Consider the following 112,103-nt stretch of genomic DNA (forward strand, 5'->3'; position numbering starts at 1 on the left):
GAGTTTCAAAAGTTTAAGAAGGCGGTGATCGGCGGTGAGAAAGGCGTTTGGCCTTAGGTGTCGAGCCGGCTTGCGAGTCGGCGCGCTGGTGATGGTGATGATGACGGGTTTGGTATCCGCGTGTGCGGAAAAAGGAGCGAAGCCAGTGAATACGATGAGCCCGCGGGAGGGACGCGACAAGGTGGTCGAATTGGTGATCGACACAACGAAGCAATTGGAGATCACCGGGTGGTGGCCGCGGACTGGTGCGGCGGTACCAGACGTTTGTTCTCTTGCTGGTGGTGCGGAGGGTGCGAGTTACAGTTATGCGCATGAGGCGCCGGAGGGGACAGACTTTTCGGGGGATGCTCGGAGGGTTGCAGCGTATTGGGAGTCGTTGGGAATGTCGGTTCGGGTTGCGGATTCGACTCGGCGACCGACTGTTTATGGTGAGGGTGGTCCCGTGTTGCGGGCCAGTTTCGATACGGGTGCGGCAGCCGGGACGTATCGGGTCGGCGCAGTCGCGCCGTGCGCGCCCGGGAACGCCGCCGGGCTCCTTGATGAGGATAACGTTCAGCGCGCAGCTGGCGTCGTTCTTCCTGGGGACGAGGGGATCGTGACGAAGTCGGATCGAGGGAAGAAGCTAGTGACACCTCCTGCGTATCCGGCGGAGTGATTACTTTGTTCAACTGACAAATTCCTTTCGCATTGCGTGTGGCGAAGGGGCTCTGTCGTCGACTCCGACTCTGGAGATCGCGGTGACTGCTGGGCGGCCGCGGAGGTGATCATCGTGATTCGGCGGGCTACTTTGACGTCGGCACGGAGTCGCTTGCGAATATTGGTCGAGCGCTTCGAGGCGAGGATAATGCCGTGACGGAGAATAAGCCGCTCGGCCCTACCGAGTTTCAAAAGTTTAAAAAGGCGGTGATCGGTGGTGCGAAAGGCATTTGGCCGTAGGGGTCGAGCGGGCTTGCGTGTCGGCGCGCTGGTGATGGTGATGGTGACAGGTTTGATGTCCGCGTGTGCGGAGAAAGGAGCGAATCCCGTGAATACGATGAGCCCGCGGGAGGGACGCGACAAGGTGGTCGAGTTGGTGATCGACACAACGAGGCAGCTTGACGTCGAAGGTTGGTGGCCACGCAATGGTGCATCGAGGCCTGATGTATGTTCCCTTTCCGGTGGAGCGGAGGGTGTGAGCTATTCTTATGAACATTGGGCTCCCTCGGGGGTGGACTTTGAAGGGGACGCGCGGAAGGTTGCCGCGTACTGGCAGTCGTTGGGCATGAGTGTGCGGATAACGGATTCGACGCCGCGTCCGACCGTGTACGCGGAAGGCGGTCCGGTACTCAGAGCGAGCTTCATGACTGGTACAACGGATGACTCCTACCGGATAGGAGCTGTCGCACCCTGTGCTCCCGGGGACGCTGTCGGCATTCTCCGCGAGGACAATGCGCAGCGGGATGCGGGTGTAATGCTCCCGGGCGATGAGGGCGTCGTGCCCAAGCCGAGTTCGCGGCAGAAGTCCGCGACGTCCTTTCCGAGTCCGTCGGAGTGATCGCTTCCAGTCGTGACGGTCGTGTTCGTCACGGCGTCACGGCGTCACGTCGTTGGGCATTCGTATGGGACGACGGTCATCGCTGTTGCTGCTTCGCGTTCTGATGTCGAGTTCGGGACGTTTGTGGCTCTTGGGTCGGCTGGGTTGCCGGACAGTGTTGATTCCGTGAGTGATTTGCATGTCGAGGGCATGTATGCCGGGCAGGCGCGGGATAAGTTTCCGAACGAGAAGGAGAGTGGCGATGAGGCGGCGTGGATCGGGCGCAGATACAGCTTTGACCATCATGTGAATCCTGTTGATCCTGGGTTCGGTGCGCATGCGTTTGGCGTGGAGACCGGCGGGGATGCAGGGCGTATTGTCACGAACCATGATGCTTTGAGAAGCGATTCTGGTGATTCGGCGGGCTACTTTGACGTCGAGACGGAGTCGCTTGCGAATATTGGTCGAGCGCTTCGAGGCGAGGACGACGCCGTGACGGAGAATAAGCCGCTCGGCCCTACCGAGGGTATGATTTTGAAGAAGGCGGTGATCGGTGGTGCGAAAGGCATTTGGCCGTAGGGGTCGAGCGGGCCTGCGTGTCGGCGCGCTGGTGATGGTGATGGTGACAGGTTTGATGTCCGCGTGTGCGGAGAAAGGAGCGAATCCCGTGAATACGATGAGCCCGCGGGAGGGACGCGACAAGGTGGTTGAGTTGGTGGTCGAGACCACGAAGCAGCTGGATGTTCAAGGTTGGTGGCCGCGGGCCGGTGCTGCGAGGCCTGATGTGTGTTCTCTCGGTGGTGGTGTGGAGGGGGCGAGTTATAGCTATTCGCGTGAGGCGCCGGAGGGCACGGATTGTTTGGAGGATGCGCGAAAGGTTGCGGCGTATTGGGAGTCGTTGGGGATGTCGGCTCGGGTTGCGGATTCGACTCCGCGACCGTCTGTTTATGGTGAGGGTGGTCCCGTGTTGCGGGCCAGTTTCGATACGGGTGCGGCTGACGGCACGTATCGGGTGGGCGCGGTCGCGCGGTGCGCGCCCGGGGATTCCATCGCAATTCTTCGTGAGGACAATGCGCAGCGGAAAGCTGGTGCGGTGCTCCCAGGCGACGAGGGCATCGTGGAGAAACCGAGTTCGCGGCAGAAGTCCGCGACGCCCTCTCCGAGTCCGTCGGAGTGATCGCAGTTCTCAACGACCGCTCGCTTTCCCGCCCCCGAGCGAGGTCGGCAGGCGTGTCATAGACGGGGACGCGGAGCAGATCGCGACGTTGCGGGAGCGCACGCTCGGCTTCGTGCGCGAGGTGCTGGGCGGGGCGTGACGAGCGTCAGCGGCGGGTGGAGGCGCGCACGTGCATCCGCTCGCCCTGCCGACCGAACAGGCTGAGGAATTCGACCGGCTGTGCATCGGCGCGGCCGAACCAGTGCGGGACGCGCGTGTCGAACTCGGCGGCCTCGCCCGCGGGTAAGACGAGGTCGTGCTCTCCCAGGAGCAGACGCAATCGGCCGCTCAGGATGTAGAGCCACTCGAAGCCCTCGTGGGTGCGCTGCTGGTCTGGCTCCGGTACCGGGCCGCCGGGGAGGGTGTGCTTGAAGGCCTGCAGGGTGCCCGCGTCGCGGCTGAGCGGCTGGATGATCATCCCGTCCCGCCGCATCGGGCGCCCGTGCACGCGGGGGTCCTCGGGGGCGCCAACGAGTTCGTCGAGTGGCACCTTCAAGGCGCGGGCGATCGGGAGCAGCAGCTCAAGCGTCGCCCGTCGCCCGCCGCTCTCGAGCCGGGAGAGGGTGCTCGCCGAGATACCGGTCTCGGCCGAGAGCGAGGCGAGGGTGCGGTCGCGGCGGGTGCGGAGCCGGCGCAACCGGGGTCCAACGGCGGCCAGCACGTCGTCGTCGGAGGGGGCTGGGGTCTCGTCGTGCATGTGGGAAGCCTGGCACGAGCGGTCGGCGATCGTGCTGAAACGGCACGATTCCTGGTGGCTACTGGGGTGTCCGCGCACGATCGTCAGCATGACCTCCACTGACACCCACGTTCCCGCGCCCGCCGACGTCCTGATCCTCGGCGCCTCCTTCGCCGGCCTCGCCGCAGCCACCGCGCTCGGCCGCAGCCACCGCGATGTGCTCGTGGTCGATGGCGGGCCGCCCCGCAACGCCCCGTCGCCCGGGGCGCACAACGTCCTCACCCGCGACGGGACGCCGCCGACCGAGCTGGTGCGCCTCGCCCGGACGGAGGCGGAGGGCTATGGTGCGCGCGTGGTCGCGGGCGAGGCAGTCTCCGCCTCCGCGACCGCCGACGGCGTCAGCGCAATGCTCGCCGACGGCACGGTTCTTCGGGCCCGCCGCCTCCTGCTCGCCACCGGGGTCCGCGACCTGCTGCCGTCGATCCCCGGGCTCGCCGAGCGCTGGGGCCGCAACGCGCTGCACTGCCCGTACTGCCACGGCTACGAAGTGCGCGGGCAGCGGATCGGCGTGCTCGGCAGTTCCTTTGCCGTGCACCAGGCGCAAATGTTCCGGCAGCTGAGCGAGCGGACCTCGATCCTCCTGAACGGGTATCCGGAGCCGACCGGGGACGAGGCGGCGGCGCTCGCCGCACGCGGGATCGCGCTCGTGCCGGGCGTGGTCGAAGGGCTCATCGTCGAGGACGACCGCGTGGTGGGCGTCAGGATCGACGGCAGGCTGCACCCGCTCGACGCGGTGGTCGTCGGTCCGCGCGTCGAGGGGCGGCTGCCGGTGGGGCTCGGGCTCGAACTGGTCGAGCACGCGTCAGGAGTCGCACAGCACCTCGCTGCGGATCCGATGGGGCGCACCGCAGTGACCGGGGTCTACGCTGCGGGGTCGCTCGTCGACCCGATGGCGCAGGTGCTGGCATCCGCTGCTGACGGGGTGCGCGTGGGCGCGGCGATCAACGCCGACCTGATCCAGGAGGAGATCGCGCGGGCCGTGGCCTCCTCCTGAATCCGCCACACGGACGCCACACGGACGCCGTTCGGCGACCGCTCGCGCTTAACGGCGGCGGTACTCGAGCTCGGGGCGACCTGGGGAGCCGTACCGCGGAGCGCGGCCGGCGACTCCGGTGTCGGCGAGGTACTCGAGGTAGCGCCGGGCCGTCACGCGCGAGATGTCCAGGCGTGTCGCGAGCTCGGTGGCCGAGAGTCCGACCGGTCCGAGCAACGCGGTGACGGCGTCGAGCGTCTCGGCCGAGAGCCCCTTCGCCAGGCCGGGAGCGTTCGAGGTGCGCAGAGCCGCGAACGCGCCGTCCACGTCGTGCTGGCTGGCGACGGCGGCTCCGTGTATCCGCTCGCGGAACGCCCGGTAGCTGGCGAGCTTGTCGGCGAAAGCGCTGAAGACGAACGGCTTGATGAGGTACTGCACGATCCCGGCAGCGACGGCGGCGCGGACGATGGCGGCGTCGCGCACCGCGGTGATCGCGATGACGTCAATCTCGAGGCCCGTCGCGCGCAGGGCCCGGCAGAGGTCGAGCCCGCCCATGTCCGGCAGGTTCATGTCGAGCAGGATGAGTGCGATGCCCGGGTCCGCGCGCAGAGCCCGGATCGCCTCCGCCCCACTGCCGGCGACCGCGGCGACCTCAAACCCCTCGACGCGGCGAACGTAGTCGGCGTGCGCGCTCGCGGTCAGCGGCTCGTCCTCGACGACCAAGACGCGGATCACGGCGCCACCGGTGACGGCAGCGGCAGCTGAACGGTGAAGACCGCGCCGACGTGGCGCGAGACGTCGACCGTACCTCCGAGCCGCTCCGCCACCTGCTGCACGAGCGCGAGGCCGATGCCCCGGCCGAACGCACCCGACTCCTTGGTCGAGTAGCCGCGGGCGAACACGTCTGCTGCCTCCTCCACTCCTGGGCCGCTGTCGGAGACTTGGACCACTAGCTCACCGTCGGCCAGCCCGAGGTAGACCTCGACCCACGGCTCCCTTTCGAGGGCGGAGGAGGAGGCTGCGTCGAGAGCGTTGTCGATCAGGTTGCCGAGGACCGTCACCACATCGCCCGGCTCGAGGCCCTGCGTGCCGGGCTCGAGGTGCGTCTCGAAGTGCAGCTGAACCCCGCGCTCTCGGGCCTGCGCAGCCTTGCCTAGCAGGAGCGCTGCGATCACCGGCTCCTGCACCGAGCCGAGCACGCGGTCGGCGAGCCGCTGGCTGAGGTTCAGCTCGCCTGCCGCGAAGACAAGGGCCTCGTCGGGGCGGCCGAGCTCGATCAGCGACGCGATCGTGTGCAGGCGGTTCGAGAACTCGTGGGTCTGCGAGCGGAGGGCGTCGGACAGGGTGCGCATCGACTCCAGCTCGCCGCTCACCCGTTGCAGCTCGGTGCGGTCTCGCAGCGTCGTCACTGTCCCCAGCGGGCGAGCGCCGGGGGAGGCGGCGGGCCGCTCATTCACCACGAGGATCCGTTCGCGCGCCACGATCAGGCGATCGGCGATCGGCCCGTCGGCCTGTAGCAGCTCCCGCAGGGCGGGCGGGACATCGAGCTCGGCGACGGGCACGGGCGTCTGCAGGCCCTCGAGCCCGAGCAGTTCGAGTGCGTGGTCGTTGGCCAGCACCAGCCGCCTCCGCTCATCGACGAGCAGCAAACCCTCGCGGACCGAGTGCAGAACCGACTCGTAGTACGCGAACACCTGGCCCATCTGCTCCGGCCCGCGCCCGCCCGTGACCCGGCGGAGGTACCGGGCGAGGAGCCACGAACCGAGCGCGCCGAGGGCCACGGCGCCCGCGGCGCCCCAGGCGACGACCTGCACGCGAGCGGCAAAGGAGGCGTCGACCGCCGCGAGCGTGACTCCCGCCGACACCAGCGCGACGACCGTGCCGTCGGCGCTCTCGATCGGAGCGACTGCGCGCACCGACGGGCCGAGGGTGCCTGTGTAGGTCTCGGTGAACGTGCGGCCACCCAACGCGGGCTCGATAGTGCCGCGGAATGGTAGGCCGATCTGGTCGCGATCGCGGTGTGTGTATCGGGTGCGGTCGGGGGCCATGATCGTGAGGAAGTCGACGCCGGTATCGCCCATGATGTTCTCGGCGTAGGGCTGAAGGGAGGCCGACGGGTCCGCTCCGGTCGCGGCCTCGAACACGAACGGATTGTCGGCGACTGTCCGCGTGACGACGAGGCTGCGCTGAGCGGCATCCTCGCTTGCCCGGCCGCGAGCATCGATCGCGAGCGCCGCGACAGCCGTGGCGCCGAGCAGCAGGATGCAGAGCAGCTGCACGATGAACAGGCGGGCGGCGATACTGCCGCGCGGGCCGCGAGCGGTCGGGGTCCTTCGCATCGGCACTCCCTCGGAGACGAGCGCTGGCAGGCGCCCGGCCGTGAATGGGCCCGGCCGTGAACAGGCCCGGCCGTGAACAGTATGTACGCAACGGCATCGAGCGGCGGCGGCGGGGTCACTATCGTTCTACCCCCTCACCTCGACGAAGAGAAGGACATACGCATGCCCACAACGCCCGGCACACCGGCCGACCGGATGATCCCGGCGGTCGCCCCTGTGAAGACTCGCAGACGGATCGACCGCAACCACTGGCTCTACATCGCGGTGATCATCGCCGTGGTCGCGGGAGTGATAGTCGGCCTCGTCGCCCCCGGATTCGCCGCGACTCTCGAACCCGTCGGCAAGGCATTCGTCGGACTGATCAAAATGATGATCGCGCCGATCATCTTCTGCACCATCGTGATCGGTATCGGCTCGATTGCGAAGGCGGCCACGGTCGGTAAAGTCGGCGGCTTGGCCCTTGGCTACTTCATCGTGATGTCGACCTTTGCCCTCGCGATCGGCCTCGTCGTCGGCAATATCCTGCACCCGGGTGAGGGCCTGGACATCTCGAACGCCACCTACGACACGAGCGACCTCAAGCCCGAGAGCACCTCCGACTTCATCCTCGGGATCATCCCCGTCTCGCTGTTCTCGTCGCTGGTGGACGGCAGCATCTTGCAGACGCTCTTCGTCGCGCTGCTCGTCGGCTTCGCCCTGCAGAAGATGGGAGTCAAGGGCCAGCCGATCCTCGGCGCGATCAAGCAGCTGCAGGTGCTGATCTTCCGCATCCTCTCGATGGTGCTCTGGGTCGCTCCGATCGGTGCCTTCGGCGCCATCGCCGCGGTCGTCGGCAAGACAGGCTGGGGCGCGGTCATTGCACTTGCCACCCTGATGGTCGGCTTCTACCTCACCTGCGCGATCTTCGTGATCGTGGTGCTGGGCCTGCTGCTGCGTCTGGTGACCGGGGTGAGCATCTTCTCGCTGATGAAGTACCTGGCCCGCGAGTACCTGCTGATCATCGGCACCTCGTCCTCGGAGGCGGCGCTGCCCCGCCTGATCGCGAAGATGGAGCACCTGGGCGTGTCCAAGCCGGTCGTCGGCATCACGGTGCCGACCGGCTACTCCTTCAACCTCGACGGCACCGCGATCTATCTCACGATGGCCTCGCTCTTCATCGCCTCCGCTACCGGCGCCCCGATGTCGGTTCCGGAGCAGATCGGCCTGCTGGTCTTCATGATGATCGCCTCGAAGGGCGCCGCGGGCGTCACCGGTGCGGGCCTGGCCACGCTGGCCGGCGGTTTGCAGTCGTTCCGGCCCGATCTGGTCAACGGCGTGGGCGTGATCGTCGGCATCGACCGGTTCATGTCCGAGGCGCGTGCTGTGACGAACTTCACCGGTAATGCGGTCGCGACTCTGCTGGTGGGTACGTGGACGAAGCAGGTCGACACCGCGCAGGTGCGGGCGGTGCTCGCCGGGCGTCTGCCCTTCGATGAGAGCACTCTCGGGGCGGACGAGCACGAGGCGCCAGCCGCAGGGACCTCGATCACCGAAGGCATCACATCGACTCAAGACTCGGAGGAGCTGGGGCGGACGCGCTCGGCATCCGCGGGGACGCGCTAGGTCCTCGCCGCGAGAGCTTTGCGTTCATAACCGAGGTCAGAATCATCCAGGAGCCCGCTCAAGCCACGGTGGGGGCCATTCAACCTCGGTTGCGAACGCCGACGCGCCTCAAGCGCAGGCGCGACGACCCAGAGGGAGGTGGACACTCACCGTCGGTGGACTCCGAGCAGGGGGAGCGTCACCGAGCAAAGGGGACCGATCAGTACCGCGAAGAGGAGGGTGCCCAGGCCCACGTCGCCGCCGAGCAGCCAGCCGAGGATGAGCACGGTCAGCTCGACGCCGGACCGGCCGATCCAGAGGGGAAGGCCCGTCCGGGTGTGCAGCCCCAGCATCAGCCCGTCGCGCGGGCCGGGTCCGAGGTGTGCACCGATGTAGATACCGCTCGCTAGCGCAAGCAGCAGCAGCCCGCCGGCGAACAGCAGGCCGCGCGCCCACCACTCCTCAGGTGTCACGAGCACGTGCAGGCCGACGTCGATCATCGTCCCCACGACCAGCACGTTCAGCACCGTCCCGAGACCTGGACGCTGCCGGAGCGGGATCCACAACAGCAGCACGAGCAGGCCGATCATGTTGGTGAGCAGTCCGATCCCGAGTCCGGTCTGGTGAGCGAGGCCCTGCGCGAAGACCGTCCAAGGATCCACTCCGATGGCCGCTCGGATCATCATCGCGTCTGCGAATCCATAGAGGATCAGCCCGATCAGCAGCCGCGGCACGGGTCGGAGGCGCCACTGGCTCGCCGGAGGGGCGGTGGCGGCGGCAGGAGCGGTCAACGTCATGGAGAACATCCCACCGCGCCAGTGGCCTTCTTCGCGCGGTCCAATTCAGCTACCTTGGACGCATGGCTGATGTCCACTTTGGCGCTCGCGCCCTGCACACCCTCCTCGGCGACTGGCGTGAGCAGCGCGGCACCCGCCCTGCCTACCTCGCGCTGGCCGACCGGATCCGCCTCCTGGGCATCGACGGCCGCATTCCCGCCGGCAGTCGCCTGCCCGCAGAGCGTGAACTCTCGGCCCGCCTCGGCGTGAGCCGCACCACCGTCGCCGCCGCATACCGCGAGCTGCGAGAGAGCGGCTACCTCGTCAGCGTCCGCGGCTCCGGGAGCGTGACCCGCCTCCCCGGAGCAGCGGTGCACGCCGTGCCCTCGCTGGCGGCGGACTTCCTCGACTTCACGAAGGCAGCGCTGCCCGCCGTGCCCGAGCTGGCCGAGGCGTACACCCGTGCGGCTCGCCTCGCTCCCGAGCACTTCGACTCGGGCTCCTACGACACGGTCGGCCTGCCCGAACTGCGGCGGGCCATCGCCGAGCGCTATACCGGACGGGGCCTGCGCACCGAACCCGGGCAGATCATGGTGACGATCGGCGCGCAGCACGCAATCGCCCTCGTCGCGCGGACGCTCCTCGCGCGCGGCGACCGTGCCCTGATCGAGGCGCCGACCTACCCGCATGCCTACGAGGCGCTACGTCTGGCAGGTGCCCGGCTCGTGCCGGTCAACGTCGATGGCGCCGACGGTTGGGACGACGAGGGCCTGATTGCCGCGCTGAGGGGGACCAGCCCCAGCCTCGCCTACCTGATGCCCGACTTCCACAACCCGACCGGCCGCTCCATGGCGCCGGAGCTGCGCGAGCGCGCGATCGCTGCGGCGGCGCGGCAGGGCACGCTGATTATCGCCGACGAGACGACGGCTGAACTCGACATCGACCGGCGGATGACTCCACTGCCCTTCGCCGCTTACGGGCCGGAGGGGACGGTGCTCTCGATCGGCTCGGTCGGCAAGACGCTGTGGGGAGGCATCCGCATCGGTTGGATTCGCGCCGAGCGGGCGGTGATCCGCAAGCTCGCGCTGGCCCGCTCGGCGACCGATCTTGGCACTCCGATCCTGGAGCAGTTGCTGGTTGCCGACATGCTCGGGCGGATGGACGAGGTGCTCGAGCTGCGCCGCACGCAGCTGCGGGCGGGCCGCGACCACCTCGAGGCGGCGCTCGCGCGCGCGATCCCGGAGTGGAGCGTGCCGCGGGTCTCGGGCGGCCTGTCGACGTGGGTCGGGCTGGGAAGGCCGGCGAGCTCACAGCTCGCGCTCGCCGCGCGGACAGCAGGTTTGCTGATCACCGCGGGTCCGCGCTTCGGGATCGACGGCGCATTCGAGCGCTTCCTCCGCATCCCGATCGGCTACACCCCGGAGGCGACCAACCGGGCTGTGGAGGCGCTAGCGACAGCCTGGGCGCAGGTCGCGCGGCACCCCGCGGCCGACCCCGGGTACCTCGCCGACGTGGTCTGACTCTCGCGCGTTATCAGGAGCCGGGCTCACTCCGCGCAGAACGTCTGCCAGGCGGTCTCCACCGCGGTTCGGTGCAGAGCATCGAGGCCCGCCGTGTCGCTCTCGCGCTCGGCGGCAACGATGCTGGGGCACTCGGGGCCCTCGGCGACGCTCGCGGCGTCGTGGAGGGCTGCTACGAGGGAGCCGCCGATCTCATCGAGTTCGGATCGGACGGCACCGAGGTCAGGGGCCGCCGTGGGTGCGGCGTCAGGATGCTGCGTCCACTCCTCGATGAGGCCGCGCTGCACCGTCTTACTCGCCTCGATCTGCGCCCGGAAGACGCGTTCGACGAGCGCGGTGTCGGTGCCCTGCTCCGTGGCACGGCGCACGGCGTCGTCGATCACGACCTCCTCGCGGTGCGGATCGTCGATCGGAGTGCCGTTCAGCCACTTCGAGCGGGCCACCGGGTCGGCCAGGGCGATCCGTCGAACGATCAGCGCCCCCGCGTCGCCAAGCCCGCCCCCGTCGTTGGGCGCTCCCGTGGCGTCTGCGGAGTGGGAGAGCACGAAGCCTGCGCCCACCGAGGCTGCGATCAGGACGGCGGCCACGGCAATCACAAGCCGCCGAGGACGGGACATGGCAGTATCGCTCACGGCGATCACTCCTCTCGAATGGTGAGACGCCATCATGGCCGGACGACCGCCGCGCGTCGAGCTCGCGCCACCGCCACACCGCGAGTCGCGCCCCTGCAAAAGGCCGCCGCCATGACGCCCGACTCCCGCTTCGATTCCCGCCCAACGTGAGGTCGCCGTCCTCGCTGCTGCGCACCGAGGAGCAGGGCGGATCGCGGTCCGCGCCGTCGCGGGCACGCTGACGGCCGGCGGAGTGAGCGCCGATGGGGCTCTCTCGAGAGGGTCGTCGACCGCAGCTGTGCGCCTGGCCTGAGACGCGCTGCCCCGTCCGCACAATCAGTCGGCTGATGGAAGACTCCTAGGGTGCATCTCCTCGCGGTCCTCAGCATGAAGAACCGGGCCCTCATCGCGCTCGTCACCGTCGTCATCGCCGTGTTCGGAGGCGTCGCGCTCACCGGGCTCAAGCAGGAGCTCGCTCCGTCGATCTCCTTCCCGCAGCTCGCGGTCATCACGTCCTACCCGGGCGCAGCTCCGGAGGTGGTTAACGACGACGTCTCCACGCCGATCGAGACCGCGATCCAGGGCGTTCCGGGGCTGGAGACCACGAGCGCGACCTCGTCCACGAACTCGTCGCAGATCTCGGCCTCGTTCACCTACGGCACCGATCTCGCGACCGCCGAGCAGAAGATCCTGCAGGCCATTAACCGGATCAGGACCACGCTCCCGGACGGAGTGGACCCGCAGGTGGTCACCGGCTCCTTCGATGACCTGCCGGTGCTCCAGCTCGCGGTCTCCAGTGACGGGGACGCGGATGCGCTCGCCGACCGCCTGCGCACGAGCGTCATCCCGGACTTGGAGAAGGTCGACGGAGTGCGGGAGGTGGCCCTGGTCGGCGAAAGCGCCCAGCGCGTGACGATCACCCCCGACGACGCGGCTCTCGCGGCGGCCGGAGTGTCGGTGAGCGACATCCGCACCGCGCTGCAGCAGAACGGCGTGCTCGTCGCCGGCGGGCAGATCACTCAGGACGGCTCGACATTTTCGGTGCAATCGGGGGTGAAGCTCGACTCCACCGACGCGATCGCGGCCCTGCCGCTGCTGCCCTCGGGAGGAGGGTCGGCGTCGGCCGGTGCCGCGCCCGCCGCCGCTCCCACCGTGACCACGCTCGGCTCTGTCGCGAGCGTCGCCGTGACGGATGCTCCTGTCACCTCGATCTCGCGGGTGAACGGCCAGCCGGCGCTCACGCTCTCGATCACCAAGCTTCCCGCGGCCAACACGGTCGACGTCTCCACCAGCGTCACCGCGCTGTTGCCCGACCTCGAAGCATCGATCGGCGACAATGCGACGTTCACCTCGGTCTTCGACCAGGCGCCCTACATCCAGGAGTCGATCGCCTCCCTCGCGCAGGAGGGTGCCCTTGGCCTCGTTTTCGCCGTGCTGGTGATCCTGCTGTTCCTCCTGTCGGTGCGCTCGACGCTGGTTACCGCGATCTCGATCCCCACCTCGGTGCTGATCACCTTCATCGGCCTGCAGACGGCCGGCTACACCCTCAACATCCTCACCCTCGGCGCACTCACGATCGCGATCGGCCGCGTGGTCGATGACTCCATCGTCGTGATCGAGAACATCAAGCGGCATCTTGACGCGGGGGAGGAGCGGGTCGCCACCATTGCGACCGCTGTGCGCGAGGTCGCCGGAGCGATCACCGCCTCGACGATCACCACCGTCGCCGTGTTCCTGCCGATCTCGTTCGTCGGCGGCACCACGGGCGAGCTGTTCCGGCCCTTCGCGCTGACCGTGTCGATCGCGCTCCTCGCCTCGTTGGTCGTGGCGCTGACGATCGTGCCCGTGCTCGCGTACTGGTTCCTGCGCCCCTCGAAGCGGCCGGCGGTCCGCCAAGCCGCGCAGGCGGCGCTCGCCGAGGAGCGTTCGGCCGCGGGCGAGAGCCTCGCTCCGGTCCAGGAGGCTCCCCACCATGGCGCCCACAGTGGACCACGCCGAGCCCGAGGGCTTCAGGTCGTGTACGGCCCGATCATCCACTGGACGCTGAAACATTCGGTCGTCACGGTGCTCCTGGCGTTGCTCGTCCTCGTCGGGACCGGAGCGCTCTCTCCGCTGATGAAGACCAACTTCCTCGGCTCGAGCGGCCAGAACACCTTCACCGTGACCCAGACCGTCCCGGTCGGCCAAAGCCTCGACGCGCAGGATGCGACCGCTCAGCAGGCCAGTTCCGCGATCCTCGGCGTGGGCGGAGTCGAGACGGTGCAGCTCACCATCGGTTCCGCCGGCGGGCTGCAGAGCGCGTTCGGCGGTGGCGGGGGAGGCGCGACCTCGATCCGCTACTCCGTCACCACCGACGAGTCGGCGGATCAGGAGGCGGTTCAGGCCGGCGTGCGCGAGGCCCTCGCGAGCGTCGCCTCGGCCGACGACATCAGTGTCGCCGCCTCCTCCGGCTTCGGCGCCTCCTCGAACATCGAGGTCGACCTCACCACGGCATCGCAGAGCGACCTGCAGAGCGGGAACGACCAGCTCCTCGCTGCGCTGCGTGGGACCGAGGGGATCAGCCAGGCCGAGAGCAACCTCTCCTCCTCCCTGCCCTACATCGCGGTGCGCGTCGACCGGGACGCCGCCGCGCGCGCCGGGCTCAGTGAGGTCGCCCTCGGCACCCTCGTGAGCCAGGCCCTCCAGCCGACCGCGGTCGGCAGCGTCGTCATCGACGACCGGACGCTCTCGATCTACCTCGCCGACGCGCAGCCGCCCGCGACCGTGGACGAACTCCGGGGCCTCGAGGTGCCCACTCTGGCCGGAACCGTGACGCTCTCGAGCCTCGCCGCCGTCGAGCAGACCGACGGCCCGGCGAGCATCACCACCGAGCGCGGCCAGCGCACGGCCACGATTACCGTCACTCCTCAGGGCGATGATCTGGCCTCGGCGAACGCCGCGGTGCAGGAGGCAATCACCGCGACGTCGCTACCGGCCGGCGTCGACGCCTCCCTCGGCGGAGTCACGGCCGACCAGGCCGACGCGTTCTCTCAGCTCGGCATCGCCCTGCTGGTGGCGATCCTGATCGTCTACGTCGTGATGGTCGCGACCTTCCGCTCGCTGCTGCAACCGCTGCTCCTGCTCGTCTCGGTGCCGTTCGCGGCGACCGGCGCAATTCTCCTGCAGGTTGTCACCGGTGTGCCGCTGGGCGTGCCCTCGCTGATTGGCGTGCTGATGCTGATTGGCATCGTGGTCACGAACGCGATCGTGCTCGTCGATCTGGTCAACCAGTACCGCGACCGGGGGATGCCGGTGCGCGAGGCGCTGCTGCACGGGACCGAGCGGCGACTGCGGCCCATCCTGATGACTGCGCTGGCGACGATCTTCGCGCTGCTGCCGATGGCGCTCGGGATCACGGGTCACGGTGGCTTCATTTCGCAGCCACTCGCGATCGTCGTGATCGGTGGCCTGGTGTCCTCGACGGTGCTGACGCTGGTCGTTCTGCCCGTCGTCTACAACCTGGTCGAGGGGTATCGTGAACGGCGGCGTGCCGTCCGCGCCGGGAAGGCGTCGGCATGACGGACATCAGGGACTCGGTGGAGACGGTCGGCTCGCGCTGGCACAGCGGACCGGAGCGCGCTGCCGCGGTGCTCGCCGAGGTCGGGCCAGAGCGCTTCGTCGCCCGGGATCACCGGCCGGGGACGCTCCGGCACATCGTCCTGATCCGCTTCCGCCCGACCGCACTGCTCGCTGAGGCCGACGAAGTCGTCCGACGCTTCCTCGCGCTCGCGCACGAGTGCAGGCGCGACGGTCGTCCCTATATCGAGTCGATCGAGACCGGTCCGCAGCTGAGCACCGAGGGTGCCGGCGAGGGCTTCGATCGCGCGTTTCTGCTCACCTTCACCTCCGAGGGCGACCTGAACTACTACCTCGGGCGACCCGCCGTAGAGGCTCCCGGGTTCTACGATCCTGCACACGACGCGTTCAAGGCGTTTGTCGGACCGTTCGTCGACACCGCCGGCATCGTCGCCTTCGATTTCCGGCCCGAGCCGCACTGATGACGACGCCTGACTTCGTCCTGCGTCTGCGCGAGCGGATCGGGACCGAACTGCTCTGGCTCACCGGCGTGACAGCCGTGATCGTCCGCGAGGAGCCGGCGCGGCAGGTCCTGCTCGTGCGGCGCGCGGACACCGGCGCCTGGACGGCCGTGACGGGGATCATCGATCCGGGGGAAACGGTTGCGGGTACCGCTCGCCGCGAGGCGCAGGAGGAGGCGGGTGTCGAGATCGAGGTGGAGCGACTCGTGCAGGTGCACACGCTCCCGCCAATGCAGTACCCGAACGGTGACCGCTCCCAGTACCTCGACCATGTCGTGCGCTGCCGCTGGATCTCGGGCGAGGCTTACGTGGCCGACGACGAGTCGACTGAGGTGGGCTGGTTCGCTCCGGACGCCCTGCCGCCGATGTCGGACGATCATCGCGGGCGGATCGAGCGTGCGCTCTCGGACGAGCCGGGCTGCTCCCTCGACTGAGCACCGCGACCCTGGTCGGCGTGCACGCCCGAACTCCGCGATCAGGGAGTGTGAGGTGTCTTTTGCAGGCGCACGAGGACCACGCCGGCGAGGATCAGCACACCGCCCGCGAACTGGATCGGTGCGGGCAGCTCTCCCAGGAGCAGCCATGCCGCGCAGATCGAGAACAGCACCTCGGTCAGGCCGACGAAGGAGGCGATCCGCGTGCCCAATCGAGTGCCGCCCGCGATCCCGAGCAGATAGGCCAGCACCGTCGACATGCCGAGGATGACCGCGGCGGGGAGGAGCCAGGGTACGTCGTTCCCGAGGAAGACGACCTGGTCGAACGTCGCACGGAGCGGAATGACTCCGATCACGCCCAGCAGGGACAGGATTAAGGCGCCGACCGCCATTGCGCCCGCCGTCAACGCGAGTGACGGCAGCTCTGGATCCACGTGACCCGCGATGACGTAGTAGACGCAGAGGCCGAGCGATGCGGTCAGCGCCCAGGCGATCCCGACCAGCTCGGGCGTCGACTCACCGGCGAGATCCAGTACGAGTACCAGGCCGGCGAGCGCGAGCGCGGAGCCGGCAAGCGTGAAGCGACCGGGATGCCTCCGGGTGCGCGCCCAAGAGAAAAGGACCAAAAAGACCGGCGCGAGGTACTCGATCAGCAGCGCGATGCCCACCGACATGTGCTCGATGGCGCTGTAGAAGCAGAGCTGTACGGCGATCACGGCGAAGACTCCGTAGAGCACGATCGTGCCGAGGTTGCGCCGCAGCACGTGCCAGCGTCCGCTCAGGGAGACGACGGCCGGGATGGCGAGGATGACGGCGGCCCCGCCCGTCCGCCAGAGCACGGCGGCCGCGGGAGTCCAGCCCGCCTCCAGCAGCGGCTTGACGAAGGGCCCGCCGAGGCCGAAGGCAGCGGCGGCGGCCAGCACGAGGAGCAGACCAGAGCCGAGTCGACGAGAGGGCTCGGGGGCGAGGGAGGAGGGTGGCGTGACGGTGGCAGTGCTCTCGGTGGTCATGACCGGCTCCTTCAGGAGTCAAAGCGATTACACTCGTGACGGCGAGCTGATCGCACACTACCGAGCCGCACTGTCAGGAGTCAACATGGTGTTCGCCTATGACGTCGAGGCGTCGCTGACCTCGACCGCCATCCTCGTCAACACCCTGCCCGAACTCTCCCCGTCCGGCGAGGACGAGATGGCCACCCTCGAACACCTCGACGATTTCCTCCTGAACAACCGCTACACCGGACGCCGCGACGGGTCTCCCGCCGAACTAGAAGCGGTGCAGATGATCCGCTCCCCACTCCGCGCCCTGTGGCTCACCCGGGCCGAGGAGGACCTCGTGCCGGTGGTCAACGGCATGCTTGAGACGGGTCGAGCGCTGCCGCAGCTCGTGCGGCACGGCCCCTACGGCTGGCACCTGCACGCGACGCGCGACGAGAGTCCGCTCGCGACACGCATTCTGGTTGAGGCGGCGATGGCGTTCGTCGATGTCATCCGCGGAGATGAACGCGAGCGCATCCGGATCTGCGCGGCGGACGACTGCGAGGCGGTACTCGTCGACTTCTCGCGTAATCGCTCCAAGCGGTATTGCGACACGGGCAACTGCGGCAATAGGGCAAATGTCGCGGCGTATCGGGCACGGCGGGCGTCGGTCTGACACGGCCGGGAGCCGCGGGCCTGGTGATGGCCGATCGCCGCATGTAGACTCGCTCGGTCGGCTCTTGACACCGCACGTTCTCGTGCGGATGGGTTTGTTAGTCATGTGGGCCGAGTCTCCGACAGTCGTCGTGAGACGAATCACTTGTGTGAATCGGCCCCGGTCAATGACTCGCCCGGGTTCTCCCCCCTGCTGCCCCGCAGTAGTACAGCATTCGGACCCCTCACGACGGGGTTTCTCGGATGTCGCCTTCCTCGCGCACGACCTGAACCCAGGAAGAACTGTCATGCCCAAGAATAAAAAGCCTGCCGGCGGACGCCCGGCCAAGAACTTCGAGCCCAATCGCTTCGGCGCCTCCAGTGGCAAGTCGCAGCTCGGCGGCCGCTCGCGCTTCCCCGCCACCAAGCCCGGCTCGCGCAGCGAGGGCCACCGCGGCTTCCGCCCCGTCGACGAGAACGCGCCCAAGAAGGCGCGCTGGAATGCCGATGAGCGCGCCGCCCGTGCCAGTGAGCGCCCGGCCGGCCCTTACGACAGGGACGAGCGGCCCTCGCGCGGGTCCGAGAGCGACGCGCGTCCTGCTCGTTCGTATGATCGGGATGCGCGTCCTGCTCGCGGTGTCGACCGCGATGCGCGTCCTCGTGACCGCAATGACCGGCCTGCGCGCTCCTACGATCGTTCCGACCGGCCCGCTCGATCGTTCGATCGCAGCGAGCGTCCTGCCCGCGGATACGATCGCAGCGAGCGTCCTGCCCGCGGATACGATCGGGACGCGCGTCCTGCCCGCGGATACGACCGTGACGCGCGTCCTGCCCGCGCCTACGATCGGGACGCGCGTCCTGCCCGCGCCGACGACCGTGACGCGCGTCCGGCCCGCAGCTACGATCGCGACGCGCGACCGGCTCGAAATGACGACCGCGGTGAGCGCCCCGTCCGCTCTAACGACCGTGACGCGCGACCGAGTCGCTCTTCTGACCGCCATGCTCAGCCCGCTCGGTCCTACGACCGTGACTCCCGTCCCGCCCGTAGTCACGACCGCGGTGAGCGCCCCGTCCGCTCCTACGATCGCGACTCGCGGCCCTCGCGTCGCGACTCCGGTTCCGACTTCGCCCCGAGCCGCAATGCTCGCGCACCGCGCCAGGCCGACGATGTCGTGCTCGAGCGCCTCGAAGCGACGGCGACGCTCGCCGTCGATGTCGAGGGCGTGACTTTCGGCGACCTCGGATTGGGTGGTAACATCGTCCGCCAGCTGGCTGAGCTCGGAGCGGCGTCACCATTCCCGATTCAGGCCGCGACCATCCCCGAGGTGCTCGCCGGTAAGGATGTCCTCGGCCGTGGCAAGACCGGCTCCGGCAAGACAATCGCTTTTGGGGCTCCCGTCGTGGAGCGCCTGATGGAGAACAACGGAGCCAAGGGCCGCAAGCCCGGACGGGCGCCACGTGCGCTTATCCTCGCCCCGACGCGCGAACTCGCCATGCAGATCGACCGGACAATCCAGCCGATCGCTCGCTCCGTGGGCCTGTTCACCACGACCATCTACGGCGGCGTCCCCCAGTACAAGCAGGTGGGTGCTCTCCAGCGTGGTGTCGACATCGTGATCGCCACGCCGGGTCGCCTTGAGGACCTCGTCGAACAGGGCCGTCTCGATCTCTCGAACATCACCATCACGGTGCTGGACGAGGCCGACCACATGTGCGACCTGGGCTTCCTCGAGCCGGTGCAGCGGATCCTCCGCCAGACCGCCGATGGCGGCCAGCGCCTGCTGTTCTCGGCCACGCTCGACAAGGGCGTCGCGACGCTCGTCGACGAGTTCCTTGTCGACCCGAGCGTCCACGAGGTCGCGGGCGAGGACCAAGCGTCCTCGACCATCGACCACCGCGTGCTCCTGATCGAGCACCGCGACAAGGCCGAAATCATCGAGCAGCTCGCCGCCCGCCGAGGAAAGACGCTGATCTTCGCCCGCACCCGCGCCTTTGCGGAGCAGCTCGCCGAGCAACTTGACCACGCGGACATCCCCGCGACGAGCCTGCACGGCGATCTCAACCAGTCGCGCCGAACGCGGAACCTCGCCCTGCTGACCAGCGGACGGGTCGACGTACTGGTGGCGACCGACGTCGCCGCGCGCGGCATCCATGTGGACGACATCGACCTGGTGATCCAGGCCGACGCGCCCGACGAGTACAAGACGTACCTGCACCGATCCGGACGCACCGGTCGCGCAGGCAAGAAGGGCACAGTCGTCACGCTCATCACGCGCAACCGCCGCCGCCGCATGGAGGAGCTACTCGACCGGGCCGAGATCGAAGCTGACATGGTCGAGGCGCGACCGGGGGACCGTCTGCTGGATGACATCAGCGCGCCGGCCGAGTAGCCGGCTCCCGCACGACGAGAGGCGCGGATCCCATTACGGGTCCGCGCCTCTCGTCATTCCTGGGCACCGTGACGCAGAGAAACGCCGAAGGGCGGACACCTCGTGGTGCCCGCCCTTCGGCGAGATCAGCAGCCGAGGCTGCGAACGGTCTTAGCTGGCCGGAGGGGTCAACACAGTGTCGATGAGGTACACGGTCGCGTTGGCGGTCTGAACGCCGCCGCAGATGACGGAAGCGTCGTTGACCTTGAGGTCGTCGCCGGAGCCGGTGACGGTCAGGTTGCCGCCCTGGACGGTGGCGTGATCGCCGGCAATTGCGTCAGGGGCGATCTGACCGGGGACGACGTGGTAAGTCAGGATCGTGGACAGCGTGGCCGCGCCCTCGGGGGTCTTCAGGGTCTCGACCGTGGCCGGGTCCAACTTGGCGAATGCCTCATCGACCGGGGCGAAGACGGTGAACTCGCCACTGTTCAGCGTGTCCACAAGATTGACGTCGGGGTTGAGGCCACCGGAGACGGCAGCGGTCAGGGTCTTAAGCAGCGGGTTGTTGGACGCGGCCGTAGCGACCGGGGCGAGGGCCATACCGGCAACCGATCCGTCGCCATCCGGAACCTGCGCGGCGTAGGCGGCGCAGCCGGGGCCCACGAGATTGGCAGCGGGATCCATGGTTGCCATGGGGGTCGAGCCGGCAGAGGTCGACGACGTCGCCATCGGCGTCGACATACCGGTCGCTGCCTCACTGGGAACGGTGGTCGAGCCGCTGCCGCTGGAGCAGGCAGTGAGGCCGAGGGCGGCGGTGCCCAGCAGGGCGAATGCGGCGAGAGCGGAACGCTTGGTGGATCGCATGGGATATCTCCTTCATGAGACGGCCCCCACGTAACGCGGAGGACCTGTTCTGTGTGGACCGTTTCGCGGCCGTTGGTATGTCTTCGGAGCCCTCCCGGAGGGGGTTTGGAAATCTTTCGGCAATCTAGGTAACGGCTTCGTAACGGGACAGGGTGGGGGTCTCCCGCCGGGCAGGGGCGGTTCCGCTGCGTCGATTACCCTGGGATGAGTCGCGCGCGCGCGAAGACGAGTCAGACGCCCACCGGACTCCGAGTTGCCGGGATACGTGATCAGGACGAGAGGATGAGCGAGTGCAGACGCGAGGTGCACGGGTGGCGCGCGGAAGCGTTGCCGCACTCGCCGCAACGGCGACTGCCGCCGCCTCGCACACCCTCGCCGGCGCCAATGCGCCCCCACCCGCGATCCTCGCCCTAGCTGCGACTTTCGCCGTCGTCGTCTGTGTCTTCCTCTCAGGGCGTCGACTGGCGCTGCCACGCCTGACCGCCTCCGTACTGCTTAGCCAGCTGGCCTACCACGCTCTGTTCCTGGTCGCGGGCAGTGGAGGAGTAAGCGTCGTCGGCACGTCCGGCGGCGGAGTGCACGCGCACGATGGATCGACGGTCAGCTTGGTCGTGCTGGGAGGCGGGCACGCCGCGCACGGGCCAGCCATGCTCATCGCTCACTTCGCTGCGGCGGTACTGACGATCGCGATGCTTCGACACGGCGAACAGATCTTCTGGACGCTTGGCGCAGAACTCGAGCGGGTCGTTGTGCACATCGTCGCCTGGGTCTCGGCGCTGATCACGCCGAGGAGCCCGAGCGTCGCCGTCGTCGGAGCGCCGACGCCGCGAACACCGCGTCGGCTTAACACTGTCCTCTCGGTCCTCCGGCACCGTGGGCCGCCGGCCCGCGTCATGTGCGCCGTCTGACATCGCTCCCGTCCGGGAACTGCCGTCGGCGCTTTCGCACGCACCGCAATCCTGCGCTGCGTTCTGATTTTCGGCGTCACGCCGACATGCTTGAGGACTTTATTCTGATGACCACCTACCCTTCTTCCTCCTCCTCGCGCCGCAGACTCGTCGGGAGCAGTGCTCTCGTCGCCGCTGCGTCCATCGCCCTGGCGCTCGCCGCCTCGTCCCCCGCAAGCGCCCACGTGACCGCCGCCGCGAGCAGCACAGCCGCCGGCTCCTACACCGTGGTGACCTTCTCTCTGGCACATGGCTGCGAGGGATCACCGACGACCGGGCTCACGATCACGATCCCGGAGGGCATCAACTCCGTCAGCCCGACCATCAACCCGAACTGGGAGGTCGTGAAAAACGAGGTTGCGATCGCCGCGCCGACGGCTGATGCGCACGGGAACACGGCGACCAAGCGCGTCTCAGACGTCGTCTACAGTGCCAAGGCGCCGCTCGCCGATGGCTACCGCGACACCGTCGCACTGCAGCTTCAGCTCCCGGAGGACGCGGCAGGCTCGACTCTCGCCTTCCCTGTGCTGCAAACATGCGAAATCGGCTCGACCTCGTGGGACCAGCCGACGGTCGAGGGGCAGGACGAGCCCGCGCACCCCGCTCCGACCGTTGCGGTGACGGCGGCGGAAAACGGGACGGGCCACCACGACGGACACGACGAGAGTGACGAAGCGGTGACGACCGCGGCCTCGGCCGGTACTCCCGCTGCGAGCGGTGACGACGTGCTGGCACGCGTGCTCGGCGTTGGCGGACTCGTCGTCGGAGCAGTGGGAGTCGCCATTGGGCTCGCATCCCGTCGGCGCGCGCCTCGGGCGTCCGCGTGACCCGTCGCAGGCTTTTAATGGCTGCCGCCGCGATTGGCCTACTCGGCTCTGCCGCGGTGGCGACGCCCGCTAGCGCGCACAACTATCTTGTGTCGACGACACCCGCCGCTGACTCGACGGTGTCGGAGCAGCCCGGGTCGCTCGTGCTGACGACGAACGACGACCTGCTGGTACTTGGGAACGACGGAGCCGCTGCTGCTCTGCGTGTTGTAGGACCTGATGGCCTTTACTACGGGGACGGGTGCGTGAGTGTCGTCGGTCCAGCGGCGACTATGCCGCTCGAACTGGGCCCAGCCGGAGCCTACGAAGTGACGTGGCAAGTGGTTTCGACGGATGGACACCCGGTCTCAGGACAGTACGTGTTCGATTGGGCACCGGCGGAGGGCGTGGCTCTTGCGGAAGGCGCCACCTCGCGACCGGATTGCAACGGAACCGTCGCTGTGTCGGATGCTCCAGGAGCGACCGCCGAGAACGCTCAGAGCGGATCGGGAGCCGATCTCGCTCTGCTTGGCGATGCCCTGTGGATCGGTGGGGCTCTCGCCGCAGTTGCTGCCGCGATAGGGGTAACGCTCGTCGTCTTGCGGAGGCGGTCGACGAGCTGACGGCGCCGGGCCTCCTGAGCCAACCGCGACTCAGCTCAGGAGGCTCGCCAGCGGGCTGTCGTGAAGACCCGTAAGCACGGAGGCGGCGTCCTCATACACCGCGACTGCACCCGCCTCCAAAAGTTCCTGCTCAGAGGTGCCGCCCGAAAGCACACCGACAGTCGCGACCCCCGCTCGCTTGGCCGCGAGGACGTCCCAGGTCGCATCTCCCACCATGATTGCGTGATCAGCCGAGGTGCCGGCCCGCTTGAGAGCGATGGAGATCAGATCAGGGGCGGGTTTCGCTGTCGAGACATCCGCGCCGCTCGTCACTGCGTGCACCGAACCGCCGAAGTCGAGCACGTCGAGCAGGACGTCGAGCTCGTTCTGGGGCGCCGACGTCGCCAGCACGACATGAACACCGTGACCGACGAGAGTCGCAACCAGTTCCCGAGTTCCGGGAAGGGGAGTGATGCGAGCGATGGTCTCGGCGTAGTTCTTGGAGTGAAGCGTCTTGACTCGCGTTCGCAGCTCATCCGGCACCCCATCATCAAGGAGCAAGTCGAGCAACTCCGATGAGTCTGCCCCGATGGCGCGCTGAATCCGCCATGACGGGACGTCGAGATCGCACTGCCAGAATGCGCGCGACCATGCCTCGACGTGGAGAAAGTTCGTGTCGGCGAGCGTCCCGTCGATGTCGAAGAGGACCGCCGTTGCGTGCCCCGTCGCTTCGCGTCGGCTCTTCCCTGCCGCCATCTCGCTCCTCCTCCTAGTCGATCTGAGCCCGCCTGCCCAGACTTCTCACGCTACGCGGGCGCGCTGAAGTGAACGAGCCCCCTTGACGTCGGTCACTTCCGCAGAACGTGTCCGGTCACGGCCTGGCGTCCCGGCCTTCCCTGTTGTTCGGTTCTGTGTGCGCCGCGAGCTCTGGCTCCACGCTGGAGTTCCCGGTCCTGCAACCCTGCGAGACGGGATCCACTATGTGGAACCAGCCGACCGTCAAGGGCCAGGACGAGCCGGAACTGCCGGCGCCCGCGGTGGCGGTGATGTCGGCCGCCTTCGGCTCGGGCCACGGCCGCGGGATGACGACGACGGGGACGGCGATGTCGCGGCGGCGACAACCGCCTCGGCGACGGCTCCGACCGGCGGAGACGACGCGCTCGCATCACGCCGCCCCCGCACAATCATCTCGTGTCGGCGACTCCCGCGGCCGACTCGACCGTGACCGAGCAGCCGAGCGAGCTCGTACTCACCACCAACGACAATCTGCTCGTCCTCGCGAGCGATGGGGCCGCGGCGGCTTCGCGGGTCGTCGGTCCCGACGGTGGTTATTACAGGACGGCTGCGTCAGCGTCATCCGGCCGTCGGCGTCGATGCCGCTCGAGCTTGGAGAGCGGGCGCCTACGAGGTGACCTGGCAGGTCGTCTCGACCGACGGGCATCCCGTGTTGGGGCAGTACACCTTCGTCTGGGCGCCCGGCGACCGCGTCGCCCTGGTCGAGGGTGCGGAGGCGGTGCCCGATTGCAACGGCACCGTTGTAGTCGGCCAGGGTCCCGTCGATGTCGAAGAGCACCGCGGTGGGAGGTGCGGGCTGGGTGTCGCGGTCTGCCGTCATCTACCGTGTAACGCGCTTCGGAGGTGTGGTGACAGATCCTTGACCCTCTTTCGGTGGTCAATCCGGCGCGTCTGCACGCTGATTTCGCCGGAAGTTGCGAGACCTTAGCGGGGTGCGGCCGGAGCTCGGTGGCGCGACTTGCGGTGCGCCGTTGGCGCACCCTCGACGCGCAATCGACGGCCAGGGATGATGATTGCTCGCGGTAGAAAAGGAGTAATCATCGTGAACGCTATTGCCCCGTCCCAACCTCGTCGACTCCTGGTCGCCGCCACCGGCTTCCTGACTGTCGGCGCGACGGGCGCGGGCGTCGTGCTCCCTCGCGCCGCTGACGGCATAGCGGCAGTCAGCGCAGGGAGCACGCCCACAGGCATCGGCTCGATCGGTGACACCGGAAACTCATCACGTTGTAACCACCGTCGAGAGTCGTCGAACCTGGTTGCTTGGATCGAGGCGCGAATACCCCGGACGGCGACGTGCCACCGGAACGAGGGACAGGCTGTGTCGAAGGTCTCGTCACCTCTTGATCGCGGCCGTAGCGATGGGAGTCACGATCGCGGGACCGCAGGTTCAGCAGGTGAGCAGACCGCAGCGCGCTACCGCGACGCCGTCTTCCCGCTCATCGACCGGGTGGTTCCCAGCGGTGTGCGTTTCCCACCGACCCGCAGCGATCGGTCGCCGAACGAAGGAAGAGCATGAGCACCCTGCGACGACCGGGGACCGAGCCCGCTCCGGCCATCCATCGCTCCTCCGGCAGCGACGTCGTCGTGGAGGTCGAGGGCCTGGTCAAGACCTACGGCGACTTCCGAGTTGTCGCGGGCCTCGACCTCCAGGTGCACCGCGGCGAGGTTTTCGGGCTCCTCGGGCCGAACGGCGTGGCCGCCGCCGCTGGTTTCGTGCGATCGACGACTATCTCGCCGAGGCCGGGAGGCACGAGGTGCCGCGCACCCCGCAGCACCTCGGGTACCTTCCGCCCGAGGAGGCTCTGCTCGGGCTTCACGCGCGTGATTGGATCGCCTCGTCGGCCGATCCGACCACGGCGGCGCCCCGACCCTCTCCCGCACCTGCGTCCCCTCCCGCATTCGCGCCCCGACCCGCACCCGGGTCTACGACGAAAGGACAGAACCGATGATGAACTCGGACACCACCCGGATTCCGGTCGCCGCCCGCACCACCGCTGTCTCGACGGTCGGAGCGCTGGCGTGGATCGCCCTCGGTGCGACCCTGCTTAGCGGCGCCGCCCCGGTCGGAGTCACGATTGCACTGGTCCTCGTCGCGGTTGCGGCGACTGCGTTCGCCATCAGCGGCACCGTTCGAGCCCGACCCGCGGCGGGCCGTAGGCCCCTCGTAGTCGCGCTGATGACGCCGATGATCGCCCTCGCTCCCATGACGCCGATATTCCGCCTCGGTGGCGCTCTAGTCTTTGGCATCGTGTCGTTCGTCTTTGCCGCCGAGCTGGTGGTCCTGGCAATCGTGTCCCTGCGCAGGGGACGCCGCACTGCCTGACCGCGCGATGAATATCGGGCGGCCCATCCGATCGCCGGACGTTGTGAGGCCTATCCAAGCGGCTTGTTTGAGAAAGTGAAGCGCCACGACCGCCGAGATTGTTTGAGGGAAGGTGGAGAAGGTTCGTCGGTAGTCAATGTGGAACAGTAGCCAGTTCTTTTTAATGACGTTTTCTACACCGTTCGCGAACTGATCTTCTTCATCTAGAAAAACTTCTTTTGTAGAAGCTTCGCTGTGCCGTCTGGATGACTCGGTCTGCGTGCCGTGAGCCAGCACTTCGAGCCCGGCTTCCCCGCCGCCCCGGCGTCAAGCGTATGCGCGGACGGTCTCCCTGATCGTCTCCGCGTACGAGTAGATCTCGTCGAGTGTAGAAAGAGGGTGACGCGTCTCGTTCTTCTCCGTGTCGAAGGTCCCGAGGTACTTCTGCTTCCGATTGAAGTGCAAGCGCGCGACGGGCTTTCGGTTATTGTCATCCATGATCACAGCGAAATATGACTTGGCGTCTCGCTGCGTGATCCTGTTCACCTTCACCTCGCTGCAAGCGATCGCTTTGATGATTTGGTAGCCCTCCAGTTCTTCGAGCGTCGTCGCGATATCGCTCTGCTCCTCGAGTTCTTCCTCGACCACTGCCTGGCTGGTGAGCGTTTGTTCGGCGGCGAGAGCTTCCGTCCGTGGGAAGTTCGGCGCTCCGAGGGCGGTCTTCAAACGCTCGTTCACCTGTTCGTTGAGGAACTGCTTCGAGGCCTTGGAGACCAGTGCCGAGAACTGCTCGCGCACCTTTTGTGTGTAGGAACCTTCGTATACGCGCGTCGCGAAGAACTTGATCCATTCGTCACTAGGGTTGGCGAATTGTGCGCCGAGTTCGCGTTTCAGCTGACCAATGTACTTGAGTTCCCCGGCCGCGTTGATGATGGAGTCGAGGTCGAACACCTCCTTTGTCAGCTTCGTCAGCTCGGGAATCAGAGTCTCATCAATGTCTGTCAGGTCCAGGATGAGGAACGGCTTCGCATCCATACGGTTCGGGGCGTCAAGGTCTGTATAGAAGTGGTATTGCTCACCGTTGGTGAGGATCGCTATGCGCGCATTGGTGACTGCAAAGTACCGGAAGAGCTGCGAGGCGTGCTCGATCCGGAGGGGCTCGGAAGATTTCTTGCATTCGATCAGCATCTGCACGTCGCCGTGGTGGACGATCGCGTAGTCGATCTTCTCGCCCTTTTTCACGCCGACATCAGCGACGAACTCTGGAACTACCTCGAGCGGATTGAAGACGTCGTACCCGAGGATCGTCGAGATGAAGGGCATCACGAAGGCGTTCTTCGTCGCCTCCTCGGTCTGGATGACCTCGCGCTGCTGGTGGACCTTGGTCGCAAGAGCGATCAGCCGTTCAGTGAATTCCACGGTTCTCCCCGATGACGGTGCGGTGTACTCGAATCATCGAATAGTCTCCGATGCCTCTCGGACAGCGCCACCCCCCACCCGGGTCGCGCTCACACCCTCCGCGGCACGGTGAACACCGTTTCGACCCCCGCCGAGTACAGCACCGAGTCCGGAGTTCGCGTCGTCAGGTCAGGGAACCCCGCCTGGCTGAGGAGCCCGTCGTCCAGCGCCAGCAACTCCGCACGCTGTAGCGGCCAGGGCCGATGCAGATTGCGTCCGTACCAGGTAGATCCGAGGTGCCGCTCGTGATAAGCCCACCGCGATGTCAGGAACGAGGCAAGCGGATCGTCGACGGCGCCGGTTGTCGGCCGCACCGCGATCCGTGAGGAGGCCGCTGCATTGAGGTGGCGGGCCGTCTCGTAGATGACTGCGCCGTGGCGGCGCTCAATGCTCATTCGCGCCCAATGGTAGGGGAGGCCAAAGACCGACCGCGCAGTGAGCACAGGGAGGAGGCGCGAGGCGTCGAGGGAGACGAAGACGACTCCGCGGCGCCCTTGCCTATCGACCGAGTAGAGCCGAACATTCACCTCGGGGAAGGAACCGAGCCAGGGCACTCGGGGGCCTCCGAGGAAAGCTGTGCGTGAGAGTCTGAACGGGATGAGGCCCACCCAGGACGACCCGTCGTGCTCGTCGGGCCTGACTCCGGGCGGCAGGTGCGGCACGACGAGAGCAGGGTCGACGCGCCAGTGCAGGAAGGTCGCCTCGGTCCAGCGCTGCCGGAGGATGTGCGGTCCGCCGAGCGGAGGCGCGGTACGGGTGACGGGTTCGACTGGGCTCACCTGCCCATCGTCCTCCCGTGCGCTGCGAGGTCGCCCGCCGCACGCCTCGCGTGTCGACGGCGCGCCACGAGGGCCTGCAGCGTCTCGGGTGGTAGCCGCGGAAAACTGGTGCAGGACGGTCCGCACCGCCACGATGGCCTGATGATCAGTGGTACCGCCTCCGCTCCACCCCGTAGGAAGGACGCTCTCCTGCTCTGGGGGGCCGTCCTGGTGACGGTTCTCCTCTGGGCTTCCGCCTTCGTCGGCATCCGCGCGACGACGGAGGATTTCGACCCCGGCGCCCTGACGCTCGGCCGCATTATTGTCGGGTCGCTAGCGCTCACGGTCGTCCGGCTCGTCCTTTCTGCACGGAGGCGCCGCTCGGCTGCCGCTCCCGACCCGCGCACCGCGGTCCCGCGCGGCCGGCTCCTCCTCCTCGTCCTCGGCTGGGGTGTGGCGTGGTTCGGCGTCTACAACGTGGCGCTCAATGCGGCCGAGCGGCACGTCGACGCCGGCACTGCCGCCCTGCTCGTCAACATCGCGCCGATGATCACGGCGGTCCTGGCCGGGCTTGTGCTGGGCGAGGGCTTCCCCCGGCGGCTGATCGCCGGCATGCTCGTCGCCCTGACCGGTGTTGCGGTGATCGCGTTCTCGACGTCCACAGGGCAATTCGACGTCATCGGAGTCGTGCTCGGCCTGGTCGCGGCCGTCGTCTACGGCAGCGCGGCGACTCTGCAGAAGCGCCTCCTCGGGCGGATCGACGCGCCAACGATGACGTGGCTCGGCTGCCTTGCTGGCACCGTCGCCTGCCTGCCGTTCGCGCCGGAGCTGGTCGGATCACTTCAGACCGCTCCTGTCTCCTCGGTGCTCGCTGTCGTGTACCTCGGCGTGTTTCCGACGGCGGTCGCCTTCACGACCTGGGGGTATGTCCTGGCGCGTTCCAGCGCAGGCCGTACTGCCGCCTCCACCTACGCGGTCCCCGCGGTCGTCGTCGTGCTCTCGTGGCTCGTGCTTGGTGAGACGCCTCCGCTCGCCGCTCTACTCGGAGGGGCCCTCGCGCTCGCCGGAGTTGCCGTGGCGACGGTGCGAAGGAGCCCCCGCGCGGCCTGAGTGGGCGAAGGCTCCTCCACAGGGGCGCAATTTTGGCGAACTGTCCGTGCACTCTCCTCCCAGGACTCGCGCGGAAGGCCCCGGGATATGCTGGGCGGACGTTCATCCCAGTCGGCGCCGTGCGCCAGGAACGGTGAGGATCCCGATGACCGAGGCCCTGCAGCAGCCCGTCCAAAACGCCCTCTCGCTGACGCCACCCGAGCCGGTGGCGGCGGTGCCGATGACTTCGGCGCCGTCGATCGCGCCGAAGGTGCCGGAGCAGGCGCTGCCCGGGCTTGAGGCGAAGGTCGACGACTACCTCGAGACGCTCCTGGCCGCCGAGGCGCGCAGCCCCGAGTTCGCAACGAGGGCCAACGACATTCGCACGATGGGCGATGCCGACATCCGCTCCGCAGCCGACTCGTCGAATCGGCTGCTGAACACGCCGGTTCGGGCGCTCAAGGAGGGCGGCCTCTCCGAAGGCTCGACGATCGGCAAGACGCTGCTCGAGCTGCGCCGCACCGTGGAAGACCTCGACCCCTCCGAGGACAACGTCCAGAAGAAGATCCTCGGATTCATTCCCTTCGGCAACAGGGTCACCGACTACTTCCGCAAGTACGAGAGTGCGCAGTCGCACCTTAACGCGATCATCCAGGCGCTGTACGACGGCCAGGACGAGCTGCGGAAGGACAATGCGGCGCTGAACCTGGAGAAGCAGAACCTCTGGGCGACGATGACGCGACTCAACGAGTACATCTATGTCGCCGAACGGCTCGACGTGAAGCTCTCGGCGAAGATCGCCGAACTCGACAGCACCGACCCCGAACGGGCACCGGCCCTTCGAGAAGATGTTCTCTTCTATGCTCGGCAAAAGCACCAGGATCTCCTGACGCAGCTCGCCGTCTCCATTCAGGGCTACCTCGCGATCGACGTCGTGATCAAGAACAACGTCGAGCTGATCAAAGGCGTGGATCGCGCGACGACCACGACGGTCTCCGCGCTGCGGACGGCGGTCATCGTGGCGCAGGCCCTCGCCAACCAGCGCCTCGTGCTCGATCAGATCACGGCGCTCAACACCACGACGTCGAACATGATCGAATCCACCTCGCGGATGCTCGCCGAGCAGTCCGCGTCGATCCAGTCCCAGGCCGCCTCTGCCACGGTCGGGCTGCCGCAGTTGCAGGCTGCGTTCGCGAACATTTACCAGACGATGGATTCGATTTCGGACTTCAAGATCAAAGCGCTCGACAGCATGGCCCAGACCGTCGGGGTACTCCAGTCCGAGACCGCCAAAGCCGGCGAGTATGTGGAGCGGGCCCGCCGCAGCAACGCCGACATCGACGCGACCTCGTCGCTGGATCTCGGCCGCTAGATGGGCTGGTTGTCTCGCCTCTTCGGCGGCGCCCCGGCAGCACCGGAGCAGACCGCGCCAGCACTGCCGCGGGTGCCGACGAGCGACGATATCCTCGCCGCGCTCGATCGGGTGGCGAACTCCACGCAGGGACGCGTCGACCGCAACGTGGCATCTCGCATTCAGCGGATCGACGAGACCGTCCGCGAGATGGTGCCCCGGCTCGATCGTCTCGGCGGGATGAGTCGGCAGGGACACACGGTCGTCGCCACCGCGACCAGCTACCTGCCCGAGGCGGTCGAGGGGTACCTCCGCTTGCCCCGCGACTTCGCCGATCGCCGCGCCGTCTACAAGGGGAAGACCTCGCTGATGATCCTGTGCGATCAGCTCGACCTGCTCGGGGGCACGCTCGACCGGATCTCCGATGCCGTCTCGCGGCAGGACGCCACAGCGCTGGTCGCGCACGGGCAGTTCCTGGCCGAGAAGTTCACCGAGTCCTCGCTCTCGCCGAGTGGACTCGACGCTCCGCCTGCGCCGGGTGCCACCGGCACTGCCCCGGGCTCGTTGACCCCGCCGAGCGCCTCATGAACTCCCTCGCTCCGGCGCTCGACGCGCTCGTGCTGACGGGGACCGCCGCCGGACTCGACGCCGCCGCAGTCCGAGACGAGGGCGCGCGCCTGGCGGCCGCCGTCGCGGAGTCGATCAGGGGAGCGGGCGCCGACTGGCTTGTCGCCACCGGCGCCTCCGGTGGGCTCGAGACCTTCTTTACCGCGGCCGCGAGTGGTCGCCGCTGGCGCTCCGGCCCCACCGATCAGCTCGCGGCGCTCGCCTCGGCTGCATCGCCGCATGCCTCCGCCTACGCCCGCAGCCTCACCGAGGTCGTCTCCGCGGCGAGTGCGCTCGGCGACCCGGGCATCGGAGGCATCGCATCCGCCTCCGCGGCCGCTGCGGCCCAGCTCGCCGCGGTACCTGGAGCGAGGGGAGCGGCGCCGTCTCGCGACCCCGGTTCGAGTGCCGCCCGCTCGACCGGACTACCGGAGGGCGTTCCCGGGGTCGACGAAATCCTCTCGCGCCTGCGCCGCACGGAGCACGCCGGCCCGCAGGACGAGACGCAGCCGGCAGCGCCGATCGAGCCCGCCGCCACGCAAGAGCCCCTCGAGCCGCCGGAGTCGATCGACGACCTGCTCGCCGAGCTCGATGCGCTCATCGGGCTCGAGCGGGTGAAGAGCGAGATCAAGCGCCAGACCCAACTGCTCCGGATCGACTCGCTGCGCCAGGCGGCGGGCCTCAGCACCCCCACCCTCACCCGGCACCTGGTCTTCACGGGCAATCCGGGCACGGGGAAGACGACGGTCGCCCGCCTCGTCTCGCGCATCTACCGCTCGCTCGGCATCCTCTCGAAGGGTGTGCTCGTCGAGGTCGACCGCTCGGAGCTGGTAGCGGGTTACCTGGGCCAAACGGCGACGAAGACCGCCGAGGTGATCGCGTCGGCGCGCGGCGGAGTCCTCTTCATCGATGAGGCCTACGCGCTCGCGCTCGATCAGTACGGGGCAGAGGCGGTGACCACTCTGGTCAAGGACATGGAGGACCACCGCGGCGACCTCGTGGTGATCGTCGCGGGCTACTCCGGTCCGATGCAGGGCTTCCTCGACACGAACCCCGGCCTCGCCAGCCGCTTCTCGACCACGATCGACTTCGCCGACTACAGCGACGACGAACTCTCGGCCATCTTCGGACGCCTCGCCGCTTCGGCCGATTTCGAGCCGACGGACCTGGCGCTCGCCGCGTTCGCGGATCTCGCCTCGGCGCAGCAGCGTACAGAAGCGTTCGGTAACGGCCGCTGGGTTCGCAACGTCCTCGATGCGGCGATCGCGCGCCATGCTTGGCGCCTGCGCGACGTCGAGGAGCCGACTCTGGACGAGCTGCGCATCCTTCTGCCTGAGGACATGACGGAGAGCACCGGCGAGCCAAGCCCCGACGAGACTGCGGAGCGCACCGCCGACGCCGCCGCAGGTCGGTTCGAGGAGGAAACCCGATGAGCACCGCGCCCGCACCGCCCGTGCAGAAGGCTCCCACGCCGCCGCGGGTTCAGGCCGCCACCGGGCCCGCCGCCCGCAAGCCCTCGCTACTTGCGCGGGCGACCGCGACCACTCCTGGAACGTTGCGACTCCTCCTCGCCCTCACAGCCCTGGCCGCCGTGGTGTTCGGCGTTGTCGCGCAGCAGGCCGGCGCGCTCCAGGCCCGAGCAGCGACGACGGCCCGGGAACAGTCGGCCCAGCTTCTCGGCGTGCAGAATGTGCGCACGCTGCTCGTCGATGCGAATGCGATCGCGGCGAACACTTTCCTGGTCGGTGGGCGTGAGCCCGCCGAGCTGCGCGCCTCCTACGTCACGAGCCTCAGCGCCGCCGCGTCGGGGATCGCCGAACTCTCGGCATCCGACTCCGTCGACACCGGGGCCCTCGCCTCGGTAGCTAGCAGGATCACGACCTACAGCGGCCTGATCGAGCAGGCCCGCGCCAACAACCGGCAGGGCTTTCCGGTCGCGTCCGCCTACCTCGACCAGGCGTCCGCCGTCCTCTCCGGCAGCGACGGCATTCTCCGCGAACTCGACGGGCTGGTCACGTCCGGCGCGGATCGGGTGGCCGCGGCCTATGACGCCGTGCGCTGGAGCATCTTGCTGCTGATCGGCTCGCTGGTGATGCTGCTGGTCTTGATCGCGGCCCAGCTCTGGCTGGCTCGGCGCACCCACCGTTACGTCAATCGTCCGCTCGCGACGGGAACCGCGCTGCTGCTCGTGTTCGGCATCGGCGGCGCGCTCGCCTACGGATCGACGGCCGCGAACGTGGGCACGGCACGCGTCGAGTCCTATCGGGAGGCCCTCACGGTCTCGAACGCTCTCATCGCCGCCAGCGACGCCAAGTCCCTCGAGAGCTTCACGCTGATCAAGCGCGGATCCGGCGCGGCGCTGGAGGAGCGGTACCAGGAGGCGGTGGCCTCCGTCAGGCAGAAGCTCACCGGCGAGTTGAAGGACGCCCTCGCTCGGGATCGGCTCGTCACTGAGTTCGAGCAGTGGCAGACGTTCCATCAGGAGATCCGCAAGGCGGACGACGCGGGAGAGTGGAACCAGGCGGTCAGTACCGCGACGGCGACGGGAGCAGGCAGGCCGAACGACCTGTTCACCACCTTCTCGGTCGATGCGCGAAAGGTGGTGCAGGAGAAGGCCGACGCGGCCTCCTCGACCCTCGATTCCGGAGCGCAGTTCTCCTCCGTCGTCTCGTGGATACTGCTCGCCGCGGGCCTCGCCGCGGCCGTGCTCGCCTGGCGCGGGGTCTCGCAGCGACTGGAGGAATATCGATGAACCGCCTGCGCATGACCGCGCTCGTCCTGGTCACGGCGGCGGCGCTCGCCGTTGCCGGTTGTACGACGGGCGCCGACGACCTCGGTGCGCCCCTGGCCGCCGCGACGCCGACCGCGAGCGCGGCGCCTGCCCCGAACGCGACGCCTCCCGCCACGGACTGCTCGCCCTCGGCCGTCACGTCCTACGCACCCTCCGGAGTCACGGAGAGCACGCGCCTGAAGACGATTCGCGACCGGGGGAATCTCCGCGTCGGCGTCTCCGCCGACACTCTGCTGATGAGCGCACGCAACCCGATTACCGGCACGATCGAGGGTTTCGACGTGGACATCGCTCGCGAGATCGCGCGCGCGATCCTGGGCAGCCCGGACGCGATCGACTACGTCGTCATCACCTCGGCTCAGCGCCTCCCCGCACTCACGGGTGGCGACGGTGCACCGCAGGTCGACATGGTTGCGCGCACGCTCACCATGACGTGCGATCGCTGGAACACGATCGCGTTCTCCTCCGAGTATTACGATGCGGGTTTGAAAGTGCTCGTCTCGGATGACCCGAACGCCGTGCCGATCGCGAGCATCAACGACCTCGACGGCAAGCGGGTGTGCGCGCCGAGTGGCACGACCACGCTCAGCCGCCTGCAGAACGACTTTCCGAAGGTGACGGCCGTCGAGGCCGACACCCACTCTCAGTGCCTCGCGCGGTTCCAAGCGGGCGAGGTCGACGCGATCGCGGGCGATGACACGATCCTCGCCGGCTTCGTTGCGCAGGACCCCTATGCCAAGGTCATCGGCGACGCGCTGAGTTCCGAGCCCTATGGTCTGGGCCTACCCGCGGACGACCCCGACTTCGTGCGCTTCGTCAATGCGGCGCTCGAGGCGATGCGCAACGACGGTCGCTGGCAGAGCATCCACGGGCGCTGGCTCGGGGTCCTTGGTGAGGCTTCGCCGCCGGCTCCGGTGTACGGACGATGAGCACCGGTCTCGCGGAAGGGACCCCCGTTGCCCCGGGCCGGCTGGGTGAGGCGGCCCCGCAGCGTGAACTCTTCGACTACCTGGCGGCGCTGACCCGATGGCTCGACCGAACGACACGCGAACTCTCCCGACTCGACGCCGCCGCGTTGGCCTCGCCCCAGTCCGAGACCTACACGGCCGACGTGGTGCTGGCCCAGTCGCTGCGCGAGTCCGTCACTCGCCGTCTGGCCGAACTGGAGACGGTCTGGGACTCCGGTCGGGTCGACGTCGTCGCCCGCGAGCGGATGTCGCAGCTGATCTGGGGGCGCCTCGATGCCTCAGGGGGCGGTGCGGTCTCGCTCGTCGAGGCCGTGCGGCTCTGCGACGCGGTTGTCGGGCAGCTGCGGTCGCGGCTTGAGCTTGATCCGAGCGGCACGGATGTCGCGGGGCGGATCGTCGGCGTGCGCGCCGAGATCGAGCGCTGCCGAGATCTCACCCGCGATGGCGGCAGCACGGTCGACGGCGCGCGGGCCGAGCGCGTCGGGGTGCTGCGCTCGCGCCTCGACGCCCTCGCCGAGAAGGCGGGCCGTGGGGCAGACGTGTCGGGTCCTCTCGGTCAGCTCGAGAGCGACTCCGCCCGGCTGGAGCGTGATCTCATCATTGCCGCCTCCGAGCGCCGCGGCCTGGAGCGCGATCGCCGACGCGCGCGCGAGCTCGCCGAGACGGCCGAGCACCGAGAGGCGCCGCTGCGCGAACTCGTGGCCCGCTGCCGTCGCGAAATCGCCGACCCGCCGCGGCTCGCCGTGCCCGACGTGTCGCGCCTGGGCGAGCCTCCGCTCGAGCGGGGAGCGCTCGACACGCACCTCGCCCGCCTCACCGCCGTCAGCCGTGCCTTCGACGCGGTCGAGGCCGCCTATACCTCGCCGCTGCGCGAGCGCGCGGCGCTCGGCTTCCGGCTTCGTGCCCTCCGGGAGCGCGCCGAGGCGAACGGGCGCGCCGCTACCGCGGTCGGCGCGGCCGCCGACGAGGAGGTGCGCGCCGCGCTCGACGCGGTGCCCTGCTCGGTCGCACTCTCGCGGCACCTGGTCGAGCAGTACGACGTCGTCACCCGGGATCTCCCCTCGTCTGACGTTCAGCACCACCGAAAGGCCACTCGATGAACGGCGACCCCTGCACCTCGACTCCGGGCTGCACCGGGACGATCGAGGACGGCTACTGCAACGTCTGCGGTCTGCCACCTGCGGAGGGCGCAGCGGCATCGACACCGACTGCGCGCCGCCCAGCGCCCGCGCCGGCCACCGCCTCCGCCGCCTTCGGCACCGGCTTCGTCGAGGGCGCGCCCCGTGCTCCCGGCTCCGCGCGTGCCGAGGAGGCCGCGACCGCGCGCAGTGGCCGCACCTCCTCCGCACGCCTGGACACCGCCGCGCTCGGGTCGGCGCGCACGGCGCAGACCGGCTCGAAGGTCACCCGACGCGTAGGGACCACCTCGACCCGTCTGCGCGGTCCACGCCTGGGTGCCGGGCTCACCACCGTGCCCTCGCGCCCCGCCGCCGATCCACTGGCCGCGCTGATGACCGAGGCCGTGCTCCCCGAGCGCAAGCGCTACTGCTCACACTGCGGCACCGCCGTCGGCCGCGGACGCGACGGGCGTCCCGGCCGCACCGAGGGCTTCTGCCCCAACTGCCGCACGCCTTTCTCGTTCACGCCGCAGTTGAAGCAGGGCGACCTCGTCGGCGGGCAGTACGAGGTAGTTGGCTGTCTCGCCTACGGTGGCCTCGGCTGGATCTACCTCGCTCGCGACCGCAACGTCTCGGGCCGCTGGGTGGTGCTCAAGGGCTTGCTCAACTCGGGCGACCCCGATGCGTACGCCGCCGCAGTGACCGAGCGGCGGTTCCTGGCCGAGGTCGAGCATCCGCTGATCGTCGAGATCTACAACTTCGTCCTGTACGAGGGTGCCGGCTACATCGTGATGGAGTACGTCGGCGGGCCGAGCGTGAAGCAGATCCTCAAGGAGCGGTTGGACGCCAACGGGGGTGCTGCCGATCCGCTGCCCGTCGACCAGGCTCTTGCATTCGTGCTCGAGGTCATGCCCGCATTCGCCTACCTACACGAGAACGGCCTGCTGTACTGCGACTTCAAGCCCGACAACATGATCCAGGTGGGCGACCAGGTCAAGCTGATCGACCTCGGAGGAGTGCGTCTGGTCGACGACGAGGACTCGGCGATCTACGGCACGGTCGGATATCAGGCGCCGGAGGTCCCCGAGGTAGGCCCCTCCATCGCCTCGGACGTCTACACGATCGGCCGGACCCTCGCCTCGTTAGTCCTCGACTTCCGCGGCAACCAGACCACCTACGTCGCCTCCCTGCCGCCGGTGTCCGAGACGCCGCTCTTCCAGCGTTACGACTCCTTCTACCGCCTCGTCGCGAAGGCCTGTGCCCTCGACCCGCAAGACCGCTTCGCGACCGTCGACGAGATGCGCAGCCAGCTGCTCGGTGTTCTCCGCGAAGTGGTCGCAACGGACCGCGGTCCCGGCCATCCTGCCCTGCACTCGACCGAGTCGGCGCTGTTCGAGGCGCCCGTCGCCGACGTGGTCGACCGCGTGCCGCCGTGGGACGCGCTCCCGGCGCTGCGTCAGGATGACTCCGACCCCGCGAAGGCCTGGCTCGCCGGGGTCAACGTCGCGGACCCGATCGTGCGGCTGCGCGCGCTCGGGCTCGCTCCGACGCTGACCGTCGAGGTCCGGCTCGCCCGCGCCCGGGCCGCTATCGAGGCCCAGCGCTGGGATGAGGTGTCCCGCGCGACCGGCGAGATCCTCACCGAGGACCCGTGGGAGTGGCGGGCGGTGTGGATGAGCGGGCTCGCGCAGCTCGCGCGCGGTGACGCCGTCGGGGCCCGCGCCTCTTTCAACACGGTGTACGGGCAGGTTCCCGGCGAACTCGCCCCGAAGTTGGCGCTCGCCGCCGCCTGCGAGGCCAGCGGTGAGCCCGAGGTCGCGGAATCGCTTTACGTGATCTGTGCCCGAGCTGACGCAAACTACACGGCCCCCGCCGCATTCGGCCTCGCTCGCGTGCGCCAGCTGCGCTCCGATCTCGACGGCGCTCTCGACGCGCTCGACATCGTGACTCCCACCCGCTCCTCCTACGTCGATGCCCGCCGACGACGAGCTGAATTGCTCGCGGGGTCGGGGCGCGGCCTGCCCTCGCTCTCGGCCGCCCTCGCGAGCGTCGACTCCATCGCGATCGACCAGCGCACTCGGCTGGAGTTGACGACGCAGGTGCTCACGTCGGCACTGGAGCTGGTGCGCCGCGACGGTCCGGCCGAGGGTGCGACCCTCGGCGGGGTCGAGGCCAATGAGGCCGCGATCCGCGACGGCCTCGAAGCCTCCTACCGGGCTCTCGCGGCATCCACGCGGGAGCGCGATCAGCGGCTACGCCTCGTCGACCGGGCCAACGAGGTCCGACGCTGGACGCTGACATGAGCGGCGAGTTGTCGACTCCGTGCCCGGTGTGTGGCGAGCCAGTGACCACGGGAGACGCGTTCTGCGAGGCCTGCGGCACTCCGCTGATCGTCGCAGCCGCCGCCTCCGCCCCGCCCGTCGCCGTCGAGGGTGCTGGCTCTTGCGTCTACTGCGGAGGCGTCGTCGCCGCCGACGGCTACTGCGAGCAGTGCGGCCGGCCCGCGCCGACCGAGCGCGAGCACTGGGCGGAGGCACCGCATCCGCTCGTCGGCGGTGTGTGCGATCGCGGGCTCCGGCACGCCGCCAATGAGGACGCGATGGCCATCGGGGCGAGCACCTGCGAGGACGGTTCGCTGCGCACAGCGCTCCTCGTCGTATGCGATGGTGTCTCGTCGACTCCGGACTCCGACAAGGCCTCGCTGGCCGCCGCCCGCGCCGCGCTCAGCGCCCTACAGGCCGACGTGGGCGATGAGGCACTCGGGGCAGACCGCTGGAGCGCCCTGCTGCAGATGGCCACCGCGCGCGCTTCCGGAGCGATCGACGCCGCGGTCCCCGAGAAACGCGCTAACCCGCCCTCGTGCACGTTCACGGCCGCCGTGCTCGACGGCGCGCTGCTGGTCACCGGCAACGTCGGTGACAGTCGCAGCTACTGGATTCCGGACGCGGGGACGCCTCGGCAACTGACGGTCGATGACTCGTGGGCGCAGGAGCAGATCGCGGCGGGAGTCCCGCGGCAGACGGCTGAGACGGCGCCCGGCGCCCATGCCATCACACGCTGGCTGGGCGCTGACGCGCACGACGAGGAGCCGCGGGTCACCTCCGAAGTTCTCGAGGAACCGGGCTGGGTGCTCGTGTGCTCGGACGGGCTCTGGAACTATGCGTCGACGGCCAAGGACATAGCGACTGTCCTGCACGAGGCGCAGGAGCGGGTCGGGTCGGGTCCGGTCACGCTGGCGGAGGAGCTGGTCGCCTGGGCGACCGAGCGCGGTGGCCACGACAACATCACGGCGGCGCTCGTCCGCTTCGAGCCGGTGGCGTAGGAGGCACGGGCGCCCGGCGGATCCGTCCAGTGGTCCCCTTCTGCGTTGGACGGATCCGCGGCTCGCCGCGCGACCGGGGCCCCTACAGTCGACGCCATGAGCATCGCCGAGCCCGCCACCTCGCTGTCCGTCGTCGGCCACTGGATCGACGGCGCGCCGTCGGCTTCCTCCTCCGGACGCACCGCCCCGGTCTACGACCCGGCGCTCGGGATCGTGAGCAAAGAGGTCGCGCTCGCGGACACCGCCGAGGTCGACGCGGCCGTCGCCTCCGCCAAGGCGGCGTTCCCCGCCTGGCGCGACACGTCGTTGGCGAAGCGGCAGCAGATCGTCTTCCGCTTCCGCGAGCTGCTTGAGGCGAAGAAACACGAGCTGGCCGAGCTGATCACCTCCGAGCACGGCAAGGTCGTGTCCGACGCCCTCGGCGAAATTACGCGTGGACAGGAGGTCGTGGAGTTCGCGACCGGCCTCGCGCACCACCTCAAAGGCGAGTATTCGGAGCAGGTCTCGACCGGAGTCGACGTCTACTCGACCAAGCAGCCGCTGGGCGTCGTTGGGATCATCAGCCCCTTCAATTTCCCTGCAATGGTGCCGATGTGGTTCTTTCCCATTGCCATCGCCGCGGGCAACACGGTGGTCGTCAAGCCGTCCGAAAAGGACCCGTCGCCCTCGATCTGGCTCGGCGCCCTCTGGAAGGAGGCTGGCCTCCCCGACGGCGTCTACACCGTGCTCAACGGCGATAAGGTCGCGGTCGACGGCTTGCTCGATCACCCCGACATCCGCTCCCTCTCGTTCGTCGGCTCCACGCCGATCGCGCAGTACGTCTACGAGACAGCCACCCGCAACGGCAAGCGCGTCCAGGCGCTCGGCGGAGCGAAGAACCACATGCTCGTGCTGCCCGATGCCGACCTCGACCTCGTCGCCGACTCGGCCATCAACGCCGGTTTCGGCTCGGCGGGGGAGCGCTGTATGGCGATCAGCGTCGTCGTCGCCGTCGAGCCGGTCGCTGACGAGCTGATCTCGCGGATTCAGGATCGCGCGGCGAGGCTCCGCACGGGCGATGGCCGCCGCGGCTGCGACATGGGCCCGCTGATCACCAGACAGCACCGCGACAAAGTTGCGTCCTACATCGAGATCGCCGAGCAGGACGGTGCGACTGTCGTCCTTGACGGCCGCGGCGTCGAGGTCGACGGCGATCCCCACGGCTTCTGGCTCGGCCCGACCCTGCTCGACCGCGTGCCGACGACCTCCCGCGCCTACACCGAGGAGATCTTCGGCCCCGTCCTCTCGATCGTCCGCGTCGCCTCCTACGAGGAGGGCGTCGCGCTCATCAACGCGGGCGCCTTCGGTAACGGCACGGCGATCTTCACCAACGACGGAGGCGCGGCCCGCCGATTCCAGAACGAGGTCGAGGTCGGGATGATCGGCATCAACGTGCCCATTCCGGTCCCCGTCGCCACGTTCTCGTTCGGCGGCTGGAAGGCGTCCCTCTTCGGCGACACCAAGGCGCACGGCGCGGAGGGCGTCCGGTTCTTCACCCAGCAGAAGGCGATTACCAGCCGCTGGCTCGACCCCTCCCATGGCGGCATTAACCTCGGCTTTCCGCTCCACTCCTAGCTCGCGCGATCCACCCGCGCACGGCCCTGGCTTCCGCAATTCCTGGTCGCCCCGCGAGACGCCACGTGTGCACGCTCCCACCGGCGTGTCTCGTACCCAAGAGGGCCGCCGGGTCGACGGATCCGCAGCCGCGTCAGCCGGGAGGCGCGAGCACGTAGCCGGGCTGCTCCTCGAAGAGTCGGGCGATGGGGACGTACGCCATCAGGTCGGGTCTCTCGCTGGTAGTCCGTGCGCCGTCGGCGATGATTCCGTACAGCCGTCCGCCCTGGCTCGCTACCGGTCCGCCCGAGTCACCTTGCGTGACGGACGCCAGCCAGGTCGTCGCTCCGAGCAGGTAGGGAGGGGCGCCTGGCGGAAGCACGGCGATGCCCCAGGCGCAATTCACGCCGGACACCGCTCCGCTGGTGCAGAAGACCTCGTTCTCGCCCGGGACTCCGGTGCCGTCGAAGGGCATGCTCACGATCCGGTGAGCGTGGTCACGGAGGAAGATGGTGCCGCTCGCCCGGGGAGTGTAGCTGGTGAACGGGGCGCAGTGGCGGATCATCGAGCCGGTTCCGCAGTTCCAGTTAACCCGGGGGAGCGGGTCGATCTTGGCGATCTCGAGATCGGAGAGCCCCGATTTCCAGATCACTCTGCCGACGACGCCCTGGTTGCCCACGCTGACGGACTCCCCCTCGTCCGCGCAGTGCGCCGCCAGCACCACATACCGGATGGCGCGGATTTGCGGCGCCAGCCGGGCGTACCAGCTGGTCACGCTGAGGACGGCGCCGACCGTGCAGTAGCCGTGCGGTAGCTCCACCCGAGTTCCGGCTTGGAGGGGAGTCTGCTGGCGGAACTCCGAAACGGCGTGAGCGGGCGCTGCGCCGGTGAGGAGCAGTGCGACGCAGGCGGAGAGCGCCGCAAGGGTGCAGAGGATCCGCCTGCCGGCTCCGGGTGCTTGGCGTTCGGGTCGGGTGCGCTGTGGGCGATCTGCTCGCATGGCACCTCCTGATGGGTGTCTAACGGGTGGCCATCGGGGACGTCCGAGCCGCCGTGGACAGGACGTTCGGTCGCTACGCCCACGAGCATGGCAGCGTTCGCCAAGGTGGGGATCCCCGCGAGGAGGAGATTTACTCTCGGTTGCGCTATGACCCTCCGTCCCTCCGCGGGGCGACGGTTCGATGGGTCTGCTCACGCGAGTGCCCGATGGGCGGGGCAGGCGGACGAGTTCAGAGCAGCCGCAGCGCCGTCCACAGCTCCGTTCGGGCGTCCACGTCATCGAGGTTGATGTCGAGCGCGCGTTCGACGGCCGTGATCCTGTTGCGCAGGGTGTGTCGGTGCACGCCGAGTTCTCTCGCTGCCGGTTCCCAGGCGCCGTTGCGGCGCAGCCACACCCGGGCGCTCTCCAGCAGTACCGCGCCCTCGGGCGTCAGGAGCGGCGCCAGGATCCGTCGCGCGAGCGGCCCTGCGCCTGAGGCGGCGAGCGCTCCGAGCATCCCCTCAGCGGCGACATCCTCGAAGCGAGGCAGTGGGTGGGCGGCGCTCGCCCGGTCACCCGCGCGCCGCGCCTCCTGCACGCCGCGCTCCAGTTCACCCCAGCCGAGCGGAGCGGACACGCCGGCGTTCACCCCGTGCCTCGCCAGCACTGCGGCGAGCGGAGTCACGCTGTCGGCCTCGGTGATCGCGACCAGCACCGAGTCCCGCTCCGCGAAGAACAGCCGCGCGTCGTCCTCCTCCGCCACGACTTCGAGCTCGTCGAGCAGGGAATCGCCCCGCACCGGCTCGCTCAGCACGATGACCCGTACGGGCTCGGGCGGAAGGGGACTGCCGAGGCGCCGCGCGGTGCTCTCGGCAACGTCGAAGGCTCCTGCGGCGAGCAGTTCCAGCAGCCCTGAGCGCAACTGACGGCGCGAGGCGTCGAGCGCGCGCCGCTGCTCGAGCGCGATGCTTGCCAGCGCGATGACGCTCGCGACGAGGTCGCTGCCTGCCGGGTCCAGCGGAGTGCCCGTCCCGACCGCGAGCACTCCGCGCAGGTGGTCTCGCCGCCCGATCGTCTGCAGAGTCACGCCGCCGTCCACACGCAGCCCTGTGCGACGACCGCGAGAGAGGGCCTGCCGCACGGCCGCAGAGACGGACGTCTCCGCCGGCACGTCGAGCCGGGTGGGGAGGTGCACGCGCTGCCCGGCCGCGTCGAAGAGCGCGACCCAGCAGTTCAGCTGCCGCTCCAGTTCGATGAGGATCGCCGCCAGCCCGTCCGGGCGCAGCGCCGCACGCGCGACCCGTCGTTGCGCCTCCAGCGACCACTCCAGGCGCTCGCGCTGCTCCCGCGAGATGACATCGGCGACGAAGCGGATGATCCCCATGAACGGGGTGCGATCGGCCACCTCCAGCAGCGGGAGGCCCTGCCGCTCACAGGCGGCGACGAGCGCCTCCGGAACCGTGTTGTGCACGATCCGGGTCGCGAAGCCCAGCGCGCGGATGCCGCGGTCGCGAAGCCGAGTGACGTACTCCTGGGAGAACTCGGCGCTGTCGCGACCCGTGAAGTGCACGCCGTCGGTCAGCAGCAGTTGCCCCTGTTCAAGCCAGGGCGTCGGATCGACGAGGTCGGACGAGTGCACCCACACCAGTGGAGCATCCAGCGCCGCCTCGTCGTGCACCCCGGCGAGCACCCGGAGGTGGAAGGCCGGCTCGGCGAGCAGATCGCGGACGGTCGCAGGCATCTTCGGCTCCCTTCGACGTATGGTCGATCGTAGAGGTGGCGGTTGGACGGATTGGCCCTCGGGGCGGTGCTGCCGGCCGGGCTCCTCGGAGACTCAGCCGGGAGGCGCGAGCTGGTAGCCGGGCTGCTCCTCGAAGACGCGGGAGATGGGGACGAAGCTCATGAAGTCAGGTAAAATATTTCGCACGTCTCCGCCCTCGCTAATGGTTCCGTACAGTTGTCCACTGCGGCTCACGACGGGTCCGCCGGAATCTCCGTCTAAAGTCGCGTTTCGCCAGGTCGTTGCCCCCAGGATGAAGGGCGGAGCGCCATGCGGGAGCGCGTGGAGACCCCAGGAGCAGTTCACGCCGGTGATCGCGCCGCTCGTGCAGAAGATCTCATTGAGTCCGGGAGTCCCCGAGCCTGTGACGGGCACGCTCGCGTAGCGGCCCGCCTGATCGAAGAGGAAAACGTTGCCGACTGCACGTGGTGTGTAGGTCGTGATCGGCATGCAACGGTGCAGCGTCGAACTGCCATCGCAGTCCCAGCTAGTCCTGGCGAGCGGATCGATCCTCGCGATCATAATGTCCGCGGCCACGGCTTTCCAGATCACCGTGCCGACGTTGGCCTGAGAGCCCACGCTGACGGAATCTCCGACCTCGCCGCAATGTCCTGCCAGGACGATATACCGGACCGCCTTCAATCGGGCCGACAGTTGGAGATACCAACTCCTGGAACTCAGAACGGCGCCCGTCGTACATCCCCACTCGCCCAGTCGGACAAAGGTCCCTGCATTGATGGGAAGCTGAAGCCGGAAACCTGAGACGGCACTCGCGGGCTGTGCACTCGCGCTGAGCATTCCGAGCGAGACGGCTAGCGCAGTGAGGGACAGAGCCACTCGTCTACGGCGTGCTGCCTTCCGTCGGTCGCGCTTGTGCTGCTTCGCCACATCTGCTTGCATCTCTGGTCCTCTTTCAGTGGAGATCGGGTAAGAGGTAACACGGCTGCGCTAATTGCTACTGTGCGAAAAGGAGGATGCATTCCATTCCACTTCGGCGATCGCCGCCTGTCCGGCGATGTTCGGGTGGAAGTGGTCGATGGTACTGATGAGGTCCGGGGTGAAGTCGAGCCTGGTGAGTGCGCCGCCATCCCAGTGGCAGAGCGGACCTGCCGTCGAGCACGTCCGCTCCAGCGCAGCGTTGAAGTCCTGCACCCGCTTTTTCGCGGCGGCGACGGAGGCTGTTGCGGCCGGTGGACTGAGGGGTGCCCCGCTCGTGCTAACGCCGCGGGTGGTGCGGCAGAGGCCACCCGAACTCCACAGGTGAGCGCCGGCGAAGCGTTCCGACCTCCACTGCGAAGCAGTGTTTGGCACCGATGAGAGTTCGATCTGTGCCGAGGGCCACGTGCTCCGGATTGTGCTGATTGCCGCCTCTACGCCAGAGCGGAAAGTGCTCACCGGAGTCATGGTGTAACCATCGCTTGCCGCCACGTTCCCCGGGCTGCACAGGTCGTTTCCGCCGATGAGAAGGGTGATGACATCGGGATGCACGCCCGCGGCGACGGCGGCCCGAATGCGCGCCGGGACCTGAGCGACGGTGTTGCCACTCTGTGCGAAGTTGGCGGTGGTAACCGTCGTGCCAGGCCGCGACTTCTGCAGGCGCTGGGCGAAGGAGTTCACGGCGGGAGCGCCGCCGGTCGACCAACTGAAGTCAGGGCAATCGGTGAACGAGCCGCACGCGGCGAAGGCTCGGGTGGTCGAGTCGCCGAGGCTGAGAACGGAGAGGTGCGAGGGAGTTGCCGCCGCGGCAATGCCGGTGGGTGCGAGCGCGCTGACCGCGGCGAGGGCGACTCCGATCGCGAGGGTGCGGGCGCGGGTGAGGGGAGACAGAGTCATAACATTCCGATCCTCGGAGGGGGCGTGGCGGAGTGAGAGTCGCAGCGGTTGCCGTGAGGGCGGCGACGTCCTGATGAGCAAGCTCCCACTCGGGTGCCCACCGAGGACGGTGCACGGCGCAGGGCGCGGTAGTGGCCCGCTTCGACGTTCTGTCCCTCCGAGACGCGACGGTTCGACGGATCCGCCCGCGAGAGACGCGCGCGGGCTGGGCACGATGGACGCCATGACGGCCTCGACCGTTCCCACTGCTCCCACTGTCCGCGACAACGCCTCGGTCACCGCCGCCGACCGCTCCCAGGTTTTTCACTCCTGGACGGCTCAGGGTGCGCTCAATCCGGTGCCAATCGCCGACGGCCTCGGCGCAGAGGCCGGGGATGTCGACGGCACCCGCTAGTGTCCTGCGGTGAGCAGATTGTGCGGACCGTCGACTCAGCCGGGAGGCGCGAGTTCGTAGCCGCGCTGCTCTTCGAAAAGACGGGAGATGGGAACGAAGGTCATGAAGCCGACGAGGCGGGTGCCCGACTTGCCGCCCTTACTGATGAATCCGTAGAGCTGCCCGCCTCGACTCACGACCGGCCCACCCGAATCGCCGTCCAGTGTCGCCTTGCGCTTCGTACTCGCACCGAGGACGAGGGGCTGGTAAAGCGGTACATCCGGATCCAGGAACCACGTACAGTTCACGCCGCTCACGGCGCCGCTCGTGCAGAACGTCTCGTTGGGTTCGGGCGCTCCGAAGCCGGCGACGGGCACGCTCGCGTATTCTCCAGTGTGATCGTAGAGAAAGACGTTGCCAATCGCTCGCGGTGTGAAGGTCGTCATCGGCGAGCAGTTGTGTAGCGTCGAGCTGCCGGCGCAGTGGTAGGAGTTCCTGGCGAGCGGATCGATCCTCGCGATCATGATGTCCGCTACCCGGGCTTTCCAGATGACCTTGCCGACGGTGCCGACCTGCCCCACGGAGACGTCGTCTCCGACGTTTCCGCAGTGTCCTGCGGCGGCGACGTATCGGGTCGCCTTGAGGCGGGCCGATATTTGCATATACCAACTCTTCGAGGCCAAGACCGCGCCCACCGTACAGTTCCCACGGGGTAGTCCGATGCGAGTGCCGGCGTTGAGGGGAACCTCCATGCGGAACTCCGACACGGCATTGGCGGGAACCGCGCCTGAGCTGATCACACCGCCGCAGACGCTGACGGCAGCGAGGGCGAGAAAGAGTCGCCTGACGCGTCCGCGCCTGTTTCGGCCGGGCGTGCGCATCCGCAGTGTTACTTCCAGCCCGCGGCGAAGGACGAAGCGTTCCACTCGACCTCGGCAATCTTCGCCTGGCCGGCGGCACTGGGGTGGAAGTGGTCGACCTCGCTGATGAGGTCCGGAGTGAACCGCATGCGGGTCAGCGCGCCGCCGTCCCAGTTGCACAGTGGGCCATCCGCCGCGCAGGCCTGCTCGAGCACGGCGTTGAAGTCGACGACCCGTTTCGCCGCCGCTGCGACGGAGGCAGACGCGTCTGATGGGCTCAGCGGCACCTCGGTCATGCTGACGCCGCGGGTAGTACGGCAGAAGCCGGCCGAACTCCAGCGGAACTGGCCTTCTGGTCCGCGTGACGCCTCCCACTGGGTGGCGTTGTCCGGCACCGACGAGAGCTCGAGCTTCGCGGACGGCCAGGCGCTTCTGATCGTTGTGATCGCCGTCTCCACGCCGGTGCGGAAGGTGCTCACCGGAGTCATGTTGTAGCCGTCGCTCGCTACGGGGATGCCTGGGCCGCACAGGTCGTTGCCGCCGATGAGGAGGGTGATGACGTCGGGTTTCTCCCCCGCGTCGACCGCTTCCTGGACGCGCGCGGGAACCCCGGCGACGGTGCTGCCGCTCTTGGAGTAGTTCGCGGTGCTGACGCTCGTGTCGGGCAGCAGCTTCTGCAGACGCTGGGCGATGGAGTTGACGACCGGAGCGCTCCCGGTCGACCAGCTGAAGTCGGGGCAGTCCGTCCAGGTGCCGCAGGCGGAGTTCGCCTGGGTGGTCGAATCGCCGAGGCTGAGAAGCGAGAGGTGCGAGGGAGTATTCGCGGAGGGGGTCGCCGCGGAGGGGATTGCTGTGGAGGAGGTCGCCGCGGAGGCGATACCGGCGGGCGCGAGTGCGCTCACGGTGGCAAGGACGGCTCCGATTGTGAGGGTACGGGCGATGAAGTGTGCCCGAGTCGAGGGGCGCGCTGGGGTGTGGGTAAAGAGTTTCATGAGATTCCGATCATCGATGGTTGGCGGATGATTGGCGGGTGGCCTGACAGTTGCAGCGGACTCCGAGAGGGCGACGCTGCTCTCATGAGGAAGTTCTAATTTTGGCGAGAAATTCGCGACTGCGTGGCGCGCGGTCGCGCTCAAGTGCGCGCCGCGCTCGACGTTCCGTCCCGCCCAGACGCGACGGCTCGACGGATCCGCACGCGCTCATCCCCGCGGACGGAGGATCCTGGATCCCATGACGTCCTCGACCGCCTCCACTGTCCGCGACAACGCCTCGGTCACCGCCGCCGACACCTCCCGGGTGTTCCACTCCTGGTCGGCTCAGGGCGCGCTCAATCCGCTGCCGATCGCCGGCGGCCTCGGCGCAGAGGTCTGGGATGTCGACGGCACCCGCTACCTCGACTTCTCGAGCCAGCTTGTCAACGTCACCATCGGCTACCAGCATCCGAAGGTCGTCGCCGCGATCCAGGAGCAGGCCGGCATCCTCGCCACCATCGGCCCGGCCGCCGCGAACGAGACGCGGGCGGAGGCGGCGCGCCTGATCACCGACCGGGCGCCGGAGGGCTTCGAGAAGGTCTTCTTCACCAACGGCGGAGCGGATGCGAACGAGAACGCGATCCGGATGGCACGCCTGTTCACCGGCCGCGACAAAATCGTCTCGTTCTACCGCTCTTACCACGGCAACACCGGCGCGGCCATCGTCTCCACCGGCGATTGGCGCCGCATCCCGAATGAGTACGCGCGCGGTCACGTGCACGCCTTTGGACCGTACCTCTACCGCACCGAGTTCTGGGCCGAGACGCTCGAGCAGGAGTGCGAGCGCGCGCTGCACCACCTCGAACGCGTTGTTCAGGCGGAGGGGCCGGAGTCGATCGCTGCGTTCCTTCTCGAGACCATTCCCGGAACTGCCGGTGTCCTCACTCCGCCGCCCGGCTACCTCGCCGGTGTGCGCGCGATTGCCGATCGCTACGGGATCCAACTGATTCTCGACGAGGTCATGGCCGGCTTTGGCCGCACGGGGGAGTGGTTCGCCTTCGACGCCTTCGACGTGCGTCCCGATCTCATCACCTTCGCAAAGGGTGTCAACTCGGGCTATGTGCCCATCGGGGGCGTCGTGATCTCGGATCCGATCGCGCACCATTTCGACGAGCGTGTCTTTCCGGGCGGACTGACCTACTCCGGGCATCCGCTCGCCGCGGCCAGTGTCGTGGCTGCCCTGGAGGCAATGGCGGAGGAGGGCATTGTCGAGAATGCGCGGACCATCGGCTCCGAGCACCTCGCTCCGGGCCTTGCGGCGCTCGAGGCGAAACACGAGCTGATCGGGGAGGTCCGTGGATCCGGCGTGTTCTGGGCGCTCGAACTCGTCTCGGACCGCGCGGCGCGCACCCCGCTGCCCGCCGCGTCCGTCGCCCGTTTGAAGGCCGACCTGCTCGCCCGCGGACTCCTGCCCTTCACCGCCGATAACCGGATCCACGTGGTCCCGCCCGCCGTGATCACCCCCGCCGAGGTCGCCCGCGGCCTCGGCCTGCTCGACGACGCCCTCAGCGCCTTCACCGGCTGACCTCGCCGCGCCCGCTCCAGGAGGGGACACGTGCGATTTGCAGGGGATTCGCACGTGAGAGCTCTCTCCCGCGCGTCTCCGCTCCGCGAATTGGCGTATCCCCTGCAGATCGAACCAGCCGCCGACCGCGGGACGCTCACCACAGCACGTTGCGTCTTAGGAGACGAAGTGCAGCGCGAAGGCGGTGACGAAGCCCAGCACCGCATATAGCCCTGTCAGCACGTTGTCGCGGTCGAAGGCTTCAGGGATCATCGTGTTGGAGATCATCGCGAGGATCGCGCCCGCCGCGACGGTCGTGACGAAAGCGACCAGCGCTCCCGGGGCTGACGCGAACACGAGGAAGCCGACGAGCGCGGCGATTGCCGAGATTCCCGCGATTCCACCCCACACCGCGAAAACGTAGCGGGCCGAGCGTCCATCCGTCTTCATTCCTACGGTCGAGGAAAGCCCTTCTGGCAGGTTCGAGATCGCGACGGCCGCGACGATGGGCACGCTGATCGCGGCTCCCGCGCTGCTCTGAGCGACCGAGAGACCGAGCACAATCGACTCCGGGACGCCGTCGATGAGGGCGCCGGCCGCGATGACCGCGCCTCCGCCTCCGCCCGAGCCCTTCGCGCTCTTGCGGTTGCCGGCTCCGGCTCGGGTGAGCAGGGCATCGGCGCCGACGAAGACGACGGCGCCCGCGAGCGTCCCGAGCACGGTCGGCAGGAGTCCGCCGTCGTCGGCCGCCTCCTGCACCAGCTCGTAGGCGAGCGCCGAGATCAGCACGCCCGCGCCGAACGCCGAGACCGCGGCGGTCAGCTTGGCGGGCACGTGCAGGAACCACGCGAGCGCTGCGCCGATCAGGAGGGTGGCGCCGCCGATGGCGCCGCTGATGAGGGCGAGGATCCAGGAGGGCACGGCGTCCAGCCTGTCAGCCTCGGGCGCGGCCCGCGGCGGGCTTGACGAGGGACGCCCCGTCGGGTGTCTGTGGCGGGTAGACGACGGTCACCAGTACCACGGAGACGATCATCAGGAGAAACCACGACACGAGCTTCGAGAGAGAGACGAGATGCCAGCCGTCGAGTTGGTCGGGGTAGAGCCAGGCGCCGGCGGATGTCGCGACGTTCTCGGCTAGCCAGATAAAGAATGCGACGAGCGCGAACGTTACCGGTACTGGCATCCGGTGGACACCGCGGTGCACGCGGTAGACCATCGTGCTTCGGATCCAGAGGGCAGCGACCGCCGCGACGAGCAGCCAGCGGGCGTCAGGCAGGTAGTGGTGGCTGAAGAAGTTGCTGTAGATCAGCACGGCGACCACGGCGGTCGCCCAGCGCCGCGGCCACCGTTCGAAGCGCACGTCGAAGAGGCGGTGAATCCGCACCATGTAGGAACCGACGGAGGCGTACAGGAACCCGCTGAACAGCGGCACCGCGCCGATCCGCAGAATCCCGTCGGCCGCGTAGCTCCAGGAGCCGACATCGGTCTTGAACAGCTCCATCCCCGTGCCGACGACGTGGAACAGCACGACGACCCAGAGTTCGCGCCCGGTTTCGAGGCGAGTGGCGATCATCACGACCTGCAGGGCGACGGCGACGAGGGTCAGAAGGTCATTCCGGGCGAGGACCGCATCGTCGGGATACCAGAGCCTGGCCGCGACGATCAACGCGAGCAGCGCGGCACCGAAGATGCACGCCCACGCCTGCTTGGCTCCGAAGACCAGAAACTCGATCGCTGCACCGCGCACTCCGGAGGAGGGACCGCGGGCGAGCAGTCGGTGCGCCGCGTCGTCGATCCGCTGCTCAACCGGCGTGAAGGATCGCATCCGTCCTCCCTCTGCCGAAGCGGCCGATGCTACCGGGTCTGGGCTCCCATAAACTGACGCAATGGCGGAGTTCAGCGCGAGTGTTTTCCAGAACGAGTTCCTCTCGGACGGTGCCACCGATGTGCACGCGATCGTCACCGTCACCGCGTCGGGCACCGGAGTCGCCGGCTCCGATGGCGCCGCGGCGGAGATCATCATCGTCGACTGCTCCGGGTCAATGACCGGCGAGAACATGACCGCCGCCAAGCGCGCCGCCGCGGTCGCCGTCGACCAGATCCTCGACGGTACGTTCTTCGCCGTCGTGGCGGGCTCGGAGCGCGCCGATCGCGCCTTCCCCTACCCCAACGCCTCCGTCTCGATGGTGCGGATGGAGCCGGGAGCACGTACCGCGGCGAAGGAGGCGATCGGCTTCCTCCAGGCCGACGGCGGCACTGCGATGGGCAGTTGGCTGACCCTCGCACGGCAGCTGTTCGCAACGGTCCCCGAGGCCACGCAGCGTCACGCGATCCTCCTCACCGACGGGAAGAACGAGCACGAGTCGCGGATGCAGCTCGACGCTGCGATCAGGGCGGCGGGCGGCGTGTTCCAGTGCGATGTGCGCGGCGTCGGCTCACGCTGGATTGTCGAGGAGGCGCGCACCATCGCGAGTGCGCTGCTGGGCACCGTCGGCCTGATCGCGAAGCCGGCCGACCTGGCCGCCGACTTCGAGTCGCTGATGCGGGCCTCGATGGGGCGCGGAGTCGCCAACGGCGAGCTGCGCGTGTGGACTCCGCAGGGGGCTCAGCTGCTTTTCGTGCGCCAGGTCGCGCCGACGCTCGAGGACCTCAGCTCGCGGCGGACCGCCGTGAACCCGCTCACCGGCTCGTACCCCACCGGTGCCTGGGGGGACGAGTCGCGCGAGTATCACGTGGCCGTTCGGGTGGCGTCGAAGCCGGTGGGCTCGGAGCAGCTTGCCGCGCGGGTCCAGCTCAGCGTGCGCGACGAGGTGGTCGCCTCCGCGCTGGTGAGAGCCCGCTGGACCGATGACTCCGCCCTGACCGCCCGCATCGACCCCGCCGTCGCGCACTACACGGGGCAGACCGAGCTAGCCTCGGCGATCCAGGACGGCCTGGCCGCGAAAGCCGTCGGCGACGACGCGACCGCCACCGTCAAGCTCGGCCGGGCGGTGCAGCTCGCGGCTGTCACGGGCAATGACGAGGCGACGGCGAAGCTGCGCAAAGTGGTCGAGATCGACGATCCCGACGAGGGGACGGTGCGGCTCAAGCGCGGGGTCGACCGTCTCGACGAGATGGCCCTCGACACCGCCTCGACGAAGACCACGCGGGTGCGCAAGTGAGCTACCGCTGCCCCGAGGGACACACGTCGGCGTCCGGCGACTATTGCGACGTCTGCGGAACTCCGATCGCAGCGGCCCCGCCGCCCGCTGCCGCGCCGACTACCGTCATCCCCACCGGCCCCTCGGTGTGTCCGCACTGCTCGTTTCCGAACGAGGCCGGCGCCCTATTCTGCGAGAACTGCGGCTATGACTTCACCACGGGATCCCTGCCCGAGGCTGACCCGTTCACCGAGTCGGGCGCCGTGCGCGCTCCGGCAGAGGTCGGCGGCTCGGCGTCCCCTGCGGGCGACCCGGCCGCGCACCTCGGCGAGGCACCGGACCCGCGAGTCGATCCCGCCGCTCCTACCGAGTTCGTGCCGGAGCAGGACGCGGGCTTTGACGTGCCCGTCGCCTCCGCGCCCCCGACGGAGGTGATCCCGGTTGCGCCGGCTGCGTCTTCCGGTGCCGCGTCATCGCCCGCGGCCACCGAGTCCGGCGACCCCTGGATCGCCGAACTCTGGGTCGACCCCGAGTGGTATGCCGAGCAGCGAGCGGATGATCCGATGCCCTCGCCCGGTCCGCCCGCGACCGTCGTGCTGCGCGAGCGCTCACTGCTCGTCGGCCGCCCCTCCGTCTCCCGCGGCATCTCGCCGCAGATCGACTGCGGTTCCGACTCCGGAGTCTCGCGCCGCCACTGTGAGCTGAGCACCGATGGCTACCGCTGGTGGGTCGAGGACCTCCAGTCGGCGAACGGGACATACCTCGCTCAGGCGGGTGCACCGCTCCCGCAGAAGCCGATCGCCGCGGGTCAGCGCCGCGAGATCGAGGAGGGCGACCGGATTTACGTGGGCGCCTGGACGCGTCTGGTGCTTCGCCCCGCACTGCCCGGCGAGGCGTAGGCGTCAACTCCGGGCGTTCCTGGGTGCCATTTGCAGGGGATACCGCAGCGCGAGGACCCACGTCGCGCCGGAGAGCGCTCCCACGTGAGAAGTCCCTGCACATCGCACCGACCCCTGCGAATCGCACTAGTGCCTGCGAATCGCACCGGCTCCTGCACATCGCACGGCGGCGAGCGCCGCACCACCGCCCGCGCCTCAACGGCCGACGAGCGCTCCCAGCATCCACGAGAGCGCCGCGATGGCCCCCACGCCGACCACGCTCGACCCGATGATCACCGAGCGCCGCACCCGAGCCGAGCGCGAGTCGCCCGCCATCTCGGTCACCCCCGCGGCCATCCCGCCGCGCAGACGGTGCGCGACCTGCTCGGCGGTGGGCCGGTCGGAGGGGTCTCGTGCTGTCATCGCGCTCAGCAGCGAGCGCCACGCGGCGGGCACTGTCTCCGGAATAGCGGGGCTGCGGTGCAGTCGGGCGATCGCCGCCTCCAGGACGGTGCCGGTGTATTCGCGGTGCCCGGTCATCGCCTCGAGGAGCACCAGCCCGAGCGAGAAGACGTCGCTCGCTCCGTTGATCGGCTCCCCGGCCACCTGCTCCGGGCTGACGAAGCTCGCCGTGCCGATGACGATGCCGTCGCCGGTGAGGCGGGAGCCGTCCATGAAGTGCGCCACACCGAAGTCCGCGAGCTTGGCCGTGCAGTCATAGCCGCTGGACGCGATATCGCTGACCAGGATGTTCGCGGGCTTCACATCCCGGTGCACGACGCCCCGCTCATGCAGGTAGGCGAGCGCCTCCGCCAGCTGAGTGCCGATCGCGGCGACCTCGTCGGCGGGTAGCGGACCTGACTCGAGTCGCGCCTCCAGCGTCGGGTCGGCGACGAACTCCATTACGACATAGCGGCGCACCTCGCCGCCGAAGTTGTGCAATCCGGCATCGAAGAGATTGACGATGCCGGGATGAGCGAAGGAACTCAGCATTCGGACCTCGCGCTCCTGGCGGGCGATGTCGTCGGGGTGGGACGCCTCCGCGCGGAAGACCTTCACGGCGACATCGCGCTGCACCGATTCATCGCGGGCCCGATAGACCGAGCCCATTCCGCCCGAGCCAATCCGCTCGATCAGGTAGTAGCGCCCGGCGACCTTCTGCTTCGCGGCACTGGCGGCGATGACACTCACGATGATCCCGCCTTCCGCTCGAAGGGTGCGCTCGAGAGCGCACTCAGTGGGTGCCTGTGATGACCGTACCGCGCAGATCCACCCCGTGGACCAGCGGAACGGGGGATTGACACTTCGCGTCGCAAGCCCGGGACGCTTGGTGCTCCGCCGATGACCGACGCACCGCCATCCAAGTCCGTTACCCGGAGTCGCGGCGCGTCAGTTCAGGCGACCGAGCATGCCCTCGAACGAATCGTCGAGCGCCCACGGGTCGACCGCCGCGTCCGAGCGTGAGGAGCGCGCAGCCTCCACGGCCAGCTCGCGTCCGGCGCGCTCGATCCGCAAGGGCAGGGCCCGCCCGTCCTCCGTCGCTCCGCCCCAGTCGTCGGTCGCCGCGAACACGGTCGTCGAGAGCGGAGCCGCATGAAGGTAGCTGAATAGCGGGCGCATCGCGTAGTCCACGGCGAGCGAGTGGCGGGGCGAGCCTCCCGTCGCAGCGAGCAGCACGGGCAGGCCGCGCAGGGCCTCCGTGTCGAGCACGTCGATGAATGACTTGAACAGTCCGCTGTAGCTGGTGGTGAAGATCGGTGTCACGGCGATCAGCCCGTCGGCTGCGGCGACCGCGTCGAGCGCGGTCTGCAGGGCGGGGCTCGCGAAGCCGGTCAGGAGGTTGTTCGTGACGTCGTGTGCGAGATCGCGCAGCTCGATGACGCTCCGCTCGACCGCGAAGCCCTGCTCGGCGAGGGCCGCCGCGGCGGCGTTCGCCAGGCGGTCGGCGAGCAGCCGCGTCGAGGACGGCTGGCTAAGTCCTGCCGAGAGGACGGTGATTCTACGGGTGTCCATGCGTAGCTCCTGACTAAGCGGTGACGGGCTCGGCGGTGACGGGCTCTGCGGTGACGGGCACTGCCGTGCGGAGCGCGTCGGCGGTCTGCGCGTCGCGCGTCGCGACGAGCGAGGCGTGAGTGGGAGCGTCCGGCACCTGCGCGGGGCGGCCTTCCGCGAAACCGGCACGCAGGGTAGGCAGAATCTCGCCCAGCATGTCCATCTGCTCCAGCACGGTCTTCAGCGGGAGTCCCGCGTGGTCCATCAGGAACAGCTGGCGCTGGTAGTCGCCGACGTACTCGCGGAAACCGAGGGTGCGGTCGATGATCTGCTGCGGTGAGCCGACAGTCAGCGGAGTCTGCTCAGTGAAGTCCTCCAGAGAGGGGCCGTGGCCGTAGACGGGCGCGTTGTCGAAGTAGGGGCGGAACTGCGCGAGGGCGTCCTGCGAGGTGCGGGCCATAAAGATCTGGCCCCCGAGGCCCACGATCGCCTGGTCGGCGGTGCCGTGGCCGTAGTGCTCGAAACGCTGGCGGTAGAGCTGCACCATCTTCTGAGTGTGCGAGGCAGGCCAAAAGATGTGGTTAGCGAAGAATCCGTCGCCGTAGTAGGCGGCCTGCTCCGCAATCTGTGGCGAGCGGATCGAGCCGTGCCAGACGAAGGGTGCGATGCCGTCGAGCGGGCGGGGAGTCGACTGGAAGCCCTGGAGAGGCGTGCGGAACTGGCCCTCCCAGTCAACGTAGTCCTCCGTCCAGAGGCGGTGCAGCAAGTCGTAGTTCTCGATTGTCAGCTCGATACCGCGGCGGATGTCCTTGCCGAACCACGGATAGACGGGGCCGGTGTTGCCACGGCCGAGCATGAGGTCTACGCGGCCATTGGCGAGGTGCTGAAGCATCGCGTAGTCCTCGGCGAGCTTCACCGGGTCATTCGTGGTGATCAGCGCCATCGCGGTCGAAAGCTGGATCCGCTCCGTCTTCGCGGCGATGAACGCCAGCGTGGTCGTCGGCGAGGAGGACCAGAACGGCGGGTTGTGGTGCTCGCCGAGGGCGAAGACGTCGAGACCGATGTCCTCGGCCTTGAGGGCGATCGCGAGGGTCGCCTTGATCTTCTCCGATTCGGAGGGGGTCCGTCCGGTCGTGGGGTCGGTCGTTGAGTCGCTGACCGTGAAGATGCCGAACTGCATCGGACGCTCCTTTTGTCTTCTAGCCCCGCGGGGCCCGGTCCATGCGTTTGCATGTACATACTCCTTCAACCACGCTCGCTCGGATTCATTCCCGGCCCTTGGTCGGCTGCTCAGGAGCGCGTCAGGGAAGGAATGCGGGCCACCCCGTCGACGACCTCCTGGGCGAAGCTCGTCGTGTCGTCATCGACAGTGACGAGGGAGTCGCGGGCGATCTCGAAGGCTCCCACCAGGTCGCGGCGAAGCCGACGGACCTCATCGACGGCTCGACCGCCGTCCACCCCGAGCTTCTTCGCTTCTTTCGCGAAGCCTGCTTCGGACATCGCATCGAAGCGGTATTCACCGTCGATCGACATCGCCGCCTGTGGTGCCTCACCCCTGGCCCCATATCGCGACCGACCGTCAAGGTAAGGGGCGATGGTGTTCAGGTCGTAGAGGGGTGCTAGTTGAGTGTGGGCGCCGTCGAGCATCATCGAATAGTTCTTGATGTGTGCGTCGGTGCAGTAGGCGACGCTGTTAAAGGCAACACCACGGAAGAACTCCCATCCGATCTGCACTCTCCGGCTGTCGCTGAGTGCAAGAGCGCGGATGAGGGTAGCGACGGCGCCGATCCCTGGTCCACCATCCCGTCGCTGGTACTTCTTCGCCGGATCCGCTGACAGGGCCTGTCCTAGGTCTTCCTGATGTAACCGCCGCATTATTCCGTCTGCTCCGGGCTCTCGGTCGTAGCGTTTCGAGACGAAGACTCGGTGCGGCCCGATCTGCTCAATCCAGAACTCGGCAGTCGTGAGACCCAGGTTGCTCGCCGCGGTCAATGTCAAGTATTCAACGATGTCGACGCGCCGGAAACCATCCGGTGGGACCGGCTTGAGGATGTGAGTCGTCGGAGTTGCCCCCAGCGCACGTGCCCACTCTCCTCGATCGCGAACGAGCGCGATCTTAGGTTGCGCTCCAGGGAGAGAGAACCGCTGATCGAGGCGCGCGTCCGGAGTCCCATCGCGGTACTCGTCGATGACCAATCGAAGCTGCTCGGCGACGTCCTCGTCTGCCAATCTCTTTACTGCGGTCCGGTCATTGTGCGCGTCAGTGCATTCTTCTCCGGGAGGAAGAAGCTGAATGGCTCCAGGGGCGTCTGATCCTATGTGTTCGAGGATGGCAAAGGGATTCTTGGGATTGACGTCGAAGCGTTGAGCAATGGCGCTTCGTGCTGCGTCGTTGTCGGGGATGAGCCCGTTGAGCCAGGGCAGGACCTTCCGCTTGTTGTGTCGCTCCACTGCTGTGCTCATTGATAAGGAGAGGGGAGTGCTGAGCGGGTCGCGCCTGTACTCCTCGTCATAGACGAAGACGGTGTTGCCCGTGCTTTCCTGCAGAAAAGTTCCGGCTCTTCTGCCGTCGAGGTACGCGAGGAGCTCACGCGCGGCGGGCATCGAGCGCTGTTTCTTCAAGGCCGTAACCCAGCGCTCGGAGCACGTCGAGCACCGCACCGACTCGCGCATTGGGGTTACCTCGCTCGAACTCGTTCACCCACTTCCTGGAGAGTCCTGCACGCTGGGCGAGCTCGGCCTGGCTAAGGCCGGCGTTCTCTCGCAGTGAGACCACGAGCTGTCTCAGGTCGTTCACTCCGCTGAACATCGTCCGTCTCCTTTAGTAGGTGTAACCGTTCGGGTATACGTCGTAATGTAACCCATTGGGTACTGCTAGCAGTGTAACCGAACGCACCCACGCCGCGATGACACTGAAAGGTTACAGCGCTCACGGGACGAGAGCCGCTCGCGAGGTCTGATGTCGTCGGCGACCGCGAGCCGGACAGCCTCCTGGCTCCGAAACATCCCGGCAATATGCCCCCCACTAGAGTCATGCCATGGGTGACCTTTTCGACGGATACGGGTCCCAGAAGGTCGCGCGGCCCGTCTCGGGTGCCACCCCCTGGGACGAGATGTTCGTCGATGTGGCGTCCGCGAGCGGACCTCACGGGGTCCGGGCGGCCTACCGCGACATCTACTCCTCGCTCGCCCGGATGACCCAGGAGGAGTTGCGCGGCCGCACCGACGCGCTCGCCTCCTCCTACCTCGCCCAGGGCGTCACCTTCGACTTCGCCGGGGAGGAGCGGCCGTTTCCCCTCGACGCCGTGCCCCGGGTTATCGAGCGCGCCGAGTGGAACGAGGTGCAGAGCGGCATCACGCAACGAGTCCGCGCGCTCGAGGCCTTTCTCGCCGATGTCTACGGCCCGCAGAACGCGGTCGCCGACGGAGTGATCCCGGCAGGCCTGATCTCGAGTTCGAGCCACTTCCACCGTCAGGCCGCCGGCATTGTCCCGGCAAACGGCGTGCGGATCCAGGTGTCCGGCATCGACCTGATCCGGGACGAAGAAGGAGCTTGGCGGGTCCTCGAGGACAACGTGCGCGTCCCCTCCGGCGTCTCCTACGTCATCTCGAACCGGCGCGTCATGGCGCAGACCCTGCCCGAGCTGTTTGTCTCGATGCGCGTGCGCCCGGTCGGCGACTACCCGAACAAGCTGCTCCAAGCTTTGCGCGCCTCCGCTCCTGAGGGCGTGGATGACCCGACCGTCGTCGTGCTCACTCCTGGCGTCTACAACTCCGCCTACTTCGAGCACACCCTCCTCGCCCGCCTGATGGGTGTCGAGCTGGTCGAGGGCCGGGATCTGTTCTGCACGGGCGGAAAGGTGTTCATGCGCACCACCTCCGGCCCCACCCGGGTTGACGTGATCTACCGCCGCGTGGACGACGAGTTCCTCGACCCGCTTCAGTTCCGGGCCGATTCGATGCTCGGCTCCCCGGGCCTGATGCTCGCCGCCCGCCTCGGTACCGTCACGATCGCGAATGCGATCGGCAATGGCGTCGCCGACGACAAGCTCGTCTACACCTATCTGCCCGATCTCATCCGCTACTACCTCTCAGAGGAGCCGGTGATCAAGAACGTCGACACGTGGCGGCTGGAGGATCCGGGCGCGCTCGAGGAGGTGCTTGACCGCCTCGATGAGCTGGTCGTCAAGCCGGTCGACGGCTCAGGCGGAAAGGGCCTGGTTGTCGGGCCTGCGGCGTCGGCACAGGAGCTGGCCGAGCTGCGCTCGCGCCTCCAGGCCGACCCGCGCGGCTGGATCGCGCAGCCGGTGGTGCAGCTTTCCACCATCCCCACCCTGGTCGATGACGGGATGCGCCCCCGCCACGCCGACCTGCGGCCCTTCGCCGTCAATGACGGCACCGACGTCTGGGTCCTCCCCGGCGGCCTCACTCGCGTCGCCCTCCCGGAGGGGCAGCTGGTCGTGAACTCGTCCCAGGGCGGCGGATCGAAGGACACCTGGGTGGTCGGCCTTGAGGAGCAGCGCACCGCGGAGCCCGAGGTCCGAGACATCCAGGCGCTCGTCGCCGAGCAGGCCTCGGTCACCAGCTCGATCCCGATCGTGCACCCGGTCAACCACACTCCCGACCACTCGCCGCAGGACGCACCGAAGCGCGACCAGGACCAGCAGCAACAGCAGGCGCTGGCAGCGGAGGAGGACTGATGCTCTCGAGGATCGCCGAGTCACTGTTCTGGATCGGCCGCTACATCGAGCGCTCGGACGGCACTGCGCGCATCCTCGACGTCCACCTCCAGCTCCTGCTCGAGGATCCGTGGATCGACGAGGACACCGCCTGCCGCTCACTCCTCTCGGTGATGGGCTCGACCCCACCCGACGACATGGGCGAGATCACCCGGGCCGACGTACTGACGATCCTCGCCATCGACCGCACGAATCCCGCGTCGATCGCCTACTCCCTCGGCGCCGCCCGCGAGAACGCCCGGCGAGCCCGCGAGATCGTCTCGACCGAGCTCTGGGAGTGCCTGAACACCACGCGTACGCGGATGCCGCGCCGCGTCTCGGGCGAGCGTGTCTCGGAGTTTTTCAGCTGGGTACGTGAGCGCTCCGCCCTCGCCGTCGGCATCATCGAGTCGGCGACCTCGCGCGACGAAGCCTGGCAGTTCTTTACCCTCGGCCGCTCGCTCGAGCGCGCCGACATGACCGCCCGGCTTCTCGCCACCCGCTCGCTGACCGAGGCGAGCGGACCCTCCTGGACCACGATCCTCCGCTCCTGCGGGGCCTATGAGCCGTACCTGCGCACCTACCGCGGAGTGCCGAGCGCCCGCAACGCCGCGGAGTTCCTGCTCCTTGACCGCCTCTTTCCGCGCTCGATCCTGTTCTCGGTCTCGCGAGCGGAGGCCTGTATGCGCGACATCGAGCCGCGTACCGGCCGGGTGGGCCACTCGGGCGACGCGCAGCGCGTGCTCGGGCAGATCCGCAGTGAGCTGGAGTACCGGCCGATCACGGACATCCTCGCGGACCTCCCGCGGCATATGGACAGCGTGCAGGAGGCGACCTCGGCCGCGTCCGAGGCGATCCGGCAGCGCTACTTCCCGACGAACGTCATGCCGAGCTGGATCGGGGAGGCGCTATGAGCAGGCTGCGCATCAGGCACACCACGGGTTTCACCTACGCGGGAGACGTCGTGGCGTCCTACAACGAGGCACGGATGCTGCCCGCCTCCTCTGACGGCCAGCTGGTGTTGTTCTCGAACCTCGACATCCGCCCGGTGACCTCGGTGCACGCGTACACCGACTACTGGGGCACCCGCGTCTCCTCGTTCGATGTGCTCGACGCGCACCGTGAACTCTCCCTGACCGCGACGTCACTCGTGGAGATCCGGCCGAAGAAGCACCCGGACCATCCCACCGGCTGGGACCAGCTGAGCGGGCAGGTCGAGACCCGCACCCAGTACGTGGAGCAGTCCAAGCAGACGAATCGCACGGCGCCTCCCGAGGACCTCGCGGCGTTGGCCCGCTCGCTTGCGGATGCCGCCGACGGCCCGTGCGAGGCCGCACTCGCGATTGCCGAGCGGATCGGCCACGAGATGACCTATCGACAGGGTGTGACCGGTGTCCATTCGACGGCGACCGAGTCGTGGACAGCGCGGGAGGGTGTCTGCCAGGACATCACGCACATCGTGCTCGGAGCCCTGCGCTCGGTCGGTATCCCGGCTCGCTACGTCTCGGGCTACCTCCACCCCAAGCCGCAGGCCGAGATTGGCGAGACCGTGGTGGGGGAGTCGCACGCCTGGGTCGAGTGGTTCTGCGGAGGCGCGTGGCGCGGTTATGACCCGACCAACCTGATCGATATCGGCGAGCGGCATGTCATCGTCGGTCGAGGTCGGGACTATAACGACATCGCGCCACTACGCGGCGTCTTCGCGGGGCCGCGTTCGTCGAAACTCTTCGTGCGGGTGGAGATCACGCGCGAGGCGTGAGTGTGGCGCTGTGCGACGTGCCGGCAGGGAGTTGGCTGCACGCTGCGGTGGTTCCCCCATCGAACAGCTTCTCGGGGCGCCACTTCGAGAAATACACGCCCTGTGCGTGGGGCGGCGAACCCGGGTCGATGGGAGAAGAAGGGGTCTGAGATATTCCCTTCGTTCACTGCGAAGAACCGTCCGGAACAGATCAGAGTGTTCAACGGTCTTTCACAGGTATTGTGCGGTGAAGCTCTTCGTCCAGGTGTGGTCGAGTATTTCTTCGAAAAGTCCCATACACCTGTCCAGGAGAGCGGAAAAGGACAATCATTGCGACGTCACTGCTGAGACTATGCTCACGCGAGAGTGACGTTGTCGCGGAGAAAATGTCTTAGCGTAGCGATCCACTCCGACGGAGGAATCGCAGGTATCCCTAGATGCTAGAGCCGAATCGAGATTCAGCCGCACTCCGGCGTGCGATCAACAGAAAAGGTCTCATGACTATCATCCGCTTACCGCGCCGCATCCTGGCGCTTGTCGCCGGTGCCTGCTGTGCAACGGCGCTCGCAGTATTCGCTCCGGCGCTTCCGGCCGCGAATGCCGAATCGCTCCGCGATCGCATCCCGATCATGGCCGGCACCGCTCTCGAGCTACCCGACCATCAGCAGTGCACCGCCGGTCCTGTGCTCCGGTCGAGAAGCTTGATATCGCGCTTGACATACCTTGGAGCTGCGACTCGCTACGTCATCCTTCCCAAGCACTGCGCTCCCGAAGGCGCTATCGTCAGGGTGGCGGGTCAGATTGTTGGCAGGGTGACGTGGACTTCGCCCAGGTATGACATCGGGATAGTGACGGTCCCGCCATCGACGGTGCAGCGTCCAGTCTGCAGCGGCCCATCCCAGCTCCATCACTGCACTGTTCCCACAGCGACTCCGAAGGCGGTCGGTAGAGTCATCCTCTCGAGGGGCCAGCTTCAGGGAACAGTTCCTCTTTCGCAGACGGGCGAGCCGTCCTCCGGTGAACGTTTCTGCATCAGCGGCGCCGTCACTTTTACCAGCTGCGGGTTCGGTTTCTCCGACGCCGCGCCCGTCGCCTTGCCGTCTGGCGCATTAGGCGCCCGGTCGTATGACGGTCACCTCCCCGAACATGGGGACTCCGGGGGCCCCGTGATCAGCGTCCATGGCACGCTCTACGGCATCATTATTTGTCGAGCAACGCGAGCGGATACGATCATTTTGGGCTATCTGCCTATAGCGTTCGTTCTCCGCGAGATCGGCGAGAATTACGAGCTGGCACCGGCATAGTAGGAAAGCTGCGGCGCAGCGTCACTCGTCGATGTGGCTGCGGCCGAGCGGCTCGACCACCACGAGGAGCACACCCCCCACCATTGGAGGGGATAGCGCTTTCCAACCAGCGTTGAGACGACGCTCTGGCGCAGTGGGGCGTCGATCGTGCGCGCCTTCCCCAGTAGCGCCGAGGGAGCGGCGCGGTCCGTCGGGGCTGGTCGCTCAACTCCGCGCGGTTCGGACCGCTCCGATGCTCGCGGCCACGACGAGCGCAATCCCCACTGCCTCCGCCGCACTGAGCCGCTGACCCAGCACGAGGAACCCCGAGAGCGCGGCGGCGCCTGGCGCCAGCGACATCAGCACCGAGAAGGTCGAGGAGCGCAGTCGACGCAGCGCCAGCAGCTCCAGGGCATACGGCACGGCGGAGGAGAGGACCGCGACCGCGAGCCCGAGGAGCAGGACGGGTGCGGCGACGAGTGCCGAGCCCGCGGAGGTGACGCCGAACGGCAGCGAGAGGACCGCACCGAACGCGAGTGCCAGGGCGAGACCGTCGACTCCCTGGAAACGTCCGCCGGTGCGACCGGCGAAGACGATGTAGGTCGCCCAGAGCACCCCGGCCCCCAGTGCGAAGGCCACTCCGACCGGATCGAGCGAGGCGAATCCGCTCTGTGAGAGCGTGACGACCCCGGCGAGCGCGAGCGCGGACCAGACGAGGCTCGCGATACTTCTTCCGGCGATCACCGAGAGCGTCAGTGGACCCAGCACTTCCAGAGTCACGGCGGCGCCCTGCGGAATCCGGGCGATGGCCTCGTAGTAACAGGCGTTCATCCCGCCGAGAGCAAGGCCATAGGCCGCGACGGTGGCCCAGTCGCTCCGGCTATGGCCGCGCAGGCGCGGGCGAGAGAGCAGGAGCAGCACCGCGGCAGAGAAGACGAGCCGCATAGTGACTGTGCCGATCGGTCCGGCCGCCGGGAACAGCAGCACAGCGAACGAGGCGCCGAGCTGCACGCTGGCGACCGAGCCGAGCACCAGACCGATCGAGCCGGCGCGTCCCGATTCGGACCGCGCTCGGGCCACGTCGCTCAGCTCGAACGCCGCTGGGTCTGCACCGGAGGGACGTTGTAGCCGAGCAGGCCGATGCCCGTTGCATCCCAGCGCAGCGTGGTCAGCGAGACGTTGTCGACGACGGGGAAGGTGTGGCGGTAGGTCTCGGGGTTGATGCCGAGGTAGGCGCACAGCAGCAGACGGATCAGCGTGCCGTGCGCAACGACGAGCACGCGGCCTTCGGGGTGCTCGCGGTGGATGCGGGCGAGCGCCGTGTTGGCGCGGGCGACCGCATCCAGACCAGACTCGCCCTCCGGCATGGGCTGGATCGCTGGAGCGGCGACCCAGGCGCGGTAGGCGTCGGGAAAGCGCTTCTCCATCTCGTCAGTGGTCAGACCCTCGCCCTGTCCGAAGTCGACTTCGACCAGCGCAGGGTCGGGCTGCACCTCGAGGTGCGCAGCGCGCGCGGCGGGCACCGCGGTGCGGACAGCTCGGACCAGTGTCGAGGAGTAGATCGCCTCGAGGTCGGCGTCGACAGCCCAGGCGGCCAGAGTTGCCGCCTGGTCCTGCCCGCGAGGAGTCAGTGCGATGTCGGAGGAGCCCGCAAAACGGTTGTCGGAGTGCCAGACAGTCTCTCCGTGCCGGGCGAGGATCAGAGTCGTCACCCTTCGAGCCTAGCGAGCGTCGAGCGCGGTGCGGTCCGTGGGAGGACGCGACCGGTCAGGCGGCGCCGACGTCGTAGTGCGCATCGACGAGCACGGGGAGGTGGTCGGACAGGCCCTGCGGCAGGGTCGAGACCCGTTGGATCCGAACCGCGTCGCTGATGGCGAAGTCGAAGTGCCCGCTGAAGTATCGGTAGCGCGCATAGGTGGGGGAGTCGCTACGCGACACCACATAGCCGTTCCGCGTCATCTTTCGGTCCAGCCCGCGGAAGAACCAGGGGTAGTTGTAGTCGCCAACCATCAACGAGGGGATGTCGGGCGCGTACTCGCGCAGGCGGTCCAGCGCTTCGTTGATCTGCTTGCGGCGCAGGGCATTGCCGGCCGAGAGCGGAGCGGCGTGGAAGGACGAGACGACGATCGATCCGCCCTCCCGGTCCTCAAGGCGCACGGCGAGCAGCCGTTCGTGTGCGGGAGACATGACCCGATCGTGCATTGATTTGCGAAGCTCGAACGCGGCGCTGCCTGCCAACTCGAAGCGTGCATGGGAGTAGTACACCGCGAGCCCGAGACGATTGCGAGCGGTGACGGAGGCGAGCCGGAGGTCGCCGAGTTCCTGAGGAAGTCGGGTGGTATCGCACTCCTGAAGGCAGAGAACATCGACGTCGTGCCGGGCGGCGAGGGGAGCGATCTCGATGTGCGCCCGGTGTTCTCGAAGGTTGTACGAGATCACCCTGAGGGCACGTTCATTCGGCTGCATTTCGCCAGTGTAGGGCTGCGCGACCGGCGTTCCCGCGACGCTCCGGCGAACGCGGAGGGACCTCGGTGGAACGCGCGCACTCGCGAGGCGGTCTCCCGCTTGGCCGCCTCAGCTGGTGGCGGCGTCCGTGTCGTCGAGCTCGGCGTCGGTGCCGTGGACGCCGTCCGTCGGTCCCCAGTCGGGCAGCGGCGGATTCTGCTCCTCGCCATCGGCACCCACGCCGTCGGCAACCGGGTCGGATGCTCCCCCCACCTCGTCGAGGCCCGCGGAGGTGCGGGTCTGCGTGGCGGGGTCGGGCGTGCGCGACATGCCCTCGGTAGCTTCGGACGCGGTGCCGTTCTCGACGTTGCTCATAGGTTCAGGCTAAGTCGCGCTCCTGGCACGAAATACCCCCTTGCGCTTGCGCTCTCATTGAGAGCGCTCGGCTTGAGGGGAGGGATCCGGTCGTCAGACGCAGTACCCCCATTAGGGTGGCAAGCTGTTGAGTCTTGGCAGAACCCCTCACCAGAGGAGACGATCGGAATCTACTCCGCGTCTTGGCGCGGCTAGCGTCCAAACCTCCGAACGTGCACCAGTACCACTTCTCTGATCGAAAGGCCCACCGTGTCGCACACCTCGACCTTCCGCCCTGACTCCGACCGCGCCGTCACCCGTCGCTCCGTCACCTCCGCCGCCGTATGGACCGTGCCGATCGTGGCTGCCCTTGCCGCCACTCCCTCCGCAGCCGCCTCTCATGGCGACGTCGGAGCCTTCACTCTCGCCGGAACCTGCGGCACGCTGGGAGTCATCGGCCCCGGGTTCCTTCTCAAAGCGAGCGCGAGCGAGCCGCTGCCCGCGGGCACGACCGTGTCGGTGACCGGCTCTGGAGTCGCCAACATCGGTGTGTTCTCGGTCACGGGCGGCACCGCGACCGTGTCGGTTCTCGGTGGCACAAGCAGACTGATCACCCTGACCGCGCCCCTGCCCGCCGGGGCCACATTCGCGATGCGCACGACCCTGTCGATCTCGGCCGCCTTCAAGCTCAACGCCATCGCCACACTCCCCTCGGGCTACACGGGAACCGGCGCGAAGACCACCGCGAGCATTTCGAGCACGCTCATTCTTTGCCAGTCGACCTGACCTCGTGAACGAGCACAGGCCCGCCCCTCCGTCTCGTGGAGGGGCGGGCCTGTGCTCGTTGCGGAGTGGGCTCAGCGTCCGTAGGCCGTGGCGGCGGGGCAGTCGAAGGGGTCGCCGCCGGCCGACAGGCCCACCTTGTTGAGGTAGCGCACCACGATCGCGTACGACTCCATCAGCGTGGTTTCGGTGTACGGGATCTGGTGGGTGGCGCAGTACTCCTTGGCGATGACCTGCGCACGGCGGAGAGCGGGGCGGGGCATGTTCGGGAACAGGTGGTGTTCGACCTGGTAGTTGAGACCCCCCATGTAGAGGTCGGTGAACCAGGTGCTGCGGATGCTGCGCGAGGTGAGGACCTGACGGCGCAGGAAGTCGACGCGCGCCTCCCTAGGCAGCAGCGGCATGCCCTTGTGGTTGGGTGCGAACGAGGCGCCCATGTAGAGGCCGAAGACGCCCATCTGCACGCCGACGAAAGCAAACGCCATCCCGAGCGGCAGGACCCAGAAGACCACGGCGAGGTACAGGCCAACGCGGGTGACGAGCATCGAGATCTCGACCCAGCGCTTGTCGACCTTGCCCCGGCCGAATACGGTGCGGAAGCCGTGCATGTGCAGGTTGATGCCCTCGAGCAGCAGCAGTGGGAAGAACGCGTAACCCTGACGGCGGGTCAGCCAGGCGTACAGGCCGCGCGAACGAGACGCATCCTCCGGAGTAAAGGAGATGACGTCGCGGGCGATGTCAGGGTCTTTCCCGAGCACGTTGGGGTTGGCGTGGTGCCGGCTGTGCTTGGTCATCCACCACGAATAGCTGATGCCGACGACGAGATTGGCGAGGGTGCGGCCGGCAACGTCGTTGGCCTTGCCGGACTCGAACACCTGGCGGTGCGAGGCCTCGTGCGCGAGGAACGCGAACTGCGTGAGCACGATGCCCAGTGCCGCGGCGAGCAAGAGCTGGAACCACGAGTCGCCCAGCAGGATGAAACCGGTCACGATGCCGCCCAGCGCCAGGACGAGAGCGCCGAACATCGTGTAGTAGAAACCGGTACGGCGGCGGAGCAGGCCCGCGTCGCGGACCGTGCTGAGCAGGCCGGAATACTCGGTCGTGGGATTCGTGCGACCGTCGGTGCGGGGCCGCGTACGGACGACGCGCGGTGCGGCAGACGTACTGCTCGGGCTTGGAGTGGTGGTGCTGGCAGGAGTTGTGCTGACTGGGGTGCTCATCGGCGCCTCGCTCTTCGTGGTGGCCATCGGCATCGATGGCCTCTCGGTGAGCGATCCCGACGGGGGCGGTCCGCTCATGGTTCACCGCGTCGGTAGGGGCCGGACGCGGCATCAGGGCTGACCGGGGTCAAGGGCGGCCTGATGTGAACATTACGGTGCCGGGACCGCAGATGCATCAGGGTGATTGTCAGCCTTCGCTCCGAGCGTACTTGGCCTCGTGGCGTGCCTCCGACTCTCTGGCGCGTCGGAGGCACGCGCGGTCAGGAGCCGATTGAGTCCTGCGGGCGTCCCGATTTCAGGGCCGCGAGCCGCGCCTCCACTTCGGTCATCTCGCCGAGGTCTTCGAGCGACTCGAACTGGGCATCCAGGCTCGACGAGGCGAGCTCCTCGGCGCCACGGACTCTCGCCTCCTCGCGGCGGATTTTCTGCTCGAAACGGCTCACCTCGCTGGTCGGATCCATGAGGTCGATGCTCTTCACAGCGTCCTGAACCTGGCTCTGCGCCTCGACCGTTTTCGCTCGGGCATTCAGCTCGTCGCGCTTACTGGAGAGCTGCTGGAGCTTCTCGCGCATTTGGCTAAGGCCCGACTTGAGCTTGTCGACGACCTCGGTCTGCGAGGCGATAGTCGGCTCGGCGCCCTTCGCCTCCTGCTCGGCCTGGATCTGGCGCTGCAGAGCGACCTTCGCGAGAGCGTCGAATTTGTCGGCATCGGAGGCACTGCCGGAGGAGCGCAGCTCGTCGGCTTTGCGGCTCGCTGCCAAGGCTTTCGCGCCCCACTCCTGCGCATTCGCGACGTCTTCGCGGTAGTCATCTTCGAGCAGGCGCAGATTGCCGATGGTGGTCGCGACAGCGGCCTCGGCGTCCCGGATGCTGTCGGTGTAGTCGCGGACCATCTGGTCGAGCATCTTCTGCGGGTCTTCGGCCTGATCGAGGAGTGCATTGATGTTGGCCTTCGCGAGCTGCGTGACGCGGCCGAAGATCGACTGTCTCTGAGCCATGGTGTGTCTCCTTCTGTCGTGGGTGGTGCCGGATGTCGTGGTGGTGCCGGATGTCGAGATGGTGCCGGATCGTGGGCGGGAGGTCGATGTCAGAAGCGCCCGCCGCCGCCGCGACGTCCGCCTCCGCTACTGGTGCGACCGCCGCCGAAGCCGCCGCCTCCCGAGCCCCGTGACGAGCCGCCGCCGCCGAAGCCGCCGCCGAAGCCCCCCGAGCGGTATCCGGAGCGGCCGCCTCCGCCAAGCAGCGACTCGACGAGGATTCCACCGAGGAACGCGGCGGCCGTGCTGGAGCCGTTGCCCGCCGTGCCCGGCGCGGAGTAGGCGCCCGCGTCGGCACGCGCGCTGTCGAGCGCCTGCTGCGCCAGAGAGGAGGCTCGCTGCGCAGAGGCGAGAGCCTCGCGGGGGTCTGTCGCGGCGAGCTGAGCTGCGTACTCGGCCGAGCGCGCGGCCTCGGCGACGCGGGTGCGCGCCTGTGAGCCGACGGCGCCGCGGCGGGCCGCGATGAAGTCCTCGGCGGCCGAGACACGGCTGCGCGCGGCGATGATCTCGGCCCCGAGAGCCGCCCTCTCGCGCTCGCGCTGCGCCTGCGCATCGCGAAACCCGCCCACGGCTGCGTCGATAGTGGCGTCCGCCGCCGCCAGCCTGTCGAGCAGCCCGAGCGGATCGTTCGGTTGCACCGCGGCGGCTCGCTCAACCTCGTCCAGGGCAGCCCCGGTCGAGGCGACTGCTGCGGCGACGTTCTGCGCCTGTGCCTGTGCCTGCGGTTCGCCCGCCACCGCGAGCGCGCGGCCCTGCGCCACGTCGGCGCGGATTTCGGCGATCCGGCCCGCGAGCGCCGCCGCCGCCGTCTGTAGCTCGGCTGCCCGGGTGGTGACCGCGCCGACGAGGCCCGACGCTTGCTCGGCGGCCTGCTGACCAGCCCGCAGGAGGACCGCCGCGCGTCCGGAATCGCCACCCTGCAGACTCTGCTGGGCGGCGGTGAGCTGATCGCGGGTGAAGCGGAGGCGATCCTCCGCCTGATCGGCGTCGTCGCTCACATCGTCGATCGCCGTCGCGGTGTAGCGAGCGGTGAGTTCAGCGAGCAGCACGCGGGTGGGAGCGAGGCGTTCACTCACCTCCGTCGCGCGGGCGGTGAGAGCGGCGATGACCTGCGGCGCGTTCTTCTCCAGCGCCCGCAGCTCCTCGAAGGCGCTCGCGCGTTCATCGAGTGTCTGTTCGGCATCGGCGCAGAGCTGCAGGATCCGCTGGTAGCCGTCGCGGCGCTCCTGGTCGGTGTCGGGCTCGGCATCGTCGAGGCTCTGCTGGAGTGTGAAGGCTTCGCCGAGGAGGCGCTTGGCGGTGACGAGCGCCTCCTGGAACGGGCCGGTTGCGTCGGTGCCGAACTGTGCCTGGGCGAAGCCCACCTCCTGCTCGCTGGTGCGGACGGCGTCGTCGGTGTGCACGAGCGCCGATCCGGCGCGGGTGGCGAGCTCGTCTATGGAGGCTTCGGCCGCCTCCTCGGCGTGACGGCGGCGCGAACGGCGCACGAGGAGCCAGACCACGACTCCGATCACGGCGAGGCCCGCGAGCACGGCGAGGGTGACGAGGAGACCGGAGCCGAGCGCCTGGCCCGCCGTGGGAGCGTCGAGGCGCTGCCCGATTCCCTCCGCCGCGGCGAGAGCCGCCCCAGACCAGTCGCCGGTCGCCAGCCTCGGTTCGATGTCGTTCTTTTGGAGAGAGGCGACCTGGCCGTCGTCCAGAGCGAAACCCTGAGCGACTGACACCTGGTATTGCCGGGCGTCGACGGCGACGGCGAGCAGGACGTCGTCGGTCCCGAGTCCGTTGCGTGTCGCAGTCTCGTCCGCCCAGGCGGCCCGGTCGGCCGGATCGGTGAAGGAGTCGACGAAGGTGACGAACAACTGCACGCGGTGCCGGTCGTAGAGCGCGCGTGCGGCCTGCTCGACCTCAGCGGTTTCGGCGGGGCTCAGCGCGCCAGCGGCGTCCAGAACGGGGGAGGAGGAGAAGGCGACGGGCGCCTCGGCCACCGCCGCAGTCGCCGGGACCAGCGCGAGAGCTGCTGTGATCAGAACGGCCGCGAGCGCCGGCAGGAACCGGGAGCTCACGGGGTGGTGGGGTCTCGACGGCATCGCGCACACTCCTTCGTTGGTCGCCTCCCGAGTGTAGACAGCCCTGGCACCCGAATGCAGGACCGTCACCCTCAGGCCGTTCGGTGGATGCGGGATGGGAGAACGCCGGGAGCCGGAATGCCTCCGTCCCCGAAGTGGTTTCCGCCGGGAGTGCGACGTGTGCGCGCACGACGCTCCCTCCTCAGAAAGGTGATCCCGTGGATCCGTTCTCCCCTCTCACCGCCGGCGACCTCGACCTGCCGAACCGCATCGTCCTGGCGCCCATGACGCGCCTGCGTTCCGACGAGCAGGGCGTGCCTGGCCCGCTCGTCGCCGAGTATTACGCCCAGCGCGCAAGCATGGGCCTGCTGATCAGCGAGGGCGTGTTCCCGAGCGCCGAGTCGAAGGGCTACCCCGGCCAGCCCGGTATCGCGACGCCGGAGCAGGCCAAGGGGTGGCGCGCCGTTGCCGGCGCCGTGCACGCCGCGGGTGGCCGTATCGTCATGCAGCTCATGAATGCCGGCCGCGTCTCGCACACCGAGATCACCGGGACCGATCGGATCGTCGCCCCGAGCGCCATCGCGATCGACGGCGAGGTGCACGTGCCTAGCGGCAAGAAGCCCTTCCCGGTGCCGCACGCCCTGACCACCGAGGAGCTGGCACGAGTTCGCAACGAGTTCGTCGCCGCTGCGCGCCGTGCGGTCGACGCCGGCTTCGATGGAGTCGAGGTGCATGGCGCGAACGGTTACCTGCTGCACGAGTTCCTCTCTCCCGTCTCGAACGTGCGCACCGATGAGTACGGCGGAACGCCCGCTGAGCGCGCTGCGTTCCCGCTGGAGGTGACCCGCGCGATCGTAGAGGAGATTGGTGCCGGACGCGTCGGTATCCGCCTCTCGCCCGCCCACAACATCCAGGATGTCGTCGAGACGGATGCGGACGACGTGCGCGCGACCTATGGGGCCCTGGTCGACGGGCTCGCTCCGCTCGGACTCTCGTACCTCAGCGTGCTGCACGCGGAGCCGGCCGGCGAACTGGTCCAGGATCTGCGCGCCCGCTTTGGCGGTGTCTTCGTGGCTAACAGCGGTTTCGGCTCGCCGACCAGCCGTGAAGAGGCGACAGGGCTCATTACCGAAGGTCACGCCGACGCGGTGGCAGTCGGGCGCCCCGCAATCGCGAACCCCGACCTTCTCGAGCGCTGGCAGGGCGGGCATCCCGAGAACGAGGTCGTCCAGGAGACGGTCTACGGCAGTGGAGCCGAGGGCTACACCGACTACGAGCGCCTCTCGGCGTAGTCGGTTGCGGAGGTAAAAGGCCCGCTCCCTCCTGGGTGGCGGGCCTTTTGCGTGTGGTCAGTTGTCGCTGCCGGCGCTTGTGAGCGCGGTCTCGATGTCCTCGGTCTGCTCGGCCGTCAGTTCGACGTCCTCGTCGTCAGGATTGACGGCGTCGCCGCGACGACCTTCGCCGACGGCGCGGATCGAGGCGAGTTCGTCTGCGAGCGCCGGGTCCTCGCCTCCGCGCTCAGTCACGAGCCGGTCGCGATCTTCCCGGCCGAGATAGCCTCGGCGTACTTGCGGAGGTCGGGGCCGGGCTCGAAGTCGATAAAGCGGTCCTTGAGGCGCGCATTCAGCTCGGCAAAGATGTCCTCCCAGGGCTCGCCCTTCTTACTCGTCGCAAGATCGAGCACGGCCTCCCGGAGGACCCGGTCCGAATCCTCAAGGATCTTGTCGCGGGCTTCGTCGTTCCAACGGATGTCCTGTGGGTCCATGCACCGACCGTAGGTGCGGGGGCCTTGCCCCTGCAGGGACTTGCGGAGGTGCGGTGGGAGGCGTAAGCGGCGAGGGCCCGTCGTAGGCTTCCCTCAATGCTGACGTTCACTGAGGACCTCGGCCTCCCCGTGCTCGCGCTGATGATCCTCGCCGCCTTCGCGGCCGGCTGGATCGACGCGGTGGTCGGCGGCGGCGGCCTGCTCCAACTCCCCGCTCTCCTCCTTGTGCCCGGGATCTCGCCCGTCCAGGCTCTGGCCACCAACAAACTCGCCTCGGTGTTCGGCACCACCACCAGTGCGATCACGTTCTTCCGCCGCGCCAGACCCGATCTGCGCACCGCGCTCCCGATGGCGGGGGTCGCGCTTGCGGGCAGCTACGCCGGCGCGACGCTCGCGGGGCTCCTCCCCTCCGCCGTCTTCAAGCCGATCATCGTCGTAGCCCTGATCGTGGTCGCGGTCGTCACAATCGCTCGCCCCGCCCTCGGCAGCGTCACCGTGCTCAAGCACGCGGGGCGTCGGCATCTCGTGACGGCGGCCGTGCTCGGGTTGTTGATCGGCTTTTACGACGGGCTGATTGGCCCGGGCACCGGCACTTTCTTGATCATTGCGCTGATCACCGCCCTCGGCTACGACTTCCTGCTCGCCAGCGCCAAGGCCAAGATCGTCAACGTCGCGACCAATGTCGGCGCGCTGCTCTACTTCGTGCCGGGCGGCCATGTGATCGGGGTGCTCGGCCTGGTTATGGGTGTCGCGAATGTCGCCGGCGCCTACCTCGGCTCCCGGATGGCCGTCGCGCGGGGCAGCCGCTTCATCCGCATCGCCTTCCTCGTGGTGGTCGGCGCCCTCATCCTCAAGGTCGGCTCCGACGTCTGGACCGAAAACCTGGCCCCGCTGCTCTAGCCACCCTCCACCCTCCCACCTCCCTCCTCCCTCGAAATGTCGCGAGATGCCCTCGATCGGACGAGATCCCACGCCGCGGCAGGGGATCTCGTCCGGGTCCCGCGATCTCGTGGGGCGACTCCGCTCAGCCGAACGGAACGGAGCCCACCAGCACGCCGACCGCGAGCATCACCAGCGAGACGATCACCGCGCGCCAGAGCACCTTGCGGTGGTGATCGCCGAGGTTGACGGCGGCGAGGGAGACGAGCAGCAAGATCGCCGGGACCAGAGGGCTCTGCAGGTGCACCGGCTGACCGGTGATTGAGGCACGCGCCATCTCGACTGGCGAGATGCCGTAGTTCGCCGCGCTCTCGGAGAGGACCGGGAGGATGCCGTAGTAGAAGGCGTCGTTCGACATGAAGAAGGTCATCGGGATGCTGAGCACGCCTGTGATGACGGCGAGGAACGGGCCCATCGCCGGCGGGATCACCGCGACGACCCACTTCGCCATCGCATCGACCATGCCCGTGCCGTTGAGCACGCCGATCAGCACTCCCGCCGCGAGAACCATCGAGACGACACCGACGATGCTCGGCGCGTGCTTGACGATTTCGGAAGCCTGATCCTTCATGGTCGGGAAGTTGATCAGCAGCGCGACCGCCGAGCCGACCATGAAGACGTAGGGCAGAGGCAGGATGTCGGCGACCAGCAGCGTCATCACGGCGAGCGTCAGCACGAGGTTCACCCAGATCAGCTTCGGGCGCAGAGTCTCGCGCTCGGGGTCGAGCATGGTGTCCGCCATCGCAGTGTCGGCGTCGTCGGCCTGGACGCGGGCGGCGACGGCGATCTGGGCGCCGCGGAGGGACTGGGGTCCGCGGAGGAAGGAGAAGCGTTCCCGGGCGACGGTGCGGATGCCTCCGGTCAACGCGGCGAGGCCGCTCGCGCGGGACGAGGTGCCGCGGTCGGCGCCGACGAGTTCGCGCTCGAGCATTGGCTCGGCCAGCGCCAGCGTGCCGAGGCGACGGCGCTCGCCGAGGCCGAGGAACCAGGCGAAGACGAGGGTGACGGCCAGCCCGACCGCAAGCGAGGGCAGCATCGGTACGAAGATGTCGCTCGGTGAGACCTGGAGGGCCGCCGCGGCGCGCACCGTCGGTCCGCCCCACGGAACGATGTTGAGCGTGCCGTTCGCGAGCCCTGCCACGCAGGTCAGCACGACCGGGTTCATCCCCAAGCGGAGGTAGATCGGCAGCATTGCGGCGGTGGTGACGATGAAGGTGGTCGAGCCGTCACCATCGAGGGACACCGCTCCGGCGAGTAGCGCCGTCCCGAGCACGACCTTCGCCGGATCGTCACCGAGCGCGCGCACGATGAAGCGGATGAGCGGATCGAAAAGCCCGACGTCGATCATGATGCCGAAGTACATGATCGCGAACATGAGCAGCGCGGCCGTGGGCGCGAGGCTGCCGATCGCTTCGAGGACCATGTCGCCGATCCCGAGTCCGGCTCCCGCGAAGAGTCCGAAGATCGTCGGCACGACGATCAGGGCGACCATCGGCGTCAACCGCTTGGTCATGATCAGGGCCATGAAGGCCAGGATCATCGTGAATCCGAGTACTACCAACACAACTGACTCCTTGTCGAGTTCCGCCGGTCGAGGACGGCGGAACTTCGGCCGGGGGTGCTCGACACCCTAGGCACCTGGGCTGTTCGCTCTGGGGAATCGCTCATTACTGCGACATCTGCGCATAGTGTGGGTTCTGCGCATTCTGCGCACCAGGAGATCGAGGAGACCGGATGCGTTTCGCGAGCCACGTGCTCGTCCTCCAGCTCGCGACCGTCTCGGCCGCGGTGCTCGTCTGCGCCGGAGTCGTGACCGCGTTGAGTGTGCAGCAGTTGCGCGGCGAGGCGGAGGAGACGGCGCTCGCCATCGCCCGAACCGTCGCCGAGGATCCTGACGTGCGCGAGGCCGTCACCGCCTCCTCCGCCGAGCCCGGTGTGCCGGCTGCCGCCGAGCTGCGCCGGGGTCCGCTCGAGACCATCGCCGCCGCGGTCGAGCAGCGCACGGGCGCACTCTTCATCGTCATCACCGACGACCAGGGCATCCGCCTGGCTCATCCTGACGAGAACCGCCTCGGCGAGCGGGTCTCGACCAGCCCCGACGAGGCTCTGGCGGGGCGCGAGAGCGTGTCCTGGGGGACCGGCACGCTCGGCGAGTCGGCGCGAGCCAAGGTCCCCGTGTTCTCGGAGGGAGAGGGGCGGGTCGTCGGCGAGGTCAGCATCGGCTTCGCGCGTTCCAGCGTCTTCACCGACCTGCCCGCCGCTCTGCTCGGCGTCCTCGCGGCGGCGCTTGCGGGCCTGGTGCTGGCGGCGGTCGCGTCCGTCTTCATCCGCCGCCGCCTGCTGCGCCTGACGCTGGGCCTCGCGCCGGAGGAGTTGACGTCGCTGGTGCAAGACCAGGCGGCCGTGCTCGACGGTGTCGATGAGGGAGTGCTTGCCCTCGACCGCGATGGGCGCGTCGGCGTCTGCAACGCGCGGGCGGCGGCGATCCTCGGCTCTGACGATCCGACCGGACGGGCGCTGCACGGGCGCGCCCTCTCTGAGCTCGCCCTGCCGACTCCGCTGGCCGACGCGATCGACGCGGCCTTGCGCTCGGCAGACCCGCCGCGCAGAGGCGGCGAGGAGGGCTTCGTCATTCGCTCGCGCATTGTCTACGTCGACATCCGGAGGGTCACCCGTGGTGACCGCGATCTGGGCGTGGTCGTCGTGCTGCGCGACCGCACCGACCTCGCCGCGCTCAGCCGCCGACTCGACGCGGTCGGCGCGATGACGAACGCGCTCCGGGTGCAGCGGCACGAGTTCGCCAACCGTCTGCACGTGGTCGCCGGCCTCCTCGATGCGGGGCGGACGGGGTCGGCGCGCGACTACCTCGACGAGGTGCTGACCCGCGGTCCGCTGAAGTACCCGGTGCAGCACGCCGACCGGCTACAGGAGCCCTACCTCCAGGCACTCGTCGGCGCGAAGGGAATCGAGGCGGCCGAGCGCGGCGTGCTGCTCACGCTCGGCGAGGAGACACTGGTGCGTGGCACGGTCATCGAACCGGAGGATGTCGCCACGGTCGTCGGCAACCTCGTCGACAACGCGGTCCGCGCGGCGGTGGAGGGGCGGCGCGACGTGCGGTTCGTTGAGATTGAGCTGCTGGATGACGGCACTGCGCTCTTCGTGACGGTCGCCGACTCGGGCGACGGGGTCGTCTCTCCGGAGTCACTGTTTGATCGGGCCGGCACGAGCGACCCCGTGGCGGACGACGGCCGGGTGCACGGCCGCGGCTTCGGTCTCCGGCTCTGTCGCGAGGTGGCCACCCGACGCGGCGGGGAGGTCTGGTTGGCAGACGCTGGCGGGGTGGAGTCGGGAGCCGTGCTCTGCGCGCGCCTGCCCGGGTCGGTCCGGCCGCCGGAGCGGGACGGGGACGAGTGATGAGCGCGGACACGGCGCAGGAGCGCACGGTGTTGGTGGTCGACGACGACTTCCGGGTGGCGCAGCTGCACGCGGATCTCGTGGCGGCGCGACAGGGCCTCACCGCGCTCGCTCCGGTGCACACCGCCCGCGCCGCCTGCGCGGCTGTCGCCGAGCACGCGCCCGATCTGTTGCTGCTCGATGTGCATCTGCCTGACCAGAGCGGCATCGCCCTGCTTCACGAGCTCGATATCGACGCATTCGTGGTGAGTGCCGCCTCCGACGGGGCAACGGTGCGGCGGGCGCTGCACGCGGGGGCGCTCGGTTACCTGATCAAGCCGTTCGAGGCGCGACTGCTCAGCGAGCGCCTCGACGCCTACGTGCGGTTTCGGAACGTGCTGCGCGAGGATCGCGTGGCCGATCAGGAGGCGGTGGAGCGGGCGCTGCGGATCCTGCACTCGGGTGACACTGCGGCCGCGCAGCCCTCGCGCTCGGCGACCGAGCAGTTGGTCCTCGCGCGCCTCGCGGAGTCGGGGGCCGAGCTTTCGGCACTCGACGTCGCCGAGCGCGCCGGCATCTCGCGGGCCACCGCCCAGCGCTACCTCTCCGGCCTCTCCGGCCGTGGCCTGGTCGAGATGACCCTCAGTTACGGGAGTACCGGTCGCCCCGAACACCGCTATCGGGCGAAGTAGCCGCACAACGAAGGCTGGGACGTGGGATTCGGGGGTTCTCGGCTTCGAAAGGCGTCCTAGCCTTCGTTATGCAGACGACTCAGTGCGGAGCGTCGACGTCGGCCACGCGGTGGCGTGTTGCGGCCTCGGCGGCCATGCGGCGTCCCTTCGGGCTGACGAGGGAGGCGATGACCGTGACCACCAGGACGCCGACGATGACCGAGAGCGAGAGGCCGGTGCCGATCTCGAAGACCTCGACGTGCTCGCCGTTGTTGATGAACGGCAGGGTGTTCTCGTGCAGCGCGTGCAGGATCAGCTTCACGCCGATGAAGGCGAGGATCACGGCCAGGCCGATGCTGAGATAGACGAGGCGGTCGAGCAGTCCGTCGATGAGGAAGTACAGCTGGCGCAGTCCCAGCAGCGAGAATGCGGTCGCCGTGAAGACGAGGAATACGTCGCTGGTGAGGCCAAAGATCGCCGGCACACTGTCGAGGGCAAAGAGGATGTCTGTGCCGCCGATCGCCGCCATGACGAGGATCATCGGCGTGAGAACCTTCTTACCGTCGACCCGGGTGTAGAACTTATCGCCGTCGTACTGGTCGCTCGTCTTGAAGATCCGCTTGGCGAGCCGCACCATGACGTTGTCGCCGGAGTGCTCGTCGCCCGGCTTCACGAGATTGAACGCGGTGAGCAGCAGGATCAGGCCGAAGAGGTAGAAGACCCAGGCGAACGAATTGATCAGCGCGGCGCCGAGGAAGATGAATCCGGTGCGGGCGATAAGCGCGAAGACGATGCCGAAGAGCAGCACCTTCTGCTGATCGGCGCGAGGCACCTTGAAGCTCGCCATGATGATCAGGAAGACGAACAGATTGTCGACCGACAACGCCTTTTCGGTGATGTAGCCGGCGAAGTATTCGGAGCCTGGCGTTGGCCCGCCGAATACGAGGACGCCGAGGCCGAAGACGACGGCGATGCCGACGTAGAGCGCGGACCACAGGGCCGACTCCTTTAGGGTGGGCTCGTGGGCTTTGCGGACGTGGAAGAAGAAGTCGAAGAGCAGGAGCAGGACGATGAAGACGATCGTCAGGGTCCAGATCAGGGGCGACACGGTCATGAAGGGGCTGGCCTCGCTCGAGAAGGGGTGGGGACGGTCGGAGAACTCGCTCGTCACAAGAACGCTAGCGACGCCGTGACGAGAGAACGGCGTCCGCCGTTCAATCATGAGTATCTTCTCAGTGATGAGAGCGCGAGCTGCGCTGGGTGGCCGGTCGGCCAGACTGGACATCATGACCGACGATGCTGTCGACAGGACTTTCGAGGACGCTGACGGCGTCACGATCCATTACCGCTGGTGGACACATCCGTCTCCCCGAGCGATCGTGCAGATCGCGCACGGGATCGGTGAACATTCGGGCCGCTACATCGAACTCGCCGAGGCGCTGCTTGCGGCGGGATACGCGGTGGCCGCCGATGACCATCGTGGTCATGGGCGGACCGGCCTCGAGCAGCACGGTGGCGAGGCGTCCCGGCTGGGGCTGCTCGGCCCGGGCGGCCTGCGCGCGACGGAGGCGGCAATCAGCCGACTCTCGAGCGAGCTGGGCGAGGAGAGCCCCGGCGTGCCGATCGTGCTTCTCGGCCACTCCTGGGGCTCATTGATGGCACAGCGGATCGTTGATCACCACTCCGCCGACTACGCGGCCCTGGTGCTCAGCGGCACGGCCTACCGCCTCCCGGGCTACATGAATGCGGGCGACCTGACGAAGCGCCACCGGGTGGCCGGTGGCCTCGGTCTCGAGTGGCTCTCGCGCGACCCGGAGGTGTGGCAGCGGTTCCACGACGATCCGCTGACCTTCACTACTCCGCTCGCGGCGCGCATCGGACTCACCGAGACACTGCGGCTCATCGGGCGGCCTGCTCGCCGGCCCGCGCACCCGCTGCCCTTGCTGCTCGTCGTGGGGGCCGAGGACACGCTCGGTGGCGAGCGCTCGGTGCGGGCGCTCGCCAACGCCTACCGTCGGCGCGCCGGGTATACGGACGTCTCGGTGCGGGTGTATCCGGAGGCGCGGCACGAGCTGTTCCAGGAGCTGAACCGGGCCGAGGTCACGGCCGATCTGGTCGAGTGGCTGCACGCGCGCTTCCCCGCCTCGTCTCCCGCTTAGGCTGACGTCATGCATGGCGAGTACAAAGTCCCCGGTGGAAAGCTCGTGGTCGTCGACCTCGATGTGGTCGAGGGAAGGTTCGCGGGCTTCCGGCTCGCGGGCGACTTCTTCCTCGAGCCTGATACGGCGCTCGATGACATCGACCGCGCGGTGATCGGACTGCCGGTCGAGACCGACGCGAAGTCGATCGCCGCCGCCATCCGGCAGGCTCTGCCGAGCGACGCGGTGCTGCTCGGCTTCACCCCCGAGGCCGTCGCGGTCGCGATCCGGCGCTCACTGCAGAAGGCGACGAGTTGGCGCGACTACGACTGGCGGATCGTGCACGACGGGGCCGTGTCTCCGGCAACCCACCTCGCGCTCGACGAGGTGTTGACCGCCGCCGTCGGCGAAGGCCGTCGCGAGCCCACCCTGCGCATCTGGGAGTGGGACCGACCGGCTGTCGTGATCGGCAGCTTCCAGTCGCTCCGTAACGAGGTCGACCTCGACAACGCGGCGAAGTACGGGGTCGACGTGGTGCGGCGTATTTCCGGCGGTGGCGCGATGTTCATGGAGGCTGGCAGCGTCGTCACGTACTCGCTCTATGTCCCCGGCGACCTCGTGCAGGGCCTGACGTTCGCCGACTCCTACGCCTTCCTTGATGAGTGGGCGGTGAGCGCCCTGCAGTCGCTCGGGATCGACGCGGTGTACCAGCCGCTCAACGACATCACCTCGCCCTCGGGCAAGATCGGCGGAGCGGCGCAGAAGCGGCTCGGCTCCGGCGCAGTCCTGCACCACGTGACCATGAGCTACGACATCGACGCCGAGAAGATGGTGCAGGTGCTGCGGATCGGACGCGAAAAGCTGTCCGATAAGGGCATCGCCTCCGCCGTGAAACGCGTCGACCCGCTGCGCAGCCAAACCGGGCTCAGCCGCGCCGAGATCATTGAGCGGATGAAGGCGACGTTCGTGCAGCTGCACGGCGGGGAGCCGGACACCCTCAGCGAGGAGGAGTACGCGGCGGCCGAAGAGCTGGTGCGGACGAAGTACTCGACCCCGGAGTGGCTGCGTCGCGTCCCCTGAGGGACGGGTGAGACCGGGTCGGGGGATGCCGCTCAGCCCGCGAGGAGTTCCTGGTAGTCGGGATGCTCGGCGATGAACTCCGCGACGAACGGACACGCCGGAACGATGCGTGGGCCGAAGCGCCGGTGCGCGTCGTCGAGCGCCCCTCCGACGAGTGTCTCTCCGAGGCCCTCGTGCCGGCGCGTCGGAGCGATCTCGGTATGGAGGAACACGACGTCGCCGCCGCGGACGGCGTAGTCGGCAAGCCCGACGTTCTCGCCGTCGACCCAGAGCGTGTAGCGGGAACCGTCCTGATCGTGTCGCACTTCTGAGACCATCGCGCCACTCTACGCCGCCGCCTCCTGGACACCGGCCGAGCGCCATGCGACCCGCGGAGCGTGCCGTCGACTCCTCGCGCACTGGCACAATTGCCGGATGCCCCGGACGATCCAGATTGCGGACGGCGTCCCGCAGACACGGAGCGCGGTGTTCCACGCCGACAACCTCGAGGTTCTGCCGCAGCTAGCCGACGGGGCCTTCACCGTCGTGTATCTCGACCCTCCCTTCAACACGGGGCGGGCGCAGGTGCGGACGTCGACCACCTCCGTGCGCTCGGACACAGGGACGATCGCGGGCTTCAAGGGCCACAGCTACGAGCGGATCCGCGGCGACCTGCTCCGCTACGATGACCGCTTCGACGACTACTGGTCGTTTCTCGAGCCCCGTCTCGCCGAGGCGTGGCGCCTCCTCGCCGACGACGGAACGCTATACCTGCACCTCGACTACCGCGAGGCGCACTACGCCAAGGTGCTGCTCGACGCGCTCTTCGGCCGCGAGTGTTTTCTGAACGAGATCATCTGGGCGTACGACTACGGGGCGAAGGCGACGCGGCGCTGGCCCACGAAGCACGACACGATCCTCGTCTACGTGAAGAATCCGCGCGGCTACCACTTCGACTCCGTCGCCGTCGACCGTGAGCCGTACATGGCGCCCGGCCTCGTCACGCCCGAGAAGGCCGAGCGCGGTAAGCGGCCGACAGACGTCTGGTGGCACACCATCGTCTCGCCGACCGGCCACGAGAAGACCGGATATCCGACGCAGAAGCCGGAGGGGGTCCTCCGCCGAATCGTGCAGGCCTCGAGCCGTGAGGGCGATGCCGTGCTCGACTTCTTCGCCGGGTCGGGGACGACCGGTGCGGTGGCGCACGCCCTCGGCCGGCGCTTCGTGCTCATTGATGAGCACGTCGACGCGATCGCGGTCATGCGCCGGCGGTTCGCGGGCTTTGACCCCGAGCCGCTGTTCCTCTGAGGTCTGGGCGCGTCTCCACTGTCCACAAGTTGTCGCACTCGACGTCGAGTGCGACAACTTGTGGACAGTGGTGCGCGGGATGCTTCCTCCACAGGCAGCGGTTGGAGGAACTGTCCCCAGAAGTACCGGAACGAGGTCCGCGAGGTTCGTGTGCCGTCCAGGCTGGCGGCATGTCCAGCACCGATCTCAACGCCTTCACCCGACGCGCGGCCCTCCGCGCGGGGGCGACGGACGCGCAGCTTCGCTCCCCGGCCCTGGCCCAGCCTTTCCACGGCGTCCGCACCCGCGTCACTCCGGTCACGCATCTCGAGCGCGCCACGGCGTACGTCCCGCGGCTTCGACCCTGGCAGCTCTTCTCGCACCTGACCGCCGCGCATGCGTGGGGAGTTCCTCTCCCCTTGCCGCCTCTCGAGGACGACCCGATCCACGTCTCGGCGCGGCCACCTCATCGACCCCCACGGACTCGGGGCGTCATCGGTCACACGCTCGCCGACACGGATCCAGACGTTGTGGAGCGCCACGGCCTGCGGATCACAGGCGCAGCGTCCACCTGGATTGCCCTGGCGCCGATGCTCTCGGCCCGCGATCTCCTCGCCGCCACCGACTACTTTCTCTTCGTGCCGAGGCGCCCCCGCCGAGACGATCCCCGCCCGTTTGTCACCTTCGCCGAACTTGAGGGGCGGCTCGCGACGCATCGGGGCCGTGGGCGTCGAGGGCTCGTCGTTGCACTGCGGCTCGCCTCGACGAGGGCAGCCTCGCGCAAGGAGTCCTGGCTGCGGTCACTCGTCCTGCGGGCAGGGCTGCCCGAAGCCGAAGTGAACGCCGAGATCCGGGTCAATGGTCGACTCCTCGCCATCGGCGACGTGGTGTTCCGACGGTGGAAAGTGGTGGTCGAGTACGACGGCGGGCAGCACCGCACGGACGATGCTCAATTCGCGCGTGACCGGGAACGGCTCCTTGCCCTGCAGCTCGCCGGCTGGATCGTCGTGGTCGTCCGGGCCGAGGGCCTGAGCCGAGGCCGCGCGAGGACCGTCGCTGAGATCCGAGCCGCCCTGACGGCCCACGGGTGGAGACCGTGATGCATGGATCACGTTCGCCGCGCCGAGAGTCCAGAAGTTGTCGCACTCGGCGTCGACTGCGACAACTTGTGGACACTCGCGGCGCGGCAGCGCGTCGAAGTGCCGCGCCGACGTCCGCGTTAGCTGCTGGCGCGCGCGACGAGCGTCGTCGGCATCAGCGTGCGGTGGTCGACGGGCGATCCCTCGATCCGAGCCGTCAACAGCTCGGCCATGCGCGCGCCGAGTTCGACCGGCAGTTGACGGACCGTCGTCAGCGCCGGCACTGCGTTCTGGGCGAACAGGTCGTCGTCGAAGCCGACGACCGAGACGTCCTCGGGGATGCGGCGTCCGGCCTCACGCAGAGCAGCGTACGCGCCGACGGCCATCTGGTCGTTGGCCGCGAAGACGCCGTCGATCGAGGGGTCACGCGCGAGGAGGCGGCGCATCGCCACCGTGCCGCTGCCCGGCGAGAAGTCACCCCACTCGACCAGGTCGTCGGCAAGACCGACGGCCGAGAGGGCTCCGCGCCAGCCCATCAACCTGTCGACCCCGGGAGGCATGTCGGCCGGCCCGGCGATGGTCGCGATGCGACGCCGTCCGCGCTCGATCAGGTGGGCCGTCGCGACGGCCGCTCCGTCGGCGTTGTCGACGTCGACGTAGTACGAGCCGCGTTCCTCGGGCGAGAGCGGGCGCCCGCCGAACACGATCGGAAGCGAGCCCGAGAGCGCCGCGTAGGAGTGGTCGCCGGAGTGGTGCGACACGACGATCGCGCCGTCGACGTTTCCGCCAAGGAGGTAGCGGCGGGTCTTCTCTCCGTCCGTCTCGGAGGCGATCAGCATCGAGAGCGTGTAGTCGGTGTCGGCGAGGCGCATCGCTGCGCCCTGCACGATGGCGGCGAAAAACGGGTCGGCGAAGACACGGGCCGTCGACTCCGGCACGATCAGCGCGATCGAGTGGGTGCGCCGCGAGGCGAGCATCCGCGCCGCGTGGTTGGGCACGTAATCCAGCTCGCCGATCGCCTTCTCGACGGCAGCGACGATCTCGGCTGCGACTTGCGGCGCTCCGTTGACGACCCGCGAGACCGTCGCCCTCGAGACGCCCGCCCGAGCCGCGACCATCTCGAGGGTGGGAGAGCGACCCCCTCCGCGGATACTCGATCCCTCGCTCACGGCTCAGCTCAGCCCTCTCGCGGCGCTGCCGCCGATCAGGCGCGCGAAAACCAGGCCAGAGTCCTTGACGAGGCGCTCCTGCGACTCGTAGTCGACGCGAACGATCCCGAACCGCTTCTCGTAGCCCCAGGCCCACTCGAAGTTGTCCAGCAGCGACCAGACAAAGTAGCCGCGCACGTCGGCGCCCTGGTCGATCGCCTCGGCGACCTTCTCAATGTGGTCGAGCACGTACTGAGTGCGGTCGGCGTCGTGCACGCGGCCCTCGATGACAACGTCGTCGTAGGCGGCTCCGTTCTCGGTCACATACAGCGGAGGCAGGTTCTCATACTCGAGGCCGAGGCGGGTGAGCAGGTAGCGCAGTCCGTCCGGATGCACCTCCCAGTCCATCGCTGTGCGGGGCAGATGGCGCGAGGGGAAGGTGAGGAACTCCGACCCGACCCACGGGGAGCCCACCTCACGGTCGGTGGCCTGGGCGAAGTCCTCGGTGCCGTTGGGCAGCGGATGCGCCGAGACGTTGTCGTCGTGGTAGTGGTTCACGCCGAGGAAGTCGAGCGGGAGCGAGATCAGGTCGAGGTCGCCGTCGATGATCAGCTCATCAAGGCCGAGACCCGCGACGTCTTCGAGCAGGTCCTCGGGGTACTCGCCGCGCAGCAGCGGATCGAGGAAGATGCGGTTCTGCAGCGCGTCGAAGCGCCGCGCGGCGTCGAGGTCGGCGTCGTCCTCTGGGTCGTCCGGGACGGCGTTAGACAGATTGAGTGTGATGCCCACATTCTGCGCGCCGAGCTGCCGCAGCGTCGAGACCGCGAGGCCGTGGGCAAGGTGGGTGTGGTGCACGGCGGCCAACGCCTTCTGCTGCGAGATCACGCCGGGGGCATGCACGCCCGCGCCGTACGAGAGGAGGGTCGAGCAGAACGGCTCATTGAACGTGGTCCAGTGCTGGACGCGGTCGCCGAGGCACTCGTAGACCGCCTCGGTGTAGTCGCGAAAGCGTTCCGCGGTATCGCGGCTGGCCCAGCCGCCGGTTTCCTCGACCGCCTGCGGCATATCCCAGTGATAGAGCGTCAGCCACGGCAGGATGCCCGCGCCCAGCAGCTCGTCGACGAGGCGGGAGTAGAAGTCAAGGCCCTCCGCGTTTACCGAGCGGTCGCCCGGCTTGACCCGCGACCAGCTCACCGAGAAGCGGTACGAGCCGAGTCCCAGCTCCTTCATCAGGTGCACATCTGCCGGCATGCGGTGGTAGTGGTCGACCGCGACCTCGGGAGTCTCGCCGTTCGCGACCGCGCCGGGAACGCGGGAGAACGCATCCCAGATGCTGTCCTCCTTGCCCGCCTCGTGGCCCGCGCCCTCGATCTGCGCGGCGGCGGTGGCGGAGCCCCACAGGAACCCGGCGGGCCAGTCCCGCACCGCCAGTCGCTCGGCTCTCGCGGTCTGCTCCGCGAGGTGTGGGGTCACGGGGGAGGGGATGCTGGCGGCGCTCATTGCGGACTCCTTCGGCGGCTGTCTGATCAGTCTAGGGCGTCGATGGAGCGCTCTCTCGCTTGTGATCACGGTGCACGCGAGCCGAGGCCGCCGGCCGCCGTTGAGCCGCCGCGGGAGGGACGGCGCCTCGACGGCGCCGGTGGTGTCTCGGGGCTGAGGGGTTCGAGACACCACCTGCGGGTGCTCCTTGGCCAGCCAGCGGCGCGTGCTCGAGCGAGATCAGGCGCCGCTGGCAGGACCCTCGCGAGGCGGAAGCGTCCGCATCGAGTCGGTCCGGACGTCGGGTTCGATGCTCCCGGCGGCGAGGTCCGCTCCGGCGCGCGCGGCGAGCTGCGGATCCGTTCGACGCAGTTGCGCCGCGGCGTCCTCGTTCGCGAGGTCGTGCGCCTCCTGCATCGCCGACTTCGCTCGCAGGGGCGGCGTGCGGAGGAACCAGGAGAGCACGAAGGCGAGCAGCACGACCCCGAGCGCGACCTGGAACACCGTGACCGTCGCGTCGTTGAAGCCCGTCAGGAACGGAGCCGAGAGCGCCCGGTTGGCGGTATTCAGGAACGAGGTGTCGCCGTCGAGCGCCGAGCCGATCGCCGCGGTGTCCTGCGACTGCAGGAGCCTGAGGATGCCCGAGTTTGCGGGGTCAGCGACGATGGTCGGGTCGGTGGCGGCTTGCTGCAGATCCGCCGAGATCGTCGGGTTCCTGAAGGCCGCGGCGATCGTCTCGGGGATCCGGCTGAAGAGCACCGAAAAGATCACGGCGGTGCCCAGTGTGCCGCCGATCTGGCGGAAGAACGTCGAGGCGCTGGTCGCGACTCCCATGTTCGCCACGTCGACCGAGTTCTGCGAGGCGAGCGTGAGGGTCTGCATCATCTGGCCGAGCCCGAGGCCCAGCAGCAGCATGCCGCCCATCATGAAGATCACCGGCTTGTCGATCGTCACGAAGGTGAAGAGGAAGAAGGCGGCCGACATCAGCAAAGTGCCAAGAATCGGGAAGGCGCGGTAGCGACCCGTGCGCGAGATGATCTGGCCCGACACGATCGAGGCGATCATCAGGCCGAGGATCATCGGCAGCATCAGGAAGCCGGACTCGGTGGGAGTAGCGCCGTTGACGAGCTGCAGGTACAGCGGGATCGCCATCATGCCGCCGAACATGCCGAAGCCGACCAGCACACCGAGCACGGTCGCCATCGAAAAGGTGGGCGAGCGGAAAAGCTTGAGCGGGATCAGCGCGTCATCGCCCATCATCCGCTCGGCCGCGATGAAGCCGATGATTCCCAGCGCGCCGACAATGTAGCAGACCCACGCGATGGGCGAGCCCCAACCCCACTCGCGGCCCTGCTCGGCGATCAGCAGAAGCGGACCGGCTGCGACGATGACGAGCGAAGCGCCCCACCAGTCAATCCGCACCGAGCGCTTTCCGGCCGGCGTTGGCAGGTGCAGGAAGCGCACCACGATGAACAGCGCGACGGCGCCGATCGGAAGGTTGATCAGGAATACCCATCGCCAGCCGGTGATGAAGAGAATCTCGGGAGTGCCAGCGAGCAGGCCGCCGATGAGCGGCCCGACGACGCTCGAAATGCCGAAGACGGCCAGGAAGTAGCCCTGGTACTTCGCGCGCTCGCGTGGGGGGAGGATGTCGCCCATCACGGTGAGGGCGAGCGACATCAGTCCGCCGGCACCCAGCCCCTGCACAGCGCGGAAGCCCGCGAGCCCGAGCATCGAGGTCGAGAATCCGGCGAGCGTCGAGCCGATCAGGAACAGCACGATCGCAATCAAGTACAGCGGCCGGCGTCCAAAGATGTCCGAGAGCTTCCCGTAAATAGGAGTCGCGATTGTCGAGACGATCAGGTAAGCGGTGGTCACCCACGCCTGCTGCGAGAGGCCGTCGAGGTCATCCGCGATGGTGCGCATGGAGGTGCCGACGATCGTCTGGTCAAGCGACGACAGGAACATTCCCGCCATCAGACCGAAAATCACGAACAGAATTTGCCGGTGCGACATGATGGCGCCCGAGGGCGTCGGTGTCGATGCGGAAGATGTGGAGGCGGAGTCGGCCACGGTGGTCCCCTTGTCTGGCGGACGCGTCCAGGCACGGCGATCCGCCGCAAACGTTGCGTGCTGCGCAAACTTACATCGTGTGCGGAGTTCGAGGCAGGATATCGGGCGAGCCTGAGCAGGATCTCAGGTCAACGGCCCGTCATGCGCTCGCTGACACCGCCTCGTCCGCCCAGCCGGCCTCGCGGAGCGCAGCGCGCGCCTCCGCTCGCGCGGAGTAAGGGGTGCGCACCCCGAGGACATCGCGGTAGTTCTGGTGGCCTGGACCCGCCCAAAGAATGGCGTCGCCTTCGCCCGCAAGAGAAACCGCAACCCGGATGGCACGCTTGGGATCGTCGACCTCGTGCACCTGCGCATCGGGGCGCGCCGCGAGCGCGGCGTCGATAAGGGTGCGCCGGATGGCGACGGGATTCTCGAAGCGGGGATGGTGGTCGGTGACGACCAGGATGTCGCTTCCTCCCACCGCCGCCTCGGCCATCGCGGGGCGCTTGAGGGCGTCGCGGTCGCCGTCGGCGCCGAACACCATGATCACGCGGCCGGGCGTGACCTGTCGGACCGCCTCGAGCGTGCGGTGGAACGCGTCGGCGCTATGGCCGAAGTCCACGTAGACGGTCGGCCCACGCTCGCCCGACACGCGCTCGATGCGGCCGGGAAGGGACGCGTCGACTCCGCCGTCGCGGTGCAGCGCGGCCCGGATCTCGCCGATCGGCCAGCCCGCCTCGATCAGCATCGCTATCGCGAGCGCAGCGTTGGCAGCCATGTGTGCGCCGATGATCGGCACCGACGTCGTAATGGCGCGTCCCTCGCGGTTTTCCATCCGAAAGCGCGTGCGGCCAAATTCCTGCGTGAGCACGGTCACTCGCCAGTCCGCGTCGACGCCCGGGAGGGAGGCGATGGTCGTCACCGGCACTCCGGCCGCGGTGCAGATCCGCTCGCCGTAGGGGGAGTCGAGTGAGACGACGGCACGGCGGGCTCGATCGGACTGGAACAACTGCGCCTTCTCGCCGAAGTAGGTATCCATGTCCCCGTAGTCGTCGAGGTGGTCGTGGCTGAGGTTGGTGAATCCGGCGACATCGAACACGACGCCGTCGACACGGTGTCGGGTGAGGGCCTGGGCACTGACCTCGATGGCCGCGGCACCGACTCCCTCCTCCTCCATGCGGGCGACGAGAGCGTGGAACTCGGTGGCCTCGGGAGTGGTCAGGCCGCTGGTCACCGACGTGTCACCGATGTGCCGTTCGGCCGTGGAGCTCAGCCCGGGAACCACGCCGAGCTGGCGCAGGATGCCCTCGAGCATGTGCACGGTCGAGGTTTTTCCGTTGGTTCCGGTGACTCCGAAGAGCACCGGGGAGCGCTCGGCGGTGCCGTACACGGCGGCGGCGATGGCACCGAGGCGGGAGCGCGGCTCCGACACCACCAGGACGGGCAGGCCGGTCGTGCGCGCGGCACTCTCGCCGAACAGGTCGGTGAGTACCGCGACCGCGCCCCGGGATACTGCCTGCTCAATGAAGTCCGCGCCGTGGCGATGTGCGCCTGGTAGGGCGACGAAAAGGTCTCCGGGTTCGACGTCGGAGGCAATCAGCGTGACTCCGGTGACCGCCGCGGCCAGCGCGTCGTCGCTCTCGACCTCGAGGGTACGGGCGAGTGCGACGAGAGGAACGGACGGAGCGTGGCGGGGTCGGAGCATGATGTCCTCTCGTTGACGGTCCCTGAGGTCACGCGGCCGAAGGACGCGGGCGCACGCGGGGCCGTGCATGTCACCCAAGATAGGGGGTCCGCTTATGTGAATCCTTAGAGGATATGCAAGACGCGCGTGGAGGGGGACGGGTGGACAGGATCGCGGGTCGGTGCATCCATCTCCCGCGTCGGGTGATGTCCACGGACGAGCGGAGCTCGCTGTCTAGGCTTGGAGGATGACGACGAACGAGAACGAGCCGACCGGCGGGCGCCCCGTCCGCCGCCGCGCCCTGGTCATCGGGGGAGTCGCGGTCGCCGCAGGCGTGACCGCTTTCGGAGTTGGAGCCGCGTTCGGCAGCGGCGGACGCTCGCCCATTGTGTCGGGATCGCCCACTGCCGCGCCGGCAAGTGGTTCCGCCCCGGCCGCTCCGGAAACACCGGCATCGACCGCGGAACCGGTCGCGACGCCCACGCCCGGGTTCGACCTCGCCGCCCACTCCACCGACGATCCGGAGAGTATCTGGGTCGTCGTCAACAAGCTGCGAACGCTCTCGCCGGTCGACTACGTCCCGGCCGACCTGACCTTCCCTGACGTGTCCTTCGTGAATCGCCAGCCGATGCGGAAGGCGGCCGCCGACGCTCTCGTCCCGCTGTTCGCGGCTGCGAGTGCTGAGGCCGGCCTCGCCCTGGCCGTTCAGAGTGCATACCGTTCCTACGACACGCAGGTCTCTGTCTACGCCGGCTGGGTTTCCTCCCGTGGCCAGGCGGGCGCAGACGCAACCAGCGCCCGCCCGGGGCACAGCGAGCATCAGACGGGCTGGGCCGTCGATGTCGTTGGCGCTTCGGGAGCCTGTGCGCTCGAGATCTGCTGGGGCGATACGGCGGAGGGGCAGTGGGTCGGCGCGAACGCGCATCGCTTCGGCTTCCTCGTGCGTTACAAGCCCGAGTCCACTCCGATCACCGGCTACGAATCAGAGCCGTACCACTTGCGCTATGTCGGCACAGAACTCTCGCAGTACCTGCACGACTCCGGAATCGAGACGTTGGAGCGCGCGTTCGGCCTTCCGGATGCGCCCGATTACGCGCCCGGAACCAGCGATTAGCTGCCCGAACGATCCGAAGCGGGCCCGACCGGACGCGACACACGCCGCTCGTTACCGTCCTGTTATTCGGAGCGCTTTCGGAGGTCCGTCCAACAGGTCTCCCACCTTCGCCTGGTGACATTGCCGCTTCCCCCGCTCCCGAGCTCGGTCCCCCTGCCGCGCCGCCGAACCCCGAGATCCCTCTGTGCCCCCTCGCTCCATCCGTTCCACCCTGCCCGCCGGCCTTCGCCAGACCTCTACTCCAGATGACACTCCCGTCGCTGCTCCGCCGCTCACTCGCCGCGAAGCTCGCGAACGCGAGGGCCGAAGCCGGCCTTCCTCCCCGAGAGCGACCCCGGCGCCTCCTGCCGCCGTCGCTCCCGAGAGCCAGACGTCGCCACCTTCTCCGCGCTCGGCGGACGCCGCCGCTTGTCACTCCCGCCGCGACCGCCGTGCCGCAGAGCGCGATCGCGCCGAACCCTCCGCCCGGCGCGGATCGTCCTTCGCTCGTCCGTCGCGGCGCACGATGGCGCTCGCCGTCTCGGGCGGACTCGTCGTCGTGGCCGTCGCCTCCGGTCTTGCCCTGACTGTGGGAACCGCGCCGTGGGCTCGCTCCGCGCCCATCGCGCCGTCCCCGTCGCCGACCAGCGTCGCCGTGCTCCCCGCGACCACCGGCTCGACGCGGGTCGTGCTGAGCGCGGTCTCGACGACCTCGGGAACCGTCGCGGGTGGCACGAGCGTCACGCTCGAAGGCGGCAACCTTGACGCTGTCGCCACGGTCCGCTTCGGCGGGGCCGAGGGCAGCGTCGCAGTCGAGAACCCTGACCAGATCACGGTCACCGCGCCGCCCGCCGCGGAGGAGGCCGAGGGCGTCGTCCCGGTGGCCTTCTTCGATGCAGAGGGCGAGCCGGTCAGGTTCGACGCTGTGACCGACGCCGCTGCTGCCGTGACCGTCGACGGCGCTCCCGCCGAGACTGTGCAGTCGACTCTCGACACGACGACGGCGCAGGAGTCGGTCGCCGCGTCGACCGATCTGGCCGTTCCCACCCCGACACCGAGCGAGGCCGCGACCGGCGTCCTCGCGAGCACCAAGGTGGTCGCCTCCGCAATCACCTTCGCGTACACGCCCGACCCGGCAGTCGAGGCGGCGAAGGCCCAGGCCGCGCTCGATGCCAGCCGCCTCGCCTCGCAGCTCGACTATCTCGGCACGTATTGGAGCGACTACAACTCCGCCCAGTACGGCGTGATACCCGGCAACGACTGCGTCAACTTCACGTCGCAATCGCTGATTGCGCGCGGCTGGGAGATGGACGGCGAGTGGAACTACTCCTTGGCTGGTGGCTATAGCTCGGCGTGGGCGTCGTCGACGGCGTTCAATTCCTACCTCGCCGGGCATCCCGAGCGGGCGACGCCGATTGCCAACACGGAGCGGAGCCGGGTGAAGCCCGGAGACATCGTCCAGTTCGACTGGGACGGCTCCGGCGACTGGGACCACACGGGCGTCGTAACGAGCGTTGTCGGCGGCACGATCCTGTACTCGTCGCACACGATGAACAATCACGACCAGAGCATCGACGCGGCCTCGGCGCAGCGGATCATGTTCTGGGGCGTCTGACCGGGTTCCGGCCAGACAGCAGCAAGGGGCCGCCTCCGCTCAGCGGTGACGACCCCTCCCAGACGTGTCCGTCTCCTCCGCCTTGAGCTGATCGCTCGCCGACAGGTATCGAGAAAAGACGCGAGGCCGGGTTAGGCGACTCGATCCTCTTTGGAGAAGCCGGCGCGTGCGCTCGAGGCGACCTCGAGCACGACGGGCAGGCGAGCGCCGAGCAGGGTGTCGAGAGCCTCGACCTCCCGGTGCACAGCGTCGATCACGGTGCGGGGCGAGACTCCTGCGCGCGGCAGGGCCCGTACCTTCAGCGCGGTGTCTGAGCCGTGACGGTAGGCGGAGACTGTGACGTCGAGCAGCTCGGAGCGACCGGCAAGCGCGTTCTCGAGAACGTCCTCGGCAAAGCCGGTGGCGATCTCGATCCCGCCCGCAGGGCCCTCGTCGGACTCATCGTGGAGCACCGTGTTCACGCGGCCGTGGCCGTGCGCGAATATGAGCACCAGCGCGAGGACGACGCCCAGGAGGCAGACACCGATGATCGCGTAGAGCGGCCAGAGGACCGCGCCGTCGTTCCAGGCCGTGCCCCGCTCGGGCGAGATCCGGGAAACGAGCGCAGCACCCTGGTCGTCACCGAAGGACGAGACAGCGTCGCGCACAGGTTGCGACACGGCGATGAGGACGGCGCCGGCGCTGACTGCGGCGAGGACGAGGCCCACCACGAGCAGGACGAGGCGATTGACGAAGCGGTTGCTCGTGGTCATCAGATCTTCCCGGAGTCGGAGACACGGACGGTGGCGCGAGTGGCCGGCGCCGCCGCGATGCGGGCGAGTTCTTCGTCGACCGCCTTCTGCACCAGATCGCGCTCGACCGCAATGCCGGAGGCGGGAGTCACCTCGACCAGCGCGGTGCGCCGCCCGAGAGAGGCGCGGGTGTCCTCGCGCCGTGAATGAGCGGCGGTCCGCGCGGTCCGCGCGAGAGCGGAGGCGATGACGCCGTCGTCGACGACGACCGCGAGACGGTCGTCCTCGACGGTGTGCCGGGCACGGGCTCCTGGCGCTACGGCAAGCACCAGCAGGATCAGCGCGAGGATCCCCGCGGCGACCGCCACCCCGATCAGGGCGGGCTGAGCCAGCGCCGCGACGGACACGAGCGCGTTGAGCAGCGCTGACGGGGCGAGGAGGAGCGGGGCTGCGCCGAGAACGGCCAGTACCGCCTCCGTGCCGACAGAGGCGGCGAGAAGTGCGATCAGGACCAGTACGACGATCTGCGCGGCCGAGCGCGAACTGTGCGTCTCGCGTCGGAGGTAGCGGCGGTAGCGGGCGCTGGGTTCAGCGTCGCGGGCGCTGGGTGCGGTACTCATGCGACTCTCCTCGTGGTTCGGGTGCGGGTGCCCGTCACTCGGACGTCGACCCGAGTGACGGTGCGGCCGGTGAGCACCTGCATTCGGGAGGCGATGCGCGAGCGGTCGCGGTGGAGGCGATCGAGCAGCGAGTCGCCGGTCTCCTGCTCGAGGACCACGGGAGCGGTGACGGCGAGCGCGAGGCCGCCGCGATCATCTGAGAGTCGGACGCGGATCGCGGAGACCTCGACGCCTAGCTCCTCGTGGACGATCGCCACAGCCGCACGCTCGAGAGAGCGGGTGGTGATGGTGACGGTGCCCGCCACCGGCGAGGCGGGACGCATGTCGAGAGCGGTCACGAGGGACTCCTAGCGGGAAGTCGTGCGGCCGCGGAACACGTCCACGAGGCTGCGCACATCGAGGGAGCCGTCGGCGACCCGGGCGATGGCGACGCCCAGGGCCATGAAGACGGCCGTGAGCACGAAGCCCCAGAATCCGAAGAGCAGGGCCGCGAAGGCGAGGATCGCACCGATCGCCACGCCGAGAACGGTGCTGCGGCCGCCGGGAGCGGTGGGGCGGGAGGAATCGCCGAAGCCGCTCATCGGACGCGGCTCTCGGCCGACTCGTCGTCCTTGTCGGACTTGTCATCGCCGGGGATGTGTACATCGACGATGGCGATATTGATGTCGGCGACGTCCATGCCCACCAGCTCAGTGATCGCGCTGGCCACGGCCGCGCGGACGGCATTGGCAACCTGTTGCATCGGGACCGGGTACTCAACGACGACGGTGACGTCGGCGGCGACCTGCGTCTCGCCCACCTCGACGCTCACTCCCTGGGAGTGGTCGGCGCCGCCAACCGCCTGGCGGATCGCGCCGAACGCGCGGGCGGCGTTGTTACCGAGGGCGTAGACGCCGGGAACTTCGCGGGCGGCAATGCCCGCGACCTTCGCGACGACTCCATCGTCGATGACCGTGGTTCCCTGCGCCGTGCCGGAGCCGGCGTCGCCGCCGAGACTCGTCACCGTGTCGACGGGAGTTGTGGTGCCGGCGGACGCTGTGCCGACGCGGGCGGTAGAAGGAGTAGGAGTGCTGTCGCTCATGATGTCTCCTGAACGTCTTATCGGCCGTACTACGAGCAGACCGGAGTCGAAAGCCCGGCGGTTCTCCGCTCGGGCTGTGCTTTCATGAGTGAGACGGATCCCCGCGCGGCTTCGTCACGGTACGGATCACGATTTTTTCTGACTGTTCCCTGAGAGTCCCATCCCGGCTGCTGTGGCCGGTCCCGCGAACGGAGGCGGCACGTGCCCGGACTGGAGTCGGCGAGCGATGCGCTCCTCGCCGAGCGCTCCGCCGAGGGCGATGTGCGGGCCTTCGAGGTGCTGGTCAAGAGGCACCAGTCGATCCTGCGCGCCTACGCCTGGCGGCTCACCGGCTCGCAAGCGGACGCCTCGGACGCCGTGCAGAACGCGCTGATCACGGTGTGGGCGCAGTTGCCGCAGCTGAAGGAGCCCGCCAGTGTGCGCAGCTGGATGATGCGGATCGTCAGCCGCTCGAGCGTCGACCTGCTGCGCCAGCGCCGCCCGACCGACGACGTGGATGCTGTGGAGCATCCACCGTCGCGTGAGCCCGGCCCGTTCGAGGCCGTCGAACAGAGCGACGCCATGCGGGCGCTCGCGCACGCGCTCTCGGAGCTGCCGGAGTCGCAGCGTCAGTGCTGGTTGCTGCGTGAAGTCGGTGGGGAGTCGTACCACGAGATCGCCGATCATCTCGGGCTGACGCCCACCGCCGTTCGGGGCAAGCTCGCCCGCGCGCGCGACGCGCTGGTCGTGGCGATGGAGGACTGGCGATGAGGGAGCAGACGCGATGAACGCGGATCAGACCCCCGGCGACGGGCAGGGGCTCGGTGAGGAGCACGACGTCGTGCTGCCGCCCGTGCACGAACACGACGGCGTGGGGATCGACGAGTTGAGCGAGTACCTCGATCGCGGCCGTTCTCCCTACGATCCGGCGATCGAGGAGTCCCCCGAGCACCGTCGCACTCTGCGCGCCCTTGAACGAGTCCGCGCGCTCTCAGGCGCGCTAATCGACGACGACGCTGCGCGACTGCCTGCTCCGGAGGCGAGTTGGTTCGGCTCGATCCTCGCCCAGGCTCGGCGGGAGGCTCGCGCGGGCCGCGACATCCCGTTCGCGAGCATGCAGCCGGAGATGTCGCTGACGATCACGGAGGGGGCTGTCCGTGGCCTCGTCCGGGAAGCGGGCGACAGCGTCCCGGGTGTCCTCGTCGGCCGCTGCCGTCTGGTCGGCGACATTGAGGTCGGCGGCGAGGTGGTGGTGGAGATGACGATCTCGGTCTTCTGGGGCGTCCCGATCGCCGAGGCTGCTCAGCAGGTCCGTGAGCGCGTGCACACGCGGCTGCTCACCCAGACCGAGCTGCGGGTCTCGACCATCGACGTCCGCGTCGAGGACGTCTACCTTCCCGAGGCGGAGGAATCGTGAGCCCGCGACCGCCCGCTGCGCAGGGCCCGACGGCGGCGCTCGCCGACGAGTTGCGCCTGCTCGAGGGAGTGGCGACCCTCGTGCCTGTGCGGCCGGAGGTACGGGACGTCCTCGCCCAGGCGGCCTCGGTGTTGAGTGCACGACGGCTCGCGATCGAGGCCCTCGGCACGGCCAGCGGCGGCACGTCCGCCGAGCCGGTGCTGGTGCGGATCGTGGGCGAGGAGGTGTCCGTCTCGGTGGACGTGGGCGTGACGGCCGATGCCTCGGCTCCCGACGTCGCCCGAGCGGTCGGAGCGGCCGTGCGCGAGTGGTGCCGTCGCGAGCATCCGCACCTGCGCCCCCGCGTCGCCGTGCGGATCGCCGCCGTCGACTAGGGCGTGCTCAGTGAAGGCGCTCGCGCTTGGCGAGGAACGCCTCCGTCTCGGTGGCCGTGGGGGCCGAGACCGCCGCTCCGTGCCGCGTGACGGAGATCGCGGCGGCCGCACTCGCCCACCGCACGAGCGCGACGAGGGGCTCGGGGTCATCGAGCCGGACTCCGGTCGCCGCCAGACGGGCGGCGAAGGCGCCGCAGAAGGTGTCGCCGGCACCGGTGGTGTCCACCGCCTCCACCCTGAACGCCGGAGTGCTCTCGGGTCTGCGCCCGCGGATCGCGATCACCACGCCGTCCGAGCCGAGGGTGATGAGCACGAGCGGGACCAGCGTGGTGAGCGCGGAGGCGAGTGCATCGTCGTCCGACGCGGCAATCCCTCGATCAGAGGCGAGTTCGCGTGCCTCGTGCTCGTTCACGATCAGCACATCGAGCGCGTTCAGCAGGTCCGTGGGCAGTGGCCTGATGGGAGCGGCGTTCAGGATCGACACGGTGCCGGCCGACCGGGCGGCGCGCGCCGCCTCCGTCACGCTCGCTAGCGGAATTTCGAGCTGCAACAGGAGCGCGTCGGCGGCTACCACCAGGGCTTCTTCCTCGGCGGAGAGTCGGAGCAGGGCGGTGTTGGCACCGGAGTCGACGACGATCGCGTTCTCGCCGCGTTCGTCGACCGTGATGTGTGCGGTGCCGGTGCGCAGCTCGCCGCGCCGGGCGTGCAGCGTGAGCGGTTCGTCGCCGAGCACGCCCGCGAGTTCGTCGCCCGCAGGATCCCGGCCCAGGCTGGTGATGAAAGCGGTGCCCGGCTCGGTGCGTGCCGCGGCGACCGCCTGATTGAGGCCCTTGCCGCCGGGGAACGTGCGGGAATCGAGCGCCAGCACGGTCTCGCCCGGCGCCGGGATGCGGACGACCCGGTGCACGTGGTCGAGGTTGGCGCTGCCGAGGACGAGGAGAGGCATGCTCTCGACGGTAGGGCATGCGCAAGGGGGTCCGTCGGGTCAGGGGCCGCGCCTACGGTGGAGGCATGGACACTCGAATCCTCGGCCGCACTGGTGCGCCCGTTTCCGTCGTCGGCCTCGGAACCTGGCAGCTCGGTGCCGACTGGGGGGATGTCGCCGAGAGCGATGCCCTCGCCGTGCTCGACGCCGCGGTGGAGTCGGGCGTCACTCTGTTCGATACCGCCGACGTGTACGGCGACGGCCGCAGCGAGCGCACGATCGGCGCCTATCGCGCCGCGCATCCCGACGCGCAGGTCTTCGTCGCCACCAAGATGGGCCGCCGCGCCGAGCAGATCCCCGCGAGCTACGTGCTCGACAACTTCCGCGCCTGGACCGACCGCTCGCGCGCGAACCTCGGCGTCGAGACTCTCGACCTCGTGCAGCTGCACTGCCCGCCCACCTCCGTCTACTCCGACAACGCCGTCTACGACGCGCTGGACACCCTCGTCGCGGAGGGCGCGATCGCGGCCTATGGCGTCTCGGTCGAGCGCACGGAGGAGGCGCTCGCCGCGATCGCGCGGCCGAACGTCGCGAGCGTCCAGATCATCCTGAACGCGTTCCGTCTCAAGCCGCTCGACGAGGTGCTGCCGGCGGCCCGGGAGGCGGGCGTCGGCATCCTCGCGCGCGTACCGCTCGCCTCCGGTCTGCTCAGCGGCCGCTATACGACTGAGACGGCGTTCGCTCCGGACGATCACCGCAGCTACAACCGTGATGGCTCGGCCTTCGACGTCGGCGAGACGTTCTCGGGCGTCGACTTCGCGACCGGCGTCGAGGCCGCGCAGGAATTCTCGCGTCTCGCGGACGACCACGGCCTCGCCCCCGCCGCAGCGGCTCTCGCGTGGATCATCCAGCAGGACGGCGTCACCTCGGTGATCCCTGGCGCCCGCTCGCCAGAGCAGGCCCGTGCCAACGCGGCCGCCGCCTCCGCCGCCCCCCTCGGCCCCGCCTTCATGGAGGCGGTCAACGCCCTCTACGACACCCACTTCCGCCCCACCATCCACCCCCGCTGGTAACCCCGCCGCTGCTGACTCGCCCGAGAAGGCTCGTTCTCGGGGCGGAGAACGAGCCTTCTCGGGCAAGTCAGCGCGGGGCTGTGGAAAGTTTGCGCGGGAGGAGGGGCTCGGGCGCCAGCATGGGGACGTGCAGGAGGGCGTGTTCAGGGTGGCTGAGGGGTCCGCGGCGGGGTTGTCGCGGGCGGCGATGCGGAGGATCGACGCGCCGGTCTACGGGATGCGGTCGCGCACTCCTGCCGTGACGCTGGTTGACCGGTGCTCAGCGCTCCTTGCCCGGCTGGGCGGTCACGCGTTCGTCTGTGGACCGACCGCGGCGCTGCTCTGGGGCGCGCCTCTTGATCGCCACTGGGAGGAGCGCACTGCACTCGACATCGCCGTTGAGGCGCCGGCTCGCGCTCCGCATGCCGCAGGGATCGTCGGACGCTCCGTCCGCCTCGGGCCCGGGGACGTGCTCGACGGGCGGCGCGGGCGCCTGACCGGTCCGGCTCGCACCTGGTGCGACCTGGGCGCGGTCCTGCCACTCGCCGATCTCGTGGCCGTCGGCGACTTCCTCCTGCACGCTGGGTTGATCGACGCGGCTGGCCTGGCGGCTGCGGTCGAGCGCTACCCCGGTCGCCGGGGGCTGCGCCTGCTGCGCACCGCGCTCGCGCTCCTTGACGGGCGGGCCGAATCGCGCCCGGAGTCGCTGGTGCGGGTCGCGCTGGTACTCGCCGGGATTGCGGGCATCGAGGCGAACGTCGTGATCCGCGACGAGACGGGCGGATTCCTCGCCCGCGTCGACCTCTGCATCGCCTGGGCTCGGGTTGTGATCGAGTACCACGGCGACTACCACCGGGTCGAGAAGGGCCGTTGGCGTCGAGACCGCGCCCGCGCCGGGCGCCTCCGGGCCGCAGGATGGAACGTCATCGAGCTCACTGGCGACGACCTCGCCGACCTTCCCGCCGTCGTCGCCGCCGTCCGCGCGGCGCTCCATCCGTGACTCGCCCGAGAAGGCTCGTTCTCGGGGCGGAGAACGAGCCTTCTCGGGCGAGTGAGCGCGGGTTAGGGGTTCAGCGCGGCGTCGACGATCGTTCGGGCCTCGGCCTGGACCTCGTGCAGGTGGTCGAGGCCGCGGAAGCTCTCGGCGTAGATCTTGTAGACGTCCTCGGTGCCGGAAGGGCGCGCGGCGAACCACGCGTCCTCGGTCACGACCTTGACGCCTCCGACCGCCGCGCCGTTGCCGGGGGCCTTCGAAAGTTTCGCGGTGATCACGGAGCCGGCGAGCGTGGTCGCCGCGATCGCGTCGCCGTCCAGCTTGCCGAGCGCCGCCTTCTGCGCCTTCGTCGCCACCGCGTCCACGCGCTCGTAGACCGGGTCGCCGAAGCGCTCGGTCAGCTCGCGGTACAGCACCGACGGGCTCTTCCCCGTGACGGCGACGATCTCGGAGGCGAGCAACGCGAGCAGGATGCCGTCCTTATCGGTGGTCCAGACGGTGCCGTCGAAGCGGAGGAACGACGCGCCCGCCGACTCCTCGCCGCCGAAGCCGACCGAGCCGTCGACCAGGCCGGGCACGAACCACTTGAAGCCCACCGGGACCTCCCAGAGACGCCGGCCCAGCGACTCGGCGACCCGGTCGATGATCGAGGAGGACACCAGCGTCTTGCCGATCGCGGCGTCTTCGCGCCAGCCGGTGCGGTGGCGGTAAAGGTAGTCGATCGCGACGGCGAGGTAGTGGTTGGGGTTCATCAGCCCGTCGTCGGGGGTGACGATGCCGTGCCGGTCGGCGTCCGCGTCGTTGCCGGTGAGGATGTCGAAGTCGCCGGCGCGCGCGACCACCGAGGCCATCGCGCTGGGCGAGGACGGATCCATCCGGATCTTTTCGTCCCAGTCGAGGGTCATGAAGCCCCATGCTGGGTCGACCTCGCCGTTGACGACGGTCAGGTCGAGCTCGTACATCTCGGCGATCAGCTGCCAGTAGTGCACGGAGGCGCCGCCGAGTGGATCGGCCCCGATCCGCACGCCGGCCTTCTTGATCGCGTCGATGTCGATGATGGTCGCCAGGTCTGCGACGTAGTGCCTGCGGTAGTCGTAGGTCTCGACCGCGGAGGGCTCCGCCGAGGTCACGCCGCGGTTGCCGTCGGCGATCAGCTCGTTCGCGCGGTTCGCGATCCAGGTCGTGGCGTCGGAGTCGGCCGGACCGCCGTGCGGCGGGTTGTACTTGAAGCCGCCGTCGCGGGGCGGATTGTGCGAGGGGGTGACCACGATGCCGTCGGCCCGGTCGGTGTGCGAGGGGTCGTTGTTGTAGCGGAGGATCGCGTGGCTGAGCGCGGGAGTCGGCACGAAGTCGTCGAACTCGTCGACCAGCACTCGCACCTGGTTGCCGACCAGGACCTCGAGCGCGGTGGTCAGCGCCGGACGCGAGAGCCCGTGCGTGTCGGCGCCGATGAAGAGCGGGCCGGTGACTCCCTGCTGGGAGCGGTACTCGACGATCGCCTGCGTGACTGCGGCGATGTGGTCCTCGTTGAAGGCGGTGTCGAAGGAGGAGCCGCGATGGCCCGACGTGCCGAACACCACCTTCTGCGCCGGATCGGATACGTCTGGCTTCTGTTCGTAGTACGCCCTGACGAGGGCCTCGACGTCGATGAGATCGGAGGCCTCTGCCGGCTTCCCTGCGCGATCAGTCATGCGGTCCATAGTGGCAGTCGGCCAGCTCCTGGGGTACCGCGGCTGGCTAGGCTTGCGCCATGCCCGACACTGCCTCCGCGACCCGCGCCTACAGCTATCTCGGGCCGAGCGGCACGTTCACCGAGGCGGCGCTCGCGCAGGTCCCGGAGGCGCGCGGGCAGCTGTGGCACAGCGTCGCGAACGTGGGGGAGGCGCTCGCCGACCTCGTCTCGGGCCGGAGCGTGGGCGCTGTCATCGCGATCGAGAATTCTGTCGAGGGCGGAGTGACGGCCACGCAGGACGCGCTCGCCCGGATCCCGGGGCTGCGGATCGTCGGCGAGTACCTCGTCCCCGTGTCGTTCATTTTGGTCGGCCGCCCCGGCACGCGCCTCGAGGATGTGCGCACGGTCTCCGCGCATCCGGTCGCATATGGCCAGTGCCGGGTGTGGCTCGATCGCGAGATCCCCAGCCACGAGCACCTGCCTGCCTCCAGCAACGTCCAGGCCACGGTCGATCTTCTCAGCGGATCGCCCGCGCAGGCCGCCATCGCGCCACCCGGCATCACCGCGCACCACGACGTCGCCGTGCTCGCCGAGCGGATCAGCGACAATCCGAACGCAGTCACCCGCTTCGTGCACGTCTCGCGCTCGCGGGCGCTCCCCAAGCCGACCGGAGCCGACAAGACCAGCGTGATCGCCGAGCTGCCGGCCGACGAGCCAGGCTCCCTGCTCGACATGCTCGAGCAATTCGCGACCCGCGGAGTGAACCTGAGCACCATCCAGTCACGCCCGATCGGTGACGCTATGGGCCGCTACCGCTTCGTTATCGACCTCGACGGACACGTGCAGGACGAGCGGGTGGCGGACGCTCTGATGGGTCTTCGCCGTTTCAGTCCGAAGGTCGTCTTCCTCGGCTCGTACCCGCGCGCCGACCGTCGGCCCGTCACCTCGGTGCGGCGCTACGACGACGAGGTGTTCGTCGAGGCCCGCGACTGGCTGCGTGGCATCCTCTCCCACGAGCCGGAGATCGACGATGACTGAGGACGCCGAGCGGATCGATCCCCGCTATGACCCCGCTTTCCAGCGCGGGTTTTCGGGAGACGTGGAGCGGCTGCGCGTGGACGAGCGGGCCTTCGCCCGGCCCGGGACGGGGGCCGCGGTGTCACCGAGTGCCACGGGCAGTCCCGAGGGGACGCGCTTTCAGCGGAGCACACGGGTGCCCTCCGTCGAGCGGGCGGCGCTCCTGCACGAGCCGGGCAATGGGGCCCCGGCAGCGCCGACGCCCTCCGAGCCGCCTGCCGAGGTGCCGCCCGGTCTCGCCGACACTCCCGACGTCGTCCGCGAGGCTCCGCTGCTGCGCAACCCGTGGCTGCTCGTGCTGCTGTTCGCCGGCCTCGCAGGGACGGTTCTCGGGCTCGCGCTGCTGTGGACCGGCTACTCGTCCCCGCCACCGCCCTACTACGGCGACTCCGATGTCCCGTCGCCCGCGTGGATTCAGCGTCAGCTTCTGTATTACTCCTGTATCCCGCTGCTCGGTTGCCTGCCCGCCGCCCTCCTTCTCGCCGTCGGCGTGGCTGCGTTGCGCTGGCCGGGCGTTCCGGTGCAGCGCCGCGGAGAGGAGGGGCCGCAGCTCCTCGACGCGCAGGCTCGGATTGTGCAGACTCCGAAGCCTCAGAGTCCTGATGCGCCGAACACGAGGCCGAGCAGGTAGGTCACCAGGGCGGCGCCGTAGCCGATCCCGAGCTGCCGAAGTGCGCGCGCTAAAGGCGGCGCCCCCGAGAGCAGACCGACCACGGCCCCGGTCGCGAGCAATGCGAAACCGACGAGGACGCAGGCGAGGACCACCGCCGCGAGACCCGAGAGCCCGATCAGGTAGGGCACCACCGGGATGATCGCGCCCGAGGCGAAGAAGCAGAAGCTCGAGAGTGCCGCGCCCAATCCGGTGCCGACCGACTCGTGCTCGTCGATGTCGGGATCCACCGCTGCTCTGCCGAGCGTGATCGGCGAGGTGACCGCGCCCCCGCGGAGGCCGGCGAAGACGGAGGCGGCGCGCGCATCCGCCTGCTCTTGCGTCATTCCCCGGGCTCGATAGACCAGCGCGAGCTCGTTGGCATCGACGTCCAGGTCGGGCACGATGCGGTTGGCATCGAGGTCGGGGTTGGAAGCCGAAAGCAGCTCGCGCTGCGAGCGCACCGACACGAACTCTCCGGCGCCCATCGACAGCGCACCCGCGAGCAGTCCGGCGATGCCGGTAAGGAGGACGACGCCCGTGCCCACTCCACTCGCCCCGACGCCGAGCACCAGCGCGAGGTTCGAGACCAGGCCATCGTTCGCTCCGAACACCGCGGCTCGGAACGTTCCCGAGAGGCGCGAGCGACCGCGCTCGGCAAGCCCGCGGACCACCTCGCCGTGGATCCGCTCGTCGGCCGCCATCGCCTCGGTCGCGTCGTCGTCGTCGGCGTAGGGAGAGCGTGCCTCGGCACGCTGGATCAGCGCGAGCACGAAGACGGAGCCGAAGCGACGGGTGAGAAAGCCCAGGAGGCGCGTGCGCAGGTCGGCATGCGGCGCCGGGTCGGCTGCCGGGCCGAGCAATTCGCGCCAGTGCTCCTCGTGGCGTCCCTCGGCGACGGCGAGGGCGAGCAGGATTTCGCGCTCCTCTCCCGACCGGCGGCCGGCCAGATCGCGGTAGACCGCCGCCTCGGCGAGTTCGTCGGCGAGGTAGCGGCGCCAGCGGCGCACCTGGGCGGGGCTGGGATGGGTGGTCGCCATGCGATCTCCTAGGGATAGGTCTGCCGACCCACGCGAGAGGACCGGTCAGGACGTGCGTCGACTGACCGAAGGTCTCGTTCGCCCCCGCCGCTCGGGCCGGGGTGGAGCGCCGGGCCCGGATCATCCCGGACCAGCATGTCGACGCGCCTCGTCGTCCGCTCGGCGGACGGTGGGAACTACTCCCCTTCGCGCGACCCACCGTAGCCGAGATCGCACCCGGCCGCCCGCGGCGTCCAGCGATCCGCCGGAGTGGCTTCCCCAGGCCCGTTTAGCGCGATGCCACGGCTCGGGCGGCTCGGCGGAGTTGGCGCTCGTGCTCGACGTCAAGCAGCGTGCGGGTGGCGGGGACGTCGAGGAACTCGACCAGGATTCCGGTCTCCTCCTCGATGCGTTCCGCGCGGTCGAGCGGATCCGTGCGCAGCAAGCGGCGTGCGGCCGCCGCGACGTGCGCGGGCTTGGCGGCGAGAGTCCGGACGCGCTCGTCGACGCGGGCGGCGAGGTCGGCGCGCGGCACGATCTCGGTCACGAGCTGCCACTCCAGCGCCTCGATCGCGCGGACCGGACGGCCCGAGAGCACGAAATCGAGCGCGCGGCGGCGGCCGATCAAGCGGGGGAGAGCAGTGGTGACGCCGACATCAGGGACCAGGCCGACGTCCCCATAGGCGCTGAGGAACAGCGCGGCCGGAGTGGCGACGACGATGTCCGCGGCGAGCGCGAAGGCGATCCCGGCTCCGGCCGTCATGCCGTCGATCGCGCAGACCACGACCGCAGTGCCCTCCTCAAGGAGACGGATGGCCTCGGCCGTCGTGGTTGCCAGATCGCGGAGGTAGTCGCCGGGCCGGGCAGCGCCCATGATCGCCGAGATGTCTCCGCCGGTACAGAACGCCCGACCGGCCGCAGCGATCACGATGACGGAGCAGTCGGGATCGGCATTCAGGTTGGCGACGATGCGCAGCAACAAGCGTGCGGTGCCGAGGTCGATAGCGTTCAGTGCGTCGGGGCGGTCGAGCGTGATCCGGGCGACGGAGCCGTCGCGCTCGAGCACGACGCCGGGGGACGCGTCGGTTCGGACGATGGAGTGCATACAGTGCCTTCGGGGGAGCGGGACAGGGACCGGGGGACATCTGACATTCGCAGGCCTGCCCGTCATCGGATGGCTGTCCACGGCCGATGCTCAGCCGCAGTGGCAGGATCGCGGAAGCCGCGGCCGCTTGCGGGCCTCCCCTAAACTGCTCGGGTGATTGATCCCGTACTTCTGCGTGAGCACCCGGACGTCCTCAAGCGCTCGCAGGAGGCGCGCGGCGACTCCGTCGAACTCGTCGACGAGGCGCTCGAGGCCGACCGCGTGCGTCGCGCCGCGATCACCGAGGCGGAGCGGCTGCGCGCCGAGCAAAACGCCTTCGGCAAGACAGTCGCGAAGGCCACAAAAGAGGAGAAGCCCGCGCTCGTGGTCGAGGCCCAGCGCCTCGCCTCCGCCGCACGGCAGGCGCAGCAGGAGGCGAGCGACGCCGATGATCGCTTCACTGTGCTCGTCAAAAAGCTTGCCAACCCGATCATCGAAGGCGTTCCGGCGGGCGGCGAGGAGTCGTTCGAGCTGGTCAAGACAGTCGGCGAGCGTCCGACATTCGACTTCGCGCCCCGCGACCACCTCGAACTCGGAGAGCTGCTCGACGGCATCGACATGCAGCGCGGCGCCAAGGTCAGCGGCGCGCGCTTCTACTTCCTCAAGGGCCTCGTCGCCCGCCTCGAGATCGCCCTGATGAACCTGGGGCTCGAGAAGGCGCTCGCCGCCGGCTTCACGCCGTTGATCACGCCCACCCTGGTACGCCCCGAGATTATGGACGGCACCGGCTTCCTCGGCGAACACGACGACGAGGTGTACCGCCTCCGCGACGACGACCTCTATCTCACCGGCACCAGCGAGGTGGCCCTGGCCGGCTATCACGCTGACGAGATCCTCGACCTCTCCAGCGGCGCCAAGCGCTACGCCGGCTGGAGCACCTGCTACCGCCGCGAGGCCGGCTCCGGCGGGCGCGATACCCGCGGCATCATCCGCGTGCACCAGTTCAGCAAGCTCGAAATGTTCGTCTACACCCTGCCCGAGGACGCGGAGGCGGAACACGCGCGCCTCCTCTCGTACCAGGAGGACATCCTGCAGAGCCTCGGCCTGCACTACCGCGTGATCGACACCGCGGCCGGCGACCTCGGCCAGAGCGCCGCACGCAAGTTCGACGTGGAAGCCTGGGTGCCGACGCAGGAGACCTATCGCGAGCTGACGTCGACCTCGAACTGCACCACGTTCCAAGCCCGCCGCCTCGACACGCGCTACCGAACCGAGACCGGCAAGACGGCTCCGGTCGCGACCCTGAACGGCACGCTCGCGACGACGCGCTGGATCGTCGCCCTGCTCGAAACTCACCAGCGGGCGGACGGCTCGGTGCTCGTCCCCGAGGCGCTACGTCCCCACCTCGGTGGCCTCGACGTTCTCGAGCCCGTCTCGTGAGCACGCGCTCCTCCGGACGCCGCCTCATCGCCCTCGACATCGACGGCACCGTCATGCACGAGGACGGCACCATCACCGACGCCGTGACGGAGGCGATCACCCGTGTGGCCGCGCAGGGCGACGAGGTCATGCTCGCTACCGGCCGCTCGCCGTCGGCGACCCTCCCGGTTGTCGCGCGCCTGGGCATCGCTCCCGAGTACGTCGTCTGCTGCAATGGCGCCGTCACGCTGCGTCGGGACTCCGACGGCGGCTACCGCGTCGAGGCCGTCGAGACCTTCGACCCGACCGACGTCCTCGAAACCATCCGTCGCTCCCTCCCCGACGCGCACTACGCGGTCGAGGATGCCGCCGGCGCCTTCTTCTACACCGAGGCCTTCCCCGGCGGAGCGGTGATGGGCGCCGAGACCACCCACGTCCCCTTCGAGGACCTGCTCGGTCGGCTCTGCACCCGAGTCGTCGTGATCTCACCCGCGACCGGCATCGACGATTTCACTGCCCTCGTGGAGGAGATGGGCCTGCACCAGGTGAGCTACGCCATCGGCTGGACCGCCTGGCTCGACATCGCCCCGAACGGCGTCAACAAGTCGACCGCGCTCGAAGTCATCCGGCAAGAGCTGGGCATCGAGCGCAGCGACGTGGTCGCGCTGGGCGACGGCCGCAACGACATCGAGATGCTCACCTGGGCCGCCGCGGAGGGAGCGGGCCTCGCGATGGGCCAGGCGCCGGACGAGGTCCGCGCCGTCGCGTCTGCGGTGATACCGACGGTGCACGAGGACGGCGTGGCGGCGGCGCTCTCGGGGCTGCGCTGACTCCGCCCGTTCGTAGCCGAGGTTGGATGGCCTCAGAACCCCCGTCCCAGGCCCGGATCCGGGCTGCCAGCCTCGGTAACGAACGCGCGTCCCAGGGCTGACCTGGGTATTATCGGGTGTCGCTTCCGCGGGAGCGTCGAGGAGGGCTGTCCGAGCGGCCGATGGAGCCAGTCTTGAAAACTGGTGGGCAGAGATGTCTCGTGGGTTCGAATCCCACGCCCTCCGCCAGGAAAACCGTGGGATCGGCTGAGTCGCTGGTGCAGACAGCCCGAAGGCGCCGCACCCGCACCGTGACAGGCCGCAAGAGCGTCGAGGTCGTCTACCTGATCGGTTCCCTCGACCACGCCCAAGCGCCGCCACGGACACTCGCCGCGTGACCTGTCGACAGAGTCGCGCATTGTCCCCCGAACTGTCCTCTAAACGGCCGACATCCAATGTGGAAGAAAAAAGTTAAGATAAACCTAGTAAGTTTCACTCTTCGGGAAGACTGGGATATTTATGAGAAGAAAAACTCGAATGGATCGAGGTTTCGTTGCGGTGATCGCGACGCTGGCCGTAATAGGGGGATCGATCCTGGTCGCGACGCCAGCCCAGGCCGCTGTCGTCGTGGGTGTCTGCACTATGAAGGCGAACATCCCACACCCCTCACACCACGTGGGCGGGATGATCAACGCTCAAGGCACCGCAGATTGCGGAAGTGTTGTGATGAAAGAAATCTATGTCAAGACGACGCTCGAGAAGGCAAATGGCCAAAGGTGGCCTGGCGACGCATACGACAGTTTCAACACCCGAACTGGAAGAAGCAACTCCGCTATCCCCTGTTAGACTGGTGTAGGCGCATATCGCACAGTCACTTCCTGGGTGCTCTACGCTCCTGCAGGCTACAGCCCCTCCTACTCGACAGGAACCACCTACTCGGCATGGACCTCCGTGGCATGCGGCATTTCGTCCCGCGTAGCCCCCCAGGAGACCACCATGAGCGCTGGGGAACCGGATACACAAACAATCTCGATTACTGCCAATTAAGAGCGGCTGAGGCGGCGGGATAGACTTACCCGTCGTCTCAATCCTCGTGAATCTCCACCGAGGAGACGCCAGCGCCTTCGTCTTCATCAAAAAGATCACCAAATATCCGCGTGAAATGGGTCTCATCGAAGAATCCTTGAGGTCCCTCCGCAATGCTCTGTGTGACGACGTACACGGCAAACTGCCCGTCCCTCAACTCCCTCTTCGCCCAAGCGATCACTTCCAGCACATCTTTGACTTCGACGATGTCGTAATCATCCACAAGCCAATTCGTTGCGGATGGAACCGCGTGCCTGACACGAAATCGCGTTCCGCGATCAAAGTCATACGTGGGGTCAGTTGGAGCCGCGAGGGAGACCTTCATGCGCACACCATAGAGTAATCGCCAGCGATGTGCCCACCAACATCTCTCAGGGTTCCGTCGAAGTCTTCGGCGCGTGGTTTGACCGGCGGTTGTGGCGTGTGACACGCCGGTGACGGGGCAGGCGTGGTGTTCGTGCTGAGGACGGAAGTTATTCACGCTCACCATCTGCGAGAGAAACCACGCATACCATGTCATCTTCCCCCGCCCTTGACGCGTCGGTCGGATCGGGATCAGTCGGCTCCGCGCGCCCTCGGCTGATCGAGTCGCTGTCGACGGTTCCTGATCCGCGTCGGCGGCGGGATCCGGCATCGGATCGACGCGATCCTCGCTGTCGGGATCGCGTTGTTTGGCCTGATCGGGGCACCCCGCCGGAGCCGGCGGCGATTCGCTCCCCCGTCCCTCCGGCTGGTCGCCCAACAGCGCCTTGGGCGACGCATTCTGCATGCGTCAACGTTCAAAAGGCATAACAAGACTAATCGGCTTCCTCGTGCGCGCCCAATAAAGCCAACGCGGTGAAGTACGCACTCGATCACGCGGAAAATCGTGCCCCATGGTGGGAGTGCAAATCACTCGATGATGATTGCGCGAACTATATTTCGCAGGTTCTTAACGCAGGTGGATGGCCGAAAGTATACGGGAACCCGTTAGGCCCAAAATGATGGAGATACCCAGTTGTCGATTCGGATACATGGGGTAAAGCGCAGAATCTATTTGATTACGGATTCCACACAACTGGGCGCTTCCACTACGTTTCGAACAGTGCCAAGCCTGCCGTCGGGGACATCACCTTCTGGATTTGGTCGAACGATGAAGACGGCTTAAACTATGTCTTTGACCACGTCTCGATCGTTACTGCTGTAGACTCAACCGGGATGCCTTACTACAGCTACCACACAAGCGACAACAAGAACAAATCACTTGCAGCCATTCTGTCACAAGACCCGGGTGCGACTTATTCGGCATGGGCATGGTGACGCAACCACTACAGGAAGTAGCAGATGGCAATTGAGAGTCATACTAGGCGGATACTCTGGTCGCTTGGAACGGTAGTGGCGATTGGCGTGGTTGCTCTGGGATCTGTACTTCTCTTCCTTGTGCAACAAGATGATACGAAAGGCACAGTTCCTCCCCAAGGTTCAGGGCAATCGGCAGCAGAACTGCTAATGATTGATCTGGCTAAGAGCGATGTGACTTCTGCTCTGACTGATTCGTTTCCACGGTCAGATGCAAGTCTAGTATCGAAAACCGCCGACAAATGCTCTTCCCTAGTTTTGGCTGGTGCGAGACTTTCCGTAGTCGATGACGCAATCCCATCGCCGATCGTTGCAAAGATCGCTGATTCAGCGGCGGGGCAGTGCACCGTCCGCCTCGCGTGGATAGATAAGGATGAGTGGAAAATCGTTACAGTAGATTGACGACGTCTTATGATAGATAGAGGGTCGGGAAATATTCTCGACCCTCTATCTATTGTAGATTCTTGCGTAGGGGGCGCGGCTGATGAAGCGCGTCCTGTGCGCTCTACTCCAACGCCTGCATCGCTGCGTGGCGTCAGGACTGCTTGGCGTGCGCTCGATTCGAGGTCTGCTGGCGTGCTGCTACCTCGGCAGCGCGGTCGAGCAGGCGCTTCGTGGGGCAGTGCTACGCCAACTCTGGGCGGAGCCCGACTTCTTCGTTCGCGAGACTCTCACCGGGCGGCAGTCCGCTCCGGCACTGCGGCGGTGCCGCTGGTCCTCGAGGTGCTCGCTCACAGCCCCAACGCGGTGACGCGAGTGCAGGAGCTGCACGTCTTGAGCAAGATCGCCTATCCGAGCACTGTCGATGACATCGTCCCCCTGATAGACGACGCCGATCACGCGGTCGCGGCGAAAGCCCGGTGGGCTTTGTCGCGGATCGGGGACCAGTGCGCTGTGCCGTTGCTGACGGCCTAGCTTGGCGCTGGCGACGCGGAAGCGCAGAATGCTCTGACTGATGTGGTGGCCGCTTTCGGGGCGGTAGTGGTTGCGGACCTAATCGACGCCTTGAGTCACGACGAGGCAGCTGTCCGCAAGTATGCAGCAGAAGTGCTCGGTTACTTCGGAAGTCCAGACGCAGAGTTCGCAGTGCTTGCTCTTGGCCTGGCTGTTGAGGATCCGGACGCCGAGGTGGCCATTTCCACGCTGGTGGCGGTGGGCGCCCTCTCCGGCAGTGAAGGACACCAATTTTAGTCAACCTTCGTAGGGATCAGCACACTTCAGTCGGAACCGTTCCACTGCACGGAAATGACGGAGGTATCCACTGAGGTCGCGAAGCCCTCGCGCGGTCGGGCGTCGACGTCTCGCCCCGCGGCCGAGGACCCGCTTCAAGCCCCCAACTCGCCACTTCCCTTCGGATCGCGCCACCCTCTGTATAGGATTGCGCGACGCCCGCGGCCGATCCCGGGTTCGCACGACTGACGCCTCAACATCGGGAGACGGATGCGCCGCACGGGCCCCTCGACACTGACTCGCGACTCCGCACGCACTCCGCACCCGTTCGTGCGACACGGCCGCCAGAAGCAGCACTCGCTCGCGCGCACGCTAGTGAAGGGCGCCGTCATGGTCGGAGGAGTCGGCGTCGTCGCCTCCGTGGCGGTCGTCGCGATTGCCGCGACCCTGGTCGTCCAATCGGCCCAACCGTCGGTTGACCTGCACCCGGGCGCCGCGGGCTCAGGTGTGCAGGCCGGCGCGGCGCCCGAGATCGGCGCCCTCGAAGGAGGCTTCAACGTCCTCGTCGTCGGCAGCGACTCCCGGAAGGGGCAGGGCGACGCCTACGGTGATCCCGACCAGGAGACGAGCGTCCTCAACGACGTGAACATGCTGATGCACGTCTCGGCCGACCACAGCAACGCGACGGTGGTCAGTTTCCCGCGCGATATGTACGTCGACATCCCCTCCTGCGTAAATGCCGTGACCGGTGAGACCATCCCGGCCCGGCCGGACATGAAGATCAACGAGGCGATGGGGAGCGATGTCAGCCTCGGCTGCGTCGCGGGAGTCGTCGAGGACCTGATGGGAGTCCGCGTCGATTACGGCGCGGTCGTGCAGTTCAATGGCGTGATCGAGATGTCGAACGCGATCGGTGGAGTCGACGTCTGCGTCGCGACCGAGATCGCCGACCCCTACACCAACACCTACCTCGAGCCGGGCGTGCACTCCCTTGAGGGCATGGCCGCGTTGCAGTTCCTCCGCAGCCGCCACGGCATCGGCGACGG

Annotated in this window: 107 protein-coding genes, 1 tRNA gene and 1 pseudogene (2 of these 109 only partly in view); 60 read left to right on the forward strand and 49 right to left on the reverse strand. The window is 68.4% G+C overall.

Annotated features, from left to right (window positions below; all coding sequences use genetic code 11):
• Both B0H03_RS04685 and B0H03_RS04695 read left to right on the forward strand, forming a co-directional pair.
• Window positions 1-57, forward strand: the 3' end of a protein-coding gene (locus tag B0H03_RS04685) for an alpha/beta hydrolase (RefSeq protein WP_146083983.1). It extends 1,995 nt beyond the left edge of the window; the window shows 57 of its 2,052 coding nt (coding positions 1,996-2,052); its start codon lies beyond the left edge, outside the window; it ends in the stop codon at window positions 55-57.
• Between the two features lie 1,489 nt (window positions 58-1,546).
• Window positions 1,547-2,092 carry a hypothetical protein gene (locus B0H03_RS04695; RefSeq protein WP_104265358.1) on the forward strand — a complete coding sequence of 182 codons (546 nt, stop codon included), beginning with the start codon at window positions 1,547-1,549 and terminating at the stop codon, window positions 2,090-2,092.
• A gap of 743 nt (window positions 2,093-2,835) precedes the next feature.
• Here B0H03_RS04695 and B0H03_RS04700 read toward each other — a convergent pair.
• Entirely contained in the window at window positions 2,836-3,426 is a 591-nt protein-coding gene (locus tag B0H03_RS04700) for a helix-turn-helix domain-containing protein (protein WP_104265390.1), read from the reverse strand.
• A gap of 88 nt (window positions 3,427-3,514) precedes the next feature.
• Here B0H03_RS04700 and B0H03_RS04705 point away from each other — a divergent pair, with 88 nt between their 5' ends.
• Window positions 3,515-4,459, forward strand: a complete 945-nt coding sequence (locus B0H03_RS04705; RefSeq protein WP_104265357.1) for an NAD(P)/FAD-dependent oxidoreductase — start codon at window positions 3,515-3,517, stop codon at window positions 4,457-4,459.
• A 48-nt stretch (window positions 4,460-4,507) separates the two neighbouring features.
• Here the strand turns inward: B0H03_RS04705 and B0H03_RS04710 are convergent, their stop codons facing one another.
• A complete protein-coding gene (locus B0H03_RS04710) occupies window positions 4,508-5,173 on the reverse strand; it encodes a response regulator (protein ID WP_104265356.1) in 666 nt (221 codons plus the stop codon).
• Window positions 5,170-6,777, reverse strand: a complete 1,608-nt coding sequence (locus B0H03_RS04715) for a sensor histidine kinase (RefSeq protein ID WP_104265355.1) — start codon at window positions 6,775-6,777, stop codon at window positions 5,170-5,172. The genes B0H03_RS04710 and B0H03_RS04715 overlap by 4 nt, the downstream gene beginning before the upstream one ends.
• Before the next feature lie 195 nt (window positions 6,778-6,972).
• Here B0H03_RS04715 and B0H03_RS04720 point away from each other — a divergent pair, with 195 nt between their 5' ends.
• A complete protein-coding gene (locus tag B0H03_RS04720) occupies window positions 6,973-8,379 on the forward strand; it encodes a cation:dicarboxylate symporter family transporter (protein ID WP_104265389.1) in 1,407 nt (468 codons plus the stop codon).
• Between the two features lie 146 nt (window positions 8,380-8,525).
• Here B0H03_RS04720 and yczE read toward each other — a convergent pair whose 3' ends face one another.
• Window positions 8,526-9,155: a membrane protein YczE gene (gene yczE, locus B0H03_RS04725; RefSeq protein WP_419956891.1), complete on the reverse strand. Its 630-nt coding sequence runs from the start codon at window positions 9,153-9,155 to the stop codon at window positions 8,526-8,528.
• A gap of 62 nt (window positions 9,156-9,217) precedes the next feature.
• Here yczE and yczR point away from each other — a divergent pair, with 62 nt between their 5' ends.
• Entirely contained in the window at window positions 9,218-10,654 is a 1,437-nt protein-coding gene (gene yczR, locus B0H03_RS04730; protein WP_104265354.1) for a MocR-like transcription factor YczR, read from the forward strand.
• 26 nt (window positions 10,655-10,680) lie between these two features.
• On the opposite strand, the gene aroQ is transcribed toward yczR, so the two are convergent.
• Window positions 10,681-11,286, reverse strand: a complete 606-nt coding sequence (gene aroQ / locus B0H03_RS04735; protein ID WP_160487230.1) for a gamma subclass chorismate mutase AroQ — start codon at window positions 11,284-11,286, stop codon at window positions 10,681-10,683.
• 342 nt (window positions 11,287-11,628) lie between these two features.
• Between aroQ and B0H03_RS04740 the strand changes: the two genes are divergently transcribed.
• From B0H03_RS04740 to B0H03_RS04750, 3 genes are read left to right on the forward strand one after another with little or no spacing between them, the layout of a single operon-like run.
• On the forward strand, window positions 11,629-14,823 hold the full coding sequence (locus B0H03_RS04740) for an efflux RND transporter permease subunit (RefSeq protein ID WP_104265352.1): 3,195 nt from the start codon (window positions 11,629-11,631) through the stop codon (window positions 14,821-14,823).
• A complete protein-coding gene (locus B0H03_RS04745; RefSeq protein WP_104265351.1) occupies window positions 14,820-15,302 on the forward strand; it encodes a Dabb family protein in 483 nt (160 codons plus the stop codon). The genes B0H03_RS04740 and B0H03_RS04745 overlap by 4 nt, the downstream gene beginning before the upstream one ends.
• Window positions 15,302-15,775, forward strand: coding sequence for an NUDIX hydrolase (locus B0H03_RS04750; RefSeq protein ID WP_104265350.1), 474 nt, complete (start codon window positions 15,302-15,304; stop codon window positions 15,773-15,775). The genes B0H03_RS04745 and B0H03_RS04750 overlap by 1 nt, the downstream gene beginning before the upstream one ends.
• 41 nt (window positions 15,776-15,816) lie before the next feature.
• Here B0H03_RS04750 and B0H03_RS04755 read toward each other — a convergent pair whose 3' ends face one another.
• Entirely contained in the window at window positions 15,817-16,785 is a 969-nt protein-coding gene (locus tag B0H03_RS04755) for an EamA family transporter (protein ID WP_104265349.1), read from the reverse strand.
• An 85-nt stretch (window positions 16,786-16,870) separates the two neighbouring features.
• Between B0H03_RS04755 and B0H03_RS04760 the strand changes: the two genes are divergently transcribed.
• Together B0H03_RS04760 and B0H03_RS04765 are read left to right on the forward strand one after the other, a co-directional pair.
• Window positions 16,871-17,428 (forward strand): CGNR zinc finger domain-containing protein, encoded by a 558-nt coding sequence (locus tag B0H03_RS04760; RefSeq protein ID WP_104265387.1) that lies wholly within the window; start codon window positions 16,871-16,873, stop codon window positions 17,426-17,428.
• Window positions 17,429-17,714: 286 nt separating this feature from the next.
• Window positions 17,715-19,796: a DEAD/DEAH box helicase gene (locus tag B0H03_RS04765; protein WP_104265348.1), complete on the forward strand. Its 2,082-nt coding sequence runs from the start codon at window positions 17,715-17,717 to the stop codon at window positions 19,794-19,796.
• A 150-nt stretch (window positions 19,797-19,946) separates the two neighbouring features.
• On the opposite strand, the gene B0H03_RS04770 is transcribed toward B0H03_RS04765, so the two are convergent.
• Complete coding sequence (locus tag B0H03_RS04770) at window positions 19,947-20,639, reverse strand: fasciclin domain-containing protein (protein WP_104354355.1); 693 nt, start codon at window positions 20,637-20,639, stop codon at window positions 19,947-19,949.
• 311 nt (window positions 20,640-20,950) lie between these two features.
• Here B0H03_RS04770 and B0H03_RS04775 point away from each other — a divergent pair, with 311 nt between their 5' ends.
• From B0H03_RS04775 to B0H03_RS04785, 3 genes are all read left to right on the forward strand, one after another.
• Window positions 20,951-21,547, forward strand: coding sequence for a hypothetical protein (locus B0H03_RS04775; protein ID WP_104354354.1), 597 nt, complete (start codon window positions 20,951-20,953; stop codon window positions 21,545-21,547).
• 107 nt (window positions 21,548-21,654) lie between these two features.
• Window positions 21,655-22,413, forward strand: a complete 759-nt coding sequence (locus B0H03_RS04780; RefSeq protein ID WP_160487231.1) for a YcnI family copper-binding membrane protein — start codon at window positions 21,655-21,657, stop codon at window positions 22,411-22,413.
• A gap of 17 nt (window positions 22,414-22,430) precedes the next feature.
• Window positions 22,431-23,015 (forward strand): copper resistance CopC family protein, encoded by a 585-nt coding sequence (locus tag B0H03_RS04785; RefSeq protein ID WP_104265344.1) that lies wholly within the window; start codon window positions 22,431-22,433, stop codon window positions 23,013-23,015.
• A 30-nt stretch (window positions 23,016-23,045) separates the two neighbouring features.
• Here the strand turns inward: B0H03_RS04785 and B0H03_RS04790 are convergent, their stop codons facing one another.
• The gene (locus B0H03_RS04790) at window positions 23,046-23,750 is read right to left on the reverse strand and encodes an HAD family hydrolase (RefSeq protein ID WP_104265343.1); all 705 of its coding nucleotides are present in this window, start codon (window positions 23,748-23,750) and stop codon (window positions 23,046-23,048) included.
• Between the two features lie 155 nt (window positions 23,751-23,905).
• Between B0H03_RS04790 and B0H03_RS17405 the strand changes: the two genes are divergently transcribed.
• From B0H03_RS17405 to B0H03_RS16490, 3 genes are all read left to right on the forward strand, one after another.
• Complete coding sequence (locus B0H03_RS17405) at window positions 23,906-24,406, forward strand: DUF1775 domain-containing protein (protein WP_160487232.1); 501 nt, start codon at window positions 23,906-23,908, stop codon at window positions 24,404-24,406.
• A complete protein-coding gene (locus B0H03_RS17410) occupies window positions 24,403-24,717 on the forward strand; it encodes a hypothetical protein (RefSeq protein WP_219814975.1) in 315 nt (104 codons plus the stop codon). Before B0H03_RS17405 ends, B0H03_RS17410 begins: the two co-directional genes overlap by 4 nt.
• 1,017 nt (window positions 24,718-25,734) lie before the next feature.
• On the forward strand, window positions 25,735-26,112 hold the full coding sequence (locus B0H03_RS16490; protein WP_160487233.1) for a hypothetical protein: 378 nt from the start codon (window positions 25,735-25,737) through the stop codon (window positions 26,110-26,112).
• Between the two features lie 306 nt (window positions 26,113-26,418).
• On the opposite strand, the gene B0H03_RS04815 is transcribed toward B0H03_RS16490, so the two are convergent.
• Window positions 26,419-27,510 carry a type I restriction endonuclease gene (locus B0H03_RS04815; RefSeq protein ID WP_104354009.1) on the reverse strand — a complete coding sequence of 364 codons (1,092 nt, stop codon included), beginning with the start codon at window positions 27,508-27,510 and terminating at the stop codon, window positions 26,419-26,421.
• Between the two features lie 89 nt (window positions 27,511-27,599).
• Window positions 27,600-28,328 (reverse strand): YqjF family protein, encoded by a 729-nt coding sequence (locus B0H03_RS04820; RefSeq protein WP_104265339.1) that lies wholly within the window; start codon window positions 28,326-28,328, stop codon window positions 27,600-27,602.
• A gap of 141 nt (window positions 28,329-28,469) precedes the next feature.
• Between B0H03_RS04820 and B0H03_RS04825 the strand changes: the two genes are divergently transcribed.
• From B0H03_RS04825 to B0H03_RS04870, 10 genes are all read left to right on the forward strand, one after another.
• Complete coding sequence (locus B0H03_RS04825; protein WP_104265386.1) at window positions 28,470-29,417, forward strand: DMT family transporter; 948 nt, start codon at window positions 28,470-28,472, stop codon at window positions 29,415-29,417.
• Window positions 29,418-29,562: 145 nt separating this feature from the next.
• The gene (locus tag B0H03_RS04830; RefSeq protein ID WP_104265338.1) at window positions 29,563-30,768 is read left to right on the forward strand and encodes a toxic anion resistance protein; all 1,206 of its coding nucleotides are present in this window, start codon (window positions 29,563-29,565) and stop codon (window positions 30,766-30,768) included.
• The gene (locus tag B0H03_RS04835; RefSeq protein WP_104265337.1) at window positions 30,769-31,335 is read left to right on the forward strand and encodes a hypothetical protein; all 567 of its coding nucleotides are present in this window, start codon (window positions 30,769-30,771) and stop codon (window positions 31,333-31,335) included.
• Entirely contained in the window at window positions 31,332-32,786 is a 1,455-nt protein-coding gene (locus tag B0H03_RS04840; protein ID WP_104265336.1) for an AAA family ATPase, read from the forward strand. The genes B0H03_RS04835 and B0H03_RS04840 overlap by 4 nt, the downstream gene beginning before the upstream one ends.
• Complete coding sequence (locus B0H03_RS04845; RefSeq protein ID WP_104265335.1) at window positions 32,783-34,105, forward strand: hypothetical protein; 1,323 nt, start codon at window positions 32,783-32,785, stop codon at window positions 34,103-34,105. Before B0H03_RS04840 ends, B0H03_RS04845 begins: the two co-directional genes overlap by 4 nt.
• Entirely contained in the window at window positions 34,102-35,073 is a 972-nt protein-coding gene (locus tag B0H03_RS04850) for a glutamate ABC transporter substrate-binding protein (protein WP_104265334.1), read from the forward strand. The genes B0H03_RS04845 and B0H03_RS04850 overlap by 4 nt, the downstream gene beginning before the upstream one ends.
• Window positions 35,070-36,212, forward strand: coding sequence for a hypothetical protein (locus B0H03_RS04855; RefSeq protein WP_104265333.1), 1,143 nt, complete (start codon window positions 35,070-35,072; stop codon window positions 36,210-36,212). Before B0H03_RS04850 ends, B0H03_RS04855 begins: the two co-directional genes overlap by 4 nt.
• Entirely contained in the window at window positions 36,209-38,533 is a 2,325-nt protein-coding gene (locus tag B0H03_RS04860; RefSeq protein WP_104265332.1) for a serine/threonine-protein kinase, read from the forward strand. The genes B0H03_RS04855 and B0H03_RS04860 overlap by 4 nt, the downstream gene beginning before the upstream one ends.
• Window positions 38,530-39,552, forward strand: coding sequence for a PP2C family protein-serine/threonine phosphatase (locus B0H03_RS04865; protein ID WP_104265331.1), 1,023 nt, complete (start codon window positions 38,530-38,532; stop codon window positions 39,550-39,552). Before B0H03_RS04860 ends, B0H03_RS04865 begins: the two co-directional genes overlap by 4 nt.
• 96 nt (window positions 39,553-39,648) lie before the next feature.
• Window positions 39,649-41,166, forward strand: a complete 1,518-nt coding sequence (locus B0H03_RS04870) for a CoA-acylating methylmalonate-semialdehyde dehydrogenase (protein ID WP_104265330.1) — start codon at window positions 39,649-39,651, stop codon at window positions 41,164-41,166.
• 133 nt (window positions 41,167-41,299) lie between these two features.
• On the opposite strand, the gene B0H03_RS04875 is transcribed toward B0H03_RS04870, so the two are convergent.
• From B0H03_RS04875 to B0H03_RS04890, 4 genes are all read right to left on the reverse strand, one after another.
• Window positions 41,300-42,145: a chymotrypsin family serine protease gene (locus B0H03_RS04875; RefSeq protein ID WP_104265329.1), complete on the reverse strand. Its 846-nt coding sequence runs from the start codon at window positions 42,143-42,145 to the stop codon at window positions 41,300-41,302.
• A 229-nt stretch (window positions 42,146-42,374) separates the two neighbouring features.
• A complete protein-coding gene (locus B0H03_RS04880) occupies window positions 42,375-43,865 on the reverse strand; it encodes a PucR family transcriptional regulator (RefSeq protein ID WP_104265328.1) in 1,491 nt (496 codons plus the stop codon).
• A 93-nt stretch (window positions 43,866-43,958) separates the two neighbouring features.
• Entirely contained in the window at window positions 43,959-44,354 is a 396-nt protein-coding gene (locus B0H03_RS04885) for a chymotrypsin family serine protease (protein WP_127843981.1), read from the reverse strand.
• Window positions 44,355-44,852: 498 nt separating this feature from the next.
• Window positions 44,853-45,737, reverse strand: coding sequence for an SGNH/GDSL hydrolase family protein (locus B0H03_RS04890; RefSeq protein ID WP_160487234.1), 885 nt, complete (start codon window positions 45,735-45,737; stop codon window positions 44,853-44,855).
• A gap of 223 nt (window positions 45,738-45,960) precedes the next feature.
• Here B0H03_RS04890 and B0H03_RS16495 point away from each other — a divergent pair, with 223 nt between their 5' ends.
• Entirely contained in the window at window positions 45,961-46,131 is a 171-nt protein-coding gene (locus B0H03_RS16495; RefSeq protein ID WP_160487235.1) for a hypothetical protein, read from the forward strand.
• Window positions 46,132-46,166: 35 nt separating this feature from the next.
• Here B0H03_RS16495 and B0H03_RS04895 read toward each other — a convergent pair whose 3' ends face one another.
• Window positions 46,167-46,772 carry a trypsin-like serine protease gene (locus tag B0H03_RS04895; RefSeq protein WP_127843980.1) on the reverse strand — a complete coding sequence of 202 codons (606 nt, stop codon included), beginning with the start codon at window positions 46,770-46,772 and terminating at the stop codon, window positions 46,167-46,169.
• A gap of 227 nt (window positions 46,773-46,999) precedes the next feature.
• Window positions 47,000-47,962, reverse strand: a complete 963-nt coding sequence (locus tag B0H03_RS04900) for an SGNH/GDSL hydrolase family protein (protein WP_104265324.1) — start codon at window positions 47,960-47,962, stop codon at window positions 47,000-47,002.
• A 238-nt stretch (window positions 47,963-48,200) separates the two neighbouring features.
• Between B0H03_RS04900 and B0H03_RS04905 the strand changes: the two genes are divergently transcribed.
• Complete coding sequence (locus B0H03_RS04905; RefSeq protein ID WP_104265323.1) at window positions 48,201-49,526, forward strand: aspartate aminotransferase family protein; 1,326 nt, start codon at window positions 48,201-48,203, stop codon at window positions 49,524-49,526.
• Window positions 49,527-49,682: 156 nt separating this feature from the next.
• Here B0H03_RS04905 and B0H03_RS04910 read toward each other — a convergent pair whose 3' ends face one another.
• The gene (locus tag B0H03_RS04910) at window positions 49,683-50,426 is read right to left on the reverse strand and encodes a ZIP family metal transporter (RefSeq protein ID WP_104265322.1); all 744 of its coding nucleotides are present in this window, start codon (window positions 50,424-50,426) and stop codon (window positions 49,683-49,685) included.
• A gap of 13 nt (window positions 50,427-50,439) precedes the next feature.
• On the reverse strand, window positions 50,440-51,330 hold the full coding sequence (locus B0H03_RS04915; protein WP_104265321.1) for a DUF817 domain-containing protein: 891 nt from the start codon (window positions 51,328-51,330) through the stop codon (window positions 50,440-50,442).
• Between the two features lie 61 nt (window positions 51,331-51,391).
• Between B0H03_RS04915 and B0H03_RS04920 the strand changes: the two genes are divergently transcribed.
• Both B0H03_RS04920 and B0H03_RS04925 read left to right on the forward strand, forming a co-directional pair.
• Complete coding sequence (locus B0H03_RS04920) at window positions 51,392-52,666, forward strand: VWA domain-containing protein (protein WP_104265320.1); 1,275 nt, start codon at window positions 51,392-51,394, stop codon at window positions 52,664-52,666.
• Window positions 52,663-53,544 carry an FHA domain-containing protein gene (locus B0H03_RS04925; RefSeq protein WP_104265319.1) on the forward strand — a complete coding sequence of 294 codons (882 nt, stop codon included), beginning with the start codon at window positions 52,663-52,665 and terminating at the stop codon, window positions 53,542-53,544. The genes B0H03_RS04920 and B0H03_RS04925 overlap by 4 nt, the downstream gene beginning before the upstream one ends.
• Before the next feature lie 195 nt (window positions 53,545-53,739).
• Here B0H03_RS04925 and B0H03_RS04930 read toward each other — a convergent pair whose 3' ends face one another.
• From B0H03_RS04930 to B0H03_RS04950, 5 genes are all read right to left on the reverse strand, one after another.
• Window positions 53,740-54,714: a serine/threonine-protein kinase gene (locus B0H03_RS04930; protein ID WP_104265318.1), complete on the reverse strand. Its 975-nt coding sequence runs from the start codon at window positions 54,712-54,714 to the stop codon at window positions 53,740-53,742.
• A gap of 198 nt (window positions 54,715-54,912) precedes the next feature.
• Complete coding sequence (locus B0H03_RS04935; protein ID WP_104265317.1) at window positions 54,913-55,536, reverse strand: CE1759 family FMN reductase; 624 nt, start codon at window positions 55,534-55,536, stop codon at window positions 54,913-54,915.
• 13 nt (window positions 55,537-55,549) lie between these two features.
• The gene (locus tag B0H03_RS04940; RefSeq protein WP_104265316.1) at window positions 55,550-56,695 is read right to left on the reverse strand and encodes an LLM class flavin-dependent oxidoreductase; all 1,146 of its coding nucleotides are present in this window, start codon (window positions 56,693-56,695) and stop codon (window positions 55,550-55,552) included.
• A 110-nt stretch (window positions 56,696-56,805) separates the two neighbouring features.
• On the reverse strand, window positions 56,806-58,119 hold the full coding sequence (locus tag B0H03_RS04945) for a HipA domain-containing protein (protein ID WP_160487236.1): 1,314 nt from the start codon (window positions 58,117-58,119) through the stop codon (window positions 56,806-56,808).
• Entirely contained in the window at window positions 58,103-58,324 is a 222-nt protein-coding gene (locus B0H03_RS04950; protein ID WP_068251225.1) for a helix-turn-helix domain-containing protein, read from the reverse strand. Before B0H03_RS04950 ends, B0H03_RS04945 begins: the two co-directional genes overlap by 17 nt.
• Window positions 58,325-58,553: 229 nt before the next feature.
• Here B0H03_RS04950 and B0H03_RS04955 point away from each other — a divergent pair, with 229 nt between their 5' ends.
• From B0H03_RS04955 to B0H03_RS04965, 3 genes are read left to right on the forward strand one after another with little or no spacing between them, the layout of a single operon-like run.
• Complete coding sequence (locus tag B0H03_RS04955) at window positions 58,554-60,215, forward strand: circularly permuted type 2 ATP-grasp protein (protein ID WP_104265314.1); 1,662 nt, start codon at window positions 58,554-58,556, stop codon at window positions 60,213-60,215.
• Window positions 60,215-61,147: an alpha-E domain-containing protein gene (locus tag B0H03_RS04960; RefSeq protein ID WP_104265313.1), complete on the forward strand. Its 933-nt coding sequence runs from the start codon at window positions 60,215-60,217 to the stop codon at window positions 61,145-61,147. Before B0H03_RS04955 ends, B0H03_RS04960 begins: the two co-directional genes overlap by 1 nt.
• The gene (locus tag B0H03_RS04965) at window positions 61,144-61,992 is read left to right on the forward strand and encodes a transglutaminase family protein (RefSeq protein ID WP_104265312.1); all 849 of its coding nucleotides are present in this window, start codon (window positions 61,144-61,146) and stop codon (window positions 61,990-61,992) included. The genes B0H03_RS04960 and B0H03_RS04965 overlap by 4 nt, the downstream gene beginning before the upstream one ends.
• 1,487 nt (window positions 61,993-63,479) lie before the next feature.
• On the opposite strand, the gene B0H03_RS04975 is transcribed toward B0H03_RS04965, so the two are convergent.
• The 4 genes from B0H03_RS04975 to B0H03_RS04990 all read right to left on the reverse strand — a co-directional run bounded on the left by B0H03_RS04975 (window position 63,480) and on the right by B0H03_RS04990 (window position 66,074).
• Window positions 63,480-64,334: an EamA family transporter gene (locus B0H03_RS04975; protein WP_206612068.1), complete on the reverse strand. Its 855-nt coding sequence runs from the start codon at window positions 64,332-64,334 to the stop codon at window positions 63,480-63,482.
• A 5-nt stretch (window positions 64,335-64,339) separates the two neighbouring features.
• Window positions 64,340-64,966 carry a histidine phosphatase family protein gene (locus B0H03_RS04980; RefSeq protein WP_104265310.1) on the reverse strand — a complete coding sequence of 209 codons (627 nt, stop codon included), beginning with the start codon at window positions 64,964-64,966 and terminating at the stop codon, window positions 64,340-64,342.
• A 55-nt stretch (window positions 64,967-65,021) separates the two neighbouring features.
• Entirely contained in the window at window positions 65,022-65,720 is a 699-nt protein-coding gene (locus B0H03_RS04985; protein ID WP_104265309.1) for an endonuclease/exonuclease/phosphatase family protein, read from the reverse strand.
• 108 nt (window positions 65,721-65,828) lie between these two features.
• Window positions 65,829-66,074: a hypothetical protein gene (locus B0H03_RS04990; RefSeq protein ID WP_104265308.1), complete on the reverse strand. Its 246-nt coding sequence runs from the start codon at window positions 66,072-66,074 to the stop codon at window positions 65,829-65,831.
• 249 nt (window positions 66,075-66,323) lie between these two features.
• Here B0H03_RS04990 and B0H03_RS04995 point away from each other — a divergent pair, with 249 nt between their 5' ends.
• Window positions 66,324-66,839 (forward strand): hypothetical protein, encoded by a 516-nt coding sequence (locus tag B0H03_RS04995; protein ID WP_104265307.1) that lies wholly within the window; start codon window positions 66,324-66,326, stop codon window positions 66,837-66,839.
• Window positions 66,840-66,910: 71 nt separating this feature from the next.
• Here the strand turns inward: B0H03_RS04995 and B0H03_RS05000 are convergent, their stop codons facing one another.
• The 3 genes from B0H03_RS05000 to B0H03_RS05010 all read right to left on the reverse strand — a co-directional run bounded on the left by B0H03_RS05000 (window position 66,911) and on the right by B0H03_RS05010 (window position 71,180).
• Window positions 66,911-68,056, reverse strand: coding sequence for a fatty acid desaturase family protein (locus B0H03_RS05000; RefSeq protein WP_104265306.1), 1,146 nt, complete (start codon window positions 68,054-68,056; stop codon window positions 66,911-66,913).
• 260 nt (window positions 68,057-68,316) lie between these two features.
• Entirely contained in the window at window positions 68,317-69,054 is a 738-nt protein-coding gene (locus tag B0H03_RS05005) for a PspA/IM30 family protein (protein ID WP_104265305.1), read from the reverse strand.
• Window positions 69,055-69,143: 89 nt separating this feature from the next.
• The gene (locus B0H03_RS05010) at window positions 69,144-71,180 is read right to left on the reverse strand and encodes a TPM domain-containing protein (protein WP_104265304.1); all 2,037 of its coding nucleotides are present in this window, start codon (window positions 71,178-71,180) and stop codon (window positions 69,144-69,146) included.
• A 197-nt stretch (window positions 71,181-71,377) separates the two neighbouring features.
• On the opposite strand from B0H03_RS05010, the gene B0H03_RS05015 reads away from it, so the two are divergent.
• The gene (locus B0H03_RS05015) at window positions 71,378-72,451 is read left to right on the forward strand and encodes an alkene reductase (RefSeq protein ID WP_104265303.1); all 1,074 of its coding nucleotides are present in this window, start codon (window positions 71,378-71,380) and stop codon (window positions 72,449-72,451) included.
• Between the two features lie 57 nt (window positions 72,452-72,508).
• Here B0H03_RS05015 and B0H03_RS16500 read toward each other — a convergent pair whose 3' ends face one another.
• Together B0H03_RS16500 and B0H03_RS05020 are read right to left on the reverse strand one after the other, a co-directional pair.
• Window positions 72,509-72,685, reverse strand: coding sequence for a hypothetical protein (locus B0H03_RS16500; RefSeq protein WP_160487237.1), 177 nt, complete (start codon window positions 72,683-72,685; stop codon window positions 72,509-72,511).
• On the reverse strand, window positions 72,682-72,924 hold the full coding sequence (locus B0H03_RS05020) for a hypothetical protein (protein WP_104265302.1): 243 nt from the start codon (window positions 72,922-72,924) through the stop codon (window positions 72,682-72,684). The genes B0H03_RS16500 and B0H03_RS05020 overlap by 4 nt, the downstream gene beginning before the upstream one ends.
• Window positions 72,925-73,020: 96 nt before the next feature.
• Here B0H03_RS05020 and B0H03_RS05025 point away from each other — a divergent pair, with 96 nt between their 5' ends.
• Window positions 73,021-73,824, forward strand: coding sequence for a TSUP family transporter (locus B0H03_RS05025; RefSeq protein WP_104265301.1), 804 nt, complete (start codon window positions 73,021-73,023; stop codon window positions 73,822-73,824).
• Between the two features lie 124 nt (window positions 73,825-73,948).
• Here the strand turns inward: B0H03_RS05025 and B0H03_RS05030 are convergent, their stop codons facing one another.
• On the reverse strand, window positions 73,949-75,403 hold the full coding sequence (locus B0H03_RS05030; protein ID WP_104265384.1) for a CitMHS family transporter: 1,455 nt from the start codon (window positions 75,401-75,403) through the stop codon (window positions 73,949-73,951).
• A 194-nt stretch (window positions 75,404-75,597) separates the two neighbouring features.
• On the opposite strand from B0H03_RS05030, the gene B0H03_RS05035 reads away from it, so the two are divergent.
• Together B0H03_RS05035 and B0H03_RS05040 are read left to right on the forward strand one after the other, a co-directional pair.
• Window positions 75,598-77,277 carry a sensor histidine kinase gene (locus B0H03_RS05035; protein WP_104265300.1) on the forward strand — a complete coding sequence of 560 codons (1,680 nt, stop codon included), beginning with the start codon at window positions 75,598-75,600 and terminating at the stop codon, window positions 77,275-77,277.
• The gene (locus tag B0H03_RS05040) at window positions 77,277-77,948 is read left to right on the forward strand and encodes a response regulator (protein ID WP_104265299.1); all 672 of its coding nucleotides are present in this window, start codon (window positions 77,277-77,279) and stop codon (window positions 77,946-77,948) included. Before B0H03_RS05035 ends, B0H03_RS05040 begins: the two co-directional genes overlap by 1 nt.
• A 79-nt stretch (window positions 77,949-78,027) precedes the next feature.
• Here the strand turns inward: B0H03_RS05040 and B0H03_RS05045 are convergent, their stop codons facing one another.
• Window positions 78,028-79,041 (reverse strand): TerC family protein, encoded by a 1,014-nt coding sequence (locus B0H03_RS05045; protein ID WP_104265383.1) that lies wholly within the window; start codon window positions 79,039-79,041, stop codon window positions 78,028-78,030.
• A gap of 172 nt (window positions 79,042-79,213) precedes the next feature.
• On the opposite strand from B0H03_RS05045, the gene B0H03_RS05050 reads away from it, so the two are divergent.
• A complete protein-coding gene (locus tag B0H03_RS05050) occupies window positions 79,214-80,086 on the forward strand; it encodes an alpha/beta fold hydrolase (RefSeq protein WP_104265298.1) in 873 nt (290 codons plus the stop codon).
• Between the two features lie 9 nt (window positions 80,087-80,095).
• On the forward strand, window positions 80,096-81,145 hold the full coding sequence (locus B0H03_RS05055; RefSeq protein ID WP_104265297.1) for a lipoate-protein ligase LplAB: 1,050 nt from the start codon (window positions 80,096-80,098) through the stop codon (window positions 81,143-81,145).
• Between the two features lie 32 nt (window positions 81,146-81,177).
• Here the strand turns inward: B0H03_RS05055 and B0H03_RS05060 are convergent, their stop codons facing one another.
• Window positions 81,178-81,462 carry a GNAT family N-acetyltransferase gene (locus tag B0H03_RS05060; protein WP_104265296.1) on the reverse strand — a complete coding sequence of 95 codons (285 nt, stop codon included), beginning with the start codon at window positions 81,460-81,462 and terminating at the stop codon, window positions 81,178-81,180.
• A 97-nt stretch (window positions 81,463-81,559) separates the two neighbouring features.
• Here B0H03_RS05060 and B0H03_RS05065 point away from each other — a divergent pair, with 97 nt between their 5' ends.
• Both B0H03_RS05065 and B0H03_RS05070 read left to right on the forward strand, forming a co-directional pair.
• Entirely contained in the window at window positions 81,560-82,432 is an 873-nt protein-coding gene (locus B0H03_RS05065) for a DNA-methyltransferase (RefSeq protein WP_104265295.1), read from the forward strand.
• Window positions 82,433-82,602: 170 nt separating this feature from the next.
• Window positions 82,603-83,511 (forward strand): endonuclease domain-containing protein, encoded by a 909-nt coding sequence (locus B0H03_RS05070; protein ID WP_104265294.1) that lies wholly within the window; start codon window positions 82,603-82,605, stop codon window positions 83,509-83,511.
• A gap of 119 nt (window positions 83,512-83,630) precedes the next feature.
• On the opposite strand, the gene B0H03_RS05075 is transcribed toward B0H03_RS05070, so the two are convergent.
• The 4 genes from B0H03_RS05075 to B0H03_RS05090 all read right to left on the reverse strand — a co-directional run bounded on the left by B0H03_RS05075 (window position 83,631) and on the right by B0H03_RS05090 (window position 89,874).
• Window positions 83,631-84,608 (reverse strand): LacI family DNA-binding transcriptional regulator, encoded by a 978-nt coding sequence (locus B0H03_RS05075; RefSeq protein WP_104265293.1) that lies wholly within the window; start codon window positions 84,606-84,608, stop codon window positions 83,631-83,633.
• 54 nt (window positions 84,609-84,662) lie between these two features.
• Window positions 84,663-86,138, reverse strand: a complete 1,476-nt coding sequence (locus tag B0H03_RS05080; protein WP_104265292.1) for a GH1 family beta-glucosidase — start codon at window positions 86,136-86,138, stop codon at window positions 84,663-84,665.
• A 219-nt stretch (window positions 86,139-86,357) separates the two neighbouring features.
• Complete coding sequence (locus B0H03_RS05085; RefSeq protein ID WP_104265291.1) at window positions 86,358-88,133, reverse strand: MDR family MFS transporter; 1,776 nt, start codon at window positions 88,131-88,133, stop codon at window positions 86,358-86,360.
• 196 nt (window positions 88,134-88,329) lie between these two features.
• Window positions 88,330-89,874, reverse strand: coding sequence for a Mur ligase family protein (locus B0H03_RS05090; RefSeq protein ID WP_104265290.1), 1,545 nt, complete (start codon window positions 89,872-89,874; stop codon window positions 88,330-88,332).
• A 226-nt stretch (window positions 89,875-90,100) separates the two neighbouring features.
• Here B0H03_RS05090 and B0H03_RS05095 point away from each other — a divergent pair, with 226 nt between their 5' ends.
• Together B0H03_RS05095 and B0H03_RS05100 are read left to right on the forward strand one after the other, a co-directional pair.
• A complete protein-coding gene (locus B0H03_RS05095; protein WP_104265289.1) occupies window positions 90,101-90,967 on the forward strand; it encodes a M15 family metallopeptidase in 867 nt (288 codons plus the stop codon).
• Between the two features lie 505 nt (window positions 90,968-91,472).
• Entirely contained in the window at window positions 91,473-92,561 is a 1,089-nt protein-coding gene (locus tag B0H03_RS05100) for an amidase domain-containing protein (protein ID WP_104265288.1), read from the forward strand.
• Between the two features lie 131 nt (window positions 92,562-92,692).
• Here B0H03_RS05100 and B0H03_RS05105 read toward each other — a convergent pair whose 3' ends face one another.
• The 5 genes from B0H03_RS05105 to B0H03_RS05125 are packed head-to-tail and all read right to left on the reverse strand — an operon-like array spanning window position 92,693 to window position 94,993.
• On the reverse strand, window positions 92,693-93,313 hold the full coding sequence (locus B0H03_RS05105; protein ID WP_104265287.1) for a hypothetical protein: 621 nt from the start codon (window positions 93,311-93,313) through the stop codon (window positions 92,693-92,695).
• On the reverse strand, window positions 93,313-93,912 hold the full coding sequence (locus B0H03_RS05110; RefSeq protein WP_104265286.1) for a hypothetical protein: 600 nt from the start codon (window positions 93,910-93,912) through the stop codon (window positions 93,313-93,315). The genes B0H03_RS05105 and B0H03_RS05110 overlap by 1 nt, the downstream gene beginning before the upstream one ends.
• A complete protein-coding gene (locus tag B0H03_RS05115) occupies window positions 93,909-94,250 on the reverse strand; it encodes a hypothetical protein (protein WP_104265285.1) in 342 nt (113 codons plus the stop codon). The genes B0H03_RS05110 and B0H03_RS05115 overlap by 4 nt, the downstream gene beginning before the upstream one ends.
• 9 nt (window positions 94,251-94,259) lie before the next feature.
• On the reverse strand, window positions 94,260-94,493 hold the full coding sequence (locus B0H03_RS05120; RefSeq protein ID WP_104265284.1) for a DUF2273 domain-containing protein: 234 nt from the start codon (window positions 94,491-94,493) through the stop codon (window positions 94,260-94,262).
• On the reverse strand, window positions 94,490-94,993 hold the full coding sequence (locus B0H03_RS05125) for an Asp23/Gls24 family envelope stress response protein (protein WP_104265283.1): 504 nt from the start codon (window positions 94,991-94,993) through the stop codon (window positions 94,490-94,492). Before B0H03_RS05125 ends, B0H03_RS05120 begins: the two co-directional genes overlap by 4 nt.
• 201 nt (window positions 94,994-95,194) lie before the next feature.
• On the opposite strand from B0H03_RS05125, the gene B0H03_RS05130 reads away from it, so the two are divergent.
• From B0H03_RS05130 to B0H03_RS05140, 3 genes are read left to right on the forward strand one after another with little or no spacing between them, the layout of a single operon-like run.
• Window positions 95,195-95,743: an RNA polymerase sigma factor gene (locus tag B0H03_RS05130; RefSeq protein WP_104265282.1), complete on the forward strand. Its 549-nt coding sequence runs from the start codon at window positions 95,195-95,197 to the stop codon at window positions 95,741-95,743.
• A 13-nt stretch (window positions 95,744-95,756) separates the two neighbouring features.
• Window positions 95,757-96,389 (forward strand): Asp23/Gls24 family envelope stress response protein, encoded by a 633-nt coding sequence (locus B0H03_RS05135; RefSeq protein WP_104265281.1) that lies wholly within the window; start codon window positions 95,757-95,759, stop codon window positions 96,387-96,389.
• A complete protein-coding gene (locus B0H03_RS05140; RefSeq protein ID WP_104265280.1) occupies window positions 96,386-96,763 on the forward strand; it encodes a hypothetical protein in 378 nt (125 codons plus the stop codon). The genes B0H03_RS05135 and B0H03_RS05140 overlap by 4 nt, the downstream gene beginning before the upstream one ends.
• Before the next feature lie 7 nt (window positions 96,764-96,770).
• On the opposite strand, the gene B0H03_RS05145 is transcribed toward B0H03_RS05140, so the two are convergent.
• Complete coding sequence (locus tag B0H03_RS05145) at window positions 96,771-97,709, reverse strand: ribokinase (RefSeq protein WP_104265279.1); 939 nt, start codon at window positions 97,707-97,709, stop codon at window positions 96,771-96,773.
• Window positions 97,710-97,774: 65 nt separating this feature from the next.
• Here B0H03_RS05145 and B0H03_RS05150 point away from each other — a divergent pair, with 65 nt between their 5' ends.
• On the forward strand, window positions 97,775-98,761 hold the full coding sequence (locus B0H03_RS05150) for an aldo/keto reductase (RefSeq protein ID WP_104265278.1): 987 nt from the start codon (window positions 97,775-97,777) through the stop codon (window positions 98,759-98,761).
• A gap of 127 nt (window positions 98,762-98,888) precedes the next feature.
• Window positions 98,889-99,740, forward strand: coding sequence for a hypothetical protein (locus B0H03_RS05155; RefSeq protein ID WP_104265277.1), 852 nt, complete (start codon window positions 98,889-98,891; stop codon window positions 99,738-99,740).
• 62 nt (window positions 99,741-99,802) lie between these two features.
• On the opposite strand, the gene pgm is transcribed toward B0H03_RS05155, so the two are convergent.
• Window positions 99,803-101,425, reverse strand: a complete 1,623-nt coding sequence (gene pgm / locus B0H03_RS05160) for a phosphoglucomutase (alpha-D-glucose-1,6-bisphosphate-dependent) (RefSeq protein WP_104265382.1) — start codon at window positions 101,423-101,425, stop codon at window positions 99,803-99,805.
• Window positions 101,426-101,484: 59 nt separating this feature from the next.
• On the opposite strand from pgm, the gene pheA reads away from it, so the two are divergent.
• Together pheA and B0H03_RS05170 are read left to right on the forward strand one after the other, a co-directional pair.
• Entirely contained in the window at window positions 101,485-102,444 is a 960-nt protein-coding gene (pheA, locus tag B0H03_RS05165; protein WP_104265276.1) for a prephenate dehydratase, read from the forward strand.
• Window positions 102,437-103,114, forward strand: coding sequence for a hypothetical protein (locus B0H03_RS05170; RefSeq protein ID WP_104265275.1), 678 nt, complete (start codon window positions 102,437-102,439; stop codon window positions 103,112-103,114). Before pheA ends, B0H03_RS05170 begins: the two co-directional genes overlap by 8 nt.
• Here the strand turns inward: B0H03_RS05170 and B0H03_RS05175 are convergent.
• The gene (locus tag B0H03_RS05175; RefSeq protein WP_104265274.1) at window positions 103,075-104,172 is read right to left on the reverse strand and encodes a VIT1/CCC1 transporter family protein; all 1,098 of its coding nucleotides are present in this window, start codon (window positions 104,170-104,172) and stop codon (window positions 103,075-103,077) included. The two genes, B0H03_RS05170 and B0H03_RS05175, sit on opposite strands and share 40 nt — an antisense overlap.
• A 268-nt stretch (window positions 104,173-104,440) precedes the next feature.
• On the reverse strand, window positions 104,441-105,256 hold the full coding sequence (locus B0H03_RS05180) for an enoyl-CoA hydratase/isomerase family protein (protein ID WP_160487238.1): 816 nt from the start codon (window positions 105,254-105,256) through the stop codon (window positions 104,441-104,443).
• 153 nt (window positions 105,257-105,409) lie between these two features.
• Here B0H03_RS05180 and serS point away from each other — a divergent pair, with 153 nt between their 5' ends.
• From serS to B0H03_RS16505, 4 genes are all read left to right on the forward strand, one after another.
• A complete protein-coding gene (gene serS / locus B0H03_RS05185; RefSeq protein WP_104265272.1) occupies window positions 105,410-106,675 on the forward strand; it encodes a serine--tRNA ligase in 1,266 nt (421 codons plus the stop codon).
• On the forward strand, window positions 106,672-107,484 hold the full coding sequence (locus tag B0H03_RS05190) for an HAD family hydrolase (RefSeq protein WP_241560439.1): 813 nt from the start codon (window positions 106,672-106,674) through the stop codon (window positions 107,482-107,484). Before serS ends, B0H03_RS05190 begins: the two co-directional genes overlap by 4 nt.
• A gap of 140 nt (window positions 107,485-107,624) precedes the next feature.
• Window positions 107,625-107,712 (forward strand) — tRNA-Ser (locus B0H03_RS05195).
• Entirely contained in the window at window positions 107,685-107,861 is a 177-nt protein-coding gene (locus B0H03_RS16505) for a hypothetical protein (protein ID WP_160487239.1), read from the forward strand. The genes B0H03_RS05195 and B0H03_RS16505 overlap by 28 nt, the downstream gene beginning before the upstream one ends.
• A gap of 686 nt (window positions 107,862-108,547) precedes the next feature.
• Here B0H03_RS16505 and B0H03_RS05200 read toward each other — a convergent pair.
• On the reverse strand, window positions 108,548-108,874 hold the full coding sequence (locus tag B0H03_RS05200) for a hypothetical protein (RefSeq protein ID WP_127843978.1): 327 nt from the start codon (window positions 108,872-108,874) through the stop codon (window positions 108,548-108,550).
• Window positions 108,875-109,383: 509 nt separating this feature from the next.
• Here B0H03_RS05200 and B0H03_RS17415 point away from each other — a divergent pair.
• The 5 genes and pseudogenes from B0H03_RS17415 to B0H03_RS05225 form a co-directional block, all read left to right on the forward strand.
• Window positions 109,384-109,848, forward strand: a pseudogene (locus B0H03_RS17415) (amidase domain-containing protein); the annotation flags it as partial.
• Between the two features lie 24 nt (window positions 109,849-109,872).
• Complete coding sequence (locus tag B0H03_RS16125) at window positions 109,873-110,289, forward strand: hypothetical protein (protein ID WP_127843977.1); 417 nt, start codon at window positions 109,873-109,875, stop codon at window positions 110,287-110,289.
• Between the two features lie 303 nt (window positions 110,290-110,592).
• Entirely contained in the window at window positions 110,593-110,802 is a 210-nt protein-coding gene (locus B0H03_RS16510) for a HEAT repeat domain-containing protein (RefSeq protein WP_160487240.1), read from the forward strand.
• A 45-nt stretch (window positions 110,803-110,847) separates the two neighbouring features.
• Window positions 110,848-111,078, forward strand: coding sequence for a HEAT repeat domain-containing protein (locus B0H03_RS05220; RefSeq protein WP_133248935.1), 231 nt, complete (start codon window positions 110,848-110,850; stop codon window positions 111,076-111,078).
• A 249-nt stretch (window positions 111,079-111,327) separates the two neighbouring features.
• Window positions 111,328-112,103 carry the 5' portion of an LCP family protein gene (locus B0H03_RS05225; protein ID WP_104265266.1) on the forward strand. It continues 544 nt past the right edge of the window, so 776 of the gene's 1,320 nt are visible here — the first part of the coding sequence; the start codon lies at window positions 111,328-111,330; its stop codon lies off the right edge, out of view.

The organism is Rathayibacter iranicus NCPPB 2253 = VKM Ac-1602, from assembly GCF_003149025.1.
Lineage (GTDB): Bacteria > Actinomycetota > Actinomycetes > Actinomycetales > Microbacteriaceae > Rathayibacter > Rathayibacter iranicus.

Excerpts from the sequence above, each read along its gene's own strand:
- B0H03_RS04895 (WP_127843980.1), bottom strand. The coding sequence starts at position 46,772 with ATGCAAATATCGGCCCGCCTCAAGGCGACCCGATACGTCGCCGCCGCA.
- B0H03_RS04770 (WP_104354355.1), bottom strand. The coding sequence starts at position 20,639 with ATGCGATCCACCAAGCGTTCCGCTCTCGCCGCATTCGCCCTGCTGGGC.
- B0H03_RS04885 (WP_127843981.1), bottom strand. The coding sequence starts at position 44,354 with ATGCCGATCACGACCTACACACCACGTGCAGTCGGCAACGTTTTCCTC.
- yczE (WP_419956891.1), bottom strand. The coding sequence starts at position 9,155 with ATGACGTTGACCGCTCCTGCCGCCGCCACCGCCCCTCCGGCGAGCCAG.
- B0H03_RS05000 (WP_104265306.1), bottom strand. The coding sequence starts at position 68,056 with ATGAGCACCCCAGTCAGCACAACTCCTGCCAGCACCACCACTCCAAGC.
- B0H03_RS05135 (WP_104265281.1), top strand. The coding sequence starts at position 95,757 with ATGAACGCGGATCAGACCCCCGGCGACGGGCAGGGGCTCGGTGAGGAG.
- B0H03_RS05040 (WP_104265299.1), top strand. The coding sequence starts at position 77,277 with ATGAGCGCGGACACGGCGCAGGAGCGCACGGTGTTGGTGGTCGACGAC.
- B0H03_RS04915 (WP_104265321.1), bottom strand. The coding sequence starts at position 51,330 with ATGCGATCCTTCACGCCGGTTGAGCAGCGGATCGACGACGCGGCGCAC.
- B0H03_RS05030 (WP_104265384.1), bottom strand. The coding sequence starts at position 75,403 with ATGATCCTGGCCTTCATGGCCCTGATCATGACCAAGCGGTTGACGCCG.
- B0H03_RS05100 (WP_104265288.1), top strand. The coding sequence starts at position 91,473 with ATGGCGCTCGCCGTCTCGGGCGGACTCGTCGTCGTGGCCGTCGCCTCC.
- B0H03_RS16490 (WP_160487233.1), top strand. The coding sequence starts at position 25,735 with ATGATGAACTCGGACACCACCCGGATTCCGGTCGCCGCCCGCACCACC.
- B0H03_RS04845 (WP_104265335.1), top strand. The coding sequence starts at position 32,783 with ATGAGCACCGCGCCCGCACCGCCCGTGCAGAAGGCTCCCACGCCGCCG.
- B0H03_RS04855 (WP_104265333.1), top strand. The coding sequence starts at position 35,070 with ATGAGCACCGGTCTCGCGGAAGGGACCCCCGTTGCCCCGGGCCGGCTG.
- B0H03_RS04720 (WP_104265389.1), top strand. The coding sequence starts at position 6,973 with ATGATCCCGGCGGTCGCCCCTGTGAAGACTCGCAGACGGATCGACCGC.
- B0H03_RS04870 (WP_104265330.1), top strand. The coding sequence starts at position 39,649 with ATGAGCATCGCCGAGCCCGCCACCTCGCTGTCCGTCGTCGGCCACTGG.
- B0H03_RS05180 (WP_160487238.1), bottom strand. The coding sequence starts at position 105,256 with ATGCACTCCATCGTCCGAACCGACGCGTCCCCCGGCGTCGTGCTCGAG.
- B0H03_RS04875 (WP_104265329.1), bottom strand. The coding sequence starts at position 42,145 with ATGCGAGCAGATCGCCCACAGCGCACCCGACCCGAACGCCAAGCACCC.
- B0H03_RS05090 (WP_104265290.1), bottom strand. The coding sequence starts at position 89,874 with ATGCTCCGACCCCGCCACGCTCCGTCCGTTCCTCTCGTCGCACTCGCC.
- B0H03_RS05065 (WP_104265295.1), top strand. The coding sequence starts at position 81,560 with ATGCCCCGGACGATCCAGATTGCGGACGGCGTCCCGCAGACACGGAGC.
- B0H03_RS16495 (WP_160487235.1), top strand. The coding sequence starts at position 45,961 with ATGACGGCCTCGACCGTTCCCACTGCTCCCACTGTCCGCGACAACGCC.
- B0H03_RS05050 (WP_104265298.1), top strand. The coding sequence starts at position 79,214 with ATGACCGACGATGCTGTCGACAGGACTTTCGAGGACGCTGACGGCGTC.
- B0H03_RS05120 (WP_104265284.1), bottom strand. The coding sequence starts at position 94,493 with ATGAGCGGCTTCGGCGATTCCTCCCGCCCCACCGCTCCCGGCGGCCGC.
- B0H03_RS04935 (WP_104265317.1), bottom strand. The coding sequence starts at position 55,536 with ATGGACACCCGTAGAATCACCGTCCTCTCGGCAGGACTTAGCCAGCCG.
- B0H03_RS05045 (WP_104265383.1), bottom strand. The coding sequence starts at position 79,041 with ATGACCGTGTCGCCCCTGATCTGGACCCTGACGATCGTCTTCATCGTC.
- B0H03_RS04755 (WP_104265349.1), bottom strand. The coding sequence starts at position 16,785 with ATGACCACCGAGAGCACTGCCACCGTCACGCCACCCTCCTCCCTCGCC.
- B0H03_RS04905 (WP_104265323.1), top strand. The coding sequence starts at position 48,201 with ATGACGTCCTCGACCGCCTCCACTGTCCGCGACAACGCCTCGGTCACC.
- B0H03_RS04950 (WP_068251225.1), bottom strand. The coding sequence starts at position 58,324 with ATGTTCAGCGGAGTGAACGACCTGAGACAGCTCGTGGTCTCACTGCGA.
- B0H03_RS04835 (WP_104265337.1), top strand. The coding sequence starts at position 30,769 with ATGGGCTGGTTGTCTCGCCTCTTCGGCGGCGCCCCGGCAGCACCGGAG.
- B0H03_RS04955 (WP_104265314.1), top strand. The coding sequence starts at position 58,554 with ATGGGTGACCTTTTCGACGGATACGGGTCCCAGAAGGTCGCGCGGCCC.
- B0H03_RS05085 (WP_104265291.1), bottom strand. The coding sequence starts at position 88,133 with ATGTCGCACCGGCAAATTCTGTTCGTGATTTTCGGTCTGATGGCGGGA.
- B0H03_RS04945 (WP_160487236.1), bottom strand. The coding sequence starts at position 58,119 with ATGCCCGCCGCGCGTGAGCTCCTCGCGTACCTCGACGGCAGAAGAGCC.
- B0H03_RS04790 (WP_104265343.1), bottom strand. The coding sequence starts at position 23,750 with ATGGCGGCAGGGAAGAGCCGACGCGAAGCGACGGGGCACGCAACGGCG.
- B0H03_RS05080 (WP_104265292.1), bottom strand. The coding sequence starts at position 86,138 with ATGAGCGCCGCCAGCATCCCCTCCCCCGTGACCCCACACCTCGCGGAG.
- B0H03_RS05070 (WP_104265294.1), top strand. The coding sequence starts at position 82,603 with ATGTCCAGCACCGATCTCAACGCCTTCACCCGACGCGCGGCCCTCCGC.
- B0H03_RS04985 (WP_104265309.1), bottom strand. The coding sequence starts at position 65,720 with ATGCAGCCGAATGAACGTGCCCTCAGGGTGATCTCGTACAACCTTCGA.
- B0H03_RS05150 (WP_104265278.1), top strand. The coding sequence starts at position 97,775 with ATGGACACTCGAATCCTCGGCCGCACTGGTGCGCCCGTTTCCGTCGTC.
- B0H03_RS04920 (WP_104265320.1), top strand. The coding sequence starts at position 51,392 with ATGGCGGAGTTCAGCGCGAGTGTTTTCCAGAACGAGTTCCTCTCGGAC.
- B0H03_RS04860 (WP_104265332.1), top strand. The coding sequence starts at position 36,209 with ATGAACGGCGACCCCTGCACCTCGACTCCGGGCTGCACCGGGACGATC.
- B0H03_RS04940 (WP_104265316.1), bottom strand. The coding sequence starts at position 56,695 with ATGCAGTTCGGCATCTTCACGGTCAGCGACTCAACGACCGACCCCACG.
- B0H03_RS04880 (WP_104265328.1), bottom strand. The coding sequence starts at position 43,865 with ATGCCTGCGACCGTCCGCGATCTGCTCGCCGAGCCGGCCTTCCACCTC.
- B0H03_RS04700 (WP_104265390.1), bottom strand. The coding sequence starts at position 3,426 with ATGCACGACGAGACCCCAGCCCCCTCCGACGACGACGTGCTGGCCGCC.
- B0H03_RS04990 (WP_104265308.1), bottom strand. The coding sequence starts at position 66,074 with ATGAGCAACGTCGAGAACGGCACCGCGTCCGAAGCTACCGAGGGCATG.
- B0H03_RS05035 (WP_104265300.1), top strand. The coding sequence starts at position 75,598 with ATGCGTTTCGCGAGCCACGTGCTCGTCCTCCAGCTCGCGACCGTCTCG.
- B0H03_RS04760 (WP_104265387.1), top strand. The coding sequence starts at position 16,871 with ATGGTGTTCGCCTATGACGTCGAGGCGTCGCTGACCTCGACCGCCATC.
- pheA (WP_104265276.1), top strand. The coding sequence starts at position 101,485 with ATGCCCGACACTGCCTCCGCGACCCGCGCCTACAGCTATCTCGGGCCG.
- B0H03_RS16125 (WP_127843977.1), top strand. The coding sequence starts at position 109,873 with ATGGCAATTGAGAGTCATACTAGGCGGATACTCTGGTCGCTTGGAACG.
- B0H03_RS05125 (WP_104265283.1), bottom strand. The coding sequence starts at position 94,993 with ATGAGCGACAGCACTCCTACTCCTTCTACCGCCCGCGTCGGCACAGCG.
- B0H03_RS04890 (WP_160487234.1), bottom strand. The coding sequence starts at position 45,737 with ATGACTCTGTCTCCCCTCACCCGCGCCCGCACCCTCGCGATCGGAGTC.
- pgm (WP_104265382.1), bottom strand. The coding sequence starts at position 101,425 with ATGACTGATCGCGCAGGGAAGCCGGCAGAGGCCTCCGATCTCATCGAC.
- B0H03_RS04715 (WP_104265355.1), bottom strand. The coding sequence starts at position 6,777 with ATGCGAAGGACCCCGACCGCTCGCGGCCCGCGCGGCAGTATCGCCGCC.
- yczR (WP_104265354.1), top strand. The coding sequence starts at position 9,218 with ATGGCTGATGTCCACTTTGGCGCTCGCGCCCTGCACACCCTCCTCGGC.
- B0H03_RS05020 (WP_104265302.1), bottom strand. The coding sequence starts at position 72,924 with ATGGACCCACAGGACATCCGTTGGAACGACGAAGCCCGCGACAAGATC.
- B0H03_RS05005 (WP_104265305.1), bottom strand. The coding sequence starts at position 69,054 with ATGGCTCAGAGACAGTCGATCTTCGGCCGCGTCACGCAGCTCGCGAAG.
- B0H03_RS04960 (WP_104265313.1), top strand. The coding sequence starts at position 60,215 with ATGCTCTCGAGGATCGCCGAGTCACTGTTCTGGATCGGCCGCTACATC.
- B0H03_RS05105 (WP_104265287.1), bottom strand. The coding sequence starts at position 93,313 with ATGACCACGAGCAACCGCTTCGTCAATCGCCTCGTCCTGCTCGTGGTG.
- B0H03_RS05175 (WP_104265274.1), bottom strand. The coding sequence starts at position 104,172 with ATGGCGACCACCCATCCCAGCCCCGCCCAGGTGCGCCGCTGGCGCCGC.
- B0H03_RS04900 (WP_104265324.1), bottom strand. The coding sequence starts at position 47,962 with ATGAAACTCTTTACCCACACCCCAGCGCGCCCCTCGACTCGGGCACAC.
- B0H03_RS04865 (WP_104265331.1), top strand. The coding sequence starts at position 38,530 with ATGAGCGGCGAGTTGTCGACTCCGTGCCCGGTGTGTGGCGAGCCAGTG.
- B0H03_RS05010 (WP_104265304.1), bottom strand. The coding sequence starts at position 71,180 with ATGCCGTCGAGACCCCACCACCCCGTGAGCTCCCGGTTCCTGCCGGCG.
- B0H03_RS05025 (WP_104265301.1), top strand. The coding sequence starts at position 73,021 with ATGCTGACGTTCACTGAGGACCTCGGCCTCCCCGTGCTCGCGCTGATG.
- B0H03_RS04965 (WP_104265312.1), top strand. The coding sequence starts at position 61,144 with ATGAGCAGGCTGCGCATCAGGCACACCACGGGTTTCACCTACGCGGGA.
- B0H03_RS05170 (WP_104265275.1), top strand. The coding sequence starts at position 102,437 with ATGACTGAGGACGCCGAGCGGATCGATCCCCGCTATGACCCCGCTTTC.
- B0H03_RS04825 (WP_104265386.1), top strand. The coding sequence starts at position 28,470 with ATGATCAGTGGTACCGCCTCCGCTCCACCCCGTAGGAAGGACGCTCTC.
- B0H03_RS05095 (WP_104265289.1), top strand. The coding sequence starts at position 90,101 with ATGACGACGAACGAGAACGAGCCGACCGGCGGGCGCCCCGTCCGCCGC.
- B0H03_RS04750 (WP_104265350.1), top strand. The coding sequence starts at position 15,302 with ATGACGACGCCTGACTTCGTCCTGCGTCTGCGCGAGCGGATCGGGACC.
- B0H03_RS04785 (WP_104265344.1), top strand. The coding sequence starts at position 22,431 with ATGGCTGCCGCCGCGATTGGCCTACTCGGCTCTGCCGCGGTGGCGACG.
- B0H03_RS04840 (WP_104265336.1), top strand. The coding sequence starts at position 31,332 with ATGAACTCCCTCGCTCCGGCGCTCGACGCGCTCGTGCTGACGGGGACC.
- B0H03_RS05075 (WP_104265293.1), bottom strand. The coding sequence starts at position 84,608 with ATGGTCGCGGCTCGGGCGGGCGTCTCGAGGGCGACGGTCTCGCGGGTC.
- B0H03_RS04765 (WP_104265348.1), top strand. The coding sequence starts at position 17,715 with ATGCCCAAGAATAAAAAGCCTGCCGGCGGACGCCCGGCCAAGAACTTC.
- B0H03_RS05060 (WP_104265296.1), bottom strand. The coding sequence starts at position 81,462 with ATGGTCTCAGAAGTGCGACACGATCAGGACGGTTCCCGCTACACGCTC.
- B0H03_RS05110 (WP_104265286.1), bottom strand. The coding sequence starts at position 93,912 with ATGAGTACCGCACCCAGCGCCCGCGACGCTGAACCCAGCGCCCGCTAC.
- B0H03_RS04850 (WP_104265334.1), top strand. The coding sequence starts at position 34,102 with ATGAACCGCCTGCGCATGACCGCGCTCGTCCTGGTCACGGCGGCGGCG.
- B0H03_RS04780 (WP_160487231.1), top strand. The coding sequence starts at position 21,655 with ATGACCACCTACCCTTCTTCCTCCTCCTCGCGCCGCAGACTCGTCGGG.
- B0H03_RS05200 (WP_127843978.1), bottom strand. The coding sequence starts at position 108,874 with ATGAAGGTCTCCCTCGCGGCTCCAACTGACCCCACGTATGACTTTGAT.
- B0H03_RS04830 (WP_104265338.1), top strand. The coding sequence starts at position 29,563 with ATGACCGAGGCCCTGCAGCAGCCCGTCCAAAACGCCCTCTCGCTGACG.
- B0H03_RS04745 (WP_104265351.1), top strand. The coding sequence starts at position 14,820 with ATGACGGACATCAGGGACTCGGTGGAGACGGTCGGCTCGCGCTGGCAC.
- B0H03_RS05055 (WP_104265297.1), top strand. The coding sequence starts at position 80,096 with ATGCATGGCGAGTACAAAGTCCCCGGTGGAAAGCTCGTGGTCGTCGAC.
- B0H03_RS04705 (WP_104265357.1), top strand. The coding sequence starts at position 3,515 with ATGACCTCCACTGACACCCACGTTCCCGCGCCCGCCGACGTCCTGATC.
- B0H03_RS05145 (WP_104265279.1), bottom strand. The coding sequence starts at position 97,709 with ATGCCTCTCCTCGTCCTCGGCAGCGCCAACCTCGACCACGTGCACCGG.